The following is a 114,489-nucleotide window of genomic DNA, read 5'->3' as shown; positions in this document are numbered from 1 at the left end:
CCACGCGCAGACTGGCAGGAGCGCCGACGGTAGGCGATACATCCTGGCTAGCCGGGCTGCTGCTGACGCCAGCCGCCACTCTGATGCTGACTTTGACGCCGGGTTGCACCCAGGCGGCAGGCAAGACTGCATTGAAGCTGTTATTCAGGCTGTAATCGTCTTTTGCGGTGGGCAGATTGGCTGGTCCGCTCATCGTCAGCACGCCTAACGCCGCGCCGGTGCGGCTGTTGGCCAACAAATTTACTACCGGACTCTTGGCGCCGGCAGCCGGTGCGAGAACCGTGGCACGTACCAGGACAGGGCGGCCCGGCGTCAGGCGCAGTGTCGGGTCGGTAGAACTCTTGTCGAACACATGCGCAAAGTCGATGCTGCTGATCCAGAGCCCGACGCTACCGGCGCCATCGATGGTACCGGCATTGACGGCTGCCTGGCCGGGCGCCGTCAGCATCACGGTGCCGCTGGTGCCAAGTCCTACGTTTAGTACGAGCTGGGTAGCGCTGCTGCTGACAATGGTCGCACTCGAATTACCGACTTTGGCGGCAGTGACAGTATTCAGGTTTGTTCCTGTCACCGTCAGTACAACCGTGGCGCCGCTGGTCGTACTGAGCAGTGAGGTGGCCGTTACTGCCGGCACCACGGAAAACGAAGTGGCGCTGCGAACCTCCTGATAGCGATCAACCACGGCCAAGGGGCCGGAAGCGGCGCCGGCCGGAACGGTAAAAGTGACGGCACCGTTCGACGCGCTGGATACGGATGCAATCGTACCGTTGGCGAACAGGACATTGGTTACCGCTGCCAGGCCGCTGCCGCTAATCGTGACGCTGCTGCCAATTATCCCGAGCTGCGGCAGCATTGCCACAATCGATGCTGGCTGATAGCCGTTGATTTGATATGCACTGTTGACCTTAGCGCCGCTTACGATCAGCGTCAGCGTTCCGGAAATCGCCTGGGCCGGCATGGTGAGAGTCACCGAAGTGCTGGAGCTATTAACGATTGTCAGATTGACGCCCGCAATCTGAAAGCCGCTAACCCGATCGAGATTTTTCCCTTGAATAGTGAAGTTGCTGCCGGTGGCAACGTTGGTGGCAGATACGCTCGTCACCAGCGGTGACGGCAAGCTGGATGTAAACGTGGCCACCGACTGCACTGAGAATCCCGAGCCGGACAGTGTGATGACCCCGCTCACCGCCACGGCAGGAATCGTAAGCGCAATTTGGGTATCGCTGATGATCGCGAAAGGGACTGCAACCGAGCCGATGGAAGCCGCGGTTACCTTCTGAAAGCCGGTTCCGGTGACCGTCAGGGTAGCGCCGGCAGATGCGCTCGAGCTCGACAGCGCGCTGATGCTTACTGCGGCCACCGGCACCGGTGCTGCAATCGATGTAGGCGCAGTTCCGGTGCTGTCACCCGATCCGCCGCCACCGCCGCAACCGGACTGGCTCAGGATGGTACTGATTAAAACGAGAGCAAGAAGCTTTTTATTGTTTTTCATTACAGCACGCTGCCTTTGGGCTAAAGAGATAGGACGGTTCGACTTCAAGAGATGTATTGCCTTGCAATAATGCAGGCAAGAAAAATGTTGCATTTTAGAAATTACGGGCGTGATTGTAATTGGTAAAGATGCCCGGCGTAAAGTGCTGCGGACTCCAATGTGTTGCGCTAAGGAAACAGCGGACCTGGCCTTCGGTACGGTATCCGGAGCGTCCAATGGATCGCTTGTGTCGACAGCTGGAATGTCAGGACTTGTGGGTATTCGTCCATTTGCTGACAGTCTTTTTCGGCAAAATCCTGATCGACAAGAAGTTATTTTTCCACCAACGATTGCATTGCAGTACTTCCATTAAGGAAACCAGCATCGGCTAATTGAAACGAAATCCCATGACCAGATCCAACGCCCCCACTTTCAAACGTCCCCACGGCTTCGGGGTGCTGATGCGATTGACGGATGTTGTAGTTTTGGCGGCGGCAGCTCAGCTTGCCAGTTATTTACGTTTCGACAGTCTGCTCCATACGACAGATCACATTCACACGGTCATGCTCTGCCTATGCTGCGCGCTGGCATTTTTCATGTTTCCGCAATCTGGCGTGTATGTCTCGTGGCGCGGCCGGTTTATGTCATCGATGCTAGGTCGTCTTGCTGCTTCGTGGGCGGCAGTCCTGCTGATCGGCCTTCTCTTCAGTTTCCTGTTTCATTATGCGGGCCAGGTATCCCGGCTCTGGCTGTGCTACTGGTATGTGATGGGAACCGTGTTGTTGACCGGGTACCGTGCTGTGGCTTATTTTCTGCTCCGCCGTTTGCGCAGTTACGGATTCAATACCAAACGGGTGATCATTGTCGGTTACGGCCAGACCGGACAGGAAATGCACAAACGCGCCTGGCGGCAGGAACAATCCGGTTATCACGTCGCTGCCATCTACGTCGACGGCCAAGACCATAAGGTGCCCGATCTATCTCCCCTCTCCAATGTCGATCGCATCGAGACGCTGGATGACATCCATGGCTATGCCACGTCAAACCAGATCGACGAAATCTGGATTACCTTGCCTGTCAGCGCCTCGTCTCAGCTGCACGAGTTGCAGTACATGCTGCGCAATACCTTGGTGGATGTGCGATGGGTGCCCGATATGCTGGGACTGCAAATGTTTAGCAGCAGCATGGTCGAATTTCTTGGTCTGCCCACGGTAGATTTGAATCGCCCGGTCTCCGATGGCCTGGGCGGCATGTTCAAGCATCTGCTCGACAAACTGTTTGCAGCCACGGTGTTGATCATGCTGTCGCCATTGTTTCTGGTCATTGCGGCGGGCATCAAATACGCCTCGCCGGGGCCGGTGTTTTTCAAGCAGGCGAGGCTTGGCCTCAACGGCAAGAAATTCATGGTCTACAAATTCAGAAGCATGAAACTGCATCAGGAGCACGGCCAGGTTACTCAGGCCACCCAGCACGATCCACGCATTACCCGTATCGGCCAATTTCTGCGCCGTACCAGCCTGGATGAACTGCCGCAGTTCATCAACGTATTGAAAGGCGATATGTCAGTCGTCGGGCCACGGCCGCACGCGCTGCAGCACAACCAGATGTACGAGGAAATCCTGGAGCTGTACATGGCGCGGCACCGGGTTAAGCCAGGTATCACCGGATGGGCGCAAATCCACGGCCTGCGCGGGGAAACCGATACCGTCGACAAGATGGAAAAGCGGGTTGAGTTCGATCTGCATTACATCCGCAACTGGTCGCTCCTGATGGATCTGCGCATCGTGGTCTGGACCGCTTTCAAGGGATGGACAGGCAAAAATGCTTATTAGCAAAATCCTTCCCCGGCACTGTCTTGATTTCAAAAAATCCAAGGCGTTGCTGCAAATAATTTTTGAGCAGGCAGTCTTCACCCTGACGTTTTTTGCAACCCAGGCTCTGCTCGCACGCCATCTGAGCGTGGCAACGTTCGCCTCGTTCTCCGCGATTTATTCAACCGTGATCCTGCTCAACATCGTTCACGGCAGCACGGTTCTCGATCCATTGCTGGTGTTCGCCAAAGCAAAACGTGCGATCGACCGCAAGTTACTGCTGGTGCTGCATGTGCTGATGACGGCGTCTAGCATATTGGCGGTGATCTATCTGGCATGGATCATCCCCGGCACGTCGCTGTATTTCGTGGGCGCATTGATTCTTGCGGTGGCGGGTTTTGTGGCGTATTGGACGGTGCGGGCGATATCCATTTTGGATAATGCCAGCCTCAAATCGGTCCTCCCCGCTTTGGCGCAGCTAGCCGGCGTTTGCACGGTAATTGCCTTGATGCCTGAGGACGGTCCTTATCAGTTGAGCACATTGCTGCTCGCTATCGGCTTGCCGTTGCTATTGACGAGCGCGCTGATCATCGTCATGGCCAGGAAGAAAGACGATCATTCGTCGCAAGTAGCTGGCGAAAAAATCTCCTGGCTGAGTTTCGGCCTGAACAATTCCCTGAGCCAGATCACGGTCTGGGCCATGACCCATGGCCTGGTGATTTATTACCTGTCCATGCAGGAGTCCGAACTCGCTGCCAGCTTCCGGGTGGTGATGACCTTGGTGCTGCCGGCACAATATCTGAACATCGCGATATCGAACTTCGGTTTGCCGCGGCTGGCACGGCTGGCAGACGAGAAATCCGCGAAGTTTGCGACTATGGCGCGCCTGCTGGTCATGGCTACGCTGGCTTCCGGCCTGGCCTACACGCTGGTACTGTGGTTCTGGGGGCAGTCGCTGACAGGGCTGTTGTTCGGCAATAAATACAGCGGCCTGGATATGCATGACTATTTTCTGCTGCCGGTAATACTGGCGGCGATTCAAGGCATGCGTACCGTACTGAAGGCACTCAAGCTGACCCGCTATGCCAGCTGGTCGATGGCGGGCGGCTTCCTTTGTTTCGTGCTGGCGTTTGTCGCCAATCCGATGGCGTCGGTGAGCACGATGTTCGTTCCGACTGTGTTCGGCCTGGGACTGGCCGTCGTGATCATGTTGTATCAGCTCCGAAAAGGGCTGAAGGTGGCGGCGTTATGAAAATCGTGATTTGCGCGGTTCCATACAGTCCGAATCTGGGCGATGGCGTCATCTATGAAAACATCAGGCAATTGCTGCTGGAACGCGTGCCGAACGCAGACATCAGCGCACTCGATATCGCCGGTCGCGACGATTTTTCCGTGGCCACCGTTTCCAGGAAATCGCTAATTAACAAGGTACCCAAGCTGCTGCAGCCGTCCGCAGTCTGTCTGTATTTCGGCCTGCAATATATATTGCGCTGGCGCCGTAAATGGACGGAGCGGTTGACGGGCGCCAACCTGGTGATGATCGGCGGCGGCCAGCTGCTGCTGGATGTTCACCTTAATTTCCCGGTTAAATTATTCCTGCTGTCGTGCATTCTGAAAAGCATCGGCAAATCCGGCAAGGTTGCTGTGTTCGGTGTTGGCGTATCGCCATCGATGTCGGCTGCGGGAACCTGGCTGCTACGGAGGACCTGGCGCAACCTGGCACCGGTGTATGTCAGCACCCGAGACAGCGCTTCGGCCGAAAACCTGCGACGCATTCTGGCGAGGCCGCTGGATGTCAATGTCATGCCAGATCCGGGCATCTATTCACGACAAACGTATGCAGCTTTCCTGGCGCAGCGCAGCCCGGGCAGCATCCTGGGTATCTGTATTTCCAGTCCGCTTGAGCTGAATCAGTCCGACATGGAAAAACAGGATTACGGCCGGCGGATCGGCGCCTATTTCCTGGAGTTGGTGCGACAAGCTTCCGCATCAGGGTACCGGGTGCATCTGTTTACCAATGGCGCGCCGGAAGACGAGGCGCTCAAGGACAGGCTGGCGGCTGATCTGGGCCCGGGGCAAGTACACAATCTGCCGCGCCCTGTGCTGCCGTCGGAACTGGTTGCCAATATCAGTCGCTGCGATAGCATCATTGCCCACAGGTTGCACGCCAATATCGTCGCCTATTCGCTGGATATCCCCAGTATCGGCTTAAGTTGGGACAGCAAGGTCCAGTCATTTTTTGCGCTGACCGGCCGTGACGATTTTTTCATACGAGAGTCCGTACCCGACGTAGCCGACACGCTCAAGCTGCTGCAGCAGGCGCCGCGCGCTGGCGCAGGCAAGGAAAAGGGGCGCTTGACGCAATTGTTGACGGCGGAAATATCGGCCTTGCTGAACGACTCCGGACTGGCCGCCACGATGCTGTCACGGGAATCGACAGCCGGTACCGGCGCCGCCTAGCCCGTCATGCGTAACGCATATGCGTAACCTGTTCGACAGGCGGATCGCTTCGGAAATCAGGCTCATCAGCTGCGTGCTGATGGTGGCGCTGACCGCGCTCGTCTATCTGTATCAGCGGGCGTTTTTACCGAGTTATTTCTTTACCGACGAAGCCACGATTCTCAATCTGATGCGGTATTCCGATCTGGATTCGCTGACGCAGAATTCCTTTGTCAGCACTGCAACGGTCTTTTCCCTGCTCGGGCCGGCCGGGTCGCAACTGCTGTTGCTGGCTTCTACCTGCATGGTGATTTTTTATGTCGGCAGGAAATCGCTGCGCCTGGCCGATCTGGCGTTTGCCTGCGTCCTGATGCTGCCGTTCGTCATGTTCAACCTGAAACTGTCGAAAGAGACGGTGGTGATCCTAATGAACTTGCTGGCGTGCCTGGTCTGCAGCTGGCGTATCTCGAATCACCGCAAGGTGTTGCTGGTAAGCGCGATCTATTTGATCTACGCATGGCAGTTCCGCAGCTATTACGTGCTGATCGTAGCGACGATGATAGTCATGCACATCGTGTTCAGTACCCAAGGCAAGCTGCGTGTCGCAATTGTGCTGGCTGTTCTGGCTGGCTGCCTGGCGCTGCCGGGAGACTTCTGGAACCAGCTGCAGCAGGCGCGCGATATCGTCAACCTGGACCGGGACGGTTTATCTGACTCCAAGACCATCTTCTCCAATCCGTTTTCTCCGAATGGAATAGCGACGGCTCTTCCGAACGCCGGCTTCGCAGCGCTACGCTTTTATTTTGCGCCCATCTATTCGTTGCGGGTGCAGGAGATATTTCTGTCTTTTACCTTGTTTCTCCTGACCTTCGTTTTGTTCCGGCGTCACAACATCAAACATCCGCTGGCCTTGCTGCTGATCGCCAATTTTTCGATCCAGACTTTCTTCGAACCTGACCTGGGATCGTTTTTCCGGCATCTGAGCGCCTATGCTTTTTGTGTTTTCGGTATTCATTACCTGCAGCCGGTACCGGTGCGCCGAGAAAAATTACGCCGGACCGTAGCGGCGTTTGGATCTTCCAATTTATACCGAAAGACATGAATGCCTGACAGTCTGCAGCAAGGCCGTCCGTTAAACGTATTGAGCGTTGCGGAAACCATTAAAGGCGGCGTCGCCACCTATCTCGACATGCTTGAGCATCTCAGCGACAGTTTCAATTGCCGCTTCACGCACCTGATCCCAGCTTCGCAAGCGGAGCAGATCAGTGCAGAGCGGGTTCATTGCCATCCGTATTCGCGCGACGGCCTGGGGCCGTTCAAGCTGGCGCTTGCCATCGTGCGTCAGGTGCGTCTGCAGCGTCCCGATATCGTCTATGCCCACAGCACTTTCGCAGGCATCGCTCTATGCCTGGCTACACCTTGGCTTGGGCGTAACACTAGAACCATTTATTGCGCCCACGGCTGGGCCAGTTTCCGCGATAGCAGCAAGGGGGTGACCCTGCTTACCAGGGCAATTGAAAAGGTCATGTCTCACATTCCGGATGTGGTCATCGATATTTCCGGCTACGAGCATGAGAATAATCGCAAATTCGGTTTCTCACCCAATTGCATTCTGATCCAGAACACCGTGCTGGACCGGCTGGATCCGCCGCGCAGGAAAAAAAGAGACGACGAGCATTTGCACATACTGTTTGTAGGCAGGCTGGACCACCAGAAGGGTTACGATATTTTGCTGGAAGCCATGCGCAGCCTGCAAAAGAGCCGGCCTGATTATGTTTATCACATTGTCGGTGCGCCTGTGCTGGCTAATCTGCAGTTTGAAAAGCTGGATGCGCCGAACGTGCATTACTACGGCTGGATAGATCAGGCCGATATCAATGCCTACTACGATCTTGCCGACGTGCTGGTAATGCCTTCGCGCTCCGAAGGGTTTGGTCTTACCGCGCTGGAGGCCATGCGCAGCCACGTTCCCGTGATTGCCAGCAATCGTGGAGCGTTGCCGGATATCGTGGAGCATACGGTCAATGGATTGATCTTCAATTGCACGGCCGCCGACCTGGTCGAAAAACTTGAGAGCCTGAGCCGTCACAGCGTGGAACGCTACGCACAGGCCGCACGTGCTTCTTATCGGAAGCGTTTTTCTCCCAGTCAGTTCATTGCCAGTTACCGGCAATTGTTCTCCCGCATGCGGGAATTGCGTTCGTCGTGACCTCTACGAGGGTGGGGGGCGTGGACACGCATGGTCTCGCTTCTTGAACGCAAGCCTTCTGAGCAACTCGGGAATTTTCTTACAGCATTTTGGGAAGTGCCTCCAGATTGGTAGGAGAGTTGTGCTGCGCTCCGCGATTTTTCCGACAGATTAATACAACGATCTGCTTCACACTTGATATCTGATTAACGTACATCGCAAATTTCCGATCGCTTACCGCGTGCATAAGGCGATTAGAGGCATATGAATATCCCGATTAAAAACAACTGTTCAAGCAAAGTTCGCATTGTTGTGGTGGACGCCGACGATGCGTTTCGCAACGCGATCGTGGCCGGCCTGCTTCAGCAGCAGTGCGATGTGTCGGGGGTTCACGATAATATCGCCTTGTATCGAGAGCTAATCGAACGTTCGGTGGATATTGTGATTCTCGATGCCGACAGCGCTGACGGCAGCGGCCTCGCTATTGCATCTCAGCTGCGCGCCATGCAGCGTACCTGCCGTCTCGGCATCGTCATGCTCGCTTCACAGGACAACATGCATATGTGCGTCAAAGGCCTGGAATGCGGTGCAGACGTGTTTCTTGCCAAGCAATCCGGTCATCAGGAAATCCAGGCAAACATACATAGCCTGCAGCGCCGGTTGATTTTGAGTTTGCCGTCCCAGCAGCGCACGCCATGGCGTTTCAGCCGCAGCGAATGGAAACTATTTGCACCGTCAGGCGCCGAAATTCTGTTGACGCGCCTTGAAACGCTGCTGATCGATATCCTTGCAGACGGCCGGGGACAGCCGGTGCGCCGCAAAGACATCATATCGACCGCGCTTGATCAAAATCCTTTGGCCTATGACGAACGCAGGCTTGAGGCGGTAGTCAGCCGCTTGCGAAAGAAGATTACGAAGTTTTACCGGGCATCGCAACCGATCAAGGCTGCGCATTCTATCGGCTATATGTTCGCGGAGTCTATCGAACGGGCATAGCTGGTATCGGCTGGCCGAAAAATAGCTTAACCAGCGTGCTCAATCCGGGTGCATGCCTTGTTTTCATTGGGCATGCATTCTTGGTACTTGTGCCGTACAACGCCACGACACGCTTACTTTATCAAGTTAGAAATTCCATGCATTTTTTTTTAAGAATCCATTTACTGAAAATGGTGATACTGGCGGGATTGATTCCTGCGATTGCGGCCTGTGCGGTTGCTCCTGGCATGCATATGGACAATCTGCATGCGGCTGGCGAAACTGAATCTGCCGTCATGGCCGCGAATTTGAAACAGATCACGCCGGAATTGCTGCAATCTGAAAAAACAATGCGTGAACAGCAACCCGGCCAGGACATCAGCCGGCTGCTGACTGACCCGGAGCCTTACCGCATCGACAGCGGTGATGTTCTTTCTATCCAGGTGTGGGGCCACCCTGAGCTTTCTACTCCTGCGATGTCCGGGCAGGCAACCATCTCTCAGCCTGGCGCTGATAGCGGCAATATTCCAGGCTTTGTAGTCGATCACAGTGGCCTGCTGCAATTTCCTTTTGTCGGTCCTGTCAAGCTTGCGGGCCTGACAGCGTTACAGGCGCGCGACTTGCTGACCAGTAAGCTCGCCCGTTACGTCAAAGCGCCGGATCTTACCTTGCGTGTGCAGGCATACCGCAGCAAACGCGTCTATCTTAATGGTGAAGTGAGAACGCCAGGGGTTGGTGTGATCAACGATATCCCGATGACATTGCCGGAGGCGCTGGATCGCGCCGGCGGCATTTTGCCGAGCGGAGACCGAAGCCAGATCAGCATTCATCGTGCCGGCGTAACTTATCAGGTCAGCTTGCCGCAACTTGTAAAAGAAGGCATCGATCCAAGCAAGGTTTTGCTGGAAAGCGGCGATATCGTCCACGTGCTTTCACGTGACGAGAGCAAGGTTTTTGTGCTGGGCGAGGTAACCCGTCCGAGCACGCTGACATTGCGCAACGGCCGTCTGACGCTGAGCGAAGCGCTCGGCGACGCCGGCGGTCTCAATCCGCTGACCAGCAACGGACGCCAGGTCTACGTGGTGCGCAATGCGGGCAACGCGGGGAGCACGGAGCCCGTTGTGTACCACCTTGACGCGCGCTCTCCTACTGCCTTTGCCCTGGCAGAGAATTTCGAGCTGGCGGCCAGGGACGTGGTCTATGTCGATGCCGCGCCGCTTGCCACGTGGTCTCGCGTCATCAGCCTGATACTGCCAAGCGCACAGTCTGTCACGAGCGCTGTGCAGGCTGGAAAATGATAGCTGGCACTTTGGTCGATCGTATCGATCACATCAAATAAGAGAAACAGTTGAAATAAACACCGCTATGAGCCAACACACTTCACCACCAGCCTCCGCCAGCATGCCAGATGACGATAAGATCGACCTGGCAACTTGCCTGGACGTCTTGTTCGATCATCGCTGGCTGATCGTCAACGTTACCATGGCTATCACGCTGTTGGGCTGCGCATATGCGTTTCTGGCCAAACCGGTTTACCGAGCCAACATCCTGATCCAGGTTGAAGACAGTCCGGGTTCGTCAAAAAACATATTGGGGGAAATGGGTTCTCTGTTCGATCTTAAAACAGCCGCGATAACGGAAATAGAGATTATCCGCTCGCGGTTTGTCGTCTCGCATGCAGTGGACAATCTGCGACTGTATATCAATGCCGTTCCAAAATATTTTCCCGTCGTTGGCGCATGGCTCGCTAGCCGCAATGGTGAAATGTCTACCCCCGGGTTATTCGGCTACGGTGGTTATGCCTGGGGTGCGGAACAGATTGATGTTGCCGTCTTCAACGTGCCGGAGGCATTGGAGGATCGCGAATTCATCCTGACAGTGGGAAGCGATAGCCGATTCCGCATAAATCAAAAATCCGAGGGGATCGAGTTTCATGGTGAAACCGGGGTCATGCTGCGTAGCAAGACAGCGAAGGGCGATATAGAACTCCGTATCACAAGCCTGGGAGCCAGGCCGGGGGCGCAGTTCTTACTGAGCCGGACGTCACGACTTGCTACCATCGAAAAACTGCAGCGGAATATGGTGGTCGTGGAAAAAGGGCGGCAGTCCGACATCATCAATGCTGAGCTTGAGGGCACCGAGCCTGAAATGATCAGCGCTATCCTCAATCAGATCGGTACAGAATACGTGCGCCAGAATCTGGAGCGGAAGTCTGAAGAGGCGGAAAAATCCCTGGTGTTTTTAGATCAGCAGCTGCCAGACATCAAACAGCAGCTGGAACGTTCAGAGACCAAATACAACCAGTTCCGTAACAGTACCGGCATCATCGACCTGGGCGAGGAAGCTAAAGTGCTGCTGCAGCAATCTGTCGCCGCCCAGCTCAAGCGGAGTGAGTTGACGCAAAAGAGAGAAGAACTGTCCATGCGTTTCACCAACGCGCATCCGGATATGATCGGACTCGAAAAACAGCTGCAAGAGATCAACAGGGAAATACAGGTAATTACCACGCAAATAAAAAAGCTACCCCTGGTAGAACAAGACGTGGTGCGCCTGGCGCGCGACGTCAAGGTTAACACTGATCTGTACACGTCTCTTTTGAACGTTACGCAGCAGCTGCGCCTGCTGAAGGCCGGCAAGGTTGGAACCGTCCGCCTGGTGGATACAGCCGCAGTGCCAGAAGAACCAATCAAGCCAAGGCGTTCCATCGTGATCGCAGTTGCGCTGCTGTTGGGCCTGTTCCTCGGCGTGGTCAGCGCATGGATCAAGAAATCGCTGTTTGGCGGTATCGACAACGCGCATGAAATCGAGCAAGCGCTCGGCCTGCCGGTCTATGCATCTATCCCGCACAGCAAAAAGCAAGAGGAGTTGTACGCGCGGGTCCGTGCGAAGCTGCCGTTCTCGTTGACACTGGCTAAAAATGCGCCGGCTGACAGCGCGATAGAGGGCCTGCGTAGTCTCCGTACAGCGCTGCATTTTTCAATGCAGGAGGCAAAGAACAACATCATATTGATCACCGGTGCAACGCCAAACCTGGGGAAGTCGTTTATTTCAGTTAACTTCATGGCAGTGCTGGGAGCGGGCGGCAAGAAGGTATTGCTGATCGATGCTGATTTCCGTAAAGGCTATTTGCACCAGTATTTCGGCTTGGACAGGGGGAACGGTTTGTCGGATTTGATTGCGGGGGCCATGTCCTTTGAGCAGGTGGTACATGAAGGAGTGACGGAGAACGTTGATTTCATTTCCACCGGAAACCTGCCGCCCAATGCGTCTGAATTGCTGTTGCACGAGAATCTCGGCAAATTGCTCACAACCCTTGAGGACAGTTATGACTATGTGCTGATCGACACGCCACCGATACTCGCGGTATCCGATACGTTGACTGTTGGACCGCACGCCGGGACTATCTTGATGGTTGCACGGGCTGGTATCAGCACTGCCGGCGACATCAGAGAGTCGATGAAACGTCTCGATCAGGCCGGCATGTCAGTTAAAGGTATCGTGCTCAATGATGTGAAAGCACGGCCGGGCGGTTATAACTCCAAATTCGGCGGATACCGGCATACAGAATACGCATATTAAAAACGACTGGTGGAGTCTGGAATGGAGCGGTGAACGAAGTCGGAAATAAAAAAGGGCTACAGACAAAATCTGTAACCCTTTGATATTGCTGCATATTACTGGCGGCCCCCCCCAGAGTCGAACTGGGCACCAACGGATTATGAGTCCCTCTTATCGAGTGCCAAAGAAGAACAATGTCTTACTATACAAGAGGCTAGGTACGATCAAGTCACATTAGTCGGACGTTATATCACTACGCTGTTGAACCTTCGTCGAACCATTTGAACAACGCGTAGAGGGCAGCAAACGCTTTATATTCCAAGCGATCGCCGGTTTCTATAATGCGCTAAGTCAAAGACTTCTGAGGCTTTTTCATCTGGTTCTGGTAATTCAGGAGAGATAGACTTTGGAAGAAAATGCTTCGCAATCCCCATCTTCATATGAAGCTGACGTGCCACATCCTCGTGAGTCATGCCGAATGCATTTGACATCACCTCCAGCGAATTGCGGATAAGCTCCGGTTCTTCGTAAGCGATAACGTCATCATATTCCTCAGTTGTCGCCTCTCCATTACGACGCAATCCAAAAATTATGCCACTCTTGTATTGGCTCTCCGTGATCAAATCTAGCTGTCTTGCACGATAAAGAATGGCGGCTTTACTCACCTTCCATCGGAGTTTCATCTGCGCAATTCCAGGCCAATTTAGTCGGGACCCTCGCATTGCTGGAAACTCTTTAACGAATGAACTCCGCGGTAACAAGAATGCCCCAGCAAATCGATTGGCCTCCGACTCTGTTAATCGATCACCAGTTGTTTTCCCCTCATGCAAAATAAAATGCCCGACTTCGTGAGCTAAGTCAAAGCGCACTCGACACGCGGAACCCTTAGCGTTATTAGTTACGATAACAGGACGGGCCGACGAAAACGACAGAGCGTCAACCTCGTGAGAGACATCGTGGAAACTAGTAACGACAGCGCCAGCATGTTCGGCAACTCGAACCATGTTATCGATCGGTCCAAAACCGAGTCCCCATTCCGTTCGGCACTTCTCAGCCGCACGCTCAATATCAGCAGGAGTAGTTGCCTCAAATGAGGGAAAAGAACAATCTGGTAGTCGGAGTTTGCTATCTATGTAAGCAACATATCGCCTAAATAACTCTCCCTTTGCAAGTGCGGATTGCTTACTTGCTACCTTCGTTGTGGCTTTTTTCCTAAAATGATATGCATCCTCAACAACCATTATTCCCGCTGATTGAAAAAAGAACTCGGGATAGACCTCCAAAAAATTAGCGAGATTTTCCGACAATTCCTGAGTTGGAACATCACGGCCAGCCTCCAGGCGATGAATAAACTGGCGTGACTTTCCAACCGCCTCAGCAACATCGTTGAGCGTGTAATTGTGGCAACTTCTCGCTAACCTAAGATTCGTACCGTTGAAGACTGGCCCCGAATTCTTACTTTCTATCACCTGCATCTTTTTCCTCTGTTTCCGTGCGCGGCAATTCTACAGGCGCAGGACCAATCTTCACAGGGTTGGTGTTAACGTCATCGACTGAGTGCATGATTGGGAACTGACCATATCGCCATTCAAACACCGGGATCTCTTGAGCGTTATAGCCAATGAAATAGATCTCTGGCTCATCGTCTTCTTGCACTGCTTTTTCTACGATAAAGCGGAAAATTACCGGCGTTTCGTCGTCGGCAGCAAACAGCTGGTCAGAATCATTGCGACGCCAAAATCCCTTTTTCTTCGGAGATTCATGGTCATCGCGGAAAAATCGGAATGGAATCCCTTCAATTTCCAATGTCACATCCATAGCTGGATTGACGATCTTCAACCAAGAAAAATCTCCTGACAACGCCATATTAATTAAACGCTGGCGAGAGCGACTGAAGGTCAATGCGCCTCGACCGTAATTACAATCATCTTCGGTAGAGAGCACCTCTTGGACACCGTAGTACACCTCCAAGAATGCTTTTGAAATTGTATTGAGGCGCAGCTCAGTTAACGCTGGCTTTAAATCCCATGGTTGTATCGATCGCACAGAAACCTCTTTTCCGCAAAATGACGAATTTGTCAACTGCGATGTTGGTGCTTTTTCTTAAGTTTGTCAACTGATTTCAACGCAAATAAAATTCTCAACATCAACCCAGCAAGTTTCAGCTTGCGGACCGCCAAATTCGACATGGTGGGGCGTCATGGTGGTCAGCTTTGCATTGAGGCTTGGCGATAGAAAGCAATAATAAGAATAATATTCTTATTATTCTTACCGGGAATAAAGTGATAACTTAAAACTCCTGCAGAATGGTTTTATGAAAGCGCTCGCAGATTCCATTAGTCTGCGGATGTCGAACCTTCGTCTTGGTGTGCTCAATGTCATTGAGGGCTAGATAGAGCTGGTAATCATGGGCTTCCGGCCTGCCACAATATTCGGTACCACGGTCGGTCAGCACGCGGATCAAGCCCATTTCCTGTTCTGCCAGGAACGGCAACACCCGGTCATTCAACAGATCGGCGGCGGTGATTGGCGTCTTCGTTGTATAGAGCTTGGCCGCTGCCCACTTCGAATACGTATCAACGAAGGTCTGCTGGTAGATGCGCCCCACGCCCTTGATGGTGCCGACATAGAAGGTGTCCTGGCTGCCAAGATAGCCAGGATGGGCCGTCTCGATCTCTCCGTGCGCCACGTCGTCTTCCAGTTTCTTCTCCAGCGCGGCGACCTGCGCTTCGGTCAGAACCTCGCCAGTTTCGGCAACGTGCCGCTCCAGCGCTGAAAGACGCTTCTTGAACGATTCCAAGTCGCGCTGTAGCGAGACAGAACGTACACCGGATGGGGAAACAAAAACACCACGCTTACGCAGTTCGTTCGATACACGAACTTGGCCGAATGCCGGCTGTTCCAGGGCGAATTGAACTACGGCCACTTCAGTGGCTTCTTCAACGCGATTTCTGAGATTGGGCTTTCTACGGTTGGCGTCAATCAGGGCATCCACACCACCTGTTTCTACTGCCGTTTGATAGCGATAAAACGTGTCGCGGGAAAATTCCATCACCTTGCAGGCGCGAGACACGTTTCCAAGTTCTGCTGCAAGATTGAGCAGGCCGACCTTGTGCTTGATGACATTCTGAGGAACACTACGCATGGGGTTACTCCTTGGCGCTTACGCGCGGTTTAATAAAGATTCGCACCTCTATCAAACCGGGTAACCCCACCCTTTGGCAAGGCCTTACTGTCCGATCAAGTCGGAACTACCACACGTAAAGATCGCGAAATTGATATTGCCCAAAGGGCAGTTGACTCATGTGCTTCGGCATACATTTGCCAGCTACTTTATTATGAACGGTGGCAATATTTTCGCTTTGCAGAAAATCTTGGGGCACCATAGTTTGACGATGACGATACGCTCATCTTTCGCCGGATCATTTGCAAGAGACAAAACGTCTGAATCCGTTGGCGCAACTAAATCTCTGTTGACCCTTCGTTGGACCTATAGAAATGACAAAGGGCTACGTGTAAACGTAACCCTTTGTTTTATATGGTGGGCCCCCCCAGAGTCGAACTGGGCACCAACGGATTATGAGTCCGCTGCTCTAACCAAGCATGAGCTAGGGGCCCAATTCCTCAGGGCGCTGTAGTTGCCGTGCTTACGGCGTCTGCAGAAGACATATCCGCTTAACCGCACTACAGCATCTTAAAATCAATCCCGTATTATAGAAAAATACCTGAATGAACGGTAGTTGAATTATCGCGAATCATCCAAAAAACATTCAAAAAACACTGAATGATTCACGAATAATCTTAATTACCTTCGAGGAAGCTCTTCAGCTTGTCGGAACGCGATGGATGGCGCAGCTTGCGCAGCGCTTTGGCTTCTATTTGACGAATCCGCTCACGTGTCACGTCGAATTGCTTGCCGACTTCTTCCAATGTGTGGTCGGTCGACATTTCAATCCCGAAGCGCATCCGCAATACCTTCGCTTCACGTGGGGTCAGCGAGTCAAGGATATCTTTCACCACACCGCGCATCGATGCATGCAAAGCCGCATCCGCCGGCGCCAGCGTGTTGTTATCCTCGATGAAATCACCGAGATGGGAATCATCGTCGTCGCCGATCGGTGTTTCCATCGAAATCGGTTCTTTGGCGATCTTCATGATCTTGCGGATTTTATCTTCCGGCATTTCCATCTTGATCGCGAGAGTCGCCGGATCCGGCTCGGCGCCGGTTTCCTGCAGGATCTGACGCGAGATGCGGTTCATCTTGTTGATCGTTTCGATCATGTGCACCGGAATACGGATGGTGCGGGCCTGATCGGCGATCGAACGGGTGATGGCCTGACGGATCCACCAGGTTGCATAGGTCGAGAATTTATAGCCGCGGCGATATTCGAACTTGTCGACTGCTTTCATCAAGCCGATATTGCCTTCCTGGATCAGATCCAGGAATTGCAGCCCGCGGTTGGTATATTTTTTCGCGATCGAGATCACCAGCCGCAAGTTGGCTTCGGTCATCTCGCGCTTGGCCATCCGGGCTTTCCTCTCGCCGGCGCCCATCTTCTTGTTGATGCCACGCAGATCCGGCAACGGCAACACGACGCGTGCTTGCAAATCGATCAGGCGCTGCTGCAACTCTTTCACTGCAGGTACGTTACGGCCGAGCACGGTGCTGTATGCATGGTTGCCGTTGACTTCACCGTCGACCCAGTCAAGATTGGTTTCGTTGCCAGGGAAAACCTTGATGAAATGCGGGCGCGGCATGCCGCACTTGTTCACCGCGACATCAAGGATCTGACGTTCGATCTGACGCACTTCATCGACCTGGCCGCGCAGGGTGTCGCACAATTTTTCGACGACTTTGGCAGTAAAGCGAATCCCCAGTAATTCATTCGAGATGATTTCCTGTGCTTTGACGTAAGGCTTCGAGTTGTAACCCTCTTTTTCGAAAGCCTTGCGCATCTTGTCGAATTGGGTCGAGATGGTCTCGAACTTGCCGAGTGCATCGCGTTTCAATTGTTCAAGTTGTTCGGCCGAGAAGCCGGCAGCGCCAGAGGTTGAGCTGGCGTCATCTTCTTCCTCGGCTTCTTCTTCCTCTTCTTCGTCTTCTTCGCTGTCGTCGTCGGTGGCAGCTACTGCTGCACTGGCGGTTGCGGCTTCGTCAGTCTGGTTAGGGTCGACCAGGCCATCGACGATTTCGTCAATCTTGATCTCGTCCTTGCCGATCTTGTCGGCAGCCAGCAAAATCTCGGCGATGGTTGTCGGGCAGGCGGAAATCGCCTGGATCATGTCCTTCAAGCCGTCTTCGATACGCTTGGCGATTTCGATTTCGCCTTCGCGCGTCAGCAGTTCGACCGAACCCATTTCACGCATGTACATGCGGACCGGATCGGTGGTGCGGCCGAAGTCTGAATCGACGGTAGACAGCGCAGCTTCTGCCGCTGCCTCTGCATCGTCGTCGCTGGCGACGGTGGCAACGTTATCGGACAGCAGCAAAGTCTCTGCGTCTGGCGCTTGTTCGGAAACGGCGATACCCATGTCGCTGAAAGTACCGATGATGCCTTCGATGGCTTCCGGATCGATAATGTTTTCAGGCAGGTGATCGTTGATTTCGGCGAAGGTCAGGAAGCCGCGCTCTTTACCCATCTTGATCAGGGTCTTGAGCTTTTGACGGCGGGCTTCGAGTTCTTCTTCGCTAGCTTCGGTATCGGACGAGAAGGCGTCTTTCAGCAATGCCTTTTCCTTGGCTTTGCGATCTTTCGCCTTGGCCTTGTCGACCGCTTTCAGTTCAGCGCGCTCGACGGCATTGAGTGCCGCGACTTCGTCGTTTTCCGGCTGGAATTCTTTTGGCTTGCGGCCACGACGTCCCGGTACCTTCACCGACGGCAAGATATAGCCGGAAGTATCAATCGCCGCCAAAGTTGCGGCATCCGTGGTTTGACTTACGCCTGATCCAATCATCACGCTGACGTCGGCTTTAACTGGAGCTGCCGCTGCGTTTTTGGATGATTTGACGACTTTGAGTTGTGGTTTCTTGTTTGTCACAGGGGCTTTCGATTTCACAGATACTGGTTTTGCAACAGCTCTTGATGCATTCGTGGTCGTTGCAGTTGCTTTAGAAACTACCTTCTTGCTAACGGGCTTCACTGCCGTTTTGGGTGAAGCTGCCGTCTTTTTAACGGTGGATTTCGCGCTTGAGGAAGAGCTGCTTGTTTTGGCCTTGGCCGCTGCCGGCTTCGCATTTTTTACAGAAAGTGTCAGGGGTTTCGCTGGTCTCTTCATTGCATTCGCCATGGAATCAAATACCAATTGGTTACACTGATTTGCGTGCAGCAGCTGCCTGTACTCTGTCCGTTGAATTTTGATAAGCCTGAATCGCTGACAGAATCACCTGAGCGCCGGTTCTTTCCTCGTTACGTCCTATCCATCTAAATCAATCTGGTGCTACTATCAATCCAACTCAATTCAACGCCCAATTTGGCTAAGCCTAAGGTGTTGAATCTAAAGCCTTTAATTATAGCATATGGAGGGCCTTTCCTCCAATGGAAGCGGCCGCATTGTGCTGCCGGATTTCCCTCTTTTGCATCGATCCGCTTATATTTCAAGCAAATTTTTAACGCAAATTCATTTCCGCTTCAGCCTCGCGCCGCAACTGTTCTTGTTTTTGCATCAATTCCCGATAGCGATTGCGCGCTTCTTCATTGCCAAGTCCGGTTGCTGCCAACTGATCGAGTTCGTCTTTCAATATCTTCATTTTAGTCTGGCGAATTGCGCCCGCCAGTTCTAATCGCGCCGCTTCGGTTTCGGATTCCGATTCTGCTGCAATTTCTGCAATCAATGATTCAAAATCCTCGCCGCCTTCGCGTAAATGTTCAGCCAACGTTGCGAAATTGGCTTGTTCGCCCATCGCATGGCTGGCGGTGATCAGGCGCGCCAGCATTTCTGCCCGATCCGGTGCAAAGTGCGCTACAGCATCCAGTGCCGCATCATCCAGTTCCGAAGCGAACGCCGGGTGGGCGACCAGCAAACGGATGATTTGCCGCTCCAGTCCGACTGGCGCCGGCCGGTTGCTACGCGGTGGTGCGCGGCGCGCGGTAGCGATCGGCTTGGCCAGTTCAAACAAGGACTCGATTTCGTTGGGCGTCGATTGCGTCAACTGCGCCAGGCCACGCACGATCTGCAGCCGCAACGATGAGGGTGGCATCAATTGCAACAATGGCTTGGCGTCGTATTGCGCCCGTGCCCGTCCTTCGGATGTGTTCAAATCGGCTTCGGTCGTGACCTCGTTCAATAAAAATTGCGATAACGGCATGGCGTCATGAATCTGGCGCTCAAATGCCTCCGCTCCCATTTCCCGTACAAAACTGTCCGGGTCGTGTTCCTGCGGCAGGAACAGGAATTTGATGACTTTATTGTCGGTCGCATGGGGCAGGCAGGCGTCCAAAGCACGCCGCGCTGCTTTGCGACCGGCACGATCGCCATCGAAACTGAAGACTACATGATCAGTCTGGCGCAGCAATTTATGCACATGGGTCGGTGTGCAGGCGGTTCCCAATGTGGCCACTGCCTGCGGGAATCCCAGCTGAGCCAACGCCACCACATCCATATAGCCTTCGGTCACCAGCACATAACCCGCATCGCGGATTGCCTGGCGCGCTTCGAACAAACCATATAGCTCGTTACCCTTCTGAAATAAGGGTGTTTCCGGCGAATTCAAGTACTTCGGTTCACCGCCATCCAATACGCGGCCGCCAAAACCGATAACTTGTCCTTTGGTGTTGCGAATTGGAAACATGATGCGATCGCGAAAGCGGTCATAGCGCTTGCGATTGTTGCCATCTTCATCAGTTCGGTCGATCACCAGGCCGGATTCGACCAAGGCAGTCACTTCATAGTCAGGGAATACCTGGCGTAAGCTATCCCAGTTGTCTGGTGAATAACCTAGCCCGAACTTTGCTGCAACCTCGCCAGTCAGGCCGCGCCGCTTCAAATAGTCGACAGCATGTGGTGCGGTGCGCAAATGTTGTCGATAAAAATCGCAGGCAGCGCTCATTGCGTCGGACAGGGCCAGACTCTTTGCCTGGTATTCGGCGCGTTGTGCCGGCGGGATCTTGTCGTCGTTATCCGGCACCGTCATGCCGACGCCTTGCGCCAGGTCTTTCACCGCTTCCACGAAGCCAAGGCCGGAATATTCGATCAGAAAGCCGATCGCCGTGCCATGCGCGCCACACCCGAAGCAGTGATAAAACTGTTTGGTCGGACTCACCGTAAAACTAGGTGATTTTTCGTTGTGGAAAGGGCACAAGCCCATCAGGTTGGCGCCGCCTTTTTTCAATTGCACGTACTTGCCCACCACATCGACAATGTCGACGCGGTTGAGCAGGTCTTGAATAAAGGATTGAGGGATCACGTAGGCTTGAGGGCGGGCGGCGTGTTGACGTGTTTATGTGTTTGTTGGGCAATCAAGCGATCAGGCTTTAGTCAATGCGACTTTCACCAGCGCCGAGACCGCAGTCATATCGGCGCGGCCGGCCAGCTTAGGTTTCAGGATGGCCATGACCTTGCCCATGTCCTGCGGTCCGGCAGCGCCACTGGCCGCGACGGCTGCCGCCACCTCGGCCTGGATTTCAGCGTCTGTCAGGCCTGCCGGCATGTAGTTGGCGAGGATAACCAGCTCGGCTTTTTCGATATCGGCCAGATCCTGGCGGCCGCCGGCTTCAAACTGGCTGATCGAGTCTTTGCGTTGCTTGATCATCTTTTCGATGATGGCCAGCACGTGGGTGTCGCCCAGTTCGATGCGCTCATCCACTTCTTTTTGTTTGATTGCTGCGGTGATCAGGCGGATGGTGCCCAGTTTTGCAGTCTCTTTGGCACGCATCGCGGCCTTCATGTCTTCGGTGATCTGTTCTTTCAAGCCCATGCAGTTCTCCATTCGGTGGTGTTTTTCATTTGAAATCGGAAAAACAAAAATACGCGATGACGATGGCGGCCGTACAACCGTACAAGGCTACCGTTGATGGCGCGATAAACGGCAAAACCCGCTGCGGAGCAACACCGGAGCGGGTTTGTAACGCGATTCAGTCAGCCGCACCAAGATTTGTATGCGGTGAAGAACTAGTACAAATATTAGTACAGTTTTTTCGGCAATTGCTGGCTGCGAATGCGTTTGTAATGACGTTTTACAGCAGCTGCCAGCTTGCGCTTGCGCTCTGCAGTTGGCTTTTCGTAAAATTCACGTGCACGCAACTCAGTCAGCAGACCTGTTTTTTCAATAGTGCGCTTGAAGCGACGCATCGCAACTTCGAAGGGCTCATTTTCTTTAAGACGAATTGTGGTCATGTAAATTCAAACCAATGTTTGTGTAGGGAAGAACGAGATTATAGCGGGGAAAGCCAATAAATGGAAGTCTTATCCTGCGACGATTTAATCTTGCCGCTTATTTGCAACATTAATTGCAACATTAATTGCAACATTAGCTGCAACACCATTAACAGCGCTTATGACGACGCTTTGAGGCGATTACGATCCAGGAAGAGGGCTACAGCGGCGCCTATTATTGCCCCGAGAATCAGTCCAATGGTGAGAAACATCGAAAGTTTTGGGAAATAAGGCTTTACCGGTACGAAAATGGCGTCTATCAACATGGTCGGGAAACTGTCAGTTTTTGTGCGCAGATCCACCAAGGCGGCTTGTTCGGTTGTCAGGCTGCGTATCAGGTCATCCTGTTTTGCCAGCACGTTGATAGCCACCACGCTTGGCTCGAATCTAGCGGTGCTGGCCGCATTCTTGAGAGTGGCTTCCATGCGGGCTTTCTCGGTTGTTGCCTGCAGCATTTCACGCGTGTTGGCCTCAAGGCGATCATTCAGGTTTTTCACCATGGGCGCCAAACGTGTCTTGTGCGTGTTAACCAGTGCCTGCACTGCCGAGTTCAAGTTGTTTTTAGCATCTTCCTGGGAAAAGCCGGCAACGCTGATATCCACGAAATCGGTATTTTTCCCGGGAGTAGCTTTAAGTGTTTTGCGGAACAGGCGGGTACGGTCGTCGCTGTCCTCATTTAAAGGAAGGCCGATCGCAGTCAATGCCTGATCTTGTAATTGGCGCTGTTTGAAGCGCTCGGCAGCTTGTGCCGTAGGTTCGATCAAAGTCGTTGGGTTGATTGGCAATTGGCCAACTTGTATGGTTGCTGATGCCTGCCATTGGGGCGGCATGGAGAATTTGAGTGCGACTGCCGCTATCAGGGCGATGATAATGCACCCCAGCAAAACTAGCCAATGACGTTTGAAACTGCCAAATATTGCGTTCAGATCAATCAGTTCGGTATTTTCGAGTTGTGTTGCGTCAGTACTGTGTGAAAAATTATTGGGCATAGGAAAGTAATATCTCTAATAGATTTTATTAATTGTATTGAATTATGTAGCGTGATTTTACTGCTTGCGAGGCAGTAGATGTCCATTTTTATGGTCAAATTGCCAGCCCTGCCGCAGTAGCCGACGCCCAGGCCCACTGGAAGTTGTAGCCGCCCAGCCATCCTGTGACGTCTACTGCCTCGCCAATAAAATACAAACCATTGACCTGCTTGGACATCATGCTCTGCTGCGATAGTTCCCTGGTATCGATCCCGCCCAGGGTAACTTCGGCTTTGCGATATCCTTCAGAGCCATTGGGCAAGATGGTCCAGCGATTGATTGCATCCCCCAAATTTCGCAGCAGGCGGTCTGGCATGTCTGCCAGGCGCGCTGCCGGATCCAGCTTGTTGGCCTCGATGATGCCGTGCGCTAGCCGTGCTGGCAGCCATTGTGCGAAGACGTTGCCAAGATTTTTTTTAACCGAGGTTTTGCCTTCAATTAACGTGCTAACGACGTCAATTTCAGGCAGAAGATTCAATGACAGGGGGGTGCCAGCCTTCCAAAAGCTGGAAATCTGCAGGATCGCCGGCCCTGATAGCCCGCGATGCGTGAACAGCAAGTCTTCCTTGAATTCGCCGCGGCTTTTTTTATCGCCGGTTCCGACTTCGACCGGCAACGCAATGCCCGCTAGCGGCAAAAATGGCTGCCAAGCGGCTACATCGAAAGTCAGGGGCACCAGGCCGGGCTGAGGCTCGATTACACCCAAATCAAATTGACGGGCGATGCGATAAGCGAAATCGGTGGCGCCGATTTTGGGAATGGACAAGCCGCCGGTAGCGATGACCACATTGCTCGCAAGTATTTCTCCCACACTACTGTCAATCCTGAACAGATCACCGCTCTTACCCACATTGGCAACGCTGCAAGGCATGCGCCAGCTGACATTGCCCAGATCGCACTCGGCTTTCAGCATGGCGATCACCTGCTCTGAGGAATCGTCGCAGAACAATTGCCCCTTGTGTTTTTCGTGATAGCCAATCCGATAGCGTTTCATCAAGCTGAGGAAATCTTGCGGCGTGTACCGCGACAGGGCGCTTTTGCAAAAATGCGGGTTCTGCGACAGAAAATTTTGCGGTCCGGCGTTGATGTTGGTGAAGTTGCAGCGGCCACCGCCCGAGATGCGGATTTTTTCCGCCAGTTTGGCGGCGTGATCGATGAGGACGACTTTTTTCCCGCGTTGACCGGCTACAGCAGCGCACATCATGCCTGCAGCGCCGGCGCCGATGACGGCGACATCAAATTGTTTTTGCATCGAATCTTATTGAAATAATATTTAAAACCACGTTACTGGAAATACGGCGGCGGCTGCTGCCCCATCCATAGTTCCGACGACAGGCGCATCATGTCATTGAGCGAGCCGCGCTGGGTAAATGTCTGCCTGAGCCAGTTGGCATCGCTGAGGCGGTCTTCTGCCATGTGGCGCAGGCGCTTTATGGTCAGTTGCTCAGCTTCGTTCTGAGTATACCGCTGCAAGTCCTGCAGGTGGTCTAGCAGATGCTGGTAGATCGGTAATTTTGACGAGTCGGCCGGGTTGTTGCCATGCAACGCTATGGAGCCGTTCAGGCCGTAACGGCTGGCTTCGAAGCGATTGTATTGATACAGCAGATAAAAATCGTTGGTGATGACAAACGGCCGTTCCGTCAAAATCCAGCGAGCCAGCAATTGCGCATAGCACCCGAGGTGCGCTGCGTGCTCAATCGTCAGTGGCGTGTCGCAAACGCGGATTTCAACCGTGCCGTATTCCGGCTTGGGTCGGATGTCCCAGTAAAAATCCTTCATGCTGCCGATGATCCCCATGCGCAGCAATTCATCGTAATACGATTCGAAATCGGTCCATCGAGTCAGTGTCGGCGCGGTTCCTGATAGCGGGAATGCGCGCACCACATTGCTGCGCGATGATTCGAATTTGGTGTCCGCACCTTGATAAAACGGCGAGGCGGCCGAGAGCGCAATGAAATGCGGCACGAAGCGCGAAAACGCATGCGTCAGGTAGAGCGCGTCGTCGCCGTTTGGCACGCCGACGTGGATATGCTGGCCGAAGACGGTGAATGTCTTTGCCAGGTAACCGTATTTTTCATGCAGATGATGGAAGCGTTCGCTAGGTGTAATCCGTTGTTCGTTCCAGTGCTGGAAGGGGTGCGCACCGCCGCCGGAGACGTCGATATTCAGATAGTGCGCGCCCCGGTTCAGCGCAGCGCGCAAACCTTTCAGTTCGTCGATCAGATGGTCGACCCGGGTGTGCACGTCTGAATTCAATTCGATCATGCCCTGCGTCATTTCCAGCTTGATCTGCTTTTGCAAGTCGCGCGGTTCGATCCAGGTCAGCAGATCAACGGCATCGCTGGCCAGGTTGTAGTTGCGGCGATTCACCAGTTGCAGTTCGAGCTCAATTCCCATCGTGAAAGGGTTGGAGCTTGTAAACGGCAGGCCAGGTGCTTCGGATCGAGTTTCTCCGCCTGTGCTGCCGTCTTTGGTATTTTCATTCATGGCCTTATCCATCATTCGCGTCCGCTTTCTCCAGATTTGATCAAGGCAAATTGAGTCGCTATCGGCCCCAGCAATTCCAGCACAATCAGGCAACCGGCCAGCAGCGGCAAGACATCGGCAGTGGTGGTTGGATAGAGATAGGCAGTCGTTTGCATCAATCCCAGTCCAGCCTCCGTCATGGGTAACGTCCCCAAGGTAATGAGCGCCGCCTGTTTCCATTTCATCTTGGCGAAATGCGCAAACGTAAAGACGCCGCAAGCCATGGCCAGAAAGCGTGCCGCGATGAGTACGGCAACCGACGCGCCCACCATCGACAGATCGGACAAGCGGATCGAAGCGCCTATCGTGATGAACAACATCACGATGAACAATTCATTGGCGACACCAAACTCGAGCTCCATCAGATCATACTGATGATCAAGATTCTTCGACATGATGGCGAAGATCAGCATGGTCAGTAATATAGGCAGCTGCAGTGCGTGCGCCGCGCCAATCGCCAGGGTAATGACGGCGATCACCAGCACGAACTGGCGGCTCGGCTGGCGCCCGAGCAAGCGCGCCAGCGGGATCATCAGGCGATAAGTCAGATACGCCAATATCAGCGATCCGCACAGTGAGTACAAGGTATGCGCCAGCAACGTACCGAATGGGGTGGCGCTTTCATGTGCGACAACCGGCAGCAAGGCATAGGCGGCCAGCAACGCGACAAAATTATTCAGCGCGGTCATGGCGGCCAGGCGACGCGTCACCTGGCCCTCCGCCTTGAGGTCGCGCACAACCACCATGACTACCGCCGGCGCAGTGGCGATGGCCAGCACGCCGCCCAGCAATGCCAGTACCTTGGAGGTGCCAAACCAGATCAGTGCGCCGCTGACGAACGCGAAACATAATACGGCGCTCAGGACGACCGTCGCCAGCAACCATTTTTCCCGGCGCAGCCAGCCGATATCGACATAGCGTCCCAGCTGATATACCACCAGCGCCATCGCCATGTCGGCAAAAATGTTCGCCAGTTTGAGCACATCGCCGGACAACAAATCGAGTCCGCCGACACCTAGCAAAAAGCCGACGATCAAGTAACCGGTGATGCGTGGAAACCAAGGGTTTTTTGTTACGATATGACCGCCCACCAGCCCGAACAGCAGCAAGCTGCCGAACAGTAACAGCGCATTCCATTGAATGGGCTGTGCTAGCGCAAAGGGCGGAAGAGTCCAATCCATGGATCCTCCAGAAAGTTAGTCTTGCAGCAAAGGACGACTGCTGGACAAGTTGCCGTATGGCAGATGAATGGGGCGAACTACCTACTTAACAGCCAGGCGCACTCTCCTTGCTTGATTATATTTGCGTTGCGCTATCGAATCTGTTTAAGCTTTAACCTAAGAATGCTCGCAATATGAAACGCTTAACGACAACACCAGTGAGCGGTCGGCTGCCAGATAGTACATGTATCTGCTCTTGGCATCGTCAATCAATGGTGTTTGTTCTTCCTCGAAAGAATTAGTTCCCTTGGGGAATTGCCGTTTGTTGACTACTGTGATTCATTGTATTGCATGTACAGAGCATGGGAAACCCTCAGGCATTGTTCGACCTGTTCGGCAATCGGTTTCGGAATCAACTCCTTTTGCGCCAGTGCCTGCTGTATCCAGCTAGCGGTAGTGACGGCGTCGCGCTGCTCGGGCAGGGGCGGGATTTCGTCGGCGATGTTTTGTTTCTCTACCAGCGTGGTTTGGGTGCCGCCATGTAACCAGTCGATTTTTTGCGCCTTCCTGGCATTGGCTACCGTTTCACCCTCAGTGCCGCGCATTAAAAACACATCTCCGCGTTCAGCCGCAGCGGTAGTCGTGAAATAAGCAGTCAGCATCGCCAGATATTCCGGATGCGTGTACGAACTCAGGCGCAGGGCAGGAATCACAAACGGCTGCATGATCTTGACCAGCGTGTGGGTTGAGTTACGGACGCCGAGAATCCGCCGCATGGCGAGCAGCCTTGCCATTTTCGGCGCCAGCGCATCAATCGGCATGAAGGCTGGCAGGTGTTTGGCAAAACATCGCTGTGCATGCTCGATGCTGCTGCAGATCGGCTGGCCCAGCGCTTGAAAAACTTCGGCACTGGTGACGCGGCCGGGATCTGTCAAAACGCCATGCAACAGCACCGGTACGCCTTCACGCGCCAACAACATCGCCAGCAAAGGGGTCAGGTTGGCCATGTGGCGCGCGCCGTTGTAGCTGGGGATGACAACCGGTGCGTACTGCCGGGCGCTTGCAGCGTTTGCGTCCGCATCGGCCGCGAGCGATATTTGTGTAAATGACGCTTCCGCTGCTTCCAGAAAACCGGCGATCTCCTCTACCGATTCGCCCTTGATGCGCATCGCCAACAGGATTCCGCCCAGTTCCAGATCAGAGACGCGACCATCCAGCATGGCAGCGTATAAATCATGCGCATCGTTGCGCGACAGGCTGCGCGCGCCATCCTTCCCGCGCCCGATTTCCTTGATGAAGCGAGCGGCGGGGAACGGTTCGGCTGGCGGAATATTTTTCATATATAGGTAACGATCGAGGTTTGCGGGCAATGAATGAAGGTGGACACAAGCGGGACAAATATGCAGCGATTTTACTTTACCAGCCTTAGTTGATGGCCATCAGGTAAAATCTTCGCCTGTCGAACAGGCCTGCGGGGAGTTTGGCTGAGCCGGTGCTCGTTCTTGATTTTTTCTTGGTTTTTCCTATCCGGGTTTATATGGCATTTGATCCTAGCCTGCTTGAAACATTGCGACCGCAACTAGTGCGTTTTGCCGCGCTGCAGTTGCGCAATGACGCTCTGGCCGAAGATGCCGTCTCGGAAACCATCCTCGCGGTGCTTGAGCATCCAGACCGTTTTCAGCAGCAGTCTTCATTCAAAACCTATGTCATTGGCATCCTTAAACACAAATTGCTGGATCAACTGCGACGGGGCAAGCGCGAAGTACAGTTGAGCACACAGCTGCTGAATACCGACGATGACGATGACCGTAGCGACGCCGAGATGATCGATGCTTTATTTGCATCTAGAGGGCACGCGGTGGAAGCAACGCCCAGTTGGGGAAGTCCCGACCAGACACTGGAGCGCAAGGAGTTTTTCGATATTTTGCAACTGTGCATCGACAAATTGCCAGCCAAAACCGGACGTATTTTCATGATGCGGGAATGGCTGGAGCTGGATACCGAGGCGATTTGTAAAGAACTGGATATCACCGCTGCGAATGCGTGGGTACTGCTATACCGGGCACGTGCCCGGCTACGGGAATGCTTGCAATTGAACTGGTTCGGCGTGCAATCTTGAACCGCCGATCTTGAGACAAGCTATAAGATAATCCGAATTTCATTGTAAGTATTGCATCCGTGGCGCGACTATTCATTGCTACCGAAAAGCTCGCCAAGCCAGTTAATTTATTTTTATGTCATATTTATGTCATATAAGCGTTTGATCCCCCACTGTCGCGATACGCAATTACTCCTGTCTCAGGCACAGGATAGCAATTTATCGCCATTAACCCGGATTCGGGTCCGCATACATCTGTGGACCTGCACCGCTTGCACCCGATTTTCGCGGCAACTGGCTTTCATGCGTCAGGCGATGCAGCAACTGGGCAAGGATTAATTGACGCCCGTGCATTGCCTCGTGCGTCGGCCGCGCTTTCCTTTACAATGCGGCATTGTATAAATATTGCCCCACCCATGATTGTTCTCGGCGTTGAATCTTCCTGTGACGAAACCGGCCTTGCGCTCTACGACACCGAGCGCGGCTTGCTGTCTCACGCCTTATATTCGCAAGTAGCGATGCATGAGCAGTACGGCGGCGTGGTGCCGGAGCTGGCTTCGCGCGACCACATCCGGCGCGCGATTCCTCTGCTGCAGCAAGTGCTGGCCGAAAGCGGCATCGCGCGGCATGATATCGATGCCCTCGCCTATACCCAGGGACCGGGCTTGGCCGGTGCGCTGCTGGTAGGTGCATCGATCGCTTGCGGCCTTGGGCTGGCGCTGGATAAACCCGTGCTGGGCGTGCATCACCTGGAAGGGCATTTGTTATCGCCGCTGTTGGCTAGCGATCCGCCAAAATTTCCGTTCGTTGCGTTGCTGGTGTCGGGCGGTCACACGCAATTGATGCGGGTTGATGGTGTCGGGCAATATAGTTTGTTGGGGGAAACACTGGACGATGCTGCCGGCGAAGCGTTCGATAAATCGGCCAAGTTGCTTGGCCTCGGCTATCCTGGCGGTCCCGCGATTTCACGTCTGGCTGAATTCGGCGATCCATCGGTGTATCAGTTGCCGCGGCCGATGCTGCATTCGAAAAATCTGGATTTCAGCTTCTCCGGTCTCAAAACGGCAGTACTGACTCTTGTCAAAAATCATACGACCAATATTTGTGAGCAAGACAAGGCCAATATCGCGCGTGCCTTTGTCGACGCATTGGTTGAGGTGTTGCTGGCCAAATGCCTGGCAGCTCTCAAGCAGACCGGCCTCAAACGCCTGGTGATTGCGGGCGGAGTGGGCGCTAACCAGCAATTGCGTAGCGCCCTCAATACCGCAGCTGAAAAGCGGCGCTTCCGGGTGTACTACCCGGAACTGGAGTTTTGTACCGACAACGGCGCCATGATCGCCTTTGCCGGCGCGATGCGCTTGCAAATCAATCCGCAGGCGGCGCAGCGTTCATATGGATTCAATGTCCGGCCGCGCTGGCCGCTTAATGAGCTCGGGATCTGAACCTGAGCAATTTCCCAGCTAGGCGTATAATGCGCGACTGTGGTATAAAACATGTCGGCAATGATGTCAAAGTAATAATCCGACTTGTAGTGCCCGTTATGGCACGTCCACAATCATTTGGCTTGAATGACGGCGCGGTTGTTTGTCCTGGCAAGGACTGACCGCTGTCAATGGGCCGACACGAAATTCACGAATTCAATTGAGAGCAAATAGTGCCTTTGTTGGAGTGCATATTGCACCGAAGGCCGCCAACTACCATGTCCGAGATACAGTCCGAGATACAGTCTGACAAGCAAGCTGAAATTCCAGCTGAGATTCAAGCTGAGATTCATGCTGAGATTCATGCTGATCCAGCAGTGCCAACCACGCCCACCGTCCGTTTTGCAGACTTCGGGTTGTCCCCGGATATCTTGCGTGCGTTGAACGATCAGGGTTATGTCCATCCAACCCCGATTCAGGCAGAAGCGATTCCGGTGGTATTGCAAGGGCGCGATGTCATGGGTGCGGCACAGACAGGAACCGGCAAGACTGCCGGTTTTTCCTTGCCTATCATTCAGTTGCTGCTGGCGCATGCCAACAACAGCGCCTCGCCGGCGCGACATCCGGTGCGCGCCTTGATTCTGACTCCTACGCGCGAACTGGCCGATCAGGTGGCTGAGAACGTCAAGGCCTATTGCCGCCATACGCCGTTGCGGTCGACCGTGGTGTTCGGCGGCGTCGATATCGCGCCGCAAACCGCGGCTTTGCGCTCAGGCATCGAAATCGTGATTGCTACGCCAGGACGCCTGCTGGACCATGTCCAGCAAAAGACGCTGAACCTGTCGCAGACGCAAATCCTGGTGATGGATGAAGCCGATCGCATGCTGGACATGGGTTTCCTGCCTGACTTGCAGCGCATCATCAACCTGTTGCCGAAAGAGCGGCAGAACCTGATGTTCTCTGCCACGTTCTCGGGCGAAATCAAAAAGCTGGCGTCCACGTTCCTTAGAAATCCCGTGACGATCGAAGTGGCGCGCAGCAACGCAACTGCCGACAACGTGACGCAAACCATGTACCACGTCAATGAGCAAGCCAAGGCAGAGGCGGTGTCGTACATTATTCGCGAGCGCAATCTGAAGCAGGTAATCGTTTTTTCAAATACCAAAATCGGCGCATCGAAACTGGCCCGTCATCTGGAAAACGAAGGCGTCAAGGCTTCGGCGATTCATGGCGACAAGACGCAGAATGAACGGATGGCGGCGCTGGAAGCATTCAAGCAGGGCGAGATCGAAGTGCTGGTGGCGACCGATGTCGCCGCGCGTGGGCTGGATATCGCCGAACTGCCATGCGTGATCAATTTTGATTTGCCGTATAACGCCGAAGATTATGTGCACCGGATTGGCCGTACCGGCCGTGCCGGCGCTTCCGGCGATGCCATTTCCTTATATGCCGACAAGGACGAACGCTTGCTGGTTGATATCGAAAAAATGATCAAGTACAAATTCGTCCGCGCCGAGCTGACAGGATTTGTGGCCAAGCCGTCAAGCGGCGAGCGTGAGCGTTCCGGGCGCGGTTCCGATCGGCGTAGCGATCGCAGCGGTGAACGTGGCAGCGACGGCCGCGGTGCGCCGTCTGGCCGCAGCTTGCAGCACACACGTAGTGCTTATACTTCGACCCCGACTTCGCCTTCGCGCAGGGAAAAAATCGATCCATGGTTCCTCAAGCCTTACGAACCGACGCTCGTGGCTGAAGTGGCAGCGTCTAACGTAACGCCGGCAGGTGGCGTGAGCAAACCGCCAAAAGTGAAGTTGGCAGCCTTGCTGGGCGGCTTGCCGAAGCGCCAATAAGGTTGCCAGTAAGTTGCCAATAAGCTTGCCAGTAAGGTTTTCAGCTCTGGCGAGTCATTTCGAGATTCGCCCATGCCGTCGTCGCCAGCGGCCAGAACGCGGCGACGCTGTCTACTTGTCCGACATCCAGCCCCAGGAACCAGGCAGCCTTGCTCAGCGCAAGCAGCGGTTGCTTGATGTCGATAGCTTGCGCACCGTTCTGTTTGGATAGTTTTTCGCCATCCGCATTGGTGATCACCGGAACGTGCAGGTATTGCGGCGTTGCCAGTTTCAATTGGCGCTGCAGGTAAATCTGACGTGCGGTCGAATCCAGCAAATCGGCGCCGCGCACCACGTGCGTAACGCCTTGATCGGCATCGTCGACAACCACCGCGAGCTGGTAAGCCCAAAAACCATCCGCGCGTTTCAGCACGAAATCTCCCACTTCTATCGCCAGGTGTTGCTGCATGCGGCCAAGCCAGCGATCGTCAAAAATAATCAGTTCATCGATATGCCCCGGATCAGGTACCCGCAGGCGGTAAGCGCGTGCCGGCTTGCCAACTGGCAGGCCGTCGCGGCAAGTGCCCGGATAGACTGCCGCACCGTCGGCCGCCACGCAGATGCGGGAGTCGACAATCTCACGGCGCGTGCAACCGCATGGATAGGCTAATCGCCCGAGGCGGTCGAATGCCGCTTCGTACAATCCCGTACGCTGGCTTTGAAACACTACTTCGCCATCCCAATGCATGCCTAATGTGTCCAGATCTGCCAGGATCGATTCCGCCGCACCTGCCGCGGTGCGGGCCTCATCGACATCTTCCATCCGCAACAGCCAGCGGCCGCGATTGGCCTTGGCATCCAGGTAGCTGGCCATCGCCGCAACCAGCGAACCGGCATGCAAAGGTCCGGTGGGCGAGGGGGCGAAGCGGCCGATATAATTTGCTTGATTAGACATTGTTGGTCGATTCGTGATGATGTGGCGCCGATGCTGGCACTGGCGATCCAAGCAGGCTGTGCTGAATCGCAGGGTCGCTGAGTTGCGCAATGAACCATTTGAGAGATTTCCCCACGACCGGCGTGCGCCAGGCGATTTGCGTCTTGTCGCTGGGTTTGGCTTCAATGGTTTGTTTTTCGATCAATGCGCCTGATGCAAAATAGGGCGCTGCCATCCAGCGCGGCAAATGGCCGCAGCCAAGGCCGCTGAGCTGGGCCTGCAGTTTGGCCGGAATGGAGGGCACGGTCAGGATATCTTGCCCGCTTAACAGGCCGGATGTAATGCTGGGCAGGGTGCGGCCGGTGTCGCCAACCGCTACCGCGCGATATTGCTGGATCAGGCTGGCGGTAAGCGGTTCTGGCGCGTTTGCCAAGGGATGGCCGGGGGCAATCGCGAAGACCCAGTCAAACGTACCTAGCTGGCGGATCTGGAAACCGCCGCTCATGCGAATGCTGTCGGGGCCGCTTTGGGGGGCGCCAATCGCCAGGTCGGCACGATCCGACAATAACGCTTCCCACACGCCCGACAAAGCCTCGTGCGAAAAACGCAGGCGGGTGCCTGCATTCTGGCGATCGAAGGCAGCGATCAGCGGCAGCAGGCTGTCAAACGGGATGATGCTGTCGAGGACGATGCGCAACTCCACTTCCCAGCCGGTCGCGGCACGTTTGACGCGCCGTTCCAGCTCTTGCGCGGCCAGCAGCAGATGGCGGCCTTCAGTCAGCAATTCCTGACCGGCGTCAGTCAGTTTCGCGCGATGACCGCGGCGGTCGAAGAGCAGGACGTCCAAGTCTTCTTCCAGCTTGCGGACGCTATAAGTGAGTGCCGACGGAACGCGATCCAGTTCGATGGCTGCAGCAGCAAAGCTGCCTTTGCGGGCGATCGTGTCGAGAACTTGCAGTGCTTCTAGCGTCAGGTTCATTGCTGCTTGGCGAGTAAGGATTTTGAAGAAAATTGTCGCAAATAGTTGCAAAAATTTCATTCAGATAAATTGAATGATATATTGGAATTTAGCTTCTGTCTTAAGCTGTTCTGTAAGCCTATAGTGCCAAATAATGCAGCGGATTCATATAACGTATTTCTATAGTGAAATAAATTTTCGGATATATCATGATTCAATTATATGAAAGCGCGGATTCAGTTCGTGCCAGCCATGCTTGGCTTGACTGTCATTTTGGCTTTTCGTTCGCTGGATATCATGACCCGCTGCAATTCAGAAATTTGTTGCGTTGATTGTCGTACCTGTTTATTTGCTTACTTAACTATTTATTTAACTATTTACTTATCTTTCACTCGGACTCCTACTTCAAAAGGGCATTGTCATGACCAAAGTTGCTATTGTTTATCATTCCGGCTACGGCCATACTAAAAACCAGGCTGAAGCCGTGCACGCCGGCGTACTGCGGGCAGCGGGCGCGACGCCTGAACTGATCGCCATCGATGCCGAAGGCAACCTCAGCGACGCCGCCTGGGCGTCACTGGAAGCTGCCGACGCCATTATCTTTGGTACGCCGACATACATGGGCACGGTTTCCTGGCAGTTCAAGAAATTTGCCGATACATCGTCGAAGCAGTGGTTCGGCCAGAAGTGGAAGGACAAGGTAGCAGCCGGCTTTACCAATTCGGCGACCATGAATGGCGACAAGGGCACCACCATGAGCTATCTGATTACATTTGCGATGCAGCACAGCATGGTTTGGGTCGGCACGGGCTTGATGCCGTCGAACAGCAAAGCTGCACAACGTAACGACGTGAATTTCGTCGGCGGCTTCTCCGGTGCGCTGGCGCAAAGTCCGTCGGACTCCTCGCCGGAAGAAGGTCCGGCAGCTGGCGATCTTGAAACTGCCAAGCAGTTTGGCAAACGTGTTGCCGAGACTGCGCAGAAATTCAAGAAATAATCGTTGCATAATCGCTGAAAAAGTAAAAAGCCCGCTTGCGTGATGCAAGCGGGCTTTTCTTTTTATTGGCCGTTACAATTAAAGTGCGGTCGCGGCTTCGGTTGGCGCTGCGACGGCTTCCGGCTGGCAATGCGGGCAGGACTTGCCTGCCACATACTGCGGCGACAGTTGCTGACGTGGCGTTACCACCGCACGGCAAGCGTAGCATTGCACCGTAGCGGTCTCCTGCAGTTGCGGATTGAGCGCAGTACGATAGTCGAACACGAAACAATCGCCGTCGTAATGGGCGCCGCCGCATTCTTCGAAATATTTGAGAATCCCGCCTTCCAGCTGATAGACGCTGTCGTAGCCGATATTTTGCATGTGGATCGCGGCTTTTTCACAGCGGATGCCGCCGGTGCAGAAAGTGACAACCGTCTTGTCCGCCAATTCATCCTTGTGCTCAGCGACCACCGCGGGAAATTCGCTGAATTTCTCGATGCGGTAATCAATGGTGTTTTCAAAGGTGCCGACATCGACTTCAAACGCATTGCGCGTGTCGAGCATGACCACCGGCCGGCCGTTATCGTCATGACCCTGGTCGAGCCAGCGCTTCAGGGTTTGGGCTTGTACCGCAGGCGCGCGACCCAGTTCCGGCTTGATCAAAGGGTGCTTCATCGTAATGATTTCAGCTTTCAGCTTGACCAGCATGCGCGTGAAAGGCTGCTTTTCGGAATAACTTTCTTTCACTTCCAGGTCGGAAAAACGTTCGTCAGCGCGCAGCCATGCCAGAAACTGGTCGATTTGCTCACGCATGCCGGCCAGAAACAGGTTGATGCCTTCCGGAGTGAGCAAGATCGTGCCTTTTAGTTGCAATTGCTTACAAATTGCAAGGAATTCAGGGCGTTTCTGCTCTGTATCTATGAAAGTGATAAATTTATAGGCGGCGATATTGACGAAAGGATGACTGGACTGCATGGTGTATTTCTCGGTAAGTCGTTGATTTAGCAGTATTATAAACGCCGAGAGCGGGATTGCCCAATTTTGCCCGTGGCGGGCAAGGCCTCGGGGTAAAATACCGGCCATGACGACACCGCAATTTATTCATCTCCGCCTCCACTCTGAATATTCCATTGTCGACGGCTTGGTACGCATCGACGATGTAGTAAAAGCCGCAGCCAAGGATCAGCAGGCAGCACTTGGCATCTCCGATCTGGCCAATTTGTTTGGCATGGTCAAATTCTACAAGGCTGCACGCGGAAAAGGCGTCAAGCCGATTATCGGCTGCGATGTCTGGATCACCAATGATGACGACCGCGACAAACCATCGCGCTTGCTGTTGCTGGCCAAGAACCGTGGCGGTTATTTGCAATTATGCGAGCAGCTGTCCCGCGCCTGGCTGGAAAACCTGCACCGCGGCCGCGCTGAAATTCGCGCTGAATGGCTGGCGGAGCTGAAAGAGCAGAGCGGCGGCAATGGCCTGATTGCTTTGTCCGGCGCCCACTTTGGCGACATCGGCATTGCTATCGATAACGGTAACGTGGGGCTGGCTGAACGTTGCATTGAACGTTGGGCGACTATTTTCCCCGACAATTTCTATGTCGAGATCCAACGCGCCGATCAGCCCAATATGGAAGCGCATGTGCGTCAGGCAGTGGCGCTGGCGGCCAAATTCAATGTGCCGGTGGTGGCTACCCATCCTATCCAGTTCCTGGATAAGGAAGAATTCATCGCGCATGAAGCGCGCACCTGTATCGCCGAAGGTGAAATGCTGGCCAATGCGCGCCGTGTGCGTCGCTTCAACGACCAGCAATCGTTCAAGACCCAAGCCGAAATGGCCGAGCTGTTCGCCGATATGCCGGCAGCTTTGCAAAATTCGATCGAAATTGCCAAGCGCTGTAACCTGGTACTGCAACTGGGCAAGCCACAATTGCCGGATTTCCCGACGCCGGACGGCATGACGATCGGCGAGTTCCTGATACAGCAATCGCAGGAAGGCCTGGAGCTGCGCCTGGTGCACCTGTTTCCTGACGAAACCAAGCGCGAGCAACAGCGCCAGCGCTACCAGGACCGGCTGAAGTTTGAAACTGACACCATCATCAAGATGGGTTTCCCTGGTTACTTCCTGATTGTTGCCGAATTTATCCGCTGGGCCAAACAGAACGGTGTACCGGTTGGACCGGGACGGGGTTCGGGCGCCGGGTCGCTGGTGGCGTATTCGCTGCAGATTACCGACCTGGATCCACTCAAATACAATTTGCTGTTCGAACGTTTCCTCAATCCTGAACGGGTATCGATGCCCGACTTCGATATCGACTTTTGCCAGGAAGGGCGTGATCGCGTCATCCAGCACGTCAAGGATTTGTACGGCAAGGATGCGGTGTCGCAGATTGCCACCTTCGGTACGATGGCGGCCAAAGGCGCTATCCGCGACGTCGGCCGGGTGCTCGATTTTGGCTACAATTTTTGCGACGGCATCTCCAAGCTGATCCCGTTCAAGCCGGGCAAGCACGTGACGATTGCCGACGCCATCCAGGAAGAGCCGATGCTGGCCGAGCGTCTGGAGAATGAAGAAGAGGTCAAGCAGCTGCTGAACCTGGCGCAGCAAGTCGAAGGCATCGCGCGCAACATCGGCATGCATGCCGGTGGCGTGTTGATCGCACCTGGCAAACTGACGGATTTCTGCCCGCTGTATACGCAGGGTGGCGATGCTGGCGTTGTTTCGCAATACGACAAGGACGACGTCGAAGCCGTCGGCCTGGTCAAGTTCGACTTTTTGGGTTTGACCACGCTGACGATTCTTGATCGCGCGGTGCGCTACATCAAGCAGCTCGATCCGGCCATGGCCGATTTCAGCCTGGAAAAACTGCCGCTCAACGACCGGGCATCCTATGAATTGCTGACCGCCGCCAGAACGGTCGCCGTGTTCCAGCTGGAAAGCCGCGGCATGCAAGGCATGCTGAAAGATGCGCGTCCCGACCGCTTTGAGGACATTATCGCGCTGGTGGCGTTGTATCGTCCGGGTCCGATGGACCTGATTCCGGATTTCTGCAAACGTAAGCACGGCGAACGCTTCGACTATCCTGACCCGCGCACTGAAGGCATCTTGTCCGAAACCTACGGCATCATGGTGTATCAGGAGCAGGTGATGCAGATGGCGCAGGTGGTTGGCGGCTACTCGCTCGGCGGCGCGGATTTGCTGCGGCGGGCGATGGGTAAAAAGAAAGCCGAAGAAATGGCGGAGCATCGCCAGATTTTCCGCGACGGTGCAGCCAAGGATGGCTTGACCGAAGCCAAGGCCGACGAGATTTTCGACTTGATGGAAAAATTCGCGGGCTACGGCTTTAACAAGTCGCACGCTGCCGCATATGCTTTACTGTCGTACCACACTGCTTATCTGAAAGCACATCACCCCGCCGCGTTCATGGCCGCCAACTTGTCGCTGGCGATGGACGACACGGAGAAGGTCAAGATCCTGGTAGAGGATTCGCTGGTCGTGTGCAAGTTGACCTTGCTGCCGCCGGACATCAATTTATCGGATTATCGTTTTACGCCTGAAGGCGAGCCGGGTAAAAAGGCTACTTTCATCCGTTATGGTCTGGGCGCGGTAAAGGGCTCGGGGCAAAACGCGATTGAAGCCATCATCGCGGCGCGCAAGGAAAAACCTTTCGTCGATCTGTTTGATTTCTGCCTGCGTGTGGACAAGCGCCAGATCAATCGCCGCACCATCGAATCGCTGATACGTGCAGGTGCGTTCGATTGCTTCAAGGTTGACCGCGGGATTCTGCTGGCTTCGGTGCCGCGCGCGATGGAGGCTGCAGATCAGAAACTGGCATCAGCCAATCAGGTCAGCCTGTTTGGCGGCGACGACAGCGATCTTGAAGCGCCTATCGAATACGTGCAGGCAACGCCGTGGACTGACAAGCAAAAATTGACCGAAGAGAAGATCGCGCTGGGTTTCTATCTGTCAGGACATTTGTTCCATGCCTACGCTGCGGAGGCGCGCCGTTTTGCGCGTACGCCGCTGGGAAGCCTGGAACCTTCGCGCGAACCGCGCACCCTGGCCGGCATCATTTCCGGCTTGCGGACGCAAATGACCCAGCGCGGGAAGATGATGATCGTCACGTTGGATGATGGCAGTGCGACTGTCGATGTCACCGTTTATAACGAACAGTTCGAGCCGAACAAGGCGTTCTTCAAGGAAGACGAATTTCTGGTGGTGCAGGGCAAGGTATCGGAAGATCGCTTTAATGGCGGTTTGCGGGTATCGGCAGAAAAGGTGATGGATATCGCCACCGCGCGGATTCATTACGGCCGCCAGTTTGTCTTGTCGCTTGCTTCCTCAGGTCGGCAAATCGACCCCGCCTATCTGAAAAATGTGCTGACGCCGCATCGTTCTGAAAATGGATTGCCGACGACTCTGCGCTATTCCGGGAACGGCGTGGCTTGCGAAATAATGCTTGGTGACGCTTGGCGTGTCGCTCCAAATGATGAGTTGCAAGGTTCTCTGGTAGAGAAACTGGGCAAGGAGTCGGTTGTGGTTGAGTATTAGCGCATGCTATCTGCCTGGCGGCAGCGACCATCATCATATGAATCTTGAGTTGACAAGAATTTTTGGCAGATACTCATCAGCAGAAATACTCTGCGTTAAATTCGGAGAAAAATTTGTCGTCTTATTTTAAGTGGCCAGTATTCATTGCCATTATGCTGTTTCCATTGTTGTCGATATCACTGCACAACGTTGGAAATGCTTGTCTGTTTTCTCTCTTCCTTCTGGCTATTGTGGCGGCGGGATGCCGTTACAATCCGGCGGGAATAAGTTTTGGTCAGCTGCTGAAAGACTACTGGCCGCTTCATCTAGCCATGGCGTCGCTAACTCTTGCAGTATTACTGAATCAAATTTTGACCGGGATATTTGCGGTCAAATACTATGATACGGCAATCAGAATCGCTCTGTTTGTACCGGTGTTATGGGTAATTTTGGAATTGCCGCTGAATTATTTAAAAAAAATACAATGGGCGTTTGTTGTAGGCGTGCTGCTAGCCGTTATAAAAATTTATGTAATTACGAAGGGTGGGGTTTTACGCCCACCAAATATCGGTTTTCTGGCTACCATCCCGTTTTCTGACATGGCGTTATTGTTCGGCATCTTGGCGCTAATTTCCATAGGTTGGAGCGAACGTGAGGAAAAACTGGCGATCGGATTCAAAGTCTTAGCTTGTTGTGCGGGTATCTATGTCACCATTTTGTCTCAAACCAGAGGCAGCTGGATTGCAATCCCGGTTTTTGCTTTAACTGGCTTCATGCTGCTCAGGAATATACGCGTTCGTTACAGGATAGCTATTCTTGTATTGGTACTGGCAACGCTGGGAACTGTATTCACCTTTAATAGCGTGGTCCAAAACAGGCTCGCTGCAGCCAAAACAGATATAACCCTGTATGCAGACCGGGAAAATGCCGATACTGCGCTTGGAATCCGCTTGCAACTCTGGCGAGCCTCCTGGGAGCTGTTCAAGGAAAATCCGATTGTCGGAGTCGGACGGGAGAACTTCAGTGACAGGTTGGACGATTTATCCGCGCGTCGCATAATTACCCCCATGGCGACCTCGTTTTCGCACTCTCACAATGAAATTCTATTCAATATGGCGATTCTAGGTGTGTTTGGCCTGCTGGCAATCTTGTCGATCTATTTCGTTCCAGGCTACTACTTTATTCGGGACATTCGTCATCCGGATGGTGTGGTAAAAACCGCCGCTGGCATGGGTTTAATACTTTGCCTGGGTTTTTTTGTCTTCGGTCTTACGGACATGATGTTTTTTTGGAGTGTTTTGGGCGGCGTGTATAGCATGAGCGTCGCGGTATTTCTTGCCTGTATCATAAAACGAAAAAAAGAACTGAAAGCAGCCTGATTGATGAGCACTTCTTCCTACACGACATATTTCAAGCGTCTTGCAATACTACATCGGCCATATAAAAAGCGATTGGCCTTGGGCCTTCTTGGCATGGTAGTGACAGCAGCAACAGAACCACTGGTAGCCTATATTTTCAAGGTTTTGCTGGATCATGGGTTCGTCGAAAAACCGACTTTTCCGCTGTGGCTGGTGCCGGTAGCCGTGATTGGTGCATTTGTGGCACGCGGTGCATCTACTTTTTTGACAACCTACATGACTAACTGGGTATCCACCCGGGTATTGAATGCACTGCGTCAGCAGATGTTCAATCGTATTTTGAATGTGTCGATTGATTTTCATGCCACCCATACGGTAGGGCGTGTGATCAATTCGATCATGTTTGAAGTGCAGCAAATCATAGAAATGATCAGTAAATTGTTTACCTCCATCGTGCGCTGCGTTCTAACCGTCGGGGGGTTGTTGGGCTACATGCTCTTTATCAGCTGGAAACTGACGATCGTTGCCTTGGTACTGATGCCGCTGATGATCCTGGTGGTACGCACGACTGCCAAGCGATTGAAAAAACTGAATAAGGATTCACTCGACGTCAATGCGCAGTTGACGCAGGTGATCGAGGAAACTACGCGGGCGCAGCAGGTAATCAAGGTATTCGGTGGCGAAGCCTATGAGAAGAAAAGATTTGAAGAGTCGGCCGAAAATTTGCGTCATTACAGCATGCGGATGACCAGCACTTTTGCCGCCACGGTGCCGGTTACTCAAATCATGATGGCTTGCGCCATGTCGGTGATGATTACGATGGGGCTGGTGCAGGCAAGTCACTCTCAGCTGACGGCCGGCGATTTCGTATCGTTTTTGGCCGCCATGATCGCTTTGCAGGTGCCACTGAAGCAGCTTGCGGAAGTGAATGGTCCGCTACAGCGTGGCATGGCGGCAGCGGAAGCGGTGTTCAAGTTGATTGACAGCCCCGTTGAACGGACAAGCGGCAGGCATTTGGACAAACGCGTTCTGGGGAAAATAGAATTTTCTAATGTCGGCTTCACTTATCCGGGCCAAGACAAGCCGGCATTGAAAGCAATTAATCTTAGCGTAGAGCCAGGCGAGACCATCGCATTCGTCGGTATGTCCGGCGGCGGAAAATCGACATTGGTCAATCTGATCCCTGGATTTTATTCGGCTACCGAAGGCCGTATTCTGTTGGATGACCTTCCAGTCGAGGAGATCTCGCTGGTTAGCTTGCGGGCGCAAATAGCCATGGTGAGTCAGAACGTCGTGCTATTCAATGACAGCATCGCGGCCAATATCGCCTACGGCGACAGTGCCCCGAGTCGCGAGCGGGTTGAAGCAGCTGCCAAGGCCGCGCATCTGACGGAGATGATCGCAGGCTTACCTGAGGGTTACGAGACACAAATTGGTGATAACGGTTCACGCTTGTCGGGTGGTCAACGGCAGCGTCTGGCGATGGCCCGCGCTATCTATAAGGATGCTCCTATCCTGATTTTGGACGAGGCCACATCAGCGTTGGATACCGAGTCAGAAAGGGCGGTGCAGGCAGCTTTGGACCAACTGATGCAGGGCCGTACCACATTCGTGATTGCGCATCGATTGTCCACCATCGAGCGGGCAAGTCGTATCGTCGTACTTTCCAACGGCAGTATCGTCGAAGTTGGTACGCACGACGAACTGCTTGACAAGCGCGGCGCATACGCAAATTTGTATCACCTCCAGTTTTCCAAGGACGTCGTGAATGTGGAAATGTAATGGTGAAGACCTTAAGCAATATGCTTGAGATAGCAGATGTTCATTTTCAAAAAAATCACAAGAAAATCTCATGACAGCACAACTTGTTCCCGGCGATGTATTAAGAAAAACAGATAAGATTTTATTTATCGCCCATCTTGCGCTCGGCGATTTCACTTATCTGCAAAACTGTTTCCAGGCTTTCGCACAGGCTTTCCCCGATATCAAAATCCACATTTGGGTGGATGAGGTGCGCCGCACCAGGCAGGTTGCTGCATGGCCTTTCCTGAAAAAATATGCCTTGTATGACTGGCTGGCGGAATGCCCTTTTGTCGCCAAGGTTTATCAGCAGACCTATAGTCCGGATTTGTATGAGAAATCGATCGCAGAAGCGCAACAGCAGGATTATCCGCTGGTAGTGTCGTTGTCGACCTTGCGCCCGCCGATGTACGCAACGATGGCACGTCAAATCAGTCCGCGCGGGTTTGTCGTCGGCATGAAGAAGCCTGCCGGGATGCTTGCACTGCATAAGCACCTGGCGTATCGCAAACTGGATGCCGCACTCGATCCGGACCGTGGCGTACGATCCGGCATGCATATCAGCGACGTCTATGCCGGCTGGTTCCAGCAGCTGTTCGGCATGACCAGCGAGCCGGCTTCGCGCTTCCCTTTTGTGCATATCCCGCCGCAATGGCAACTTGCAGCGCAGGATCAGTTGCGCGAATGGGGATTCAAATACCAGGAGCCGCCTGCTGCCGGCAAGCTGTTGTTCATCAACCCCTATGCCAAGAATAACAAGCGCTGCTGGCCGCTGGAACGCGTTGTTGAACTGGTCGCGGCCGTAAACCAGCTGGACGCCTGGCGTGGCGCGCATTTCATCGTCAACGTTGTGCCGGAAGAGATGGAGAACGCCGCAAAATTTTTTGCACCATACACTGCGCAGCAGGTGCGCTTGTTTAGCGCGCAGGAGAATTTTTTCCAGCTGCCAGCCATGTTGCTTGAATGCGATTTGATCGTCTCGGTTGAAACGGCAGTCATGCATCTTGCCAACGCGGTGCGGGTTCCGGTGGTTGCCCTGATGCGCCAGAAAAATCCGGAATGGGCGCCGATAGATCAGGAGCATAGCGTGGTGATCACCACCGCCAGCCGTCGCGATTGGGTGAAGGCAATCACAGTCGCGCAGGTGGTAGAGGTTTTGGGGCGCTGATAGATGAATTTTCCCGTGGAAGAAAAGACCAACGGTCGGCAACCATTGCATATCGCCTTCGGCGTAGACAGCAATTATTTTCTGGGCATGGGTGTGGCGATCGTGTCGGTCTTGGAAAACAACCGTGGCCAGGCCTTGGTTTTTCACGTGTTGACACCGTCGATTTCGGATGAAAATGCGGCCAGGCTACGGCAGATTGAAGCCCGTTATCAGACCGTGATCAATGTCCGGATAATCGATCCCTCGATATTTGACGAATTTGCGGATTTTCCCAGTTTCAGTCAATATTCAGCGGCGATTTTTACACGACTCCTGATTGCAGGCGCGCTGCATGGCGTCGCCGATAAGGTGCTTTACCTCGATGCCGATATCGTCTGCCAAGGCAGCATTGCGGAGCTGATGGCTATCGATATCAGTGATTGCGTGGTGGCGGCCGTCGGCGATGTAGGATCGATAGCGGAGAACCAGATCGCCACCTTGAAATTATCGAGCCGGCAGTACTTCAATTCCGGCGTGCTCTACATCAATGTCGATAACTGGATGGCGAGCGATGTCTGGCATCACGCGGTAAATGCTATTCTTGCCAGCAGCAAGAAATTTTCTTTCCCGGACCAGGATGCCTTGAACATCGTACTGGATGGCAGGGCCAAGATCATCGATTCGAAATTCAACTGGATGTACGATTTGTTTGGCGAAACTGCCAGCAACAAGAAGATTTCCGGAGATGCGGTGTTTGTCCACTTCGTCGGCAGACTGAAGCCCTGGCATGACTGGTGTTGCAATTCATCCAACAGCCTGTTTTTTAAATACCAGGCCTTGTCGCCTTGGGCCGGGGTTGCCTTATACCCGCCGAAAAACTACAAGGAAATGCGCATGTTTTCGCAAGGCCTGCGCAAAACAGGCAAGTGGAGACAGAGCACGGTCTGGTACGCTAAATACCTGCTGAATAAATTTTTTCCCTGATCGAATCGTTTGCTGCCTACTTGACGCCGACCTGGTCATCAGCAGTGCGCTTTTGACCGACCCACTCCAGGACATTTTTTTCCACCAGGTCCGGTGAGATATTCCTCATGCAATCGCAAGTAAGCGCATGCTTGATTTTGCAGCCATTGCAGTCAACAACCGGTTGACACAACGATCTTGCGCGAATGCCGAGGGCTCCCCATCGGCCGGGGTGCATGGAGCGGGCGCCCGGAAACAAGCCGATTGTGCGCTGGCCGAAGGCTGCAGACATATGCAAGGGCCCGGTACCGCTGGCAATCAAGCCGTCTGCCGCGTTGATAAAGCACGCTAATTCGGCTAGCGTGAATTTTCCGCAGACATTGCTCACATTAGGCAACTGCAGTAGTTCCGGCGCGTGTTCAGCCAGCCATTGGCCTTCCGCAGCGCTACCGGTCACCCACACGTGCAGGCCTTGCTGCTTGCCCAGGGATCTTGCCAGCTGCACGAAATAATCGCTCGGCCATTCCCTGCCATGGCCGTTGGATTTCGGATGGAAAATCAGGTTGAAGCGATACGGCCGCAGCATCTGGTCCAGCGCCGCATCGTGAGGGATCTTGAAATGATACATGGCCGGAATGGCAGCCAGCTCAGGAATGGTATCGATGCCTAGCGGACGCAGGTATTTGAAGTTGAGCTGGGCCTCGTGGCTGTTGGAACCGCCCCTGGTGAAATGTACCGGGCGGTTGCAATGCCACCAGTTGAACCAGGTCCGATAGGCATTGCCGATGCGCACCGGTACCCTGGCTTTGTGCGCCGCTGCCGCCAGGCGCTTGTCGAGCTGGGCAAAGATGATGACATCGATATCCGACCCGGCGAAATAAGCCACCGGATCGACCAGGCTTTCCATCTCTATCACCGCATCTACAGTGGAGCAATAACGAACTACCGCCGCCGCATAGGCCCGGCACAGAAAGCTGATTTTTACGCCCGGAAAGCGCTGCTTGATATAAGCGGTGAGAGGCAGCGTGAGTATGACGTCGCCGATATTATCGGTGCGGCATATCAGAATATGCGAGATTGCCATGTTCGAATCGATTTGCAAAGGGTACGGAAAATTTTCAGAAACGATGCGCTTACCGGGCTGCCAGATATTTCATGTACCACCTGAAGCTGTCCAGTACCTGGCCCCGTTTCATCAGGAAACGGGAATACATCCTCATCTCCTTATAGTTTCTTGGCACCGGATCAAGCGCAAGATCAGCCCAAGGCGAAAGCGCCTGGTATTTGACGAACAAGTCTCTGGACGCATGTAAGCACCAGTCGTTCCAGGGTTTTACCGCGCCGGCGAAGTGAATGAAGACCACCGCACCGATATCGCGCATCTGGCGCTTGTCTTTTTCCAGGTCGTGGATCAGGTCGTAGAGGAAATTCCATTTCCTGTCGATGTACTTGATTTTTCCTTCCAGTACCACGTTGAGTGCGTCCTGATCCGGGAATCTGTAGTCCTTGCCGTGTTCCAGGATGGCAAGGATGGTCTTCTCAGTGATTTCCTGGGCCGTCCAGTTATCCACGTGCATGTACATCACACCGGAATTGAAATATTTTTGCGATGCCAAATGCAAGGCTGCGCAGCGTCTTCTGGTGGTTTCATCGGCGTCCGGCACGACAATCGCCGCGCTATCGCCAAAATCCATTTGCAGCAACTCAGCCATGCTGCCGACACACAGGATATCTGCATCCAGGTAGAGAACCTTGTCGCACATTCCACGCAAGGTGGAGGGGATCAGCAAGCGCGTGAAGATGGTCGGTGAATAGTAGGAGAACTGCGAGATGTGCGCGAACGGCTGGAATACCGCCGGATCGATGATATGCACGTGCGTCTTGAGCTGGTACATCTGTTCCAGCTCCTTGAAGCGCTTGCGGTTATCCTCGGAAAGTGAAAAGGCGAACACATGAAAAGTGAAAACCACGCCCGGGCTATTGGCGATGATGGAGGCGATCGTCGCTCCCATGCTGCGGCAATAGTGGTCGTCGACACAGAAGGCGATATGGAAAGAATCGTCAACCGCGTTATTAGCATCAGAGGGGGCAGCAGAAATCGGTAAAGAACTAATCATGTAAGCCTTACATAAGGATGATGTCGTATTGCTCCTGCGGATAAACCGTTTCCACTTGCAGGGAAATCGGTTTATGAATGAAATCGCCCAGCATGGCCAGATGCTGCGATTCTTCTTCGAGGAACATGTCGACCACCACCTGCGATGCCAAAATGCGGAATTCGCGCGGATTGAACTGTTTCGCTTCGCGCAGTACTTCACGCAGGATTTCGTAGCAAATGGTGCGCGCCGTCTTTACCTGGCCCTTGCCGTTACAGGCGGGGCAAGGTTCGCACAAGATATGCGCCAGCGATTCGCGCGTGCGTTTGCGGGTCATTTCCACCAGGCCCAGGGCGGAAAATTCCGATACCGATTTCTTGGTACGGTCGCGCAGCAGCGCTTTGTGCAACTCGGCCAGCACCGCAAGCTTGTGCTCGCTATTCTCCATGTCGATGAAATCGAGAATGATGATGCCGCCTAGGTTGCGCAACCGAAGCTGGCGCGCGATGGCGTGCGCTGCTTCCAGGTTGGTCTTGAAGATCGTGTCGTCGAAATTGCGGCCGTTGACGAAACTGCCGGTGTTGACGTCGATGGTGGTCATCGCTTCGGTCTGGTCGACGATCAGGTAGCCGCCGGACTTGAGCGGCACACGGCGGCTCAACGCTTCCTGGATTTCTTCTTCTACACCATACAAATCAAACAAAGGGCGCTCACCGGTGTAATGCATCAGCCGCGCTGTGACAGACGGCGTGTAGCTGGCGGCGAATTCTTGCAACTTCTGGAAATTCTCGCGCGAGTCGACCTGGATGGTGGTGGTCTCGTCGTTGACAAAGTCACGCAGCACGCGCTGTGCCAGACTCAAATCCTGGTGCAGCAAGGTCGGCGCCGGTTTGGTTTTTGCCAGCAGCGTGATGGACGACCAGGTCTTGCGGAGATACTCGATATCCATCTGCAGATCGGCGTCCGAGGCGTCTTCGGCCATGGTGCGGATGATGAAACCGCCTTTTTCCTCAGGCGGCAGCAGCTTTTGTACTTTGTTCTTCAGCAGTTCGCGTTCGGCTTCATTTTCAATCCGTTGCGAAATGCCGATATGCCGGTCTTGCGGCAGATACACCAGCATCCGGCCGGCGATGGAAATCTGGGTCGACAGCCTGGCGCCTTTGGTGCCGATTGGGTCTTTCACCACTTGCACAGTCAGCGACTGGCCATCGAACAGCAGCTTTTCAATCGGCGTCTGTTGCGCCGCCTGGCCATCGTGGGCACGGGTTTCCCAGATGTCGGCGACGTGCAGAAAGGCTGCGCGCTCCAGTCCGATATCGATAAATGCCGACTGCATGCCGGGTAGTACGCGGACCACTTTGCCGAGGTAAATATTGCCGGCCAGGCCACGCGACAAGGTGCGTTCGATATGCAGTTCCTGCACCGCTCCCTGGAAAATCAGCGCAACGCGCGTTTCCTGGGGGGTGATGTTGACGAGGATGTCTTCGCTCATAAAATGCGGATGCCTGCCTGTTGTAGTAGTTGTGCGGTTTCGAAAAGAGGTAAGCCCATGATGCCTGAATGGCTGCCGTGTATGCTTTCGATGAAAATCGCTGCCGGTCCCTGGATGCCATAAGCGCCGGCCTTGTCGTAAGGCTCGCTGGTATTGCAGTACGCTTCGATCATGGCCTCTGGCAGCTCCTGAAATAAGACATCCGAAACCTGCGTGAGTTGCCAGGATTCTTCATGATGGACGACGGCAACGCTGGTGAGGACCTGATGGCTGCGGCCCGACAACAGTCGCAGCATGGCGATCGCCTCGGGTTTATTGGCCGGCTTGCCAAGAATCCGGCCGTCGATCGTCACCGTGGTATCGGCCGCCAGGATAGGGCGTACCGGCAAACTGCGCCAGACCATCATCTGGTGTGCAGCGCGGGCTTTTTCCATGGTCACCCTGACGACATAATCCTGCGGTGATTCATCCGGCAAGACTTCCTCGCTGACATCTGGACCGCGTGGCGTCTGGTCGCGCAGCAACAGCAATTCAAACGCGACGTCGATCTGCCGCAGCAACTCCCGCCGGCGCGGGCTTTTCGAGGCAAGGTAGATTTTCTGGAAAGGATTTTTCATTGCTGGCGGCTATGGCGATGCGTCGTCTGATAATTCCAGCGATTATTACAGAGTTACATGGGTATTGGGTGGCTTATTGGCGCGCCGAAGAGGCTCAAAGGCTTCAAAGGGTTCAGACCCGGTGATAAGGATGGTTCTGGGTAATCGACCAGGCCCGGTACAGTTGTTCGGCCAGCAGTACCCTGACCATGCCGTGCGGTAAAGTCAGGCTGGAGATGCGCAGCAAGCTGTCGGCATTGGCCTTGAATTCCGGATCCAGGCCATCGGCGCCGCCAATGATGAAGGCGACATCACGCCCGTCGCGCTGCCATTGGGTCAGCTGTTGCGATAACTGGACACTGGTAAGGTCTTTGCCGCGCTCATCGAGGGCGATGATACGCACGCCTTTCGGCAGTACCGCCTCGATCCGGCTGCGTTCCAGCGCCATGGCTGTTTCAGCGGTCTTGCTGCCGGAGCGTTCGACTGGCTTGATTTCCTTGAGGACGATGCGGCAATCCGGCGGCATGCGTTTCGCATACTCGCCGAAGCCGTTTTCTATCCATGCCGGCATCTTGTGGCCGACCGCAGCGATGATGAGCTGCATGAGGAACTATGGATGCAGCAGCTTATTCAGCTGCTTTGGTTTTTGCCGGAGCACGCTTGACAGCGGGTTTCTTGGCAGGTGCTTTCTTTGGCGCTGCAGCCTTCTTCGGTGGCACCGAGCTCTTCGACGGCGCTACCTTGATGGTTTTGCCGACGGCCTTCTTGGCACCGTCAGTCTTGACCGGCTTCTTGCGCGCTGGCGCTTTCTTCGGTGTTTCGTCTTCTGCCTTCAATGCTTGCGAAGTAGTCAGGTGGCGCGAAACCTTCTTCGGCGCTGCTTCTTCAGCTGCAGTCTGGGTGGACAGCCGTTTGGCTGCGCCGAACTTGACTTCCTTGTCGCCCCAGATTTCTTCCAGGCGGTAGTAAGCGCGGATCGCCGGCTGCATGATGTGCACCACCATGTCGCCCATGTCGACCAGCACCCATTCGCCAGTGTCTTCGCCTTCGACGCTGAGAATCGTGCCGCCGTTTTCCTTGACCTTATCGCGTACCGAGGCGGCCAGCGCTTTGGTTTGGCGATTGGACGTGCCGGAAGCAATCGCGATACGGTCGAACAAACCGGTCAGGTGGACCGTGTCGTAGACGCGAATGTCTTGGGCTTTGACGTCTTCGAGTGCATCGATGACGAGACTTTGTAGTTTTTTGATATCCATTTAATTCTTATAGAGATGATGTTGTTCAATATAGTCCAGTACTGCCGCCGGGACCAGCGTGTCGGGTCTTTTTGCATTGTGCAGCGCGGAACGAATTTCTGTTGCCGAAATGTCTACAGCTAAATTTTTCGCCAGGTAGGTCAAACCGTGCGCGCTCTGGCGAATCTGCTCCGGGGTGGCGGCGCGGCGTGTAAATTCGCGCGTAACCTCGGCTGGAACCCGTGATTCATCCATGGCAAAACCGGGCCGCGAGGCCACGCCCAGATGGGCATAGTCAAACAAGCGATCCCAACCTTGCCAGCTATTCAAGTGCTGCAACTGGTCTGCACCCATCAGGAACACGATAGACGCTTGCGGCCCAAGTTCGGCCCGCAATGCTTGCAGCGTATCTATCGTATACGTCGCGGTCTGCCGCTGGATTTCCTGCTGGTCGATGACGACCGCTACGCTTTGCTGGCTAAATGCGCGCCTGACCATCTCCACCCGTTGCTCCGGAGTGGCTTGCAGGCCATGCTTTTGCCAAGGGTTGCCGGTAGGAATCACCCGCAACTCATCTGGCGCCAACAAGGTCACAAAGTATTTCGCCAGCGCCACATGACCATTATGGACCGGATCGAAACTACCGCCGAGGACTGCGATACATGGCCTGGGCCTGGGCCGGGAGGTTTGATTGGATGTCATCGGAGAACTGCCCATCAAACCCACTCGCGATGGATCAGAAAATCGGTATATAGCTTGGCTTCCGGGCTTCCAGCCGCCGGTTGCCAGTCGTAACGCCACTTGACCACGGGCGGCATCGACATCAGGATGGACTCGGTACGCCCCCCGGATTGCAGACCGAACAAAGTGCCGCGATCATACACTAAATTGAATTCAACATACCGGCCGCGACGATATGCCTGGAAATCGCGCTCGGTTTCACCGTAGGGAATATCCTTGCGGCGCGCCAGGATCGGGGTATATGCCGGAATGAAAGCGTTACCGACGCTCTGCATCATGGCAAAGCTCTGTTCGAACCCCAACTGGTTGAAATCGTCGAAGAAAATGCCGCCGACGCCGCGTGGTTCCTTGCGGTGCTTCAGATAGAAGTAGTCGTCGCACCATTTTTTGAAGCGCGGGTAGAGCGCCGCATTCTGGCCGCTGGCATCGTCAAACGGCGTCAGAGCATCGCGGCAGGTGCGGTGAAAGTGCTCGACGTCTTCCGCAAAGCCGTAATACGGCGTCAGATCGATGCCGCCGCCAAACCACCATACCGGCTCCTGGCCTTCTGCGCTGGCGATAAAGAAGCGCACGTTCATATGCACGGTAGGTGCAAACGGATTACGCGGATGCATGACCAGCGACACGCCCATGGCTTCCCAGTGCCGGCCTGCCAGCTCAGGACGGTTGGCGGCTGCCGACGGCGGCAGGCTTTTGCCCATCACGTGCGAAAAGCCGACGCCGCCGCGTTCCAGTACGTTGCCTTCTTCGATGATGCGCGAAATGCCGCCGCCACCTTCTGCGCGTTGCCATTGATCGCTGCCGAACGGCTTGCCGTCAATCTGTTCCAGCGCCGCGACGATGCGCGCTTGCAGATCCAGCAGGTAGGATTTGACGGCCTCGGCGGGATTGTCGGGAGTGATGTTTGAGCTCATCGGGAGAGAAGAGTAGTGCTTGCGCTAAAAGAAGTAGGGTGGGCAAGTTCTTTTGCCCACGCTGAAACGCACTGCTGCACTACATCGGCGCGACATCCCGCGTGGGCACGGGGCCCCACCCTACGTGTTATGGTTGCCTGATCAGGCATGCTTCTTGAGTGCCCGCCAGCCGATATCGCGGCGGAATTGCGCGCCGCTGAAATGAATCGAGTCGACCACGCTGTAAGCCTGCTTCTGTGCCACTTTGACACTGTCGCCCAGGCCGACCACGCATAGAACCCGGCCACCGGAAGTGGTCAGGCGCTCACCGTTGAGGGTGGTGCCGGCATGGAATGTCACCGTGTCGGCAGTCTCGGCGGGAATCCCGGAAATCAGGTCATCCTTGCGCGGAGCGTCAGGATAGCCGGCGGCGGCCATCACCACACCCAGCGCAGTACGGCGATCCCACTCAAGTTCAATCGTGTCCAGCGTGCCGCTGACGGCGTGTTCCATCACGGTCAGCAGATCGGTTTTCAGGCGCGCCATGATCGGCTGGGTTTCCGGATCGCCCATGCGGCAATTGAATTCCAGTGTCTTTGGATTGCCTTTGTCGTCGATCATCAGGCCGGCATACAAAAAGCCGCTGAACGGAATGCCGTCCTTGGCCATGCCTTGCACGGTGGGGGTAATGATTTCCCGCATGACGCGCGCGTGCAATGCCGGGGTGACGATAGGCGCCGGCGAATAAGCACCCATGCCGCCGGTGTTCGGCCCCTGGTCGTCATCCTTGAGGCGCTTATGGTCCTGGCTGGTTGCCAGCGGCAAGATGTTCTTGCCGTCGACCATGACGATGAAGCTGGCTTCCTCGCCCGCCAGGAATTCTTCGATCACCACGCGTGCGCCGGCATCGCCAAGGCGATTATCGGACAGCATCATATCGACCGCGCCATGCGCTTCTTCGATGGTCATGGCAACCACTACGCCTTTGCCGGCAGCCAGGCCATCGGCCTTGATGACGATCGGGGCGCCTTTTTGGTCGATGTAATGATGGGCGGCGTTGACGTCGGAGAAGGTTTGATATTCGGCAGTCGGGATGTGATGCCGTTGCATGAACGATTTGGCGAAGTCTTTCGAGCTTTCCAGCTGCGCCGCTTCACGTGTCGGTCCGAAAATCTTCAAGCCGCGGTCGCGGAAAATATTCACGATACCGGCAGCCAGCGGGGTTTCAGGGCCGACTACGGTAAGCGCGACATGTTCCCGCACGACGAAATCCGCCAGCGCCGCAGGATCGGTAATGTCGATGTTTTCCAGCCGCTGATCCAGCGCCGTCCCGCCATTGCCAGGCGCCACGTAGACAGTTTGTATGCGCGGTGATTGGGCGATTTTCCACGCCAGGGCATGCTCACGGCCGCCAGAGCCCACTACGAGAATTTTCATAAAAATTTTACGATCCGAGTCAGTCTTCAATTACTGCGTTACTGTAAATTTCTTGCACGTCGTCCAGGTTTTCCAGGGCGTCGAGCAGCTTTTGCATCTTGATCGCATCGTCGCCCGAAAACACGGTTTCGGTCGCCGGCTTCATGATGATTTCGGCCATTTCGGCTTTGAAACCGGCTTTTTCCAACGCCTCTTTGAGCGCTGCGAAATCATGCGGTGCGGAAATAACTTCAATCCCGCCTTCGTCATCGGTAACGACATCCTCGGCGCCGGCTTCCAGCGCGGCTTCCATCAGAGCGTCCTCATTGGTGCCGGGCGCAAACAGCAACTGGCCGCAATGCTTGAACATGAAGGCCACCGAGCCTTCGGTGCCCATGTTGCCGCCGAATTTGGAAAACGCATGGCGGACTTCGGCCACGGTGCGAATTCTGTTGTCAGTCATGCAATCGACAATGATGGCGGCGCCGTTGATGCCGTAACCTTCGTAACGCACTTCTTCATAGTTGACACCGTCCAGGCCGCCGCTGCCGCGCTGGATTGCCCGGGTTACGTTATCCTTTGGCATATTGGCATCGGATGCCTTGTCGATTGCCAGCCGCAAACGCGGATTGGCATCGACATCGCCGCCGCCCATACGGGCCGCAACGGTGATTTCCTTGATCAGCCGGGTCCAGATTTTGCCGCGTTTGGCATCGGTGGCGGCCTTCTTATGCTTAATGTTGGCCCATTTGCTGTGTCCAGCCATGATGGTTCTTTCTTGCTTGAGTTAGCTATAATCAAAGCGCAATTTTACCATATCGCACTTTCCAGAAATCGACTGAAATCCACTGAATCCACTTGCTTATCTCCTTACTTACCTTTTCAACCAAGCCCGCCAAAACATGTCAAATCCCCTCCTGATTGCCAAAAACGCCCAGCAAGACCTGACGCTTCTGCCTGCATTGGTGAACCGCCATGGCTGCATCACCGGCGCCACCGGCACCGGTAAAACCGTGACCTTGCAGGTCATCGCGCAAGCACTGTCGGACAGCGGCGTGCCGGTCTTCATGGCGGATGTCAAAGGCGACCTGTCCGGGATGGGCAAGGCTGGCGCGGCGTCGGACAAGCTCAAGCAGCGCCTCGAAACGCTCGGAATCGGTGAGCCGCAATGGGCGGCTACGCCTGTGACTTTCTGGGATGTGTACGGCGTGCAGGGGCATCCGGTGCGGGCTACCATCTCTGATATGGGGCCGTTGCTGCTAGCGCGCATGCTCAATCTGAACGACACGCAACAGGGCGTATTGCAGCTGGTTTTCAAGATTGCCGACGATAGCGGCTTGCTGTTGCTGGACCTGAAGGATCTACGTGCGATGCTGCAGCACGTCGGCGATAACGCCGCCAGCTTCCAGACCGGATACGGCAATATTTCCGCAGCCAGCATCGGCGCTATCCAGCGTGGCCTGATCGGCATCGGCGAGCAAGGTGGAGAGCAATTCTTCGGCGAACCGATGCTGAACATCGACGACCTGATCCAGACCGACGGCAACGGCAAGGGCGTGGTGAATATCCTGGCCGCCGACAAGCTGATGAACGCACCGCGTCTGTATTCCACCTTTTTGCTGTGGATGCTGTCGGAACTGTTCGAGCACCTGCCGGAAGTAGGCGATCTGGACAAGCCGAAGCTGGTGTTCTTTTTCGATGAAGCCCATTTGCTGTTCAGCGAAGCACCCAAGCCTTTGCTGCAGAAGATCGAGCAAGTGGTGCGCCTGATCCGCTCCAAGGGCGTGGGCGTATTCTTCGTCACGCAGAACCCGCTGGATATTCCCGATACCGTGCTGGGCCAGTTGGGTAACCGCGTGCAGCATGCGTTGCGCGCCTATACACCACGCGACCAGAAGGCAGTGCAAGCCGCCGCCGATACCTTCCGCGCCAACCCTGCATTGAATACCGCGCAAATCATCAGCGAGCTCGGCGTCGGCGAAGCGCTGGTGTCTTTCCTGGATGAGAAAGGCCGTCCGAATATCGTCGAGCGCGCCTTCATCTTGCCGCCGGCATCGCAAATCGGTCCAGTCACCGATGACGAACGCAAACAACTGATGGCAACCTCGATCGTCGCCGGCGTGTATGAAACGGCGATCGATCGCGAGTCCGCATATGAAAAACTGAAGGGGCGCGCCGCTGTTGCGCCAGCCACCAAAAATGGCGCCGAAGCCGGTGCTGATTCTTCAAGTGATTCCGGCACTTCCTGGGGCAGCGTATTGGGCGGCCTGCTCGGCGGCGGCTCAGGGCGCAAGGACAGCGTGGTGCAAGCGGTAGTCAAATCCGCTGCACGCACCATAGGCTCGCAAGTCGGCCGTGAATTGATCCGCGGCGTATTGGGGTCCTTGCTGAAAAAGAAGTGAGATTGTCCGTCATCCGTGATTGCGCTTTCAGGACGGGACAGGGAGCGAAGTTTTCTTGTTCGTTCCTATTCGTTCCCTTAGCAACGCGATTTCCACATACCTATTACAATTCCATCACGGGCAAGCAATGAGCAGCAAGTTACACCCTGGTAGCCGCCAGATTTTTCTTGGCGGCTTGGCAATCGCGGTCGCCGGCGCCATTCTGTTTTCCGCCAAGGCGATCGTCGCCAAGCTGATATATCGTTATCAGGTTGACGCTGTGTTGCTGATTACGTTTCGCATGTTGTTTGCGTTGCCTTTGTTTTCCGCGGTAGCCTTGTGGAAAGCGCGCAGTGAAGCGCCGTTGTCGAATGTCGACCGGGTGCGGATTGTGGTGCTGGGGCTGATTGGGTACTACCTGTCGAGTTTTCTCGATTTTCTCGGCTTGCAGTATATTTCTGCCGGGCTGGAGCGCCTGATCTTGTTCTTGACGCCTTCGTTCGTGTTGTTGATGTCGTTCTTGTTTTATCGGCGCCGGGTGAGTTGGCTGGAATGGGTTGCTTTACTGATTTCCTATATGGGAACCGTGCTGGTGTTCCTGCACGATGTGCGCCTGGGGGGATCGAATGTCGGCCTGGGCAGTGCGCTGGTGCTGGGCGCGGCAATCAGTTATGCGCTATACCTGATGCTGTCCGGGGAACTGGTGAATCGGGTCGGGGCGATGCGACTGGTGGCTTACGCGATGTGTGTGTCTTGTGCCGCTTGTATTTTGCAGTTCGTGCTGTTGCGGCCACTGCCGATTCTGTGGCAACAACCGCCGGCCGTGTATGGTTTGTCGGTCATTAATGCCGTGTTTTGCACGGTGCTGCCGGTATTCATGACGATGATCGCCGTGGCGCGCATCGGTCCGGCGACTGCGGCGCAGGCCGGCATGGTAGGGCCGGTATCCACCCTGTTTTTGGGGGCATTGATTTTGGCGGAACCGGTAACGGCGATTCAATTGACCGGTACCGGTCTGGTGTTGGCTGGTATTTATCTGATTTCAAAAAAGAAAACGTAAAGAAATAAAAAACAAAAGCAAAAACAAAAGCAAAAACAAAAACAAGAGAAAAAAACGGGGATTTGAGGCAGTCAGACGCATTATTTGGAGGTGATAACAATCATGGTAAAAGCAATCAGGATGTCGAGGACCGGTGGCCCGGAAGTGATGGAATATGTCGATGTGGAGGTCGGCGAACCAGGGTTGGGCGAAGTGCGGATACGGCATGTCGCTTGCGGTTTGAATTTTATCGATGTCTACTTTCGCACCGGCTTGTATCCGCAGCCATTGCCAGGCGGCCTGGGGCAGGAAGCTGCCGGCGTGATCGAGGCGGTTGGCGCTGGCGTGCAGCACGTCAAAGTGGGCGACAGGGTGTCGTATGCCACGCGTCCCAATGGTGCGTATTCCGAGGCGCGTGTGATGCCTGCCGCGTTCCTGGTCAAATTACCTGATTCCATCAGTTTCGATACCGCTGCAGCGATGACGCTGCAAGGTTTGACTGTGCAATACTTGTTTCGCCGCACCTTCCCTTTGCGCGGCGGCGAAACCATCCTGTTTCACGCCGCTGCCGGCGGCGTCGGCCTGATTGCCTGCCAATGGGCCAAAGCGCTGGGTGTAACGATGATCGGCACGGTCAGCTCAGCTGAAAAAGCGGCGTTGGCGACCACGGCCGGTTGTGCCCATGTGATCAACTACAAGACCGAAAATTTCGTCGAACGGGTCCGGGAAATTACCGGTGGCAAAGGCGTGCCGGTGGTCTACGACTCGATTGGCAAGGATACTTTCATCGGCTCGCTGGATAGCCTGGCGCCGCTGGGCGCCATGGTCAGTTTCGGTAACGCTTCCGGCGCAGTGCCGCCGTTCAGCCTGAATGAGCTGGCTTCGCGCGGCTCGCTGACTATTACCCGGCCTTCGCTGCCGAGTTATATTTCCAGTCGCGCCGATCTGGATGCGGCGGCGGCAGACCTGTTCCAGATGGTAGATAGTAAGAAAATCACGATTGAAATCAATCAGCGATATGCCTTGAAAGATGTGGCGCAAGCGCATATCGACCTGGAGTCGCGCAAAACCACTGGCTCAACTATTTTGATTCCTTGAGGCAGTTATGAATGATCCTTTAAAACAGCAGCAGGATGGGCATCTGGACAACCCGATGAATCATCCGGAAGAGCAGGCGACCGGTAGTGAAGGTTCGCCCAAATTTGGCCGCTTGTTGATTGTGTTGGTGCTGTCGGTGATATTGATCGGTTTCATCACGTTTGCCAGCGAATGGTTTTATAGCTGAAAATATTCCCGCGCAATACTAAAACGGCCTGTGGTCTCATCGAAATGAGAACACAGGCCGTTTTGTCGTATATGGGGTTACTGCGGGATTGCTGCAGGATTTCTATTTTTGATCTTCAACCTTTAGCTCAACCTGATGCGGGACACCGCTTTTCCCCGGGAAATCGGTAAATGCGCTGCGTATCATGTACGGCATCACGGCTGGCAGCGAATTCATCTTGCCTTGGCTGGAGACGGTAACGTCATACAGTTTCTGGCCGTTGCCGGCACGCGTGATCGCGATATTCAGGCGACGCTGGAATAACTGATAGTTGTATTCGCGTTGGCCTATAACTTGCGGTGCGTACCAGAACGGATCGTAAAACGGGCTGTACAGCCCTGGCCGGCCCCAGCCGTAAGGTCCGTAAGGGCCGGGCCACATCGGGTCGGCAACTACCGGCTCCACTACGCGGACGTCGTGCGCGGCGATGTCATAGAGAAGGGCGACTTTCAATTGTGGGCTGGTGTTGCCTGCAGGTATGAATCCCAGGCGCTGTAGTTCGGCGCCCACCAGATTTTCATAATTCCGATATTCCAGATCATTGCTCTGTGCCGCCGTGTGTTCGAACACATAGGACTTATTCGGCAAATCGGCCGGCCATTCGTTGAAGGCGGTAACGTCGCTGCGGATGACCGTGGCGCAGCCGCCCAGCAGTAGTGTAAGCGCAGCTAAACCGAGACTGATGATACGTTTCATGTAATTCCTCTTCGTGGGGGATGTGCAGGCCTGTTCCATGGTTTGCCTGATAGGCAGCATCTGGTGTTGGCAGCGTCAATTCTGTCTGACTGGCGGGCATCGCTGGACTATGTCATTTTAGCCAAGTCCTGATAGTGTTGCTCTATCACTTTGTGACACTCTGTAACTTCGGCGGCCGGCGCACAGTTCGATAGAAAAGAAACAGTGATTTTATGATAATTTTAACAAGTTTGCACTCTAGGCCTTTATTTGCAACTTATAGCCAAATCGGGCCAGATCTACGATAAGGTTGTCATCCCGTTGCAGTCCCGCTGCAAATTGCATGAAGCTTTGCGCTTTGATTGGTAGAATCACAGTCTGCCCGAATTATTGAGACTAACCGGCCACCTTGTCAGCCACGTTATTAACCAAATCATTGAGCAAGTCACTGAGCGATCCTTAGCAGACCCACTAGTTGCCGACTGTAGTTACCAGCCATAGTTATCAGCTGTAGTTATCAATCGCAGTTATCAAAATTAACCGTCACCAGACTACTCTCCATGCGCACAGACACCTCCGCCACACCACTAACCATCCTTCGTAAGGATTACACCGTTCCTGCCTTCCTGGTCGACACCGTCGACATGGGCTTCGACCTCGACCCCGCAGCGACCCGTATCGCCACCCGCATCACGATGCGCCGCAATCCAGCCAGCAGCAGCAAGGAAATCGTCTTGTTCGGCGAAGAACTGGAACTGGTGCAGTTGCGCCTCAACGGCAAGCAATTGAAACCTGGCCAGTACCAGCTGGAAGCGGGAAAATTGCGCATCGCCTCGGCGCCGGCCAAGGTCGTGCTGGAAATTGAAACGCTGACCAATCCGGAAAAAAATACGTCGTTGATGGGTTTGTATGTGTCCAACGGCAATTTTTTCACTCAGTGCGAAGCTGAAGGCTTCCGCAAGATTACCTATTTCCCGGACCGTCCCGATGTGATGGCCAAATACACCGTCATGCTGCGCGCCGACAAGAAAAAATATCCAGTGCTGCTGTCGAACGGCAATCTGATCGAAGAGGGCGATCTGGCCGACGGCCGCCACTATGCCAAGTGGGAAGACCCGTTCAAGAAGCCGTCCTATCTGTTTGCGCTGGTGGCGGGCAATCTGGTTTGCCAGGAACAAAAGTACACATTGAAATCCGGCCGCGAAGTCTTGCTGCAAGTCTGGGTAGAAGACGGCAACCTCGACAAGACCCAGCACGCCATGGACTCGCTGATCAACAGCATTCGCTGGGATGAAGAGCGCTTCGGCCTGGAGCTTGACCTGGATCGCTTCATGATCGTTGCCGTCGGCGACTTCAACATGGGCGCGATGGAAAACAAGGGCCTGAACATTTTCAATACCAAGTATGTCTTGGCTAATTCACGTATCGCTACCGATGTCGACTACGCCAATATCGAAGCTGTAGTCGGCCACGAATATTTCCACAACTGGACCGGTAACCGCGTCACCTGCCGCGACTGGTTCCAGCTGTCCTTGAAAGAGGGTTTGACTGTATTCCGCGACCAGGAATTTTCGGCGGACATGGTTGGTACCGACAGCGGCCGCGCGGTCAAGCGGATCGACGATGTGCGTGTCTTGCGCCAGGCGCAGTTCCCAGAAGACGCCGGCCCGATGGCGCATTCGGTGCGGCCTGATTCCTACGTCGAAATCAATAATTTCTACACCGTCACGATTTATGAAAAGGGCGCTGAAGTAGTGCGCATGTACCAGACTTTGTTTGGCCGCGACGGCTTCCGCAAGGGCATGGACCTGTACTTCGAACGCCACGATGGCCACGCAGTCGAATGCGATGATTTCCGCGCCGCGATGGTAGATGCCAACGGCCGCGACCTGAGCCAGTTCGAACGCTGGTACAGCCAGGCCGGCACGCCGCGGGTGCAAGTGCAGAGCAAATACGACGCTGCCAGGAAAACCTATGAGCTGACACTGTCGCAGACCTGCGCCGCAACACCGGGCCAGGTCAAGAAATTGCCGTTCCATATCCCGGTTGCGGTCGGCCTGCTCGACGCGAACGGCAAGGACATGGCGCTGCGCCTGAGCACGGACGGCAAAGGTAGTACCGCCGATGAAACTACGCGTGTACTTGAGTTGACCAAAGCGCAGCAGACTTTCCGTTTCGTCGATGTGGCCGAAGCGCCGGTGCCGTCGATCTTGCGTAATTTCTCTGCGCCGGTAGTGCTGGACGTTGAATACAGCGATGCCGAGCTGGCCTTCCTGCTGGCGCACGACAGCGATCCGTTCAATCGATGGGAAGCCGGTCAGCGCCTGGCTACCCGTAGCTTGCTGGCGTTGACTGCTGCGGTACAGGATGCCTCGCAAGGCGGCCATGTGCTGGCGCTGCAAGATGTCTTGAACAATGCAGCCTCGCATAGCGGCGCCTTGGGCACGGCATTCGGCTTGATACTTAACGACGCAACACTTGACGCCGCTTTCCGTGAGCAAGCCTTGACACTGCCATCGGAAGCGCTGCTGGCAGAGCAGACCGAAGTGATCGACCCGCAAGCGATCCACAGGTCGCGTCAATACCTGCGCGGCAAACTAGGCCGGGCGCTCAAGGATGATCTGTTGACCGCTTATCACGCCAACCAGACACCGGGCGCTTACAGCCCCGATGCAGAGGCGTCCGGCAAGCGCGCATTGAAGAACGTGGCCCTGTCGTATCTGATCCAGGCCGATGATGCCGACGCGCATGCACTGGCACAGCAACAATACGATAACGCCAACAACATGACCGACCGCTTGGCCGCACTGGTCGCGCTGACTAACAGCAGCGCGCCGGGGAAGGCCGCGGCCCTGGAAAAATTCTATAAGGATTTCGAACAGGAAGCGCTGGTTATCGACAAGTGGTTCGCTCTGCAAGCTACGGCTTACACTGCCGATGTTGCGGCTATCCGCACTTTGTCGGAACATCCAGCCTTCACGCTGAAAAATCCGAACCGTGCACGCAGCTTGATTTTTAGTTTCTGCGGCAGCAATCCGGTCAATTTCCATGCTGTCGACGGCAGCGGTTATGAATTCTGGGCAGACCAGGTGATCGCACTCAACGGTGTCAATCCGCAGGTTGCGGCGCGCCTGGCACGCAGTCTGGATCGCTGGCGCAAATATGCGCCGGCGCTGCAGGAAAAAATGCGTGCCGCTTTGCAGCGCGTCGCAGCAGCACCGAACTTGTCGAAAGATGTCCTGGAAGTCATCGGCAAAGCGCTAGCCAATTGAGTTTTTCATTTCACTGCATTTCAGTGAAAAGCCACAATAGAGAAAGAGCAATATGAAACGTATCAGTCTTACCCAGCATTTGATAGAGCAGCAACGTTTGCACAACAGCATTCCGGCAGAACTGCGCTTGCTGATCGAAGTAGTCGGCCGCGCCTGCAAAACCATCAGCCACGCCGTCGGCAAAGGTGCACTGGGTGAAGTGCTGGGCAGCGCCGACAGCGAGAACGTGCAAGGCGAAGTTCAGAAAAAGCTGGATATCATTTCCAATGAAATCCTGCTGGAAGCCAACGAGTGGGGTGGTCACCTGGCCGCCATGGCTTCGGAAGAAATGGAATCCATCCATCCGATTCCAAACCGCTATCCGCAAGGCGAATACTTGCTGTTGTTCGATCCGCTCGACGGCTCCAGCAATATCGATGTGAATGTCTCTATCGGCACTATTTTTTCGGTGCTGAAAGCGCCGGACGGCATGAGTTCACCGACCGAACAGGATTTCATGCAGTCAGGCCGCAAGCAGGTCGCTGCCGGCTACGCCGTGTACGGCCCGCAAACCATGCTGGTGCTGACTACAGGCAACGGCGTGCATTGTTTCACGTTGGACCGTGAGATGGGTTCGTGGGTATTGACCCAGCGCGACATGCAAATCCCGGCCGAGACCAAGGAATTCGCGATCAACTCTTCCAACGCTCGCCACTGGCATGCGCCGGTCACACGTTACGTCAACGAAATGCTGGCCGGCAGCACCGGTCCGCGTCAAAAAGATTTCAACATGCGCTGGATTGCATCGATGGTGGCCGACGTCCATCGTATCCTGAACCGCGGTGGCATCTTCATGTATCCGGCCGATGCGCGTGAACCGGACAAGCCAGGCAAGCTGCGCCTGATGTACGAAGCCAACCCGATGGCCTTCATCGTCGAACAAGCCGGCGGCGCGGCAACTGACGGCAAGCAGGCGATCCTGGATATCCAGCCTGAGAAATTGCACCAGCGTGTGCCGGTTTTCCTCGGTTCCAAGAGCGAAGTCGAACTGGTGACGCGGTACCATCAGGAATAATCAGGAACCCTCTCCGCAAAGCCTGGTCTGATGCAGATCAGGCACTTCGCGGAGTGCGATGACGGCAAAATGCCAGACCTAGTAAAATCGCATACCTGCAGCAAACGTACTTGCAGAAAAACGCATTTGCCGAAAACGCATTTGCAAAAAAATTATCAATGAATACAAGAGGAACAGATTGAAAACAGCACTAATCGGAGATAAGGATATCCCCGAATTCGATCACGATATCATGACCAATCTACTGATCAAGACGGTAGAGCTGAACGTTGTCAGGCAAGAGCAGATATTGCTCGGCATCCGCAATGCAAAACAAGAAATCTACCGCGTTATCGGCGCTTCCAGCAGCAAGCAGTTCATCAATGCGTCGGAAGAGTTGGAAGACCTGGGCTTGAGCAATGAATTGGACGAAGTGGATCGCGCCAAGAACGGCTACGACGCGATTTTCGGTTTAAGCGAGTAGCATTTCAGTTTGATACTGTCAGCTCAGTTCAGCGGACTGACAGGGTTTACAAGGGAAGATCGACACCTTCCGCCCTCCCTTCCTCCGCCAGTCCCCGGGCATGCCTGATTTGTGCTTTCGATTAGAGCAAATCTACTGGTAGCAGTGCATTTTTGGCTTCATTATATTTCCATATGGAAATATAATGACCGCTGCGTTCAACCAGGGGGAAACATAATAATGAAAGCAATCATTGCACTGACGGTGCTCACGATCATTGTCATGGCGGTTATCGCCGTGTTGACTCGGGAGAAGCAGGCGACTCAGCAGAAGCGCCGCGAATACATCAAGAAAAAGCCTTTGTCGAACAATGAGCAAGTCATGTACTGGCGTCTGGTCGGCGCATTGCCGGATTACATGGTGCTGGCACAAGTCGGCTTGAGCCGTTGCCTTGGCACTAAAGACAGTGGCGGCCTGGATACCCTGACATCGAAGAATCTGGATTTCGTGATTTGCGATAAAGCCAGTGACGTGGTTGCGGTAATTGAAATAGACACCAAGAATCATAACAACAAGACCCTCAGCAAAGAGGATGAGCAAAAGTACAAGGCGCTGAAAAAGGCCGGCATCGACATCATCAGGTGGCGCGCAAATTCACTGCCGAGTGAAGCTGACATCAGAGAACGGTTTACATTATTGGACCCGAGCAAAAAGCTGCGCGTGGTGAAAAGCAAGAGCCATCAAACCAGCATTTTTGGCATCGGCTTAGGAAAGTACCGCAATACCGGTGCGGGCTGAACTGCACAAGCTCAGTTTTTGACCAGATACTGCCGTCAGCCAAATCAAGGCTCGACTAGTACAGCTGAGCCGTGTCGACGGCCCGGCTTCAACGATACGTCTCATGCCGTCACCACGCAGTTACGGCCATGGTTTTTTGCGCGATAAAGACGCTCGTCCGCAGCACGGAAAATCGTGTCGATGGTCTTGCCATCATGCCCAAACTGCGATACGCCGATACTCACGGTGAGTATCACTTTGGGGACCGCGACGCTCGTAAACACGGCGTTTTCGGTGGTTGAACGGATGCGTTCGCCGATCGCCATTGCCACCTCCAGCGTTGCCTGCGGCAGTAAAATCATGAACTCCTCGCCACCCATGCGCGCCACTCTGTCATAGGGGCGAATCTCTTCCAGGCATTTCTGCACGAAGCCCTGCAACACTTCATCGCCTACCTGATGGCCGAAATGATCGTTGACGGACTTGAAATTATCCAGATCGAGCGCCAGCAGGGAAAACGACAGGTTGTCCCGTTTGGCCCTGGCGATTTCAGCATCCACGCATTCGATAAAATGACGCCGGTTGGAGGCGCCGGTCAAAGGATCGGTGGATGCCAGATGCTCCAGCATCTGGTTACTATGCTGTAATTCTTGCAATGCATTTTCTGTCCTGACCATCGCCATCGCCAGCCGATTCACCATTTCTTCCTGATTGTAGATATTGGCGAATGAACGCGTGGTGTGAAAAGCCTGGATGATGCCGTAGCTGAGGAAGAAAAAGCCGCCGGCAAAGACGGCATGCGCCAGCCACCACATATGATTCCACGGACGGCCAAGGATGAAGGCCAGCGATGACAAACCGAACAAAGCGATAGAAATCCCGAAAATCGTCATCAGCGGCGAGCGGATGCGCCCGACCAGCATGATAGTAAGGTTGACAGCGGAAAAGAACAGCGCACCGCCTTCCATCGTCAGGCGCACCGCCGGACTGCCGGCAATTGGCGAGTAGGCGACAATCGCGACCGCTATGTCGATCAGCAAGAACACCGCTACCCATATCAGCCATGAGCGCGGATTGACGCGTTGTTCCTGCGTGTCCGGTTCCAGGTTGAACGACAGCAAGCCAATCAGCAGCAGGATCGCCATGACAAAGCGGGATGCCGGACCATACAGCAGGAATAGCCAGATGTTGTGATGCGCCATGCCGGTAAACACGCCGTGCAGGGCATAGATCAGGGTGAAACCGAGAAAACCCAAGGTCAGCCAGCGCAACAGCGGTTCACCGGACGATAGATAGCAGCGCCAACTCACATAGGTAACAAAAAGACCTTCAAGGGTGGCCGCAGCAATGGCGATTTCATGGGCCAGATGGCTGTCGAATTTGAGCGCTGGATCCTGGAAGAAATACAGGTAGGCAATCAGGGCAGCGGGAGACAGTGCGAAGGCGGCAAGCAAGAAGCCGGCATAAAATTTGGTCACTCGGCGGATTGGCTCCGGCCGCACGCCGATTGTTGCGCTCATGTCCATATGCATCCTTCACCGAGATGATGGTTCCGTCATTTCCGTCGCATGGCGGCGGCACGTCAGTTCACAAATTTACAGTCGAAAACAAATTCCGGCAAGCAAGGTTGCAACCAATTTATATCACGTAGATCCTTGCGATGTAAGTGCTTGCAAAATAGATATCTTTTTAAGGCGGAGCAAATTCTGCTACCGCGCCGCGCATAGATAGCTGTAGCTGGAATTTCGCATAAGCATCTGTAAATTGATTCGTTCACGCCATACGGCATTCTCCGTAGCATCCAGTGCTATCGACATAACCTGTCATAACAGGTGGGAATGCATCATGAAAAATTTTCGTACGCTGCAGCTGTCGCCGGTTCCCCTGTATACCCAGGTCAGGGAAAATCTGCGCGAACGCATACTGGACGGTAGTTATGCGCCGCATGCCCAACTACCTGCGGAAAGTGAAATGAGCACGATTTTCGGGGTAAGCCGCATCACTATCCGCCAGGCCTTGAGCGATTTGCAGAAGGAGGGCGTGATTTTCAAGATTCCCGGCAAGGGCAGCTTCGTGTCGAAGCCGAAAGCCTTCCAGCAACTGACACAGTTGGAGGGCTTTGCCGAGGCGATGTCGCGCATGGGTTATGAAATCTACAATCAGGTAACCAGTCACAAGATTATCGAGGCGCCGCCTAAGGTGGCGCAGCAATTCGGGTTGAGCGCCGGCGCACCGATCACCGAAATCAAGCGCATCCGCTTTCTGAATCGCGAGCCGGTTTCCCTTGAGATTACTTATTTACCGCAGGAAATCGGTGAAAGTTTGCGCAAGGAAGACCTGGCGACGCGGGATATCTTTCTGATCTTGGAGAATGACTACGGCATCGCACTGGGCCATGCCGATTTGCAAATCGACGCCTTGCTGGCCGATGTCACCCTGGCGCATGCGTTGCGTGTGCCGGAAGGCACGGCATTACTGCGTCTACAGCGTTTGACGCATCGCGCCGACCGCACGCCGCTGGACTTCGAATACCTGTACTTCCGCGGCGATGCCTTCCAGTATCGCTTACAGATAGAGCGCAAAGCTGCCGCCGTCGTAGCCTCGCCACAGCCGACACGCAAGCTTGACAGCAAGACGCGCAGCAAGCGTGGTGCTGCCTCCGAATAACCGGGAACATCATGCAAACACAAATACAAACCGTAGACGTGCTGGTCATTGGCGGCGGCACCGCCGGGCCGATGGCCGCAGTCAAAGCCAAGGAAGCCAATCCCGCACTGCGTGTGCTGCTGCTTGAAAAGGCCAATGTCAAACGCAGCGGCGCGATTTCGATGGGGATGGATGGCTTGAACAATGCCGTGGTTCCCGGCCACGCCACGCCAACCCAATATGTGAAGGAAATCACGATCGCCAACGACGGTATCGTCAATCAAAAGACGGTAATGGCGTATGCCGAAAACAGCTTTTCGATGATAGAAGAACTGGATCGCTGGGGCGTCAAATTTGAAAAGGATGAAACCGGCGACTATGCAATGCGCAAGGTGCATCACATGGGTAGTTATGTACTGCCGATGCCGGAGGGCCACGACATCAAGAAAGTGCTGTATCGCCGCCTCAAGCGCACCCGGGTCGAGATTTCCAATCGGCTGGTAGTCACCCGGCTGTTGCTGGCGCAAGACGGCAGCATTGCCGGTGCGATGGCATTCGATTGCCGCACCGCGGATTTTCATGTGGTGCGCGCCAAGACGGTGATCCTCAGCACCGGTGCGGCGGGGCGCCTGGGCTTGCCTTCATCCGGCTACTTGTTCGGCACCTATGAGAATCCGACCAATGCCGGCGACGGTTACAGCATGGCTTATCACGCCGGCGCCGAGCTCAGCGGCATAGAGTGCTTCCAGATCAATCCCTTGATCAAGGACTACAACGGTCCGGCGTGCGCCTATGTCACCGGGCCGTTTGGTGGCTATACCACCAACAGCAAGGGCGAGCGCTTCATCGAATGCGATTACTGGAGCGGCCAGATGATGATGGAGTTCTATCGCGAACTGCAAGGCGGCAACGGGCCGGTATTCCTCAAGTTGAATCACCTGGCGGAAGAAACCATCAGCACCATAGAAACCATCTTGCACACCAATGAACGCCCAAGCCGCGGCCGCTTCCATGCCGGGCGCGGAACCGACTATCGAGAACAGATGGTGGAAATGCATATCTCCGAAATCGGCTTGTGCAGCGGTCATTCGGCATCCGGGGTGTGGGTCAATGAACATGCGGAAACCACGGTCGCCGGCCTGTATGCCGCCGGCGACCTGGCATGCGTTCCGCACAACTACATGCTGGGTGCTTTCGTCTACGGTAAGCTGGCCGGAGAAAGCGCGGCGCGGCATTGCGCCGGGCACGAGCTGGCCGAGCTCGATGAGCAGCAGGTCGAGACCGAGAGAACCCGTGTCTTGGCGCCGCTGTCGCGTACCGATGGCTTGCCGCCGGCGCAGGTGGAATACAAGTTGCGGCGCATGGTCAACGATTATCTGCAACCGCCAAAGGTGACGCGCAAGATGGAGATCGGCCTGAGCCGCTTCGAAGCCATCAGCGCAGATCTGGAACGCCTTTCTGCCAGCAATCCGCATGAGCTGATGCGAGCGATGGAAGTGCATGCGATCCGCGATTGCGCCGAGATGGCGGCGCGCGCCTCGCTGTATCGCACCGAAAGCCGTTGGGGTTTGTATCACGACCGGGTCGATTACCCGGAACGCAACGACAAAGATTGGTTTGTCCATGTCCAGGTGAAACGGGAAAACGGTCGCATGACCTGCTTCAAGCGTCCGATCGAGCCCTATATCGTCGCGCTGGACGAGCAGGAAAAAGACGCTTACCGGCACCTGCGCGTCAAGGTCGAAGCCGAATCAAAGTCAGAACCGTCGATAGTCAACTAGGAGATAACCATGCCGCTAGCTTTCAGCCCATCCAGCGTCCCGGTCACGGTCGACGCGGATAAATGCATCGCCCATAAAGGCTGCACAGTCTGCGTCGACGTTTGCCCGCTCGATGTGCTGGCCATCGACATGATCAAGGGCAAGGCCTACATGAAATTCGACGAATGCTGGTACTGCATGCCATGCGAACAGGATTGCCCGACCGGCGCCGTGCAGGTCGATATTCCCTATCTGTTGCGCTGACACCAGCGCAAGCCATCGCCCGCTGTTTCCAATTTCTATCTTTTATACCAAGCCATATAGGGAGAAACAAATATGCATTTGAATCGATCCATGAGCGCGCTGTCAGTCTTGTTCGTGCTGGCATCCGGAGCGGCCCGGGCGGAAACCATCCGCGTCGCAATCGGCACCCAGGATACAACGATCAATTGCGCTACCGGGGGTGTACTGATACGCGAACTGAAATTGCTGGAGAAATACTTGCCGCATGATGGCAAGTACAAGGATGTAAATTATCAGATCGAATGGAAAAATTTTACTTCCGGCGCGCCGCTGACCAGTGAAATGGTAGCCGGAAAACTTGATATCGGATCGATGGCCGATTTCCCCGGCGCATTGAATGGCGCCACGTTTCAAAAAGCCGGCAGGAAGAGTGTTTTCATCAACGTCTTATCCGGCAGCACCATTGGCAGCGGCAACGGCATCGTGGTCCCCAAGGCATCGTCGGTGCAGTCGCTGGCAGATTTGAAAGGCAAGACCATTTCCGTGCCGTTCGCCTCCACCGCGCATGGTTTGCTGTTGCGCGCGGTGAAAGCGCAAGGCTGGGATCCGGAGAAAGACATCACCATCGTCACCCAGGCGCCTGAAATTGCCGGGCCGGCATTGCAAGCCAACAAAATCGATGCCCACGCCGACTTTGTTCCGTTTGCCGAACTGTTTCCGTATCGCGGTTATGCACGTAAGGTTTACGATGGTTCGCAGGCCAATGCCGCCACTTTCCACGGCACTTTGGCGGATGCCGAATATGCAAAAAAATATCCAGAAATAGTTGTCGCATTCGAACGCGCGGCAATCGAGGCCGACCGCCTGTTTGCGGCGGAACCAGAGAGATACAGTGAACTGGTGGCCAAGAACACCGGTATCGATGCCGAAGTGATTTACCTGTTTCATGGGCCGCAGGGCTTGCAGACCAGGGATCTGAGCTGGAAGCCGGAATATCGCCAGGCGCTGAAGACGGCGATAGAAACCCTGCGTTTGTTGAAGCGAGTCGACAGTGACCTCGACGTAAACGCTTTCATCGATGATCGCTACGTGCGCTCCGCCTTTCAGCAAGCCAACCTTAATTACGAAGCCCAACTGAAAAACTATGCGAAACAACCATTGACGGCAAAAGATGCGCGCACCGGCAAGACCATCGAGGATACACAACGCGTTGCCCAGATCTGGGTCCAGGGAGAAGCCCGCGTGCGTAGCTACGCCTCGCCGGAGTCGGCATTCCTCGATCTCCCCGGGCTGGAGCAGAGTGGCAAGAAAATCCGCGTGATCTACGGCACCGATCGCAGCAACGGTCTGAAACTGTTTGCCAGCGATGGCTGGTACGTCGTCAATGGAAAAGAGATCAATGCGTTCCTGTTGAAAGAGACGGCCGAAGCTTGGGTCAAGCGGCATGGCGGCAAGATCGCCGACTATGCCGCTGCCCGGGCTGCCGTCTGAAGAAGATCATATGACAGCCTTTATTTTGCGCTCTGCGTGGCGATTGCCAATCGGACGTCCGGCAATCCTGCGGCCGCTGTTGAAACTGGTATCGCTCATCGTATGTGTGCTGGCCTGGCAATGGGCCGCCGGGCATCGTCTCGATCTGGGCCTGATCACCTTCAGCAACGTACCGGCTCCGCTTGAAGTGGCGGCGGCGGCTTGGGAGTTTTTGCATTCACCGAAATTGCTGCAGCATGTGGGCAGCAGTCTGCTGCGCGTTTTTGCCGGATTCGGCATTGCTGCGGTGGCCGGTATAGTCCTCGGGCTGTTGATCGGACGGTCGCAGCTGCTGCAAGACAGCTTGCTGCCGCCACTGGAAGTGTTGCGGCCGATACCCGCCGTAGCGTGGATTCCACTGGCGATCCTGATGTTTCCATCGTCGGAAATGTCGATGGTTTGTATCACCTTCCTCGGTGCGTTGTTTCCGATCCTGCTCAATACGATCCACGGTGTGGAAGGGATTGATGCGCGGCTGATAGCCTCCGCCAAGAGTTTGGGCTGCGGCAAGCGCGCCATATTTTCAGAAGTGGTTTTCCCTGCGGCAGCGCCCAGCATCGTCACAGGCTTGTCGATCGGCATGGGGACCGCCTGGTTTTGCCTGGTGACTGCAGAAATGATTTCCGGCCAATACGGCATCGGCTATTTCACCTGGGCCTCCTATACCGTGCAAAATTACCCGGAGATCGTGGTTGGCATGTTGTTCATCGGTTTGCTGGGAATGGGCAGCAGCGCCTTGATCCGCTGGCTGGGTACGGCCTTGATGCCCTGGTATCTGCAGGAGAAGAGAAAATGACTATAGTCAACGGCAAGCTAGCCATTGACCGGCTGCATATCCGATTGGGGCGCGGCGAGCGTGCGTTCGATGCCGTTCGTGATATTTCGTTCACGGTTGAACCAGGCCAGCTGGTGTGCCTGCTGGGTCCGTCCGGTTGCGGAAAATCGACCTTGCTGGGCGCCATCGCAGGCCACCTGAGCAGCGCCGCCGGCAGCATCCGGCTAGATGGCGAAACGGTCGACGGACCGCATCCGGACCGCGGCCTGGTATTTCAGCACCATACGCTGTTCCCATGGAAGAATGTGCTCGACAACGTCGCCTTCGGACTCAAGATGCAAGGCGTTAGACGCGCCGAGCGTAACCGGCGTGCGCAGGAATTGCTGGAACTGGTCGGCTTGGCAGGCTACGAACGTTCGTATCCGGCGCAGCTGTCGGGCGGCATGCAGCAACGGGTGGAAATCGCGCGGGTGCTGATCAACCGTCCCAAGGTATTGCTGATGGATGAACCGTTTGGCGCGCTCGATGCGCAAACTCGCCTGATGATGCAGCAGCTGCTGTTGCAGGTATGGTCGTCGATCCGCACTTCGATCATTTTCATTACCCACGATATCGATGAGGCGTTATTTCTGGCAGACCGGCTGTTCGTGATGAGCGCCCATCCCGGCCGCATTATCGAAGAGCTTGATATCGATTTCGCTCGGCCGCGCAGCCCCCAACTGGTGACTTCCACGGATTTCGTCGCGCTCAAGGCGCGTTGCCTCGCACTGCTGCATCCGCAGCGTGACATGCTGTCTCTGGAACGGCTCAGCCCGCTCGGAGTGATCCACGCCAGGCAACTGCGATTCGCTATATGAACCACGGCGCCATATTCATGAAGGAAATACCTTTGAGCCATCCCCCCGACACAGCACCTGGGCTGCAAGCCATCAGCACAAGGCTGCAATCGCCGGACAGTGAAATCCGGCGCATCGCCATCCTCGATCTGACCGACTTTGCCGGCGATGAGCATGTCTACTTGTTTGTCAGCGCCTTGGACGATACATCGCCACCGGTGCGCCGTGAAGCTGCGGCTGCGCTGCAGGCGTTCGAATGCGAGCAGGGCGTTGCCGCCCTGGTTAAACTGCTTGGCGACGAAGATCCCGAAGTCCGCAATGCCGCCTCGGACAGCCTGAGCGACTTGAAGCTGGCTTCATCCGCGTCATATCTGTTACCTGCCGTTTCGCATCCGTTGCCGCAGGTGCGAGCATCCGCGCTGCGTGCATTGAAACCTTTGCGAGTGATGGCCAGCTATCAAGCGGCAATCGCGGCCCTGTCAGACCAGGACGCCGTCGTCCGGCGTGAAGCGGTAGCCGTGCTAGGCTATTTGAAACATCCGCAGGCATTGGCGTCGCTGCAGGCTTTGTTATGCAGCGACAGCGATGCCGGCGTGCGCCGCGCGGCCGCGGGAGCGCTGGGTTATGCCAGCGATGAAAATGGTCTGCCTGCGCTATTGAAGGGCTTGCATGACGAAGCCTGGCAAGTCCGCGAAGAAGCGGCAACCACGATAGGCAAGCTGCGTCTGCAGGCGGCGATCGACCCGCTGATCGACAGCTTGCAGGACGCCTACTGGCAAGTGCGCTTGCGTGCCGCACGTAGCCTTGGACGATTACGTAACCCGTCAGCGGTAGCTGCGCTGCTAACGTTGCTGTCGCATCAAATCAGCAACTTGCGCAAGGAAGCGGCGCTGGCGCTGGGTGAAATCGGTTCGAGGCTAGCATTGGACGAATTGGAAAAACATCAAGCCGATCCGGACCCGGAAGTCAGAAAATCCGTACGCCTCGCCATACGGCAGATCAACACCACGTCAATTTAATGAAACAGGTCGGCACACTAAATTATCTGCGCAACAGCAATTTGCTTGAGATTGTCTGGCTGGATGGGCGCAGCCTACAGATCGAAGGTCAGAAATTGCGGCTGGCCTGCAAGTGCGGAGATTGCAGCAGCGATCGCCAGCGGGATTTGCCACCGGCGGATGCTGAGCGCGCATTCCGGGTAAAGGCGATTGAAGCTGTCGGCAGTTACGGGATACGGCTGTTTTTCGAAGATGGCCACAATCGTGGGATTTATCCGTGGCGCTATCTGGAGCAGATCGGTGATATGGATATAGAGCGTCGACTGCCTATATGATGGTGAAAACTTAAAACGGAGCACTGTCATGGCCGATCAATCTGAAAATGGTGAATTCTCCCGCCTGCGCGAAGAAATTCGCCAATTCGTCGCCGAGCGCGACTGGGATCAGTTTCATACCCCTAAAAATCTGTCCTCTGCGCTGTGTGTCGAAGCGGCCGAGCTTCTTGAACATTTTCAATGGCTGCCAACCGGCAGCGGCGATGAGCTCAATCCGGCCAAGTTGAAGCAGGTCCGGCATGAAATGGCAGATGTACTGGTCTACCTGATTCGGCTGGCCGATAAACTCGATGTCGATCTCAGTGCAGCCGTAGCGGAAAAAATGGTCCTGAACCGGCTTAAATATCCTGCCGATAAAGTCCGTGGCGATGCGCGCAAGTACTCGGAATATGAGGACGAATAGCAGCCGCCACCCGCAATCCCCTTAGTGCTTCCCTTGTCTGGCAAGTTTGCCATTTACCAAGGAAGTCGTGTTCAGGCATTCCCCCTCCGCCCAGGTTTCACGAAGCGTGGTGCGCAGGGCGCGCAAATGTTGTTGCTGCTCGCGCAGTGTATCCATCAACTGCTCTATCTCCAGCAGCCGGCCGTCCAGCTTGCGCAGCAGATCGTCTTTGGATAGTTCTTCATGACTGGCAAATACGCTGCGGATAGCATCCAGTGAAAATCCCAGGTTTCGCGCCATCTGGATCCGGCGCAAGCGCTCGACATGGGCAAGCACAGCAAGCTCTTTGTACGGCCCAAAGCCATGAATGATGCTGAAATCCAGGAGGTCATCGCGCGCTTCGCGGCCAGCGCCGCTGCCGCCGAGCGGGCAGGATTTACCGGGGTCGAAATCCACGCCGCGCACGGCTACCTGATTTCACAATTCCTGTCGCCACTGAGCAATCAACGCAAGGACGACTGGGGCGACAGTTTGCCCAACCGTGCGCGCTTGCTGCTGGACGTGGTGCGCGCTGTGCGTGCTACTGTCTCGGCGAGATTTTGCGTGGCGGTGAAACTCAACTCCGCCGATTTTCAGCGCAGGGGCTTTAGCGAAGACGACGCCAGGCAAGTCATCCTGTGGCTGAATGAGTTGCAAGTGGATCTGGTCGAGCTGTCCGGCGGCAGCTACGAAAGTCCGGCGATGCAAGGACGCACCGCAGATGGCCGAACCCTGGCGCGCGAAGCTTATTTCCTGGAGTTTGCCAAGGAGCTGGCCGCCGTCGCCCATATGCCTGTAATGACCACCGGCGGCATCAGCCGCAAAGCGGTGGCGGAGCAGGTGCTGGCCAGCCGCGTAGCAACTGGCAAGCGAACCGGCAATCATTCAGCGCTGCTGACGTTGCTCATCGACCAGATGCGCACCCGGCGCCTGACGCGGCGCTATCGGCGCTGGTCGCAGGCGCGGGCCTGATCGTTCGGGCTTGATCACTACAGGCTGATCTTGCCGCGGCCCAGTGACGTTGAAGGCACGGTTTTTAGATATGCCCTTGACAATACCTCAAACAAGGAGCAAAAGTTTTCCTTGCCCCGATTCGATTTCGATTCATCATGTAAGCGGGGCGGTGGAGGCGTCGAAATGGACTTCGATTTACCGGAATTGACCGAACTGGAACGCATCATTCAGGAGGGAAAACCTTACCTGGAAGGGCGATCCGTGTGCGAAATCGAATTGAAGGGCCATCATTTCCCGGTCTACGTATTGTCTATCGGCAGCAAAGATCCGGAAGCGCCGGCGGTAGGTTTCTTCGGTGGCGTCCACGGTCTCGAGCGCATCGGCACCCGAGTTCTCCTGGCATTCTTACGCAGCTTGCTGGCGCGCTTGAAATGGGATGCCGCATTGCATCACCAATTGGCGTCGGTACGTTTGATTTTCATGCCTTTGGTAAATCCTGCAGGGATGTGGGACAGTACCCGCTGCAATCCGAGAGGCGTGGACCTGATGCGCAATGCGCCGGTCAATGCCAGCGAAAAAGTCTTTTTCCTGCTCGGCGGGCAACGCATCAGCTCTCGTCTACCTTGGTACCGCGGGGTAAGCGACGCGCCGATGGAAGCAGAGGCCCAGGCACTGTGCAGCGTCGTGCAGCAAGAGCTGCTGAGCCGTGAATTCAGTATTGCACTGGATTGCCATTCCGGCTTCGGATTGAAGGACCGGATCTGGTTTCCTTACGCGCACAGCCGGACGCCAATCCGGCACTTGCCGCAAGTTCTGGCTCTCAAGGATCTGTTTAATGAAACCTACCGAGAACACAATTATTTGTTCGAGGCGCAAAACTCTCAGTATCTCACCCATGGCGATTTGTGGGACTACCTTTACCTGCAATTGCCAGCCAACAGTGACCGGGTGTTTCTCCCGCTTACGCTGGAGATGGGCTCCTGGCGTTGGGTAAAAGAAAATCCGTGCCAGCTGTTTTCCCGCCTGGGCATGTTTAATCCCAGGTCGCCCGGACGTCTGCATCGCGTGCTGCGCAGTCACCTGGTATGGCTCGATTTCCTTACCAGGGCCGCCGGCGCTCATCAGTATTGGATGCCGGGCAGTCCTGGGCAGCAAAGGCAACCAGAACAACACGGGATACATCATGAGTAAATGGGTGTTTCTGCGGGGGCTGATGCGGGAGACGCGGCACTGGGGAAAATTTCCTGACCTGTTCCGCTCGATAGTGCCCGAAGCTGACATCACTCTTCTCGATTTACCAGGTAACGGTAGCCTGCACACGCTCAGAAGTCCTGTGCGAGTGGAGGAGATGACCGATTCCTGCCGGCGGCAGCTCTTGAGCCAGAATATCGCGCCGCCCTATCATTTGCTGGCCTTATCCTTGGGCGGAATGGTCGCGACCGACTGGGCCATGCGTTATCCGGACGAAATAACCGGCTGCGTCTTGCTCAATACCAGCTTACGCCCTGTCAACCCGTTCTATCGGCGCTTGAGGCCGCGCAATTATCCCGCGCTGCTAGCTCTTGGCTTATCAAGTCTGCTTAACCACAATGTCGAGCGGCAGGAAAGTCTCCTGTTGCGTTTGACCAGCAATCAGTGCGGGCAACAAGCCGATGTGCTGGCTGACTGGATCAGTTATCAACGCGACCATCCGGTCACATATCAGAACGCCCTGCGGCAGTTATGCGCGGCAATCCGTTATCGCGCGCCCGAGCAGGTGCCTAAGCCGCCGCTGCTGTTTCTTGCCGGCAGCGCGGACCGGCTGATCGATCCGCGCTGTTCACAGCAGCTGGCGCATCAATGGAATGCATCGCTGGCGACACACGCCGCTGCCGGCCATGACATCACACTGGATGCGGGGCATTGGGTGGCAGCACAGGTGCGGGATTGGCTTGCGAACTCTGCTAATCAGCGCCGCAACTTCATCCCCGGCCTCTTCCATTAAACGCAATATCCGTTCGGCGTAGCCCATCATTCAGGCGCGGAAAATAGTCTGCCTGGGCCAGGCTCGCACCCAGTAATACAGCGGCGGAAAGATTGGAAATCACGATAAGTTATGTGGTTCTATCAAGATGGTTAGAGTGGCACTCCCAACAATACGAAATTAAGCCTAAGATGATTTTAATTACTTAGCTAAGGGGGAAAGAGTCTGTTTTACCTGCTAGAAAGTGGTGCATTGCAACAAAAGAATTTTGCGCAAAATTGGTTCTTAGCGCGAAAACATTCTACTCACATTCTCGGCCCGCATTCTTGATCCAAATAAATCATGCACCGTCCAATCATCATCGTTCCCTCCTGCACCAGACAGATCGACACAGATCGCTACTACCTTGCACAAATGAAGTACGTCGATGCGGTCTGGCTGGGTGCCGACTGCATGCCTTTGGTACTGCCTGCCTTTGGTGCGACAACAGATTGGGAGGCGGTGCTGGCGGTTGCCGATGGCGTTCTGCTGACCGGTTCGCCATCGAATGTGCACCCGGCGCTCTTCGATCAAGAGATATTGAAGCCGGATTTGCCGCTTGATGCGCCGCGTGATGCGACCACGATGCCGCTGATTCGTCGGGCTGTCGAACGCGGGATTCCGCTGTTGGCGATTTGCCGCGGCGCGCAGGAAATCAATGTTGCCCTCGGTGGCTCCTTGCATCAGGCAGTATATGAAGTGCCTGGCATGATGGACCACCGCAATGAAAATTCAGACCCGCTGGACGTGCAGTACGGTCCGGCACACCGCGTGACGCTGACGCCCGGCGGACGTATCTCCACGATATTGAATGGCGCTAGCGAGCTGGTGGTGAACTCCCTGCATGGACAGGGGCTGGACCGTCTTGCCCCCGGTCTCCGTGTGGAAGCGCGCGCCGATGACGGTCTGGTTGAAGCTTTCAGCGTACAGGATGCCGTTGGCTTCACATTGGCGGTGCAGTGGCATCCAGAGTGGAAGATTACCGAACATCCTGATTCGATGATGCTACTCGCCGCGTTTGGCGAAGCCTGTCGGGAATATCAATTACAAAAAACAGAAAGGGGACGCATGAAAATATTGGGAACCTTTGCACCAGAAGTGCCGTAGCGTCGCTCAGCGCTAGCGCCATGAAGTGGCAAAGCAGACGCAGGGCGCCCGATATGCGGGCCGGCTCCGCGTAAGAGCAAACGAAACATGAGAGAACATTATGTCTTTACGCGAAAATTTTTCCTACAACGACATGGAACAGTGGCTCAACGAAAAGCGGATCACTGAAATCGAATGCCTGGTGCCGGATTTGACCGGCGTCGCACGCGGCAAGATCATGCCGCGCACCAAATTCACTGAAGATCGCGGCATGCGCATGCCGGAAGCGGTACTCGGGATGACGGTGACCGGTAACTATCCAACCGATGACGCTGCCTACGAGCGCGCCATTTCGGCCACCGATCGTGACATGATTCTGCGGGCGGATCCGAACACCATCACGCTGGTGCCGTGGGCGGTCGATCCGACGGCGCAGGTCATCCATGATTGCTATTTTTCCGACGGTTCGCTGGTCGATTTCGCACCGCGTTCGGTGCTGCGCCGAGTGCTGAAACTCTACGCCGACAAGGGCTGGAGTCCGATCGTGGCACCGGAACTTGAGTTTTATCTGACCGCCAAGAATATCGATCCGGATCTGCCGTTGCGCACGCCGGTGGGGCGCAGTGGCCGGGCCGAAACCAGCCGCCAGATATACAGCATCGATGCGGTCAACGAGTTCGATCCGCTGTTCGAGGATATCTACGATTACTGCGACCTGATGCAACTTGACGTCGATACGCTGATCCACGAAATTGGCGCCGGCCAAATGGAAATCAACTTTTTGCATGGCGAGCCCTTGGGTTTGGCTGACAAGGTCTTCTTCTTCAAGCGAACCCTGCGCGAGGCAGCTTTGAAGCATGACATGTATGCGACTTTCATGGCCAAGCCGATCACCGGCGAGCCCGGTTCGGCGATGCACATCCACCAAAGCGTGGTCGATTCCAAGACAGGAAAAAACGTCTTCAGCAATCAGGACGGCACAGCGTCCAACGTGTTCTCGCATTACATCGGAGGGCTACAGCGTTACATGCCGGCCGCGATGGCGATTGTTGCGCCGTACGTGAACTCGTATCGCCGCATCGTGCGCCATACCGCTGCGCCAATCAACATCCAGTGGGGCAAGGATAACCGCACAGTCGGCTTCCGGGTTCCAGAATCCGGTCCGCAGGACCGACGCGTCGAGAACCGCGTGGTCGGCGCCGATGCGAATCCGTATCTGGCGCTGGCGGTGACGCTGGCTTGCGGCTATCTGGGTATGACCGAACAGCTGGAGCCAACCCCGATCACGGTCGACAGCGCATACGACCTTGATTACCAGTTGCCGCAAAGCTTGTCCGAAGCGCTGGAAGGCCTGCGTCGCGAGACGCACTTGCGTCAGGTGCTGGGCGACCGTTTTGTCGATGTGTATGCCGCAATCAAGGATCTGGAACACGCTGAGTTCATGCAAGTTATCAGCCCATGGGAACGCGAGCATCTGCTGTTGCACGTCTGATTAAAAGAGGAACGCGGCGCATTGCAGGGCGCAGTGCGTCACTCGTCGTATTTCACATTTTCACATGCCTATATAGCAGTAACTAGAACAGAAGGTTGATCATGCGTTCGAATACACCCGCTCCAATGGCTATCGTTGCATCTGCCGCCCGTCACTCCGTGGCGCAAGCCGCCGTCAATACCCTAGAGATCCAGGCGTTGGACGCGGCCCATTATCTGCACCCGTTCACCGATTCCAAGGCCTTGGCCAGCCAGGGTTCACGCGTCATGGTAAGGGGCGACGGCATCTACATCTGGGATTCTGAAGGAAAACGTTTGTTCGATGGCATGTCCGGCTTGTGGTGCATGAATGTCGGCTACGGCCGCAAGAGCATCTCCGATGCGGTGTATGCACAGATGCAGCAATTGCCTTTCTATAATAGTTTTTTCCAGACCACCAACGTACCGGCGGTGCAACTGGCCGCCAAGCTGGTCGAGATTTCGCCGCCGCAGTTCAATCACGTCTTTTTTACCGGCTCAGGTTCCGAGGGTAACGACACCATCGTCCGCATGGTGCGTCGCTACTGGGACTTGCAAGGTTACAAAGACCGCCATGTGATCATCAGCCGCCACAACGCTTATCACGGCAGCACGATGGCAGGCGCATCGCTGGGCGGCATGTCCGGCATGCACGAGCAGGGCGGCATGATTCCGGGTATCGTCCATATCGGCCAGCCGTATTACCTGGAAGGTGGCAAGGGCAAGACGCCGGAAGAATTCGGGATCGAGGCCGCTTCATGGCTGGAGCAGAAAATCCTGGAAGTTGGCGCCGACAAGGTCGCCGCTTTCATCGGCGAGCCAGTGCAAGGTGCCGGCGGCGTCATCGTCCCACCGTCCACTTATTGGCCTGAGATTCAGCGTATCTGCGACAAGTACGGGATTTTGCTGATCGCTGACGAAGTGATTTGCGGTTTCGGCCGCCTCGGTCATTGGTTCGGCTCCGAATATTTCGGCATCAAACCTGACCTGATGACGTTCGCCAAGGGCGTGACTTCCGGTTATGTGCCGCTGGGCGGCGTGCTGGTCGGTGATCGTGTGGCGGATGTGCTGATTGAAAAGGGCGGTGACTTCAACCACGGCTTCACCTATTCCGGTCATCCGGTCGCCTGCGCCGCGGCCTTGGAAAACATCCGCATCATCCAGGAAGAAAAGCTGGTCGAGCGGGTGCGCGATGACACCGGTCCCTACCTGAAGCAGAAATTTGAAGCGCTGGCTGATCACCCCCTGGTCGGCGCTGCGGAAACCTGCGGTTTTGTCGCCGGTCTTAATCTGGTGCAGAAAAAAGCGGTGAATGTGCATGATTGCGTGCCATTCGATTCGAAGCTGGGCGTCGGCATGATCTGCCGCAGTCATATGTTTAGCAACGGCATGATCATGCGCGCCGTCGGCGACCGCATGATCATCGCCCCGCCGCTGGTGATGACGCATGCCGAAATTGACGAGATGGTGGCCTTGATTCGCGTTTGTCTCGGTGCAACTTTGACAGACATTACACAGCGCGGCTGGCTGTAAATATTTTAAGGATATTCAAATGACGAACACAAGTTGGCATGACCGCGCTGCGGGATTGAAGTTTGACGGACGCGCTTTCATCAACGGCCAGCGTGTCGCGGCGCAGTCCGGCGCAACCCTCGACTGTATTTCTCCCGTCGATGGTCGCAAGCTGGTCGATGTCGCCCGCTGTGATGCGCTTGATATCGACGCGGCGGTAACTGCAGCGCGGACGGCCTTCGAAGACCGGCGCTGGGCCGGGCTGGCGCCGGCGGTGCGCAAACGCACCATGATCAAATTTGCCGATTTGATGTTGCAACACCGGGATGAGCTGGCCTTGCTGGAAACGCTTGATATGGGCAAGCCGATTAAATACAGCCGCAGTGTGGACGTGCCGGCGGCGGCCAACTGCATCCGCTGGTACGGCGAAGCGGTCGACAAGATTTATGACGAGATTGCTCCGACACCAGACACTACGCTGGCGCTGATCACGCGCGAACCGGTCGGCGTGGTGGCCGCTATCGTGCCGTGGAATTACCCGATGCTGATGGCCTCTTGGAAAATCGCACCGGCACTGGCGGTTGGCAACAGCGTGGTGCTGAAGCCATCGGAAAAGTCACCGCTGTCGGCGCTGCGCCTGGCCGAAATCGCGCTGGAAGCCGGCATTCCCCCTGGTGTGTTCAACGTGGTGCCGGGTTATGGCCATGAGGCCGGTAGCGCTCTTGCCTTGCACATGGACGTCGACTGCATCGGTTTTACCGGCTCCACGAGGATTGGCAAGCAGATCATGCAATATGCGGGACAGTCCAATCTGAAGCGGGTCTGGACCGAGCTAGGCGGCAAGTCGCCCAACATCGTGTGCGCCGATTGCCCGGACCTGGATGCCGCGGTGCGAGCAGCAGTAGGTTCGATCTACTTCAACCAAGGGGAGAGCTGCAACGCGCCGTCACGCTTGTTCGTGGAGGCTTCGATCAAGGAGCAATTCATCGCCAAGGCGTTGGCGCTGGTACCGAATTTCCAGCCAGGCGATCCGCTGGATGAGGCTACTGTGATGGGCGCCGTCGTCGACAATGTCCAGCTGAACTCGGTGTTGGACTTTATCGAATCCGGTAAGGCGGAGGGCGCACAGCTGCTTGCTGGTGGAAATCAGGTTCGTAGCGAGAGTGGTGGCTATTACATCGAGCCGACCTTGTTCAATAACGTCAACAGCACGATGAAGATCGCGCGCGAAGAGATTTTCGGGCCGGTGTTGTCGGTACTCGGGTTCACCGATTTGAACGACGCGATCCGCGCAGCGAATGCGACCGCTTTCGGCTTGCAGGCCGCAGTCTGGACCTCGGATATCCGCAAGGCGCACCAAACCGCGCGAGCGTTGCGGGCCGGCACGGTGCACGTCAACCAGTACGACGAAGATGACATGACGGTGCCGTTCGGTGGCTACAAGCAATCCGGTAACGGACGCGACAAATCCTTGCATGCCTTCGATAAATACACGGAATTGAAGACCACCTGGATCAAGATTGTCTAGTTTTGCGATTGATGAGAAAAATTAACCGCCAAGTGTCCTATCCCAAGCGCGATCGGCGACTGCTTAGCGAACCGTCGAGACGTTGCGCTTGGGTGAAACACGATGAAACAATAAAAGCCCAAAATTGGTGCCGATGACCGGAATCGAACTGGTGACCTACGCGTTACGAGTGCGTTGCTCTACCAACTGAGCTACATCGGCGTTGCCGCCATATCTGGTGACATTGTTAATTGTAGCAAAGAATTAAGCGGGAATCGGTTTAAGACGACGCCGGCCACAGCGCTTGAAAGTCAAACGAGAGTTGTCGATGATGGCGAATCGATAGCAGATAAATCGTCGTATCGAATCGGGCATACAGCAATAGATAGTGCGACCAGACATACTCGCGCAGCTCGCCGTTTTTGCCGATGTCTTCAAGCTTTCGCTTCAATATTTCCGTGCCGTTGCTAGTTTCTACAGAGCGCCTCGGTTGTTCCAGGAACAGGTGCCCGATACCGGGAAAACGTTCCAGATTCGGAATAACGATATCTGCCAGTTCGTCGAGTAACAAGTCAAACGCTTGCGGTGCCTCGACTTCCAGCAGAAAGCGCTCAATCTCTTCAATATTGCTTGAGAAATGTGCTGTGAGTTTTACGACGTGTTTTGTAGTCACACTGGCCCCTGGATATGGCTCAGGCGCTGGTTTTAGCAACGCGGCGACGTTTCAGCGCTTGCAGGGTGGTACGAGCATCCTTGACGTGGCCGGCCACTACATCATCCAGTCCTTTTCCTGCATCATCGATCAACAAAAGATGAATGCGCTCGCGTTCCAACTGATGGTAGTAATCCAGGCGTTGGGCATCGATGATGGCGACGTAGCTTTCGCCGTTTTTAGTGACAATCTTCTCGGCGCCAGCCTTCACTTGTTCTGCCAACTCAGAGAGATTGGCGCGTGCCTGAGAAAGCGAGATCACGTCTCTGACCGAGAAAACCATGGTTGCCTCCAAGAATGTACAAGATAATGTCCATGATACACGCTATTTAAGGCGCTGAAAAAAACAAGGCCGCCCCCTTTCTATAGAAGGATGTCGGCAGGTGCGGCAAGTTGCAGTTGTCATCTACCTATCGATGCAACTGTACTAATGCTCTTATTCCTATAGATCAACTCAACGCGTTGCCTGCTTGATATCCGCCGACCGTGCGGGACGGCAACGATAAATCTCGCGGAACGCCGCCAGCCGCGGCTGCAGCGCTGCGTGGCGTTGCGGGTTCGGGGTAAAGGCTTCGCGCAATGGCGGCTTGGCGCAAATGATGGCTTCCTTACCTGGCTGATCGCTGGCTGCCAGCAGTGCATCCGGCCAGTCGCGCTTGGCGACATCGAGCCACAGGGTGCCGGAGACTACGCAGATGACCAGCACCGAGCCGATCAGCAGCAGCGTATTAAGGATCGACAGCCAGAACGCCGGATCGTTGAGCAGGAAGACATAATTGTCCGGCCCGACAAAGCCGGTTGCGTCCGGCATCATCAAGTTATAGCGGATGACCGAGAAGTACAGCGTCATTGCCAGCGGCACGATCATCCACAACAGCAACAAGAAGACCGAGGGCGTTTGCAGCAGCCGTACCGGCTTGAATTTGCTGGCGTTTAACCGCCGGTCAGCTACCCTTCTCGCAGTTAACCATCCACGGCGTACCAAACTGATCTTCCAGCATGCCGAAACTGGCGGCCCAAAAGGTTTTCTCGTATGGCATCTTGATCTTGCCGTTCTTCGACAGTGCATCAAAAATACGTTTTCCCTCCGCAATCGTGTCGACATTAATCGACATGACCATGCCTTGCATTTTTTCAAAATATCCCGGCGGGCAGTCTGAACCCATCAAGACTCCGCCATCCATTTCCAGTCTTATGTGCGCGATTTTATCTTGACGGTCCGGTGGCGTTTGTTCTGCCATCGGCGTTTCAGCGTTGGTTAACCTGAAGGCGATTTTCCCGCCCAGGACTTGTTGGTAGAACTTGAACGCGGCGTCGCACTGGCCGTCGAAATTGAGATAGGCATTCAATAGCATAATGTTCTCCTTTGTTGCTGCGATTAGCGATGAAACTGCGCCGGGCCTGGCGCAACGGTGTCCGTCTTATTTTTCGACGGTGGTTTTCAGGTTGGCAAGACCGGTTTCAAAATCCTTGCCGATCATGTTGTCCATATTGACAAACAATCCCATTACCTTGCTGACATAAGGCGATGGGCCATACATGGCCCAGGTGACGTTGCTGCTGTCGCCCCGGGTATCGACGCTGAACTCGGCGACGTTGCTGCTTTCAAACGGTTTGGTGAAATCGAGCTTGATGAGGGTTTTCGATGGCGATGTGTCGCTGATCTCCATGCGTCCGGCGCCGACTTTGTCCGAGCCTTCCCATGCATACGCTGCACCCTTGCCACTGGCGGCGCCGCTGAAGGTTCTTTTCATCGCCGGATCCAGTTTTTCGTATGGCGACCAGCTATTCCATTCGTGGAAATCGTTGATGCGGGCGAAAATCTTTTCCGGCGGCGCCTTGATCGAGACCGTGCGCTGCACGCGGAAAGTGTCGGGCCTGGTGGAGGCATAACCGAAGATGCCGGCCAGCACAACGACGACGACGATAACGATGGTTTTGATCATGGTTTCCTTTGTGTTGTCAGCGATATGGGGTGGATCAGGAGTTTGCGTCGGTGCGCTGGTCGGCGCTTTGGCGGCGCAGGCGTTCTTCGGTCTCTCTCAGCTCGGAGGTGAATTCGGCGCCGAAATCTTCTGCCTCGAATACCTGGCGCAGCTCCAGTTCGACCGCGCCGTCACCATCCAGGGCTGGCCAGCGCTTGACCCATTCGATGGCTTCCTGCCGCGATTGCACCTGGATCATGGTAAAGCCGGCGATCAATTCCTTGGTTTCGGCGAAAGGGCCATCGAACACAGTTGGTTTGCCGGCCGAGAATTTGATGCGCGCGCCTTTGGCGCTAGGTTGCAGGCCTTCGCCAGCCACCATGACGCCGGCTTGGACCAGTTCTTCGTTGTATTTCATCATGGCAGCGATCAGCTCCGTGCTGGGCATGGTACCCGCCTCGGTGTTCTTGTCTGCCTTGCGTATGATCATGAATCGCATCGTGATATCTCCGTGTGGTTTCAGTGTATTGGCCAGTGAACCGGCTGCAGCCGGTTAAATCCGGGATCTGCTAATTAGTCGAACGGAAAACAGCAAGATCGACAAGTGGCAGAATTTATTTTGAAATTATATTTGATCGGCAGATTTTTCTTGTTGAAATCGCAATTCTTTTTTCCGTCATCTAGCAGGCGAGGTGGCAGCAGGTCAAGAATCTGCGGCGACGGAGAATGAAGCTCAATTAGCTTAGGCAAGCCCGACGTAAATTGCAAACCGAGTGCTCGCTCAAATCCCGTCATTTTGTGGCGTGGTTATGTGCAACGGGCAGGTATATCCGATGCTATTTGGGCGCCGTTGCCCGTACAACCTCGCACAACATTGAGCAGGTATGAAAAATCCATATATATCAACCACATAGCTAAAACACATTGGAGTTATCAACAGGACTATCCACAGTTTCTGTGGGTAACTTTAATTGGAACGAAAATTCAATCAGAGAGGGTTTAGTCAATCACGACCGCCATGAAGACGGTGGACAGGCTCAGCAGAATCAAGCCAAAGATAAAGGCGATGTCGGCATATTGCTCCAGCCGTGCACTGCGGCTTGAACGCATGGCGGCATACGAGAGCATGCCGCTGGTCAGGAATACCAGGCTGTTCAGCGCCAGCAGATGGCTCAGCCATATTGCCAGCCCGCTGAATCTGGCGAGCTTGATGATCGACAGGGCGGTAATGCAGACCCCGATCATCGTGGCGGAAGAGGGCAGGATGTGTTGCGACAGATTATTGTTTTTGACCGGCTTATTTAACAGTTCAGTCATCGTAACCCCATCCCGCGGTGTTAGCGCCTCAGCCCAGATTCAGAGGCACAAAGATTTTATCCTTGTCGCGTTGCACCAGCAGCGCCACGTTCTTGCCGGCCTTGCTCACCAGCTGACGCAACTGCTCGACGCTGTTGACCGGTTTGCCGTTGAGCGAGAGGATCACGTCGCCACGCTGGATGCCAGCCAGCGCCGACGGTCCGGTTGCATCTTCCACCACCAGCCCGCCGCGCGTACCGATCTGTTGCTGCTCGTCCGGCGTGAGCTGGCGCAGCGCCAGTCCCAGCCGTGCTTGGGAGCCGGCGCTATTGTCGTTGCTGGCAGTCTTGAGCGCTTCCGCTTCCGTCGGCTTGACGGTCAGCGTCTTGGGCTGGCCGTTGCGCATCACTTCAATTGTGCTGGCGGTGCCAGGCGCAGTGTCAGCCACCAGGCTCGGCAAGTCTGACGAATGATTGATAGGCTGGCCATTGAAGCGCAGGATCACATCGCCGGTTTCCAGACCGCCCTTGTCGGCCGGGCTGCCTTTGTCGACCGAGCTCACCAACGCGCCGGCGGCACTCTTCAAGCCGAACGATTCCGCCAGCGCCTGGTTGACCTCTTGCACGCTGACGCCCAAATGGCTGCGGGTGACCTTGCCGTGTTTGACCAGTTGCTGCTCAACCTTGGTGGCGACATCGATAGGAATCGCAAAAGACAGGCCCTGATAGCCGCCGGTCTGGCTGTAGATCTGCGAATTGATGCCGATCACTTCGCCTTTGATATTGAACAGCGGCCCACCCGAATTGCCAGGATTGACGGCGACATCGGTCTGGATGAACGGCACGTAATTATCATCCGGCAGGGAGCGCGACTTGGCGCTGACGATGCCGGCGGTAGCGGTATTTTCAAAACCGTAAGGCGAGCCGATCGCTAGCACCGGTTCGCCGACCCGGGTCAATGCAGGATTACCGATTTGCACCGTCGGCAGGTTTGTGGCGTCGATCCGTATCACCGCGATATCGCTCTGTTTGTCGGAGCCCAGCACCTTGGCCTTGAATTCGCGGCGGTCGGTCAGCTTGACTGTCACTTCCTGAGCACCGTCGACCACGTGGGCATTGGTCAATATCAGGCCATCGGCACTGATGATGAAGCCCGAGCCTTCGCCGCGCATGATTTGCGGATGGCTAGGGATTTGCAATTGCGGGCCGAAACGTTTGAAGAACTGCGAAAACGGATCGTTCGGATCGAGCTCATCAGAGCCATCGCCCTGGTCGGACACCGCGCTCTGCTTCGCTTTGCCGGTAACGCTGATGTTCACCACGGCAGGTCCGAAACGTTCGACTATGCCGGAAAAATCGGTGGCTACCGCAACTGCCGGCGCCGCATTGCTTACCGGCGCTGCAGCCAGTGCTGGCGCCACGATCGCCGCATTGGCGTTGTCGATACCGATATCACCGCTCTTCGAATGCAGGTAGGCGCCGCCGGCCACCACCAGAACGGTGGCGGCAATGATGCTGCGGGTAAAGGTCTGACGATTCATGTTGTGCTCCTTTGCAGATGGACTAGGACTAGCACACAGCATAAATACTGAAAATTAAAGCAGACTTAAGAAGAAAACCAAGTGCATGTTTTTAATTCACCCGCTCTATCGGTGACGGACTTTATCCAGCATTGCAGCCCGCAAGATATCGTTCAAGCGGCTTTGATATCCTTTTCCTTCTTCCTTGAGCCATTCCACGACATCAGCGTCGATCCGCACCGTCAATTGTTGTTTGACAGGGCGATAGAATTTTCCACGGACTGCACCTTGCCAGTCTTGTTGAGTTGTAGCCGGGAGATCGGAGAAATCGATATCGTTCTCCGATGTGGCGGCTAATGCTGCCAGTTCCTTGCGGATTGATTCAGGTACCTTGTTCATAGATTTTCCTTTCCAACTTTGTTGCACGCCGCGCTGAGATGATTCGAAACTATTCTGAACCGCTCTCTGCTTCATGCCAGGTGTGGGCAACCAAAAGCAAGGCGATGCCGCCGACCATGCCTACTGTTTGCCACCGATGTTCGTAGTTTTCAACGCGCTCTCGCCTGGTGATATGCAAGGGGTCGTCAAAGACGAGCGCTGCAACCTCAAAACTGACGCCATGTTTTCGCTGATTGCCCTGGTTTTTGATATCATCCCATGAAAACATTGTAACTCCAAATATGTAGTTACATTATTGTAGTTATAAATTTTTACTAAAATAGTAAGTAATTGGAGTGTAGCGATGCTTTTTTGCAGTGCGTTAGTGTAAAAGGTAGGGGGCAGAGGCGAGGAGCGTCACAATCCGCGTTTATGCGAGGCAAATTACAAGTCCATCATAGATGCTCTTAAAGAACATCTCGAATAATGCATCAGGCCGCAAAGCGCACACTGACGCGCAATCCGCGCCCGGTATTTTGCAAATTGACACTGGCGCGGTGGGCATCGGCAATCTGCTTGACGATCGCCAGCCCCAAGCCGCTGCCGTGCGATTGTGTCTGGCTGTCGGCGGCGCGGTAGAAGCGATCGAACACACGCTGCAAATCGGCTTCCGGGATACCAGGGCCGCCATCTTCCACCGCAACCGTAACGCCGGCGGCATCGGCGGCGAGCGAGACATCGATACTGCTGCCTGGCGGGCTGTGCCGCAGGGCGTTATCGATCAAATTGTTGAACAGGATGCGCAAGGCGTCGGCGTTGCCGACCACGCTGGCCGGCATCTCGGTGCTGATGCCCAGGTCGATCTGGCGCTCGTGGGCGCTCAGTGCGAAGTCGCCGATTACGCTATGCAGCAGCACGCGCAAATCGAGTTCGACGTGAGCTTGTTCAAAGGCGCCGGGTTCCTGACGCGCCAGTGTCAGCAATTGCTGCAGCAAATGCGTGGCACGTTCCAGCCCTTGTTTCAGATCGCCGAAAGCTGCTCGCCGTTCACTGTCGTCGATGGCGCGTTCAGCTAGCTGGACTTGCAGGCGCAGGGCGGTCAGCGGCGTGCGTAGTTCGTGCGCGGCGTCGGCGACGAAGGCGCGTTGCGCATTGATGGATTGGCCGAGGCGCGCCAGTAAATCGTTGAGCGCCTGTGTGAGCGGCCGGATTTCACGTGGTAGCGTGACGTCCGGGATTGGCGACAAGGCGTGCATGTCGCGTGCCTGGACTTCTGCTGCAGCGCGCCTGATCGGCGCCAGCCCGCGGCCGACTGCAACCCAGATCAAGATGCCCAGCAAGGGAAACAGCAGCAGCAGGGGAGTGACGGTCTTGATCGCCATCTGTGCCGCAATCTGGTTGCGTGCGCTTTGCGGCTGCGCGATTTGCACTACGGTATTGCCGATTTGTGCACTGTACACGCGCCACAGGCCATTGCTTTGGCGGACGTTGGTAAAGCCCAGCTCAGCTTGCAGCGGCAAGTTTGCTTGCCCATGCGAGTGATAGATGACGACGCCGGTGTTGTCCCAGATCTGGATCATGATCTGGTCATCCAGTTCCGGCCCGCTTTCGCCGTTCTCGATCATCGGCGAAAACGCCTGGCGCGGCAGGGAGGCGACGATCTGCCGCATTTGATAGTCGAACAATTCGTTGGCTTCGCCGCGCGCCTGGAAATACAGGGCGCCGCCGGCCACCAGGATGGCGCCGCTCAAACCGACTGCCAGCCATAGCAGCAAACTCTTCCGTATGGATGGGATTGATAGCTTTGACGATGATGAAGTCTGCGTCATTTGGCCACCATATAACCGATGCCGCGCACATTCTTGATGAAATTGCTGCCAAGTTTCTTACGCAAGGCGTGGATGTAGACCTCCACCGCATTGCTTTCAATGCTGTCATCCCAGCCGTACATTTTTTCTTCCAGTTGCGCGCGCGACAGCACCACGCCAGGGCGATCCAGGAAGGCGCGAAGCAAGGCGAATTCGCGCGCCGACAGGTTGATCTGGCGGCCTTCCAGCAACACTTCATGGGTAGCCGGATTGAGCGTCAGCTGGCCCAGTTCGATCAGCGGTTCGGCGCGTCCGGACTGGCGCCGCAGCAGGGCGCGAATCCGCGCCGCCAGTTCTTCCAGGTCAAACGGCTTGACCAGGTAGTCGTCGGCGCCGCCATCCAGGCCGGCCACCCGGTCCGATACGGCATCGCGCGCGGTCAGGATCAGCACCGGAATCCGGTTGCCGCCGGCGCGCAGCGACTTCAGCACTTCCAGGCCGTTCTTTTTCGGCAGGCCGAGATCGAGCAGCAGCAACTGATAATCCTCTTGCGCCAGCGCGCTCAGCGCCGCGGCGCCGTCCTGCACCCAGTCGACGGCAAAACCGTCCTGGCGCAATCCCTTGCGCACGGCGTCGCCCACCATCAGATCGTCTTCTACCAACAGCAAACGCATGGCACCAGCTCCTTAGCAAACATATGGCAAACACCGAAAACCGTCACAGTTTAGCCGGATTGAATTAAGCGATTCTTAAACGATTCTTAAACAATATCAGGCAGGCCGCGCGGTAACTCTGTGCAGTGATAAAAAATCTATATATATCAATGACATAGCTAAAGCGCCTGGTAGTTATCAACAGGACTGTCCACAATTTCTGTGAGTAACCTGTATGGTTGTAATTTAGATAATGACAGGATATCCAAAAACTTGAATACTGTGTCATGCGCAGTGCTACAGGTCCATGTGGCCGTAGAATGTCAGCCTGAACCTTGACCGAGAAACGCATGACACAGAATACACATCATCATTTGCACGGCGTTACGCTGGAAGCGATGCTGACCGAGCTGGTAGGTCATTACGGCTGGGAGGGATTGGGACAGCGGATCGACATCCGTTGTTTCAAGAGCGATCCCAGCATCAAGTCCAGCCTGACTTTTTTGCGCAAGACAGATTGGGCGCGCGAGAAGGTGGAAGCGTTGTATGTGGGCATGCGACGCGCGATGAAATGAGTTTTTGAAAAATGAGGTAGAGTTTTGTTGCGGTGGCTGTACTTGCAATCGTACGCGTTATGCGTATTTGCCCCGATCCCGGCCTTGGCCCGGAAATTTCATCAGTGCGCCATTCCTAAGCAGAATCCTTGGCGCTTGCTGACCTGATGCTTTGCTAACAGCAGGAAGAACCAGCATGCGCAATGTGATTTATAAAACGGTGGTCTTGAAGGCGTCTCCCGAGGCGCTGTTCGATATGTATGTAGATCCGGTGCTGCATCAGGCAATCACCGGTTTGCCGGTCACCATAGGTAGCGACGCCGGCGCTGAGTTCTCGGCGTTCGACGGCGCCCTGACCGGCGTCATGCTGCAGGTGGTCAAGCCCAGGCTGATCGTGCAGACCTGGCGTTCGCCAGCATTTACTGCAGACGATCCGGATTCGATCCTGATCCTGTCATTTCATCCTCAGGGTGAGCATGGGCGCATAGAACTTGTGCATCTGGACGTGCCGGACCAGGATTATGAGCAGGTCAAGATTGGCTGGCGCGAAAAATATTTTGAACCGTGGCGCGAGTTCCTTGCGAATTGAAAAATCAGTCGCAGATTGATAAAAAAGCATAAATGGGAATGTTGTCATAAATCATATGGCGGCGAAAGCAGCTGATTTGTAAACCTGTTAAATCTGACAGGTGTGGCAGTTAACGTTTGTCACTAGAATAAAGCTGTCTATCGGAGCCTATCCTCTCCTATGTTGATATTTAGCCCGCTGCCGTATGGCGGCGGGCTTTTTTTTCCCCGGTCTCCCTCCAGTGCCCCTGCACCGGTTAACCGCGATCTCGTCATGAGAGCGCGGTTTTTTTATGGTGGCTGCCGAGATTGCTTCCTTCTTGTACTTCCGCTTAAGATCTGCCATTGCCCGGGCTGGTGAAGCGCTGCAAATCGTCGCAGCGCATCACAGGGGAAAAAAACAAGGGAAAAAATGCAAAAGAATAAAACCGTCCTATCCGCTTTTTTGTTGTTTGGCTGCGCGTTATTGCTTGCGGGCTGTGCATCTCTATCCAAATCCATTTCGCAGTTCGAAGACGGTAACTATGTCGCCAGCGTGAAATCGACCCTCGTCTATCTCGATGAGAAATACAAGAAAGCAGATTACGACGATAGCGATGAAAGAAACGGCATCCGTGAACGCATGCGGATTATTGAAAGCCATTATGAGGTTGCGATCAACAGCGCCAATCCGCTGGAGTACGATAAAAAAATAGCCGCCTATTCGGCCCTGCTGGAAATCAGGACCATGCTGGCCGAAAGGCGCTATTACGCCAGGTATACCGATTTGCCGGAGCGCTATCCCGATGCGACATTGCGGGAAAAGCTGGCTGGACAGTACTACCTGAAAGCCACGTCTGCCGTTGTCTACAAGGATGACCGCCAGGCAGCCATCAGCTTTGCAGCCGCCGCCGACATTTATCAGAAGTACGGCGACTATAAAGACGCCAGGAAACAAGCCGAAAAATATAAGTATGCAGCCGATAACAAGGACGCCGCAGCGTATTACCAGCAAGGGCAAGACCTGGTCGCGCGCAATGCGCAACGCAGCAGGGCCATGTATCGCGACGCCAGCCAGGCTTTTTATAACGCCTCTGACGTGTATCGGGATCACGGCGCCTATAAGGATGCGCAGCCGTTGTCTGAAAAATATCACAGCATGGGCACCGTCGTGCTGCAAATCAGCAGCAACGAACCGGAGAGCGATATCACCAGAAGCGTGCTGGGATTGTTCGATCTCGGTTTCACCCGGTTTCAATACCAAGGCGGCGCCAAAGCCGATCTCGGCATGTACCTGAATACCTCCTACATATACTATTCGCCCAAATTCAGGCAATACGTAGAGGCGATGAGCGAAAACGTCGAAGTCAAGAACCAGGACGGCTCGACGGCGGTGCGCACCTATCGTTTCAACCGTAAAGTTGTGGAGGAAGCTAATTCGATGCAGATCGTGCTGGATCTGTCCGTCACCAGGGTACCGCCCCTGGATCTGCGCTATAACGAAGTTGCCGAAAGCCGCCGCACCACCGTCAGCTACTACGGCGACGTGCCCAATTCTGGCAACGGCCGCTATGGTTATCGGACCGAAGGTTATCTGATGGACCGGGATCAGCTTTGGCGGGCGGCGCAAGCGCAGTTGATCAACCGCCTCAACGGTGATAACCGGATCAGGATGATTCAGGACGATATACGGAATTTCTAGTCGCAAATTCCAGAGACAATCGCGGCAGAAAATTTCTCAAGCCATCCTGCTAAACTAGTGAATTACTGTCGGCACATGCCGCTTTATTTCAGATCCTTCATTTCCGATTTTATTTACCATGACGATTCGCGGCCCTTCCTTTCAGTTAGTCGACCAGATCGATGCCGAGCAGCTGCAACGCGAGGGTGGCTTCGGCGACCGTACCCGGCCCTTGCTGGTCAAGGGCGCGCTGCGTAACTGGCCGGCGCAGCAAAGCTGGTCGTTCGAGCAGATGGCGGCGCTGCGTTACAAGGATGGTTCCGAACCGCAGGTGAAGTTCCAGAATGGCCTTGTGGAGCAGGGGCAGACCCGGCACCGGCCGGTGATGCCGGTCGGTCCCTATCTGCAAGAGCTGGCGACGCTGGGCAGGCAAGCCCTGCCGGACGACGTCGGCTTGCTGCCGGACCGGCGCCGTCATCAACTGGCGGCGGGGGAGCGGTTTTTTCTCGACTGGTCGCACATGCAATCGTTTCAACCTGATCGCATGTATCTGGCGCAATGGAATATCCTCGATGAATTTCCTGCGCTGCGCCATGATTTCTCGATCAAGGATCTGTGGCCGGGTTTGCGCTGGACCTGGGAGTATGTCTTCATGGGGCCGGCCAACACGGTGACCGGCTTGCATTACGATTTTCCGAATAACTGGTTTTGCCAGGTGCGCGGCAGCAAGGAATTTATCCTGTTTCCACCCGAACAAACGCCGCACATGTGCATTTCCGAAAAATACGACTGGGGCGCGATCCTGAGTGATATCGATATCTCTCAGCTGGATCAGCAGCCCGACCAGCTCAAGGAGTTTGAAAAGACACAAGGCTTATATGCGCGGGTCGAGGCGGGTGATGCATTGTTCATTCCCAAGCGCACCTGGCACGCGGTGGTGGCGCTGGAGCCGTCGATCAGCCTGGGCGTGTTTGGCCTGACCGCTCCCGAAGTATTGTTTGGCGGTGTGCCGAACGAGATTAAAAACATTTTCCATAAAATGCATTTGTACCGCTGGGGTAATTGCACCTGCCACAAATTCTAACCTGCCTGGTCACTCCGACACGATGCTGATACGCCCCATGAATCCGCAACGTTCCCATCTGTTTCTGTGGCGCGGCCGGGCCCTGGTTATCGGCCCCGGCATCGATTCCAGAGTCCATGCGCATTTCGCGACCCAGCTAACCTGGGGGCTGGACGCACCGTTCCAGGCACGCCTGGCGCCGGACCAGCCATGGACCAGCACCCGTGCGGCGATTTTTTCCTCCAACCAGCCGCATCAGATTCATTGCGAGGCCACGCTGCTGGCGCATCTGTTTATCGAATTGCCGCAGCGCGCGCAAACCACGCCGAGCGCTTTGGTTGCAGCTTTTGGCGACGACCCGGAATGCACGCAAGTACAGATCGGCCTTGAGCAAGCCAGGCATGGCGGACTGGATTTGCAGCGTGCCGAGCAATTAAGCCAGGACTGGATAGCGTGCGCAACGCACCATGAACCGGCACGGCCAGGTTTCGACCAGCGGATCAGCCAGGCCTTGGCGGCTATCGCCGCGCATCCGGAACCTGGACTAAGCGGCGCGGCGCTGGCGGCCGGCGTGCGCTTATCCGTCAGCCGTTTCACCCACCTGTTCCGGCAGCAGACCGGCTAGTCATTGTCGCGTTATCTACTTTGGTCGCGCTTGCTGGCAGGGGTCGAGGCAGTAGCGCGCGGCGACAATATGACGGATGCTGCGCACACCGCCGGCTTTGCCGATCTGGCGCACATGAGCCGGACTTTCCGCAATACCTTCGGCGTGGTGCCGTCAGAACTGCAAAAGATGGCGATTGCGTTCAAGCGCGCGGAAAAATGAAGGTCTAAGATGGTCGCATACAAAAAAATATGGAGACCTTCATGAACCAGCAATCGCAACCGGCTGCAGGCCGTTCTATAGATACCCTGCTGGCCAAATACGCCGAAAGTCACCTGAATCCGGTGAATGAAGTGATCCATTTCATTTGCGTGCCGGTAATCGTTTTCACGCTGTTGGGTTTGCTGTGGGCGATTCATCCCTGGGTGGCGTTGGCGGCTGCCCTGGCCGCCATGCTTTACTATTTTTCCCTGTCGACGCCGCTGGCAATCGGCATGCTGCTGATGTCGGGCGCGATGCTGGCGTTGCTCTACGTCTTGCCGCCGGGCGTGGTGCTGCCGCTTTCGGTCAGCGTGTTTGTGATCGCCTGGATAGGTCAGTTTATCGGACACAAGATCGAGGGTAAGAAACCGTCATTCTTTGACGATTTGCGTTTCCTGCTGATCGGCCCCTTGTTTGTCCTCGGCTTCCTGTACCGCCGCCTGCATATAGCCTACTGATGGACGGTGGCATACATCACGAGGCGATGAAAATCGCTGTCTTCGGCGCCGGTTCGATCGGTGTTTATGCCGGTGCGTCGCTGCTGGTTGCCGGCGCCGATGTGGTGCTGATCGGGCGGGCTCGCATGCATCGGCAGATTGCCGGCCAGGGCGTGCTGCTGAGCGATCTGGAAGGCCGCCGGCAACACCTTGAGGGCAAGCATGTGCCGTATCAGGAAAGCGCCGCCGCGCTGGCCGAGGCCGATCTGATCCTGGTTACCGTCAAGAGTGCTGACAGTGCTGCAGCGGCGAGCGCCATTACGGAATATGCCAAACCGTCGGCGTTGGTCGTCAGTTTGCAAAATGGTGTCGGTAACGTCGATACCTTGCGCAGCCTGATGCCCGATCGGCAGGTGCTGGCGGCCATGGTGCCGTTCAATGTTGTGCAGATGGACGGCAATCGTTTTCATCGTGCCAGCGGCGGCGAGTTGATGATTGAGACATGCGCCGCACTGGAACCCTGGCTGGAGCTGTTTCACCGAGCCCATCTACCGCTGCAGCAGTGCGAGAATTTCACGGCAATCCAGTGGGGCAAGCTGTTGTTGAATTTGAATAATGCCGTGAATGCGCTGTCCGGCCTGACGCTCAAAAGCCAGTTGTCGCAGCGCGCGTACCGGCGTTGCCTGGCCTTGCTGATTGCGGAGGCGCTGGATGTGCTACGCGCCGCCGGAATCCAGCCTGCCAGGATCGCCAGAGTCGGGCCGAAACTACTGCCGGGCATATTGCGTTTGCCAGACGCGCTTTTCAAACGAGTCGCAGCAACCATGCTAAAAATCGATCCCGAAGCACGCTCTTCCATGTGGCAAGACTTGCATGCAGAGCGATTGACGGAAGTGGATTATTTGAACGGTGCGATTGTCCGCCTGGCCGAATCGCTGGCACGCGATGCACCCGCCAACCGGCGCATGACGGCGCTGATCCACGCCGCCGAGCAGGGCAACCTGCAACCCTGGTCCGGCGCCGCGCTGTATCGGGCACTAAGCGACTGACTAAGAATCTATTCGAAACCCATTTAGCCATACCGATTTTTTTACGGCAAATGCGAAGAGCAGCCCGCTTAGTGGACCACGGAGCAGAAGTGGTAAAACGAAACGAAACGAAACAAACAAGCGACTCGCTAACTCGCATGCATTAGCAAAAATTGCGGTCGATAAGTACATGGCAGAGATATATAAATAAGAAATATCTGTTATCAGTTAAATAAAGCAGACATGCATGCTGCATCGCCATATAGTTACACCTGTCTCCTCCAACACCTCCTAAGGTTTGGATTCAGCCCGCAACCGCAAGGTGAGCGGGCTTTTTTTTTTGCCCGTACAAATTGCGTATCGGCCAATTGAGCTCATCCCAAGGGAAATTTGACCCTCCTGCGAGCATCACCTGAAAATCGATACAAATCAAAGACTTGGCTTTTTCACTGTGAAGTTATCAACAGGCTTGCGCACATTTTCTGTGGGTAACTTGGCAGTGCAGCGTAAAAAATTGTTCTCTGGGCAAAAAAAAGCCCCGCAGGCGGCGGGGCTGGTGAGGCGGTCTTGCTGCGGTCCGTTTTCAGAAGCGCAGGTAAGAGTCGCTCATTCCTTGATAAGGGGCGATCCAGGCGGCCAGTACCTTGTACAGCAGGCTGGGCTGCGACTTGGTCAGGTTCTTCTCATGGGAATGCATGTCGGCGCGCGCCTGTGCTTGCAGCGAACGTGTTGACAGCGGTAGTGGAGGAGAGATGCTGGACATGATATTCCCTTTCAGTTGATCGTTTATGTTGCATTGCAGTATATGTAATCTGGAATGACTAATCCAATTTCGCTTTCACATACATATCATTCGATTTGTGAATATCAACCAGATTCACTTATGCGATTGCACTCTTATGCCGGCACCACATAAGCATATAGCTCACATATTGGCAGCTGACAATTTTCGTGCTGTAATGCATCAAGCCGCATCATTGTTAAGTAATGTCGTAATTGATGCGGTAACTAAAGCGGTAACCCTAATGTGGAAACGGAGAAAACCATGAAAAAACTGACAGGTCTGGCATTGCTCGCTTGCTGCTTTATTTTCAACCCTGCCTTTGCCGCAAATTCGCAGCAAAGCAAAATGGCATCGTGCAACAAGGATGCAACCGGTAAAACCGGCGATGACCGCAAAGCTTTCATGAAAGATTGCCTGAGCGCAAAACCGGCTGCTGCTCCCGCTGCTCCAATGACACAGCAAGAGAAAATGAAATCGTGTAATGCCAACGCCACCGATAAAAAGGGCGATGACCGTAAGGCATTCATGAAGCAATGCTTGTCAAAGCCTAAATCATAAGAAAGTCTCGCGGCAGGTTGTTGCCGTAGCCAAAAGCCCCGTCTCAGTCGGGGCTTTTTTCATTTTGTTACCAAATTGCATACTCGCTACGGGAATTAATGTTTACTATGCAAAGTCGAAACAAAGCTCGCACTCTATAAGGAAATTCACATGAAAAAATTAGCGCTCACCCTTACTCTTGGACTGGCTTGCGTCGTGGCTCAGGCTGCCGCCGACTGGCAACCGGTTGGATCCAGCGATACCGCCGAGCTCAAGCTGGACCAGGCATCGATCAAGGAAAACAAGGGTATCCGGGAAGCCTGGTCGATGTGGAATTTCAAGGAACCGCGCAAGAACGACGGCGACGCTAAAGTATTGCCGACCTTCCAGTCGTATCAGGATTTCACTTTATACGATTGCAAAGCCAAGACTGTGAGACTGACGAAAGAGATTCTGTTTGCCGGGCTTGACGGCGCCGGCGCCAAGGTAGATCACAGCGACGCCTTGAAAAACTCGACTTACACCAAGCCGGCGGCGGATTCGATTGCCGAGGTCATGATGAATTTCGTTTGCGCCTTCCCTATCGCTGCCAAGTAATCGCAGCATCAAATCAGCAGCATAGCGGACTTTGGTCCGCTATGCTGCGCTAGTCTTTGCTATACTCTCGCCCAGACTGTCGGAGCTGATCTCCGCACATCTGATTGATATGGAATGTCGTGAGAGCCTTGTAGCGGTATCGCAAGCGCTGCATTCCTGTTCCAGTCCTCGCCATAGTTCAATGGATAGAACGAGTGCCTCCTAAGCGCTAGATACAGGTCCGATTCCTGTTGGCGGGACCAAGTCCCTTATTTCAAAAAAATACTAAATCGTCGTAAGTCAGGTATTCCCCGCATTTCAACGTGCTGCCCCGCAGCTGCCATGTTGACCATGGCGTCCACGCCAAATAGACCGATTCACGAAATGAAACGAAATCGTTTTGCGTTGGTCCAATATGCCCAGCCCACAATATAGTAGAAAACGGCTATGTCAAAAAAAAATGAATCAATTTTGCATTTCGCGCTGGCATTCACATTTCTTTGCTGGCATCCCCTCACTCAGGCAGCAGACGCCACGACTTTGCCGCCATTAGCGCCGGCGCCTGATAACAGCTATATCTCGGCCGCGCTCGGTAACGGCATACTTTACGGCACCAGCCTGGACACCCAGAAACCAATGCGTTGGCGTGCCGCGGAAATCAGGTTCGGGCCGGCTATCGATCTGTTCGGACTTGCCGCCGGCGGACATCTGCCGGCCGGCGGCAGCACCCGGCTTGATTATGTGTATTACAACGAAGGCCATCCCGACAACAATCATCGCGATGGTTACGCTGCGCAGATGGTCTACCGCCAAAAACTGCATCCCGGTTTTGACCTCGAACTGGGTGCCGGTCCGTATTTCAGCATGAACAGAACCACCGTCAACGGCACGGAAATAGACGATAGGCGTTTGGGCGGTTTGTTTTCCGTGGCGCTACTGACGCGCCTGGATCAGTTATCGCCAGGTCTTAGCATTCGCCTGGCATACAACCACGTGCTCACGCCTGGCGCGCCTTCGTCGGATGCGTTCCTGGTCGGCATCGGCAAGGAACTCGGCGCGACGCATGTGAGCGCGCCTGATGCTGGCGGCGATCGCGGGTTATGGCTGGCGGCGCTGGGCGGCTTTGCCCAGACCAATCAATCGGGACCAGGCAAGCGGCTTAGCTACGCATTGGAAGCAAAAAAATACTACGGACCATGGGCCGCTTCGGTTTCCGCGATTGAAGAGGGGGATGACGGCGTACGTGTGAATCGACACGGGATAGCCGCGGAAGGCTGGTATGTGCAGCCGATTGCCGAACACTGGAGTATCAGCGCCGGTGCCGGACCGTATCTGGCGGTTAATCAACGTGATTCAGGCAACTGGAAAGTAAATGGTTTGTTCAGTTTGCAGGTTGGCCGTGATCTGGGCCAGGGCGTGAGAGGTTTCGCCGACTTCGGCCGGGTGGTCACTTTCAGGAACAAGAATGATGCCGATCTGATGACAATCGGCATCATGAAGCGCTTTGACCTGTAGCGTGGCGCTTTAAAAGACCAGGCGCCACGGTCCCCGGCGCGCTCAGCGCAAGGTCTCGACCAGTTTGTTGTCGTCCATGCTGCACGCAGCCAGCACCATCATTTCCTCTTGGCAATGTGTCCTCGTAAATATTTTGTAAATCCACATTGCGGGGGCAAAAGGACCAGTGGGTAGGGCGGACGCAGCCCGGTGACGGCGGCAGCTTTGACAAATGTACGACCAGATCCCCGAGGTTAGGTACAATGTGCGGTTCATTCATCCAATTGATTGCGTGATGCCGCTTAGGTAGCTATCTAGCGTGGCGCTCCGCAGATCTTTCTTTTTCTGGTTTCATCCAAATTATGGCTGTCATTTCTATCTCCAATGCGCAACTCGCCTTTGGTCACGTTGCATTGCTGGATCGCGCGGAATTTTCCCTGGAATCGGGGGAGCGGGTCGGCCTCATCGGCCGTAACGGCACCGGCAAATCGTCGCTGCTGAAAACCATCGCCGGCGTATCCAGGCTGGACGATGGCTTGATGGTGATGCAGCAAGGTATCAAGATCGCCTATGTCGATCAGGAACCGCATTTCGAATCCGCGATGTCGGTGTTCGACGCGGTCGCATCCGGCATGGGCGAAATGCAGGCATTGCTGAACGAATACGATGCGCTGACCGGCCAGTTTGGCGGCGATAACGACGACGCCCTCCTGGAGCGCATGCACGAGATACAGAGCAAGCTCGATGCCGCCGATGCCTGGAGCCTGAGCAACAAGGTCGAGACCACGCTGGATCGTTTGAATCTGGATAAGAATCTGCTGATGGGGCAACTCTCGGGCGGTATGCAAAAGCGTGTCGCGCTGGCGTGCGCCTTGGTGAGCGCGCCTGATGTCTTGCTGCTCGATGAGCCGACCAATCATCTGGATTTCAGCTCGATCATGTGGCTTGAGGGTTTGCTGCGCGACTATAAGGGTAGCGTGCTGTTCATTACCCATGACCGTAGTTTCCTGGATAACGTTGCGACCCGCATCATCGAACTGGATCGCGGCCGCATCCTGTCTTTCCCTGGTAATTTCACCGCGTATCAGGTGCGTAAGGCTGAGCAGCTGGAAAACGAAGAAGTCGAGAACGCCAAGTTCGACAAATTCCTGGCGCAAGAAGAAATCTGGATCCGCAAAGGCGTGCAAGCGCGCCGCACGCGCGACGAGGGCCGCGTCAGGCGTCTGGAAGCCTTGCGCCTGGCACGCAGCGCGCGCCGCGATCAACAAGGCCAGGTCAAGCTGGATGTATCGTCGGGCGAACGTTCCGGCAAGATCGTCGCCGAACTGACCGATGTCAATAAATCCTATGGCGAAAGAGCGATCGTACGTGACTTTACCGCCACCATTTTGCGTGGCGACAAGGTTGGTTTGATTGGCCAGAACGGCGCCGGCAAAACCACCTTGCTGAAGCTGATTCTTGGCGAAGATCAGCCGGATAGCGGCGCGATCAAGCAGGGCACCAAATTGCAGATCGCATATTTCGACCAGATGCGCGCGCAGCTGAACGAAGACGCCAGCCTGGCCGACACCATCGCGCCGGGTAGCGACTGGGTCGAGATCAACGGCCAGCGCAAGCACGTGATGACTTATCTGAACGATTTCCTGTTCGCGCCGGAACGTGCGCGCTCGCCGGTGAAATCGCTGTCCGGTGGTGAGCGCAATCGCTTGTTGCTGGCGCGCTTGTTTGCCAAGCCGGCTAACGTGCTGGTGCTGGACGAGCCGACCAACGATCTCGATATCGATACGCTGGAATTGCTGGAAGAGTTATTGGAAGACTACAACGGCACCGTGTTCCTGGTCAGCCATGACCGTACCTTCCTCGACAATGTAGTGACCCAGGTGATTGCCGCTGAAGGCGATGGCATGTGGCGCGAATATGTAGGTGGCTATACCGATTGGGAACGCGTGCGTCCGACGCAATCGGCCGTGATTGCCAAAGCCAAGGCGGAAGCGAAAGCGGAGCCGGCGCAACCTGTAGCCAAGCAGAAAAAACTCAGCTACAAAGAGCAGCGTGAGCTGGAAGAATTGCCGTTGCTGATCGCCAAGCTGGAAGCAGAACAAAAAGCCATTTCGAGCCAACTGGCCGATCCTGATTTGTACAAGCAAAAGCCGGATGAAGTGAAACGTCTCAACGACAGGTTCGCTGAAATCGATGGCTTGTTGCTGGAGAGCCTGGAGAAGTGGGAAGTGATCGAGGCGCGCACCAAGGGTTAAAGCCATTCGCTGCCGGGCAGCGAATGGTTCGCCGCCAATGCTGCCGCCGCCAATGCTACGCAGCAAATCTAATTAACTAATTCAATCGCCGGCACGCCTCGCGCAATTCGATGGCTTGCTGGTACAAGGCGGCCGCATCAGATGCATGCGGCCGTTGCGCCAGATAATTTTCCAGGTCTTCCAACGCCGCTTGCGGGCAATCCAGCTGCGCGAACGCCAGTCCGCGATCGCGCCGTTCCACGGCGTCGCCGGGCAGCAGGATCAAGATCCGTTGCTGTACTTCCAGCAGCCGTTGCCAGTGATTGCTTTGCTGGTAGATGGCTTTCAGATTACGCAACATGCGAACCAGGATGTCGTGCGGGTGGGCGATCTGCAGGTAGCTGATCAGGGAGAGCCGGCTGGCCGCTCTTTCTTCCTCGTTTTCCGTAGGCAGATAAGGCTCCAGCCGTTCTTCCAGTTCTTCGCGCGACAGGCTGGCGCCATTGCTCGGATCGATCATGATGTCGCCGGAAGGTACCGTGAGTTTCATCAGGAAGTGGCCGGGGAAGGACACGCCTTTTACCGGCAAGCCAATCTGCTGCGCCAGTTCCATGTAAATCACTGCCAGCGAAATCGGAATGCCGCGTCGTTTGGCGATGACCCGGTGCAGATAGCTATTGTCAGTGTCGTAATAATGATTGACGTTGATCGCGAATCCCAGCTCCTGGTAGAAGAACTGATTCAGCTGACGCAATTTCTGGATCGCCGAAGCGTCCGGTGGCAGACGCTGGCGCAAGGTGTTGGCCAGCCGGTCGAGCTCATCCTGGGGCGCGTTGAAATCCAGTTTGGGATAGACATCCTGCGCGATCGCCAGTGCTGCTTCGAACAAAGGAACATCGTTGGCTTGTTGCACCAGAGCAGTAAAGTAATCTAAGGATGTGGTAGTGGTCATGGTCATGACTGTATCCTAGCAAACTATTTTCTCTAGTGCGATAGAAGAACTGCGGAGAACTGTGGGGAACCGTGATCTGTCGTTCGATTCGTTCTGCCTCGCTATGCTGTCGTGCAACAACATTAGGGTATGTTCCCTAGGTGGATTATTATTTTTATTCAGGAGAACGACACTATGTCTAATCGCACACTCAATCTCGACGACACGCTCTACCAATATGTATTGGATCACTCGATCCGCGAACATCCGGCGCAAGAGGCTTTGCGCGCCGCTACCCGCAGTCATCCGTATGCAGGCATGCAGATTTCGCCCGAGCAGGGGCAATTCATGGGACTCCTGATCAAGCTGATGGGGGCGCGGCGGACCATTGAAATCGGCGTCTTCACCGGGTACAGCGCGCTGGCAGTGGCGTTGGCCTTGCCCGAGGATGGCAAGCTGATGGCTTGCGATATCAGCAATGAATATACACAGATCGGCCAGCCGTTTTGGGAGCAGGCACAAGTCAGGCACAAGATCGATTTGCAGCTGCGGCCAGCGCTGGAGACGCTCGATGCGCGCCTGGCCGCAGGGGAGGCGGGGCAATATGATTTTGCCTTCATCGATGCCGACAAGACCAGCTATGACGGCTATTACGAACGTTGCCTGCAGTTGCTGCGGAGCGGCGGGCTGGTCGCCATCGACAACACTTTATGGAGCGGCAAGGTAGCGACCCGCGATACCAGCGCCGACACGGTTGCTTTGCAAGCGCTGAACATCAAGCTGCATCACGATGCGCGCATCGACCTGTCGCTGTTGCCGATCGGCGACGGGCTGACGCTGGCACGTAAGCGCTGACTTAGCGTGCAATATTAAGGCGCAAAATCAACGCGCAATACGTTTGAAATCACGGAAACGGAATCCCATCGCCAGCAGTGCGCCAAAATAAGTAATGCCGCAAGCCGCCAGCACAGCACACAAGGCGGCGATGCGTGCCAGGGAGCTGGTGTGCGGTCCGGTCCAGTCGAATTGCTGGCTGCACCACAGAGCCACGGCAGCCATCAGGAACAGGGCGCCGAGCAAGCGTATGAAATAGCGGATCCAGCCCGTCTCAGGCTTGTATATACCGCGCCGCATCAGGCTCCACAGCAAGAAGCCGGCGTTCAGGCAGGCGCCGACGCTGATCGACAACGCCAGTCCGGCTACTGCAAAAATCGGCACAAAGAAGTAGTTCATCAACTGCGTGGCGATCAATACGCCGACTGCAATCTTGACCGGGGTTCGGATGTCTTGCTTGGCATAAAAGCCCGGCGCCAGGATTTTCACCACGATCAGGCCGATCAAGCCGACGCCATAGGCGATCAGAACCTGGCTGGTAACCGCAACCGAGGCAGCATCGAATTTACCGTGCTGGAACAACGTCGCCGTCAGCGGCACTGACAGGGTAGCCAGACCGACCGCAGACGGCAGGGCCAGCAAAAAGGTGAGGCGCAGGCCCCAGTCCAGCAACGATGAGTATTCGCCGTGGTCTTTATCCGCATTGGCTTTGGACAAGCTAGGCAACAAGATGGTGCCGAGGGCAACGCCCAGCAACGCCGTCGGGAATTCCATCAAGCGGTCGCCGTAGGTCAGTAACGAAACACTGCCGTGCCCCAGGCGCGAAGCGATATTGGTATTGATCAACAGGCTCAGTTGAGCGGCAGATACGGCGAATACCGCCGGCCCCATTTTTTTAAGTACCCGTTGCACACCGAGATCGCGCAAGCCGACCATGGGATTGAGCGCAATCCGCGGCAGCATGCCGACCTTGACCAAGGCCGGTACCTGTAGCGCAACCTGCAATACACCGCCGACCAGCACCGCAAATGCCATCGCATAGATGGGATGTTCCAGGTAGGGGGCGACAAATAGCGAAGCGACAATAAAAGCCAGGTTGAGCAGCACCGACGTGAAAGCCGGAATCTTGAATTCATGCCAGGTATTCAGGATACCGCCAGCCAAGGCGACAAAAGACATGAAGCCGATGTAGGGGAACATGATCCTGGTCATGAACACCGAGGCATCGAACACTTCTTTGTTATCTTTCAGGCCGGTGGCGATGAAATACACCAGCACCGGTGTGGCCAGTATGCCGATGATGCAGGTGAACAACATGGCCCAGGTCAGCACGGTGGCGACGTGATCGACCAGTTCCTTGGTCGCGGCTTCGCCTTTCTGGTTCTTGTATTCACCCAGGATCGGCACGAAGGCTTGCGAAAAAGCGCCTTCGGCAAACAGCCGGCGCAACAGGTTGGGAATGCGGAAAGCGATGGCGAAGGCGTCTGTGTAACCGTCGGCGCCGAATGCGCGCGCGTACAGGATTTCACGAATCAGGCCCGTCACACGCGACACCATGGTCATGCCAGAGACGGTGGCAAGCGTTTTATGCAAGTTCATGGAGCGGCATTATAGCTGCAGCAGATCGCCTGCCACAGGATCGCCTGCCGTAACTTTCTCAGGATTTGGAAAAAGAGGGGGGATTTTTGCCATGTTCGCAAGGATTTACTTGCTGCCGGCGCATACTATTGACTGTGATAAAGTCTGGGCCGGATTGTTCCCGAGCAAGCAGGATATAGCAAGAAAGTGGGTTGCCACTCTTGCAACGGTGTTTTCTTGCGACAGAATTGCTTCCAAAGCAAGGGGAGTTTGCCTGTTTTGGAAAAACTGGTTATAATCCGTGGCTTTACAGAATTCTGCGTCGCGGTCTGGTTTGTTTATGCCGCGTAAGCATTCCCGACCTCGTTTTAGGAAATATAAATGGCAAATACCGCACAAGCACGTAAGCGTGCTCGTCAAGCAGTTCAGCAAAACCTGCACAACTCCAGTCAGCGTTCGACCCTGCGTACAGCAATCAAAGCTGCTCGCAAGGCAATCGAAGCTGGTGGCGACAAAGCTGCAGCAGCGCTGGTTCTGCAAAAATCCGTATCGGTTATCGACCGTATCGCGGACAAGAAAATCATTCACAAGAACAAGGCTGCACGCCATAAGAGCCGTCTGAACGCCGCTCTGAAAGCGCTGGCTGCTTAATATTATTTGATTGAGTATTTGATTGGCGGCCCCGGCTGCCAGCTTTGCTGGATTGTTGTTGGATTAAGAAAAACCCTGCATAACGCATGTTATGCAGGGTTTTTCTGTTTGGTTTTTAATTAATTAACGCTAGCTTCGTCATCCTCGCGAACGCGGGGATCCATTTTACGTACCATGGATTCTTCACCTTGGATTCCCGCGTTCGCGGGAATGACGGCGGCGGCGATTTTAAAATTACCTATGTGTTCTTATTAACTGTTGCAGGTGCTTATAGTTGCGGCAAACCTTGGATCACGGTACCGGCTTTGATATTTTTGTCCTTGAACCAGTTCTTGTTCATCTCCAGCGCATAAGAAGCGGCTCCCTGGGCGCAATGCGAGTCCAGCGTTTGCGCTTTCATTTCCTCGACGTTCAGGATGGCGCCCTTTGCATCGATGAATGCGACCGATAGCGGGATCAGTGTGTTTTTCATCCACATGCAGATACCTGCCGGATTATCGAACACAAATACCATCCCTTCGTTGCTGCCCATTTTCTTGCGGAACATGAGGCCCTGTTCGCGTTGCGCATTTGTGTGGGCAACCTCGGCCTTGATCACGTGGATGCCGATGTTCAGGGAGGTGGTCGGGAGTTGCTGGCTTTCTTGCGCTGCTGCCGGCAATGCGGTAACAGCGCAGGTTGCGATGGCTGCAAAGACTGCGGTTAGGTACGTGGCGCGAATTTTTCTCATGTTGTTCATGTTGTCGAGGCTCCTTAGGATGCGGAGATTATACAGAGAGGTAATTCGGCGGAGGGGCGTCGGAGGTGGATATTAATTGTTTCAGGACGTAAAAAAAGGCAGGACGCGCCTGCCTTTCGGTTGAAACTGCTGCTGGAATTACTTGGCAGCAGGAGCGGCTTCAGCTGCTGGAGCTTCAGCCTTTGCAGCTTTAGCTTTAGCTGCTTTTTTAGCCTTCTTGACTTTGTGTGTTGCCTTCTTGGCGACAGGAGCCGAAGCCTCAACTGCAGCGGCAGCTGGTGCGGCAGCAGGAGCTGCTGCAGGTGCAGCGTCAGCAGCGAAAACGGAAGTAGCGAACAAGCCAGCAATCAGAACGGCGATCAGTTTTTTCATTTTTCAAATCCAGTCAGTTAGCGAGTTAATCAATCTATGATTCACTTGAATCACTGCAATTAACGACGCTCGTAAACCGATGGTTGACATTTTTTTTTAAAAAAATCGGAAACCTGTATCAATTTGTATCAGCGGCTGTTTGCCACTGCTTGCCACTGCTCCGTCCTCCCTCGCTACTTCTTCGCTACTCGTGCAAATTAGTCAGATCCGCGGGGTTTATTTCCATCGACTCGCCCGGCCACAAGGGATGGCTTTGCAGCGATACCTGGCCAATCGACACCCTCACCAGCCGCAAGGTAGGTAATCCCACAGCCGCTGTCATGCGCCGTACTTGGCGGTTCTTACCCTCGGTCAGGGTGAGCGCCAGCCAGCTGGTGGGTTTGTCGTGGCGCTGGCGTATCGGCGGCTCGCGCGGCCATAGCCAATCCGGCGCCTCGATCTCACGCGCCTGGCACGGCTTGCTACGGAAATCGCCGAGATCGACGCCGTTGCGCAAGTGCGCCAGCATGGTCTGGGTAGGAACACCTTCGACCTGCACCATATAAGTCTTTGGCTGCTTCAGTGCCGGATGGCTGATGTTGTGCTGCAGCTTGCCGTCATCGGTGAGTAACAATAATCCTTCACTATCGGCATCCAGGCGTCCGGCTGGGTAGATATCCGGGATCTTGATGTAGTCGGCGAGCGTAGGGCGGCCGGGGTGCGCCGAAAACTGGCACATCACTTGAAATGGTTTGTTGAATAAAATCAGAGACATGCGCATAGTATAAAGCTTGATCGCTATGCGAAGCACAGAGCCGATGTCGCAAAAGCATAGCGTCTAGTAAAATACTAGTGCATAATACGAAATGCTTGTCTTATGTCTTATATAAGACCAACCGTGTTTCAAATCCAACCGCACTGGTAGTTTTTACCTCCTCAACTCCGGAGATACACTGATGTCCCAACATATCAAAGTGCCTGCTGAAGGCAAAAAAATCACCGTCAACGCCGATTTTTCGATCAACGTTCCTGACAATCCAATCATTCCTTACATCGAAGGCGATGGCACTGGTGTAGATATCAGCCCGGTCATGATAAAGGTGGTCGACGCTGCCGTGTCCAAGGCGTATGCAGGCAAGCGCAAGATCAGCTGGATGGAAGTATTTGCCGGCGAAAAATCGACTCAGGTATATGGTCCTGACGTCTGGCTGCCGGAAGAAACCCTGGCCGCGATCAAGGATTATGTTGTATCGATCAAAGGCCCATTGACGACGCCGGTTGGCGGCGGTATCCGTTCGCTCAACGTGGCTCTGCGCCAAGAGCTGGACTTGTATGTCTGCCTGCGCCCGGTGCGTTACTTCAAGGGCGTGCCGTCGCCTGTACGTGAGCCAGAGAAGACCGACATGGTGATTTTCCGCGAAAACTCGGAAGACATCTATGCAGGTATCGAATGGCAAGAGGGCAGCGACGGTGCCAAGAAGCTGATCGAATTCCTGGTCAAGGAAATGGGCGTCAAGAAGATCCGTTTCCCGAACACCTCCGGCATCGGCATCAAGCCGGTTTCGCGTGAAGGCACCGAGCGTCTGGTACGCAAGGCGATCCAATACGCGATCGACAACGACAAGCCATCCGTCACCATTGTCCATAAGGGCAACATCATGAAGTTCACCGAAGGTGGCTTCCGTGACTGGGCATATGCACTGGCGCAAAAAGAATTCGGCGCTGAGTTGATCGATGGCGGTCCATGGGCGAAATTCAAGAACCCGAAAACCGGCCGTGAAATCATCGTCAAGGATTCGATCGCTGATGCATTCTTGCAACAAATTCTGTTGCGTCCAAATGAATACAGCGTCATCGCTACCCTGAACCTGAACGGCGACTACATCTCCGACGCTCTGGCGGCACAAGTCGGCGGTATCGGCATCGCTCCTGGCGCCAATCTGTCGGATTCAGTGGCCATGTTTGAAGCTACCCACGGTACTGCGCCAAAGTATGCCGGCAAAGACTACGTCAACCCAGGTTCGTTGATCCTGTCGGCGGAAATGATGTTGCGCCACATGGGCTGGATCGAAGCCGCTGACCTGATCATTGAATCGATGCAAAAATCGATTACTTCGAAAAAGGTCACTTACGACTTCGCACGCCTGATGGAAGGTGCAACGCAGGTTTCTTGCTCCGGTTTCGGTGAAGTATTGATCGAAAACATGTAAGTTTTCCGTTTTTATGAAAAAAGCCAGAACTTGTTCTGGCTTTTTTTTCGTGCGTTGCCGACATGCGCTATGGCGGGGCAATAAAAAAACCTCACCGCGGTGAGGTTTTTTACAAAGACCACTTAATCAACTGAATTAAGGAGCCTGGATGTTAGAAGCTTGCTTGCCTTTAGGGCCTTGCGTGACTTCGAACTGGACTTTTTGACCTTCTTTGAGAGTCTTGAAGCCGTTCATCTGGATTGCGGAAAAGTGTGCAAACAAATCTTCACCGCCGTCATCCGGAGTGATAAAGCCGAAGCCCTTAGAATCGTTGAACCACTTGACTGTACCTGTTGCCATAAAATAGCGTCTTTCAAATAATAACAATCACACGAGCCGTAAAAGCAAGAAGCCTCGCGTAACGCTGCCCCTTCTAGAACTTGCTCACTTCTATTAACAAGCTGAAACATGCTTATCAATGAATGTCATTGTTCGCGTTAAAAATAAAAAAGTCAAGTAATTTCCTTTATGCAATTAAATTTGTGCATACGCATTGTTTTCTCCTCTTGATTTAATCTCTTCTATCGTCATCTGCATAGCAATCGGAAAACGCGTAATATCAACATTAGTATCGATATAAACACTATTTATTCAGAGTTGCGCGTTGCGCATTTGGCGGAAGGTTTTAGAATAGGCGCATGGTAACCAAGCACGAAGACGGGACAGTAGCGACGCGGCAAGAGCAAAAGCTCAAGCCGCCTCCCATGTATCAGGTATTTCTGCTTAATGATGACTACACGCCAATGGAGTTCGTGGTCGCTATTCTGCAGGAATATTTCAACAAGGATCGCGAAGCCGCAACGCAGATAATGTTGAAAGTGCATCGCGATGGCAAAGGCATGTGTGGTGTATATCCTAAAGATATTGCATCCACCAAGGTTGAACTGGTATTAACGCACGCACGCAAAGCAGGGCACCCCCTGCAATGCATGATGGAGGAAGCATGATTGCGCAGGAACTGGAAGTAAGTTTGCACATGGCGTTTGTCGAGGCACGACAAGCAAGGCACGAGTTCATCACGGTTGAACACCTGCTGCTGGCATTGCTCGACAACCCGTCCGCGGCAGAAGTGCTGCGTGCGTGTGCGGTCAATATTGACGATATGCGCAAGACGCTGGCTATCTTCATTGGCGACAACACACCGACGGTGCCGGGTTCGAATGAAGTGGATACCCAACCTACCCTGGGTTTCCAACGCGTTATCCAACGCGCCATCATGCATGTGCAATCGGCTTCCAACGGCAAGAAGGAAGTGACCGGCGCAAACGTGCTGGTCGCCATCTTCGGCGAGAAGGATTCGCATGCTGTGTATTACCTGCATCAGCAAGGTGTGACGCGTCTCGACGTGGTCAACTTCATTTCGCATGGTGTGCGCAAGGATCAGCAATCCGATGCGCAGAAATCTTCGGAAGGCGCGGAAGAAGTGCAGGCCGAAGGCCAGGCTAAAGAGAGCCCGCTCGACCAGTTTACGCAAAACCTGAACAAGCTGGCGACCGAAGGAAAAATCGATCCGCTGATCGGCCGCGAGTACGAGGTCGAACGCGTGATCCAGACCTTGTGCCGTCGCCGCAAGAATAATCCTTTGCTGGTCGGCGAAGCCGGCGTCGGCAAGACTGCGATTGCAGAGGGACTGGCATGGCGCATCACCCAGGGTGAAGTCCCTGAAATTTTGCAAAATGCGATTGTCTACTCGCTCGACATGGGTTCGCTGCTGGCCGGCACCAAATACCGCGGTGACTTCGAGCAGCGTCTGAAAGCGGTGCTCAAGCAATTGAAAGATAGTCCGCACGGCATCTTGTTTATCGACGAGATCCATACGATCATCGGCGCCGGTTCGGCTTCCGGCGGCACGCTCGATGCGTCCAATCTGTTGAAACCGGCGTTGTCCAGCGGCCAGCTGAAATGCATCGGCGCGACCACTTATACAGAATTCCGCGGCGTCTTTGAAAAAGACCATGCGTTGTCGCGTCGCTTCCAGAAGATCGACGTCAACGAACCGACGGTAGAGCAAACCGTGCAGATCCTGCGCGGCTTGAAATCGCGCTTTGAAGAACATCACGGCGTCAAGTACTCGGCTTCCGCACTGACCAGCGCAGCTGAACTGGCGGCGCGTTTCATCAACGATCGTCATCTGCCTGACAAGGCGATCGACGTCATCGATGAAGCCGGTGCAGCGCAACGCATCCTGCCGAAGTCGAAGCAGAAAAAGACAATAGGCAAGGGCGAGATCGAAGACATCATCGCCAAGATTGCGCGGATTCCACCGCAGTCGGTCAACCAGGACGATCGCAGCAAGCTGCAAACCATAGACCGCGATTTGCGCAATGTGGTGTTCGGCCAGGATCCGGCGATCGATGCCCTGGCATCGGCGATCAAGATGGCGCGCGCCGGTTTGGGCAAGACCGACCGGCCGATCGGTTCTTTCCTGTTCTCCGGTCCGACCGGCGTTGGCAAGACCGAGGTGGCCAAGCAGCTGGCATTCATCATGGGCATCGAGCTGATCCGGTTCGACATGTCCGAGTACATGGAGCGCCATGCGGTGAGCCGCCTGATTGGCGCGCCTCCGGGTTATGTCGGGTTCGACCAGGGCGGCTTGCTGACCGAGGCCGTGACCAAGAAGCCGCATGCGGTATTGCTGCTGGATGAAATTGAAAAAGCCCACCCGGACATTTTCAATATCCTGTTGCAGGTGATGGATCACGGCGCATTGACCGACAATAATGGACGCAAGGCGGATTTCCGCAATGTGATCATTATCATGACCACCAATGCCGGTGCAGAAAGCTTGCAAAAACGTTCGATCGGTTTCACCGAGAAGAAAGAGGCCGGTGACGAGATGGCGGATATCAAGCGTATGTTTACGCCGGAATTCCGCAATCGCATCGATTCCATCATCAGCTTCCGTGCACTGGATGAAGAAGTCATCTTGCGTGTGGTCGACAAGTTCCTGATGCAGCTGGAAGAGCAGTTGCATGAGAAAAAAGTGGAAGCGGTCTTCACCGAGAATTTGCGGAAATTCCTGGCCAAGAAGGGTTTCGATCCGTTGATGGGCGCGCGTCCGATGTCACGCCTGATCCAGGACATGATACGCAAGGCGCTGGCAGACGAACTGTTGTTCGGCAAATTGGTGACCGGCGGCCGGGTAACCGTCGATCTGGACGACAAGGATCAGATCAGCCTGGACTTTGCAGAGAAGGATTCGTCCTCGCCTGCAGCGCCTGAGGAAACGGTGGAAGTGGAATAATTTTGGTTTAATCCGCTCGTTAAAAAAGCCTGAATTCACGTGAGTGATTCAGGCTTTTTTCGTAGGATGGGCAAAATTGCCCACCCTACATTCCTACGGCAGTACGGCAGCGTTGGTCGCTTGCTTGGCCTGGATATCCGAAACGGCTTTCTGGATGGCCGACAGCCGATAGTCGGTGCCAGGATGGATCGCGGTATAGCCATTGAGCGCGCTGGCCGGATAGCTGGTCGCCAGCCGTTGCCAGAAAGCTGCCGCATCGTCGACCTTGTAGCCGGCGCGCGCAACCATGTACAACGCCAGTTTGTCGGCTGCCGCATCCATTTGTTGCGGATAAGGCTTGACGCCGGCCATGCCGTTCAATGCCGCTGTATCCGGCCGCAAGCGGATCAGATTGTCGATGACACCGGTCAGGGTGGCAGTGCTGCGTTGGCGCGCCGGATGGGTAAGTGTGTTGTGCGCCATTTCCTTGGCGATCACCAGGGCCAGCTCATCGTCGTTCTTGGTGAATTTCATCATGCCGCTGCTGATCAGCACGCGTCGGCCGTCGGCATAACTGATCACATTCTCGGTATTGCCGAGTTCGATGCCAAAGGCGCAGGCACGGGTCAGCGGGATGTTCATGGTCTGGTTGCTGCCTTTGCGCGCGACCGTCAGCTTGATGCTGTTACGGCCGTTCACCAGCGGGCCCAGCAGCAGGGCGGTCTGGCGTTCAGCATCGGCGCCGGTCGGTACCGGCTTGTCCTGGATAGTCACCAGCCGGTCGCCGCGTTGCAGGCCGACCTTGGCGGCACCGCTGCCGGCCAGCACGCCGGTCACTTGCAGTTGATCGCTCAGGCCCAAGGCAGCTGCCGCATCAACGAATTCTGGTGTATAGGAATACTTTGTCTTGGCGGTGAAACCGAGCAGGTTGCGCGCATTGTTTCTGCACAATACCGCGTTATTCACCAGCAATGGAGCGGCGACGTCGTACAAGCGGTCTTGCAAGCCGATCAACGATTTCAGCTCCGTTTGCTGTGGCGACAACGTCGGCGCTACGGGTTTGGGAGAGACTGTCGGCACGGTCCTTGGTGCGGTACCGGCGCCAGTGCCAGGCTCCTGCGTGGCGCAGGCAGCCAGGAACAGCACTGGTAATGTCAGCGCCGCATAACGCTTGGCGCCTTGCCATCCGGCGCCGCGCGTCAAATTCGTCAATCTCATTAATTTCTCCATCAATTTTTTCCGGTGCTGCCGAAGCCGCCTGCGCCGCGTTCGCTGCTCTCGAAATCTGGTACGACATTAAAACGGACACGTGCAACAGGCACAATAATCAATTGCGCCAGCCGTTCCATCGGGTTGAGGGTGAATTCGGTCGTTCCGCGGTTCCAGGTAGAAACCATTAACTGACCCTGGTAATCAGAGTCGATCAGGCCGACCAGGTTCCCCAACACGATGCCATGTTTATGGCCGAGGCCGCTGCGCGGCAGGATCATGGCGGCATAGGCAGGGTCGCCGATGTGAATCGCCAGGCCGGTCGGAATCAGATGGGTTTCGCCGGGTTTGATCGTCAGCGCGGCGTCCAGGCAAGCGCGCAGGTCCAGGCCCGCACTGCCTTCGGTGGCGTAAGCCGGCAATTGATCTTGCATGCGTGGGTCGAGAATTTTGACGTCGATGATATTCATGGAATTTTGTAACAATCTATTAAATGAAAAATGAAAAATGAAAAATGAAGAAATAATGGCAGGTACAACAAACATGG

The 114,489-nt window shown here is 54.9% G+C and carries 109 protein-coding genes, 3 tRNA genes and 3 pseudogenes (1 of these 115 running past the window's edge); 62 read left to right on the top strand and 53 right to left on the bottom strand.

Annotated elements, in window-relative coordinates; genetic code table 11:
* A protein-coding gene (locus KHU29_RS07390) for an IPT/TIG domain-containing protein (protein ID WP_211452189.1) crosses the window boundary here: on the bottom strand, positions 1–1,492 show its 5' portion. Its footprint begins 1,334 nt before the window's first position; the window shows 1,492 of its 2,826 coding nt (coding positions 1–1,492); it begins with the start codon at positions 1,490–1,492; the stop codon falls past the left edge of the window.
* A 215-nt stretch (positions 1,493–1,707) separates the two neighbouring features.
* On the opposite strand from KHU29_RS07390, the gene KHU29_RS07385 reads away from it, so the two are divergent.
* The 9 genes from KHU29_RS07385 to KHU29_RS07345 all read left to right on the top strand — a co-directional run bounded on the left by KHU29_RS07385 (position 1,708) and on the right by KHU29_RS07345 (position 12,463).
* Entirely contained in the window at positions 1,708–1,863 is a 156-nt protein-coding gene (locus KHU29_RS07385; protein ID WP_211452188.1) for a hypothetical protein, read from the top strand.
* Between the two features lie 15 nt (positions 1,864–1,878).
* Positions 1,879–3,303 (top strand): undecaprenyl-phosphate glucose phosphotransferase, encoded by a 1,425-nt coding sequence (locus KHU29_RS07380; protein ID WP_281416087.1) that lies wholly within the window; start codon positions 1,879–1,881, stop codon positions 3,301–3,303.
* Positions 3,293–4,534: a hypothetical protein gene (locus KHU29_RS07375; protein ID WP_211452187.1), complete on the top strand. Its 1,242-nt coding sequence runs from the start codon at positions 3,293–3,295 to the stop codon at positions 4,532–4,534. The genes KHU29_RS07380 and KHU29_RS07375 overlap by 11 nt, the downstream gene beginning before the upstream one ends.
* Entirely contained in the window at positions 4,531–5,742 is a 1,212-nt protein-coding gene (locus tag KHU29_RS07370; protein ID WP_211452186.1) for a polysaccharide pyruvyl transferase family protein, read from the top strand. Before KHU29_RS07375 ends, KHU29_RS07370 begins: the two co-directional genes overlap by 4 nt.
* A 19-nt stretch (positions 5,743–5,761) precedes the next feature.
* Complete coding sequence (locus KHU29_RS07365; protein ID WP_211452185.1) at positions 5,762–6,823, top strand: hypothetical protein; 1,062 nt, start codon at positions 5,762–5,764, stop codon at positions 6,821–6,823.
* Positions 6,824–7,930, top strand: coding sequence for a glycosyltransferase (locus tag KHU29_RS07360; protein WP_211452184.1), 1,107 nt, complete (start codon positions 6,824–6,826; stop codon positions 7,928–7,930).
* 243 nt (positions 7,931–8,173) lie between these two features.
* Positions 8,174–8,905, top strand: a complete 732-nt coding sequence (locus tag KHU29_RS07355; RefSeq protein WP_211452183.1) for a response regulator transcription factor — start codon at positions 8,174–8,176, stop codon at positions 8,903–8,905.
* Positions 8,906–9,042: 137 nt separating this feature from the next.
* Positions 9,043–10,182: a polysaccharide biosynthesis/export family protein gene (locus tag KHU29_RS07350; RefSeq protein ID WP_211452182.1), complete on the top strand. Its 1,140-nt coding sequence runs from the start codon at positions 9,043–9,045 to the stop codon at positions 10,180–10,182.
* A gap of 67 nt (positions 10,183–10,249) precedes the next feature.
* Entirely contained in the window at positions 10,250–12,463 is a 2,214-nt protein-coding gene (locus tag KHU29_RS07345; protein WP_211452181.1) for a polysaccharide biosynthesis tyrosine autokinase, read from the top strand.
* Positions 12,464–12,753: 290 nt separating this feature from the next.
* Here the strand turns inward: KHU29_RS07345 and KHU29_RS07340 are convergent, their stop codons facing one another.
* The 5 genes and pseudogenes from KHU29_RS07340 to rpoD form a co-directional block, all read right to left on the bottom strand.
* A complete protein-coding gene (locus KHU29_RS07340) occupies positions 12,754–13,917 on the bottom strand; it encodes an XRE family transcriptional regulator (RefSeq protein ID WP_211452180.1) in 1,164 nt (387 codons plus the stop codon).
* Positions 13,898–14,488 carry a hypothetical protein gene (locus KHU29_RS07335; RefSeq protein ID WP_211452179.1) on the bottom strand — a complete coding sequence of 197 codons (591 nt, stop codon included), beginning with the start codon at positions 14,486–14,488 and terminating at the stop codon, positions 13,898–13,900. Before KHU29_RS07335 ends, KHU29_RS07340 begins: the two co-directional genes overlap by 20 nt.
* Before the next feature lie 247 nt (positions 14,489–14,735).
* Positions 14,736–15,587, bottom strand: a pseudogene (locus tag KHU29_RS07330) (helix-turn-helix domain-containing protein); the annotation flags it as partial.
* A 394-nt stretch (positions 15,588–15,981) separates the two neighbouring features.
* A tRNA-Ile gene (locus KHU29_RS07320) sits at positions 15,982–16,060 on the bottom strand.
* 183 nt (positions 16,061–16,243) lie between these two features.
* Complete coding sequence (gene rpoD / locus KHU29_RS07315) at positions 16,244–18,481, bottom strand: RNA polymerase sigma factor RpoD (protein ID WP_343216035.1); 2,238 nt, start codon at positions 18,479–18,481, stop codon at positions 16,244–16,246.
* On the opposite strand from rpoD, the gene KHU29_RS22145 reads away from it, so the two are divergent.
* On the top strand, positions 18,438–18,758 hold the full coding sequence (locus KHU29_RS22145; RefSeq protein ID WP_246541651.1) for a hypothetical protein: 321 nt from the start codon (positions 18,438–18,440) through the stop codon (positions 18,756–18,758). The two genes, rpoD and KHU29_RS22145, sit on opposite strands and share 44 nt — an antisense overlap.
* A gap of 291 nt (positions 18,759–19,049) precedes the next feature.
* On the opposite strand, the gene dnaG is transcribed toward KHU29_RS22145, so the two are convergent.
* The 9 genes and pseudogenes from dnaG to ybiB all read right to left on the bottom strand — a co-directional run bounded on the left by dnaG (position 19,050) and on the right by ybiB (position 27,868).
* Positions 19,050–20,846, bottom strand: a complete 1,797-nt coding sequence (dnaG, locus tag KHU29_RS07310; protein ID WP_211452177.1) for a DNA primase — start codon at positions 20,844–20,846, stop codon at positions 19,050–19,052.
* A 60-nt stretch (positions 20,847–20,906) separates the two neighbouring features.
* Entirely contained in the window at positions 20,907–21,356 is a 450-nt protein-coding gene (locus tag KHU29_RS07305) for a GatB/YqeY domain-containing protein (RefSeq protein ID WP_211452176.1), read from the bottom strand.
* A 206-nt stretch (positions 21,357–21,562) separates the two neighbouring features.
* Positions 21,563–21,775 (bottom strand): 30S ribosomal protein S21, encoded by a 213-nt coding sequence (gene rpsU, locus KHU29_RS07300; protein ID WP_005665410.1) that lies wholly within the window; start codon positions 21,773–21,775, stop codon positions 21,563–21,565.
* Positions 21,776–21,933: 158 nt separating this feature from the next.
* On the bottom strand, positions 21,934–22,599 hold the full coding sequence (locus KHU29_RS07295; protein ID WP_246541649.1) for a hypothetical protein: 666 nt from the start codon (positions 22,597–22,599) through the stop codon (positions 21,934–21,936).
* Between the two features lie 3 nt (positions 22,600–22,602).
* Positions 22,603–22,803, bottom strand: a pseudogene (locus KHU29_RS22505) (Wzz/FepE/Etk N-terminal domain-containing protein); the annotation flags it as partial.
* 94 nt (positions 22,804–22,897) lie between these two features.
* Positions 22,898–24,094, bottom strand: a complete 1,197-nt coding sequence (locus KHU29_RS07290; RefSeq protein ID WP_211452174.1) for a BaiN/RdsA family NAD(P)/FAD-dependent oxidoreductase — start codon at positions 24,092–24,094, stop codon at positions 22,898–22,900.
* A gap of 32 nt (positions 24,095–24,126) precedes the next feature.
* Positions 24,127–25,329, bottom strand: coding sequence for a YbdK family carboxylate-amine ligase (locus tag KHU29_RS07285; RefSeq protein WP_246541647.1), 1,203 nt, complete (start codon positions 25,327–25,329; stop codon positions 24,127–24,129).
* An 11-nt stretch (positions 25,330–25,340) separates the two neighbouring features.
* The gene (locus tag KHU29_RS07280) at positions 25,341–26,549 is read right to left on the bottom strand and encodes a cation:proton antiporter (RefSeq protein ID WP_211452172.1); all 1,209 of its coding nucleotides are present in this window, start codon (positions 26,547–26,549) and stop codon (positions 25,341–25,343) included.
* A 308-nt stretch (positions 26,550–26,857) separates the two neighbouring features.
* Entirely contained in the window at positions 26,858–27,868 is a 1,011-nt protein-coding gene (ybiB, locus tag KHU29_RS07275) for a DNA-binding protein YbiB (protein WP_211452171.1), read from the bottom strand.
* Positions 27,869–28,065: 197 nt separating this feature from the next.
* On the opposite strand from ybiB, the gene KHU29_RS07270 reads away from it, so the two are divergent.
* The 4 genes from KHU29_RS07270 (at position 28,066) to KHU29_RS07255 (ending at position 31,894) form a co-directional block, all read left to right on the top strand.
* Complete coding sequence (locus KHU29_RS07270) at positions 28,066–28,647, top strand: sigma-70 family RNA polymerase sigma factor (RefSeq protein ID WP_211452170.1); 582 nt, start codon at positions 28,066–28,068, stop codon at positions 28,645–28,647.
* Positions 28,648–28,773: 126 nt separating this feature from the next.
* Positions 28,774–28,965: a zf-HC2 domain-containing protein gene (locus KHU29_RS22330; protein WP_211452169.1), complete on the top strand. Its 192-nt coding sequence runs from the start codon at positions 28,774–28,776 to the stop codon at positions 28,963–28,965.
* A 77-nt stretch (positions 28,966–29,042) separates the two neighbouring features.
* Positions 29,043–30,068, top strand: a complete 1,026-nt coding sequence (gene tsaD, locus KHU29_RS07260) for a tRNA (adenosine(37)-N6)-threonylcarbamoyltransferase complex transferase subunit TsaD (protein WP_211452168.1) — start codon at positions 29,043–29,045, stop codon at positions 30,066–30,068.
* A 257-nt stretch (positions 30,069–30,325) separates the two neighbouring features.
* The gene (locus tag KHU29_RS07255; protein WP_246541646.1) at positions 30,326–31,894 is read left to right on the top strand and encodes a DEAD/DEAH box helicase; all 1,569 of its coding nucleotides are present in this window, start codon (positions 30,326–30,328) and stop codon (positions 31,892–31,894) included.
* A 40-nt stretch (positions 31,895–31,934) separates the two neighbouring features.
* Here the strand turns inward: KHU29_RS07255 and gluQRS are convergent, their stop codons facing one another.
* Positions 31,935–32,828 carry a tRNA glutamyl-Q(34) synthetase GluQRS gene (gluQRS, locus tag KHU29_RS07250; protein ID WP_211452167.1) on the bottom strand — a complete coding sequence of 298 codons (894 nt, stop codon included), beginning with the start codon at positions 32,826–32,828 and terminating at the stop codon, positions 31,935–31,937.
* The gene (locus KHU29_RS07245; RefSeq protein ID WP_211452166.1) at positions 32,821–33,786 is read right to left on the bottom strand and encodes a LysR family transcriptional regulator; all 966 of its coding nucleotides are present in this window, start codon (positions 33,784–33,786) and stop codon (positions 32,821–32,823) included. Before KHU29_RS07245 ends, gluQRS begins: the two co-directional genes overlap by 8 nt.
* Before the next feature lie 400 nt (positions 33,787–34,186).
* Between KHU29_RS07245 and KHU29_RS07240 the strand changes: the two genes are divergently transcribed.
* Positions 34,187–34,762: a flavodoxin family protein gene (locus tag KHU29_RS07240; RefSeq protein WP_211452165.1), complete on the top strand. Its 576-nt coding sequence runs from the start codon at positions 34,187–34,189 to the stop codon at positions 34,760–34,762.
* A 78-nt stretch (positions 34,763–34,840) separates the two neighbouring features.
* Here KHU29_RS07240 and KHU29_RS07235 read toward each other — a convergent pair whose 3' ends face one another.
* Entirely contained in the window at positions 34,841–35,719 is an 879-nt protein-coding gene (locus KHU29_RS07235) for a sulfurtransferase (RefSeq protein WP_211452164.1), read from the bottom strand.
* A 106-nt stretch (positions 35,720–35,825) separates the two neighbouring features.
* On the opposite strand from KHU29_RS07235, the gene dnaE reads away from it, so the two are divergent.
* The 5 genes from dnaE (at position 35,826) to KHU29_RS07210 (ending at position 44,561) form a co-directional block, all read left to right on the top strand.
* Positions 35,826–39,293: a DNA polymerase III subunit alpha gene (gene dnaE / locus KHU29_RS07230; protein WP_211452163.1), complete on the top strand. Its 3,468-nt coding sequence runs from the start codon at positions 35,826–35,828 to the stop codon at positions 39,291–39,293.
* A 62-nt stretch (positions 39,294–39,355) separates the two neighbouring features.
* Positions 39,356–40,651: an O-antigen ligase family protein gene (locus tag KHU29_RS07225; RefSeq protein WP_211452162.1), complete on the top strand. Its 1,296-nt coding sequence runs from the start codon at positions 39,356–39,358 to the stop codon at positions 40,649–40,651.
* A 3-nt stretch (positions 40,652–40,654) separates the two neighbouring features.
* Positions 40,655–42,412, top strand: a complete 1,758-nt coding sequence (gene msbA, locus KHU29_RS07220) for a lipid A export permease/ATP-binding protein MsbA (RefSeq protein ID WP_211452161.1) — start codon at positions 40,655–40,657, stop codon at positions 42,410–42,412.
* A 70-nt stretch (positions 42,413–42,482) separates the two neighbouring features.
* Positions 42,483–43,598 carry a glycosyltransferase family 9 protein gene (locus KHU29_RS07215; protein ID WP_211452160.1) on the top strand — a complete coding sequence of 372 codons (1,116 nt, stop codon included), beginning with the start codon at positions 42,483–42,485 and terminating at the stop codon, positions 43,596–43,598.
* A gap of 3 nt (positions 43,599–43,601) precedes the next feature.
* Positions 43,602–44,561, top strand: a complete 960-nt coding sequence (locus KHU29_RS07210; protein ID WP_211452159.1) for a glycosyltransferase family 8 protein — start codon at positions 43,602–43,604, stop codon at positions 44,559–44,561.
* Positions 44,562–44,577: 16 nt separating this feature from the next.
* On the opposite strand, the gene KHU29_RS07205 is transcribed toward KHU29_RS07210, so the two are convergent.
* From KHU29_RS07205 to KHU29_RS07160, 10 genes are all read right to left on the bottom strand, one after another.
* Positions 44,578–45,624 carry a glycosyltransferase family 9 protein gene (locus KHU29_RS07205; protein WP_211452158.1) on the bottom strand — a complete coding sequence of 349 codons (1,047 nt, stop codon included), beginning with the start codon at positions 45,622–45,624 and terminating at the stop codon, positions 44,578–44,580.
* Between the two features lie 49 nt (positions 45,625–45,673).
* Positions 45,674–46,657, bottom strand: coding sequence for a glycosyltransferase family 8 protein (locus KHU29_RS07200; protein ID WP_211452157.1), 984 nt, complete (start codon positions 46,655–46,657; stop codon positions 45,674–45,676).
* A 7-nt stretch (positions 46,658–46,664) separates the two neighbouring features.
* Positions 46,665–48,128, bottom strand: coding sequence for a ribonuclease G (rng, locus tag KHU29_RS07195; RefSeq protein ID WP_092358991.1), 1,464 nt, complete (start codon positions 48,126–48,128; stop codon positions 46,665–46,667).
* A complete protein-coding gene (locus KHU29_RS07190; protein WP_211452156.1) occupies positions 48,125–48,745 on the bottom strand; it encodes a Maf family protein in 621 nt (206 codons plus the stop codon). Before KHU29_RS07190 ends, rng begins: the two co-directional genes overlap by 4 nt.
* A 112-nt stretch (positions 48,746–48,857) precedes the next feature.
* Positions 48,858–49,328 (bottom strand): 23S rRNA (pseudouridine(1915)-N(3))-methyltransferase RlmH, encoded by a 471-nt coding sequence (rlmH, locus tag KHU29_RS07185; RefSeq protein WP_092358986.1) that lies wholly within the window; start codon positions 49,326–49,328, stop codon positions 48,858–48,860.
* Between the two features lie 22 nt (positions 49,329–49,350).
* Positions 49,351–49,980: a ribosome silencing factor gene (rsfS, locus tag KHU29_RS07180; protein WP_211452155.1), complete on the bottom strand. Its 630-nt coding sequence runs from the start codon at positions 49,978–49,980 to the stop codon at positions 49,351–49,353.
* Positions 49,981–50,661, bottom strand: a complete 681-nt coding sequence (locus tag KHU29_RS07175) for a nicotinate-nucleotide adenylyltransferase (protein WP_211452154.1) — start codon at positions 50,659–50,661, stop codon at positions 49,981–49,983.
* Between the two features lie 14 nt (positions 50,662–50,675).
* Positions 50,676–51,614, bottom strand: coding sequence for an oxygen-dependent coproporphyrinogen oxidase (gene hemF / locus KHU29_RS07170; RefSeq protein WP_211452153.1), 939 nt, complete (start codon positions 51,612–51,614; stop codon positions 50,676–50,678).
* 141 nt (positions 51,615–51,755) lie between these two features.
* Positions 51,756–53,030 carry a phosphoribosylamine--glycine ligase gene (gene purD / locus KHU29_RS07165; RefSeq protein ID WP_211452152.1) on the bottom strand — a complete coding sequence of 425 codons (1,275 nt, stop codon included), beginning with the start codon at positions 53,028–53,030 and terminating at the stop codon, positions 51,756–51,758.
* A 19-nt stretch (positions 53,031–53,049) separates the two neighbouring features.
* The gene (locus tag KHU29_RS07160) at positions 53,050–53,775 is read right to left on the bottom strand and encodes a YebC/PmpR family DNA-binding transcriptional regulator (RefSeq protein ID WP_211452151.1); all 726 of its coding nucleotides are present in this window, start codon (positions 53,773–53,775) and stop codon (positions 53,050–53,052) included.
* A gap of 136 nt (positions 53,776–53,911) precedes the next feature.
* Between KHU29_RS07160 and KHU29_RS07155 the strand changes: the two genes are divergently transcribed.
* From KHU29_RS07155 to KHU29_RS07140, 4 genes are all read left to right on the top strand, one after another.
* Positions 53,912–55,411, top strand: coding sequence for a helicase HerA-like C-terminal domain-containing protein (locus tag KHU29_RS07155; RefSeq protein ID WP_211452150.1), 1,500 nt, complete (start codon positions 53,912–53,914; stop codon positions 55,409–55,411).
* A gap of 127 nt (positions 55,412–55,538) precedes the next feature.
* The gene (locus tag KHU29_RS07150) at positions 55,539–56,450 is read left to right on the top strand and encodes a DMT family transporter (RefSeq protein ID WP_211452149.1); all 912 of its coding nucleotides are present in this window, start codon (positions 55,539–55,541) and stop codon (positions 56,448–56,450) included.
* A gap of 102 nt (positions 56,451–56,552) precedes the next feature.
* Complete coding sequence (locus tag KHU29_RS07145) at positions 56,553–57,527, top strand: quinone oxidoreductase family protein (RefSeq protein ID WP_211452148.1); 975 nt, start codon at positions 56,553–56,555, stop codon at positions 57,525–57,527.
* A 7-nt stretch (positions 57,528–57,534) separates the two neighbouring features.
* Positions 57,535–57,714: a hypothetical protein gene (locus tag KHU29_RS07140; RefSeq protein ID WP_211452147.1), complete on the top strand. Its 180-nt coding sequence runs from the start codon at positions 57,535–57,537 to the stop codon at positions 57,712–57,714.
* Positions 57,715–57,816: 102 nt separating this feature from the next.
* Here KHU29_RS07140 and KHU29_RS07135 read toward each other — a convergent pair whose 3' ends face one another.
* On the bottom strand, positions 57,817–58,449 hold the full coding sequence (locus KHU29_RS07135; protein WP_211452146.1) for a DUF4136 domain-containing protein: 633 nt from the start codon (positions 58,447–58,449) through the stop codon (positions 57,817–57,819).
* 539 nt (positions 58,450–58,988) lie between these two features.
* On the opposite strand from KHU29_RS07135, the gene pepN reads away from it, so the two are divergent.
* The 4 genes from pepN to KHU29_RS07115 all read left to right on the top strand — a co-directional run bounded on the left by pepN (position 58,989) and on the right by KHU29_RS07115 (position 63,994).
* A complete protein-coding gene (gene pepN / locus KHU29_RS07130; protein ID WP_211452145.1) occupies positions 58,989–61,700 on the top strand; it encodes an aminopeptidase N in 2,712 nt (903 codons plus the stop codon).
* A 52-nt stretch (positions 61,701–61,752) separates the two neighbouring features.
* On the top strand, positions 61,753–62,754 hold the full coding sequence (locus KHU29_RS07125; RefSeq protein ID WP_211452144.1) for a class 1 fructose-bisphosphatase: 1,002 nt from the start codon (positions 61,753–61,755) through the stop codon (positions 62,752–62,754).
* Between the two features lie 178 nt (positions 62,755–62,932).
* Complete coding sequence (locus KHU29_RS07120; protein WP_211452143.1) at positions 62,933–63,217, top strand: hypothetical protein; 285 nt, start codon at positions 62,933–62,935, stop codon at positions 63,215–63,217.
* A 219-nt stretch (positions 63,218–63,436) separates the two neighbouring features.
* On the top strand, positions 63,437–63,994 hold the full coding sequence (locus KHU29_RS07115; RefSeq protein WP_211452142.1) for a DUF2726 domain-containing protein: 558 nt from the start codon (positions 63,437–63,439) through the stop codon (positions 63,992–63,994).
* Between the two features lie 101 nt (positions 63,995–64,095).
* Here the strand turns inward: KHU29_RS07115 and KHU29_RS07110 are convergent, their stop codons facing one another.
* Positions 64,096–65,499 carry a GGDEF domain-containing protein gene (locus tag KHU29_RS07110; RefSeq protein ID WP_425514451.1) on the bottom strand — a complete coding sequence of 468 codons (1,404 nt, stop codon included), beginning with the start codon at positions 65,497–65,499 and terminating at the stop codon, positions 64,096–64,098.
* A gap of 319 nt (positions 65,500–65,818) precedes the next feature.
* Between KHU29_RS07110 and KHU29_RS07105 the strand changes: the two genes are divergently transcribed.
* The 9 genes from KHU29_RS07105 (at position 65,819) to KHU29_RS07065 (ending at position 73,499) form a co-directional block, all read left to right on the top strand.
* Complete coding sequence (locus tag KHU29_RS07105) at positions 65,819–66,640, top strand: GntR family transcriptional regulator (RefSeq protein ID WP_211452140.1); 822 nt, start codon at positions 65,819–65,821, stop codon at positions 66,638–66,640.
* 11 nt (positions 66,641–66,651) lie between these two features.
* A complete protein-coding gene (locus tag KHU29_RS07100; protein WP_211452139.1) occupies positions 66,652–68,400 on the top strand; it encodes a fumarate reductase/succinate dehydrogenase flavoprotein subunit in 1,749 nt (582 codons plus the stop codon).
* Positions 68,401–68,409: 9 nt separating this feature from the next.
* Entirely contained in the window at positions 68,410–68,643 is a 234-nt protein-coding gene (locus tag KHU29_RS07095; protein WP_211452138.1) for a 4Fe-4S dicluster domain-containing protein, read from the top strand.
* Between the two features lie 90 nt (positions 68,644–68,733).
* A complete protein-coding gene (locus tag KHU29_RS07090; RefSeq protein WP_246541644.1) occupies positions 68,734–70,113 on the top strand; it encodes an ABC transporter substrate-binding protein in 1,380 nt (459 codons plus the stop codon).
* 10 nt (positions 70,114–70,123) lie between these two features.
* The gene (locus tag KHU29_RS07085) at positions 70,124–70,948 is read left to right on the top strand and encodes an ABC transporter permease (RefSeq protein ID WP_211452136.1); all 825 of its coding nucleotides are present in this window, start codon (positions 70,124–70,126) and stop codon (positions 70,946–70,948) included.
* Positions 70,945–71,784: an ABC transporter ATP-binding protein gene (locus KHU29_RS07080; protein ID WP_211452135.1), complete on the top strand. Its 840-nt coding sequence runs from the start codon at positions 70,945–70,947 to the stop codon at positions 71,782–71,784. The genes KHU29_RS07085 and KHU29_RS07080 overlap by 4 nt, the downstream gene beginning before the upstream one ends.
* A 32-nt stretch (positions 71,785–71,816) precedes the next feature.
* On the top strand, positions 71,817–72,782 hold the full coding sequence (locus KHU29_RS07075) for a HEAT repeat domain-containing protein (RefSeq protein WP_246541643.1): 966 nt from the start codon (positions 71,817–71,819) through the stop codon (positions 72,780–72,782).
* Complete coding sequence (locus KHU29_RS07070; RefSeq protein ID WP_211452133.1) at positions 72,782–73,096, top strand: DUF971 domain-containing protein; 315 nt, start codon at positions 72,782–72,784, stop codon at positions 73,094–73,096. The genes KHU29_RS07075 and KHU29_RS07070 overlap by 1 nt, the downstream gene beginning before the upstream one ends.
* Positions 73,097–73,124: 28 nt before the next feature.
* Positions 73,125–73,499, top strand: a complete 375-nt coding sequence (locus KHU29_RS07065) for a nucleotide pyrophosphohydrolase (RefSeq protein WP_211452132.1) — start codon at positions 73,125–73,127, stop codon at positions 73,497–73,499.
* A gap of 21 nt (positions 73,500–73,520) precedes the next feature.
* Here KHU29_RS07065 and KHU29_RS07060 read toward each other — a convergent pair whose 3' ends face one another.
* Positions 73,521–73,778 carry a MerR family DNA-binding protein gene (locus tag KHU29_RS07060; RefSeq protein ID WP_211452205.1) on the bottom strand — a complete coding sequence of 86 codons (258 nt, stop codon included), beginning with the start codon at positions 73,776–73,778 and terminating at the stop codon, positions 73,521–73,523.
* A 9-nt stretch (positions 73,779–73,787) separates the two neighbouring features.
* On the opposite strand from KHU29_RS07060, the pseudogene KHU29_RS07055 reads away from it, so the two are divergent.
* From KHU29_RS07055 to KHU29_RS07025, 7 genes and pseudogenes are all read left to right on the top strand, one after another.
* A pseudogene (locus tag KHU29_RS07055) lies at positions 73,788–74,489 on the top strand (oxidoreductase); the annotation flags it as partial.
* 165 nt (positions 74,490–74,654) lie between these two features.
* Positions 74,655–75,662, top strand: a complete 1,008-nt coding sequence (locus KHU29_RS07050) for a M14 family zinc carboxypeptidase (protein ID WP_211452130.1) — start codon at positions 74,655–74,657, stop codon at positions 75,660–75,662.
* Positions 75,655–76,455: an alpha/beta fold hydrolase gene (locus KHU29_RS07045; protein WP_211452129.1), complete on the top strand. Its 801-nt coding sequence runs from the start codon at positions 75,655–75,657 to the stop codon at positions 76,453–76,455. The genes KHU29_RS07050 and KHU29_RS07045 overlap by 8 nt, the downstream gene beginning before the upstream one ends.
* A gap of 321 nt (positions 76,456–76,776) precedes the next feature.
* Complete coding sequence (locus tag KHU29_RS07040) at positions 76,777–77,580, top strand: gamma-glutamyl-gamma-aminobutyrate hydrolase family protein (protein ID WP_211452128.1); 804 nt, start codon at positions 76,777–76,779, stop codon at positions 77,578–77,580.
* A 100-nt stretch (positions 77,581–77,680) separates the two neighbouring features.
* Positions 77,681–79,051 carry a glutamine synthetase family protein gene (locus tag KHU29_RS07035; RefSeq protein WP_211452127.1) on the top strand — a complete coding sequence of 457 codons (1,371 nt, stop codon included), beginning with the start codon at positions 77,681–77,683 and terminating at the stop codon, positions 79,049–79,051.
* Between the two features lie 101 nt (positions 79,052–79,152).
* The gene (locus tag KHU29_RS07030; protein WP_211452126.1) at positions 79,153–80,601 is read left to right on the top strand and encodes an aspartate aminotransferase family protein; all 1,449 of its coding nucleotides are present in this window, start codon (positions 79,153–79,155) and stop codon (positions 80,599–80,601) included.
* Between the two features lie 19 nt (positions 80,602–80,620).
* A complete protein-coding gene (locus tag KHU29_RS07025; RefSeq protein ID WP_211452125.1) occupies positions 80,621–82,108 on the top strand; it encodes an aldehyde dehydrogenase in 1,488 nt (495 codons plus the stop codon).
* A 125-nt stretch (positions 82,109–82,233) separates the two neighbouring features.
* Here KHU29_RS07025 and KHU29_RS07020 read toward each other — a convergent pair.
* The 13 genes from KHU29_RS07020 to KHU29_RS06960 form a co-directional block, all read right to left on the bottom strand.
* Positions 82,234–82,309: transfer RNA gene (locus KHU29_RS07020), tRNA-Thr, on the bottom strand.
* A 58-nt stretch (positions 82,310–82,367) separates the two neighbouring features.
* The gene (locus KHU29_RS07015) at positions 82,368–82,760 is read right to left on the bottom strand and encodes a type II toxin-antitoxin system RelE/ParE family toxin (protein WP_211452124.1); all 393 of its coding nucleotides are present in this window, start codon (positions 82,758–82,760) and stop codon (positions 82,368–82,370) included.
* A gap of 19 nt (positions 82,761–82,779) precedes the next feature.
* The gene (locus KHU29_RS07010; protein ID WP_211452123.1) at positions 82,780–83,082 is read right to left on the bottom strand and encodes a type II toxin-antitoxin system Phd/YefM family antitoxin; all 303 of its coding nucleotides are present in this window, start codon (positions 83,080–83,082) and stop codon (positions 82,780–82,782) included.
* Between the two features lie 171 nt (positions 83,083–83,253).
* Positions 83,254–83,682 carry a hypothetical protein gene (locus KHU29_RS22500; RefSeq protein ID WP_425514450.1) on the bottom strand — a complete coding sequence of 143 codons (429 nt, stop codon included), beginning with the start codon at positions 83,680–83,682 and terminating at the stop codon, positions 83,254–83,256.
* A 61-nt stretch (positions 83,683–83,743) separates the two neighbouring features.
* Positions 83,744–84,154 (bottom strand): VOC family protein, encoded by a 411-nt coding sequence (locus KHU29_RS07000; protein WP_246541641.1) that lies wholly within the window; start codon positions 84,152–84,154, stop codon positions 83,744–83,746.
* Positions 84,155–84,220: 66 nt separating this feature from the next.
* Positions 84,221–84,745: an SRPBCC family protein gene (locus KHU29_RS06995; protein ID WP_211452122.1), complete on the bottom strand. Its 525-nt coding sequence runs from the start codon at positions 84,743–84,745 to the stop codon at positions 84,221–84,223.
* A 34-nt stretch (positions 84,746–84,779) separates the two neighbouring features.
* Complete coding sequence (locus KHU29_RS06990; protein WP_211452121.1) at positions 84,780–85,223, bottom strand: YciI family protein; 444 nt, start codon at positions 85,221–85,223, stop codon at positions 84,780–84,782.
* A 500-nt stretch (positions 85,224–85,723) separates the two neighbouring features.
* Positions 85,724–86,041: a hypothetical protein gene (locus tag KHU29_RS06985; RefSeq protein ID WP_211452120.1), complete on the bottom strand. Its 318-nt coding sequence runs from the start codon at positions 86,039–86,041 to the stop codon at positions 85,724–85,726.
* 28 nt (positions 86,042–86,069) lie between these two features.
* Positions 86,070–87,560 carry a DegQ family serine endoprotease gene (locus KHU29_RS06980; protein ID WP_211452119.1) on the bottom strand — a complete coding sequence of 497 codons (1,491 nt, stop codon included), beginning with the start codon at positions 87,558–87,560 and terminating at the stop codon, positions 86,070–86,072.
* 105 nt (positions 87,561–87,665) lie between these two features.
* A complete protein-coding gene (locus KHU29_RS06975; protein WP_211452118.1) occupies positions 87,666–87,938 on the bottom strand; it encodes a BrnA antitoxin family protein in 273 nt (90 codons plus the stop codon).
* Between the two features lie 49 nt (positions 87,939–87,987).
* Positions 87,988–88,206 carry a BrnT family toxin gene (locus KHU29_RS06970; protein ID WP_246541640.1) on the bottom strand — a complete coding sequence of 73 codons (219 nt, stop codon included), beginning with the start codon at positions 88,204–88,206 and terminating at the stop codon, positions 87,988–87,990.
* A gap of 202 nt (positions 88,207–88,408) precedes the next feature.
* A complete protein-coding gene (locus KHU29_RS06965) occupies positions 88,409–89,713 on the bottom strand; it encodes a sensor histidine kinase (RefSeq protein ID WP_211452203.1) in 1,305 nt (434 codons plus the stop codon).
* A gap of 29 nt (positions 89,714–89,742) precedes the next feature.
* Complete coding sequence (locus KHU29_RS06960) at positions 89,743–90,399, bottom strand: response regulator (RefSeq protein WP_211452117.1); 657 nt, start codon at positions 90,397–90,399, stop codon at positions 89,743–89,745.
* A 329-nt stretch (positions 90,400–90,728) separates the two neighbouring features.
* Between KHU29_RS06960 and KHU29_RS06955 the strand changes: the two genes are divergently transcribed.
* From KHU29_RS06955 to KHU29_RS06920, 8 genes are all read left to right on the top strand, one after another.
* A complete protein-coding gene (locus KHU29_RS06955) occupies positions 90,729–90,953 on the top strand; it encodes a VF530 family protein (protein ID WP_211452116.1) in 225 nt (74 codons plus the stop codon).
* Positions 90,954–91,128: 175 nt separating this feature from the next.
* On the top strand, positions 91,129–91,521 hold the full coding sequence (locus tag KHU29_RS06950) for an SRPBCC domain-containing protein (RefSeq protein WP_211452115.1): 393 nt from the start codon (positions 91,129–91,131) through the stop codon (positions 91,519–91,521).
* 390 nt (positions 91,522–91,911) lie between these two features.
* Positions 91,912–93,180: a hypothetical protein gene (locus tag KHU29_RS06945; protein ID WP_211452114.1), complete on the top strand. Its 1,269-nt coding sequence runs from the start codon at positions 91,912–91,914 to the stop codon at positions 93,178–93,180.
* A gap of 118 nt (positions 93,181–93,298) precedes the next feature.
* Entirely contained in the window at positions 93,299–94,243 is a 945-nt protein-coding gene (locus tag KHU29_RS06940; RefSeq protein WP_246541636.1) for a cupin-like domain-containing protein, read from the top strand.
* A 37-nt stretch (positions 94,244–94,280) separates the two neighbouring features.
* Positions 94,281–94,847, top strand: coding sequence for a hypothetical protein (locus tag KHU29_RS06935; RefSeq protein WP_211452113.1), 567 nt, complete (start codon positions 94,281–94,283; stop codon positions 94,845–94,847).
* A 3-nt stretch (positions 94,848–94,850) separates the two neighbouring features.
* Positions 94,851–95,048, top strand: a complete 198-nt coding sequence (locus KHU29_RS06930) for a helix-turn-helix domain-containing protein (RefSeq protein WP_211452112.1) — start codon at positions 94,851–94,853, stop codon at positions 95,046–95,048.
* Between the two features lie 41 nt (positions 95,049–95,089).
* Positions 95,090–95,545: an Mpo1 family 2-hydroxy fatty acid dioxygenase gene (locus tag KHU29_RS06925; RefSeq protein ID WP_211452111.1), complete on the top strand. Its 456-nt coding sequence runs from the start codon at positions 95,090–95,092 to the stop codon at positions 95,543–95,545.
* A gap of 26 nt (positions 95,546–95,571) precedes the next feature.
* Positions 95,572–96,573: a 2-dehydropantoate 2-reductase gene (locus KHU29_RS06920; RefSeq protein WP_211452110.1), complete on the top strand. Its 1,002-nt coding sequence runs from the start codon at positions 95,572–95,574 to the stop codon at positions 96,571–96,573.
* 562 nt (positions 96,574–97,135) lie between these two features.
* Here the strand turns inward: KHU29_RS06920 and KHU29_RS06915 are convergent.
* Positions 97,136–97,315, bottom strand: coding sequence for a hypothetical protein (locus KHU29_RS06915; RefSeq protein WP_211452109.1), 180 nt, complete (start codon positions 97,313–97,315; stop codon positions 97,136–97,138).
* A 282-nt stretch (positions 97,316–97,597) separates the two neighbouring features.
* Between KHU29_RS06915 and KHU29_RS06910 the strand changes: the two genes are divergently transcribed.
* From KHU29_RS06910 to KHU29_RS06890, 5 genes are all read left to right on the top strand, one after another.
* Positions 97,598–97,894: a PsiF family protein gene (locus KHU29_RS06910; RefSeq protein WP_211452108.1), complete on the top strand. Its 297-nt coding sequence runs from the start codon at positions 97,598–97,600 to the stop codon at positions 97,892–97,894.
* 150 nt (positions 97,895–98,044) lie between these two features.
* Complete coding sequence (locus KHU29_RS06905) at positions 98,045–98,470, top strand: surface-adhesin E family protein (RefSeq protein ID WP_211452107.1); 426 nt, start codon at positions 98,045–98,047, stop codon at positions 98,468–98,470.
* Between the two features lie 167 nt (positions 98,471–98,637).
* Positions 98,638–98,712, top strand: a tRNA-Arg gene (locus tag KHU29_RS06900).
* Positions 98,713–98,896: 184 nt separating this feature from the next.
* Positions 98,897–99,964 (top strand): hypothetical protein, encoded by a 1,068-nt coding sequence (locus KHU29_RS06895; RefSeq protein WP_211452106.1) that lies wholly within the window; start codon positions 98,897–98,899, stop codon positions 99,962–99,964.
* A 341-nt stretch (positions 99,965–100,305) separates the two neighbouring features.
* The gene (locus KHU29_RS06890) at positions 100,306–102,198 is read left to right on the top strand and encodes an ATP-binding cassette domain-containing protein (RefSeq protein ID WP_211452105.1); all 1,893 of its coding nucleotides are present in this window, start codon (positions 100,306–100,308) and stop codon (positions 102,196–102,198) included.
* 76 nt (positions 102,199–102,274) lie between these two features.
* On the opposite strand, the gene KHU29_RS06885 is transcribed toward KHU29_RS06890, so the two are convergent.
* On the bottom strand, positions 102,275–103,135 hold the full coding sequence (locus tag KHU29_RS06885) for a SirB1 family protein (RefSeq protein WP_211452104.1): 861 nt from the start codon (positions 103,133–103,135) through the stop codon (positions 102,275–102,277).
* 168 nt (positions 103,136–103,303) lie between these two features.
* Between KHU29_RS06885 and KHU29_RS06880 the strand changes: the two genes are divergently transcribed.
* A complete protein-coding gene (locus tag KHU29_RS06880; protein ID WP_211452103.1) occupies positions 103,304–103,963 on the top strand; it encodes a class I SAM-dependent methyltransferase in 660 nt (219 codons plus the stop codon).
* Positions 103,964–103,990: 27 nt separating this feature from the next.
* On the opposite strand, the gene murJ is transcribed toward KHU29_RS06880, so the two are convergent.
* Positions 103,991–105,541 carry a murein biosynthesis integral membrane protein MurJ gene (gene murJ / locus KHU29_RS06875; RefSeq protein ID WP_211452102.1) on the bottom strand — a complete coding sequence of 517 codons (1,551 nt, stop codon included), beginning with the start codon at positions 105,539–105,541 and terminating at the stop codon, positions 103,991–103,993.
* Between the two features lie 360 nt (positions 105,542–105,901).
* On the opposite strand from murJ, the gene rpsT reads away from it, so the two are divergent.
* Positions 105,902–106,171, top strand: a complete 270-nt coding sequence (gene rpsT / locus KHU29_RS06870) for a 30S ribosomal protein S20 (RefSeq protein ID WP_211444088.1) — start codon at positions 105,902–105,904, stop codon at positions 106,169–106,171.
* A gap of 268 nt (positions 106,172–106,439) precedes the next feature.
* Here the strand turns inward: rpsT and KHU29_RS06865 are convergent, their stop codons facing one another.
* From KHU29_RS06865 to KHU29_RS06855, 3 genes are all read right to left on the bottom strand, one after another.
* A complete protein-coding gene (locus KHU29_RS06865) occupies positions 106,440–106,901 on the bottom strand; it encodes a DUF192 domain-containing protein (protein ID WP_211452202.1) in 462 nt (153 codons plus the stop codon).
* 147 nt (positions 106,902–107,048) lie between these two features.
* Positions 107,049–107,282 (bottom strand): hypothetical protein, encoded by a 234-nt coding sequence (locus KHU29_RS06860; protein ID WP_211452101.1) that lies wholly within the window; start codon positions 107,280–107,282, stop codon positions 107,049–107,051.
* 184 nt (positions 107,283–107,466) lie between these two features.
* Positions 107,467–108,036, bottom strand: a complete 570-nt coding sequence (locus KHU29_RS06855; RefSeq protein WP_211452100.1) for a pseudouridine synthase — start codon at positions 108,034–108,036, stop codon at positions 107,467–107,469.
* A gap of 181 nt (positions 108,037–108,217) precedes the next feature.
* Here KHU29_RS06855 and icd point away from each other — a divergent pair, with 181 nt between their 5' ends.
* Positions 108,218–109,471 (top strand): NADP-dependent isocitrate dehydrogenase, encoded by a 1,254-nt coding sequence (icd, locus tag KHU29_RS06850; protein WP_211452099.1) that lies wholly within the window; start codon positions 108,218–108,220, stop codon positions 109,469–109,471.
* Positions 109,472–109,606: 135 nt separating this feature from the next.
* Here icd and cspE read toward each other — a convergent pair whose 3' ends face one another.
* Positions 109,607–109,810, bottom strand: coding sequence for a transcription antiterminator/RNA stability regulator CspE (gene cspE / locus KHU29_RS06845; protein WP_009665919.1), 204 nt, complete (start codon positions 109,808–109,810; stop codon positions 109,607–109,609).
* Between the two features lie 338 nt (positions 109,811–110,148).
* Here cspE and clpS point away from each other — a divergent pair, with 338 nt between their 5' ends.
* Both clpS and clpA read left to right on the top strand, forming a co-directional pair.
* Positions 110,149–110,457: an ATP-dependent Clp protease adapter ClpS gene (clpS, locus tag KHU29_RS06840; protein ID WP_014007243.1), complete on the top strand. Its 309-nt coding sequence runs from the start codon at positions 110,149–110,151 to the stop codon at positions 110,455–110,457.
* Entirely contained in the window at positions 110,454–112,754 is a 2,301-nt protein-coding gene (gene clpA, locus KHU29_RS06835) for an ATP-dependent Clp protease ATP-binding subunit ClpA (RefSeq protein WP_211452098.1), read from the top strand. The genes clpS and clpA overlap by 4 nt, the downstream gene beginning before the upstream one ends.
* 93 nt (positions 112,755–112,847) lie before the next feature.
* Here clpA and KHU29_RS06830 read toward each other — a convergent pair whose 3' ends face one another.
* Positions 112,848–113,951, bottom strand: coding sequence for a M48 family metallopeptidase (locus KHU29_RS06830; RefSeq protein WP_211452097.1), 1,104 nt, complete (start codon positions 113,949–113,951; stop codon positions 112,848–112,850).
* An 11-nt stretch (positions 113,952–113,962) separates the two neighbouring features.
* Positions 113,963–114,412, bottom strand: a complete 450-nt coding sequence (dut, locus tag KHU29_RS06825; RefSeq protein WP_211452096.1) for a dUTP diphosphatase — start codon at positions 114,410–114,412, stop codon at positions 113,963–113,965.
* Positions 114,413–114,489: the final 77 nt, after the last annotated feature.

The sequence above is a fragment of the Collimonas antrihumi genome, from assembly GCF_018304965.1.
GTDB classification, from domain to species: domain Bacteria; phylum Pseudomonadota; class Gammaproteobacteria; order Burkholderiales; family Burkholderiaceae_D; genus Collimonas; species Collimonas antrihumi.
Note: the sequence above shows the minus strand (reverse complement) of the source record. Positions and strands in the feature narration are given on the sequence as shown.

Excerpts from the sequence above, each read along its gene's own strand:
- KHU29_RS07385 (WP_211452188.1), top strand. The coding sequence starts at position 1,708 with ATGGATCGCTTGTGTCGACAGCTGGAATGTCAGGACTTGTGGGTATTC.
- KHU29_RS07380 (WP_281416087.1), top strand. The coding sequence starts at position 1,879 with ATGACCAGATCCAACGCCCCCACTTTCAAACGTCCCCACGGCTTCGGG.
- KHU29_RS07375 (WP_211452187.1), top strand. The coding sequence starts at position 3,293 with ATGCTTATTAGCAAAATCCTTCCCCGGCACTGTCTTGATTTCAAAAAA.
- KHU29_RS07370 (WP_211452186.1), top strand. The coding sequence starts at position 4,531 with ATGAAAATCGTGATTTGCGCGGTTCCATACAGTCCGAATCTGGGCGAT.
- KHU29_RS07365 (WP_211452185.1), top strand. The coding sequence starts at position 5,762 with ATGCGTAACCTGTTCGACAGGCGGATCGCTTCGGAAATCAGGCTCATC.
- KHU29_RS07360 (WP_211452184.1), top strand. The coding sequence starts at position 6,824 with ATGCCTGACAGTCTGCAGCAAGGCCGTCCGTTAAACGTATTGAGCGTT.
- KHU29_RS07355 (WP_211452183.1), top strand. The coding sequence starts at position 8,174 with ATGAATATCCCGATTAAAAACAACTGTTCAAGCAAAGTTCGCATTGTT.
- KHU29_RS07350 (WP_211452182.1), top strand. The coding sequence starts at position 9,043 with ATGCATTTTTTTTTAAGAATCCATTTACTGAAAATGGTGATACTGGCG.
- KHU29_RS07345 (WP_211452181.1), top strand. The coding sequence starts at position 10,250 with ATGAGCCAACACACTTCACCACCAGCCTCCGCCAGCATGCCAGATGAC.
- KHU29_RS07340 (WP_211452180.1), bottom strand. The coding sequence starts at position 13,917 with ATGCAGGTGATAGAAAGTAAGAATTCGGGGCCAGTCTTCAACGGTACG.
- KHU29_RS07305 (WP_211452176.1), bottom strand. The coding sequence starts at position 21,356 with ATGGGCTTGAAAGAACAGATCACCGAAGACATGAAGGCCGCGATGCGT.
- rpsU (WP_005665410.1), bottom strand. The coding sequence starts at position 21,775 with ATGACCACAATTCGTCTTAAAGAAAATGAGCCCTTCGAAGTTGCGATG.
- KHU29_RS07290 (WP_211452174.1), bottom strand. The coding sequence starts at position 24,094 with ATGCAAAAACAATTTGATGTCGCCGTCATCGGCGCCGGCGCTGCAGGC.
- KHU29_RS07285 (WP_246541647.1), bottom strand. The coding sequence starts at position 25,329 with ATGAATGAAAATACCAAAGACGGCAGCACAGGCGGAGAAACTCGATCC.
- KHU29_RS07280 (WP_211452172.1), bottom strand. The coding sequence starts at position 26,549 with ATGGATTGGACTCTTCCGCCCTTTGCGCTAGCACAGCCCATTCAATGG.
- ybiB (WP_211452171.1), bottom strand. The coding sequence starts at position 27,868 with ATGAAAAATATTCCGCCAGCCGAACCGTTCCCCGCCGCTCGCTTCATC.
- KHU29_RS07270 (WP_211452170.1), top strand. The coding sequence starts at position 28,066 with ATGGCATTTGATCCTAGCCTGCTTGAAACATTGCGACCGCAACTAGTG.
- KHU29_RS22330 (WP_211452169.1), top strand. The coding sequence starts at position 28,774 with ATGTCATATAAGCGTTTGATCCCCCACTGTCGCGATACGCAATTACTC.
- tsaD (WP_211452168.1), top strand. The coding sequence starts at position 29,043 with ATGATTGTTCTCGGCGTTGAATCTTCCTGTGACGAAACCGGCCTTGCG.
- KHU29_RS07255 (WP_246541646.1), top strand. The coding sequence starts at position 30,326 with ATGTCCGAGATACAGTCCGAGATACAGTCTGACAAGCAAGCTGAAATT.
- gluQRS (WP_211452167.1), bottom strand. The coding sequence starts at position 32,828 with ATGTCTAATCAAGCAAATTATATCGGCCGCTTCGCCCCCTCGCCCACC.
- KHU29_RS07245 (WP_211452166.1), bottom strand. The coding sequence starts at position 33,786 with ATGAACCTGACGCTAGAAGCACTGCAAGTTCTCGACACGATCGCCCGC.
- KHU29_RS07240 (WP_211452165.1), top strand. The coding sequence starts at position 34,187 with ATGACCAAAGTTGCTATTGTTTATCATTCCGGCTACGGCCATACTAAA.
- KHU29_RS07235 (WP_211452164.1), bottom strand. The coding sequence starts at position 35,719 with ATGCAGTCCAGTCATCCTTTCGTCAATATCGCCGCCTATAAATTTATC.
- dnaE (WP_211452163.1), top strand. The coding sequence starts at position 35,826 with ATGACGACACCGCAATTTATTCATCTCCGCCTCCACTCTGAATATTCC.
- msbA (WP_211452161.1), top strand. The coding sequence starts at position 40,655 with ATGAGCACTTCTTCCTACACGACATATTTCAAGCGTCTTGCAATACTA.
- KHU29_RS07215 (WP_211452160.1), top strand. The coding sequence starts at position 42,483 with ATGACAGCACAACTTGTTCCCGGCGATGTATTAAGAAAAACAGATAAG.
- KHU29_RS07210 (WP_211452159.1), top strand. The coding sequence starts at position 43,602 with ATGAATTTTCCCGTGGAAGAAAAGACCAACGGTCGGCAACCATTGCAT.
- KHU29_RS07205 (WP_211452158.1), bottom strand. The coding sequence starts at position 45,624 with ATGGCAATCTCGCATATTCTGATATGCCGCACCGATAATATCGGCGAC.
- KHU29_RS07200 (WP_211452157.1), bottom strand. The coding sequence starts at position 46,657 with ATGATTAGTTCTTTACCGATTTCTGCTGCCCCCTCTGATGCTAATAAC.
- rng (WP_092358991.1), bottom strand. The coding sequence starts at position 48,128 with ATGAGCGAAGACATCCTCGTCAACATCACCCCCCAGGAAACGCGCGTT.
- KHU29_RS07190 (WP_211452156.1), bottom strand. The coding sequence starts at position 48,745 with ATGAAAAATCCTTTCCAGAAAATCTACCTTGCCTCGAAAAGCCCGCGC.
- rlmH (WP_092358986.1), bottom strand. The coding sequence starts at position 49,328 with ATGCAGCTCATCATCGCTGCGGTCGGCCACAAGATGCCGGCATGGATA.
- rsfS (WP_211452155.1), bottom strand. The coding sequence starts at position 49,980 with ATGGATATCAAAAAACTACAAAGTCTCGTCATCGATGCACTCGAAGAC.
- KHU29_RS07175 (WP_211452154.1), bottom strand. The coding sequence starts at position 50,661 with ATGACATCCAATCAAACCTCCCGGCCCAGGCCCAGGCCATGTATCGCA.
- hemF (WP_211452153.1), bottom strand. The coding sequence starts at position 51,614 with ATGAGCTCAAACATCACTCCCGACAATCCCGCCGAGGCCGTCAAATCC.
- purD (WP_211452152.1), bottom strand. The coding sequence starts at position 53,030 with ATGAAAATTCTCGTAGTGGGCTCTGGCGGCCGTGAGCATGCCCTGGCG.
- KHU29_RS07160 (WP_211452151.1), bottom strand. The coding sequence starts at position 53,775 with ATGGCTGGACACAGCAAATGGGCCAACATTAAGCATAAGAAGGCCGCC.
- KHU29_RS07155 (WP_211452150.1), top strand. The coding sequence starts at position 53,912 with ATGTCAAATCCCCTCCTGATTGCCAAAAACGCCCAGCAAGACCTGACG.
- KHU29_RS07150 (WP_211452149.1), top strand. The coding sequence starts at position 55,539 with ATGAGCAGCAAGTTACACCCTGGTAGCCGCCAGATTTTTCTTGGCGGC.
- KHU29_RS07145 (WP_211452148.1), top strand. The coding sequence starts at position 56,553 with ATGGTAAAAGCAATCAGGATGTCGAGGACCGGTGGCCCGGAAGTGATG.
- KHU29_RS07140 (WP_211452147.1), top strand. The coding sequence starts at position 57,535 with ATGAATGATCCTTTAAAACAGCAGCAGGATGGGCATCTGGACAACCCG.
- KHU29_RS07135 (WP_211452146.1), bottom strand. The coding sequence starts at position 58,449 with ATGAAACGTATCATCAGTCTCGGTTTAGCTGCGCTTACACTACTGCTG.
- pepN (WP_211452145.1), top strand. The coding sequence starts at position 58,989 with ATGCGCACAGACACCTCCGCCACACCACTAACCATCCTTCGTAAGGAT.
- KHU29_RS07125 (WP_211452144.1), top strand. The coding sequence starts at position 61,753 with ATGAAACGTATCAGTCTTACCCAGCATTTGATAGAGCAGCAACGTTTG.
- KHU29_RS07115 (WP_211452142.1), top strand. The coding sequence starts at position 63,437 with ATGAAAGCAATCATTGCACTGACGGTGCTCACGATCATTGTCATGGCG.
- KHU29_RS07110 (WP_425514451.1), bottom strand. The coding sequence starts at position 65,499 with ATGGACATGAGCGCAACAATCGGCGTGCGGCCGGAGCCAATCCGCCGA.
- KHU29_RS07105 (WP_211452140.1), top strand. The coding sequence starts at position 65,819 with ATGAAAAATTTTCGTACGCTGCAGCTGTCGCCGGTTCCCCTGTATACC.
- KHU29_RS07100 (WP_211452139.1), top strand. The coding sequence starts at position 66,652 with ATGCAAACACAAATACAAACCGTAGACGTGCTGGTCATTGGCGGCGGC.
- KHU29_RS07095 (WP_211452138.1), top strand. The coding sequence starts at position 68,410 with ATGCCGCTAGCTTTCAGCCCATCCAGCGTCCCGGTCACGGTCGACGCG.
- KHU29_RS07090 (WP_246541644.1), top strand. The coding sequence starts at position 68,734 with ATGAGCGCGCTGTCAGTCTTGTTCGTGCTGGCATCCGGAGCGGCCCGG.
- KHU29_RS07085 (WP_211452136.1), top strand. The coding sequence starts at position 70,124 with ATGACAGCCTTTATTTTGCGCTCTGCGTGGCGATTGCCAATCGGACGT.
- KHU29_RS07080 (WP_211452135.1), top strand. The coding sequence starts at position 70,945 with ATGACTATAGTCAACGGCAAGCTAGCCATTGACCGGCTGCATATCCGA.
- KHU29_RS07070 (WP_211452133.1), top strand. The coding sequence starts at position 72,782 with ATGAAACAGGTCGGCACACTAAATTATCTGCGCAACAGCAATTTGCTT.
- KHU29_RS07065 (WP_211452132.1), top strand. The coding sequence starts at position 73,125 with ATGGCCGATCAATCTGAAAATGGTGAATTCTCCCGCCTGCGCGAAGAA.
- KHU29_RS07060 (WP_211452205.1), bottom strand. The coding sequence starts at position 73,778 with ATGGCGCGAAACCTGGGATTTTCACTGGATGCTATCCGCAGCGTATTT.
- KHU29_RS07050 (WP_211452130.1), top strand. The coding sequence starts at position 74,655 with ATGGACTTCGATTTACCGGAATTGACCGAACTGGAACGCATCATTCAG.
- KHU29_RS07045 (WP_211452129.1), top strand. The coding sequence starts at position 75,655 with ATGAGTAAATGGGTGTTTCTGCGGGGGCTGATGCGGGAGACGCGGCAC.
- KHU29_RS07040 (WP_211452128.1), top strand. The coding sequence starts at position 76,777 with ATGCACCGTCCAATCATCATCGTTCCCTCCTGCACCAGACAGATCGAC.
- KHU29_RS07035 (WP_211452127.1), top strand. The coding sequence starts at position 77,681 with ATGTCTTTACGCGAAAATTTTTCCTACAACGACATGGAACAGTGGCTC.
- KHU29_RS07030 (WP_211452126.1), top strand. The coding sequence starts at position 79,153 with ATGCGTTCGAATACACCCGCTCCAATGGCTATCGTTGCATCTGCCGCC.
- KHU29_RS07025 (WP_211452125.1), top strand. The coding sequence starts at position 80,621 with ATGACGAACACAAGTTGGCATGACCGCGCTGCGGGATTGAAGTTTGAC.
- KHU29_RS07010 (WP_211452123.1), bottom strand. The coding sequence starts at position 83,082 with ATGGTTTTCTCGGTCAGAGACGTGATCTCGCTTTCTCAGGCACGCGCC.
- KHU29_RS07000 (WP_246541641.1), bottom strand. The coding sequence starts at position 84,154 with ATGCTATTGAATGCCTATCTCAATTTCGACGGCCAGTGCGACGCCGCG.
- KHU29_RS06995 (WP_211452122.1), bottom strand. The coding sequence starts at position 84,745 with ATGATCAAAACCATCGTTATCGTCGTCGTCGTTGTGCTGGCCGGCATC.
- KHU29_RS06990 (WP_211452121.1), bottom strand. The coding sequence starts at position 85,223 with ATGCGATTCATGATCATACGCAAGGCAGACAAGAACACCGAGGCGGGT.
- KHU29_RS06985 (WP_211452120.1), bottom strand. The coding sequence starts at position 86,041 with ATGACTGAACTGTTAAATAAGCCGGTCAAAAACAATAATCTGTCGCAA.
- KHU29_RS06980 (WP_211452119.1), bottom strand. The coding sequence starts at position 87,560 with ATGAATCGTCAGACCTTTACCCGCAGCATCATTGCCGCCACCGTTCTG.
- KHU29_RS06975 (WP_211452118.1), bottom strand. The coding sequence starts at position 87,938 with ATGAACAAGGTACCTGAATCAATCCGCAAGGAACTGGCAGCATTAGCC.
- KHU29_RS06970 (WP_246541640.1), bottom strand. The coding sequence starts at position 88,206 with ATGTTTTCATGGGATGATATCAAAAACCAGGGCAATCAGCGAAAACAT.
- KHU29_RS06960 (WP_211452117.1), bottom strand. The coding sequence starts at position 90,399 with ATGCGTTTGCTGTTGGTAGAAGACGATCTGATGGTGGGCGACGCCGTG.
- KHU29_RS06955 (WP_211452116.1), top strand. The coding sequence starts at position 90,729 with ATGACACAGAATACACATCATCATTTGCACGGCGTTACGCTGGAAGCG.
- KHU29_RS06950 (WP_211452115.1), top strand. The coding sequence starts at position 91,129 with ATGCGCAATGTGATTTATAAAACGGTGGTCTTGAAGGCGTCTCCCGAG.
- KHU29_RS06945 (WP_211452114.1), top strand. The coding sequence starts at position 91,912 with ATGCAAAAGAATAAAACCGTCCTATCCGCTTTTTTGTTGTTTGGCTGC.
- KHU29_RS06940 (WP_246541636.1), top strand. The coding sequence starts at position 93,299 with ATGACGATTCGCGGCCCTTCCTTTCAGTTAGTCGACCAGATCGATGCC.
- KHU29_RS06935 (WP_211452113.1), top strand. The coding sequence starts at position 94,281 with ATGAATCCGCAACGTTCCCATCTGTTTCTGTGGCGCGGCCGGGCCCTG.
- KHU29_RS06925 (WP_211452111.1), top strand. The coding sequence starts at position 95,090 with ATGAACCAGCAATCGCAACCGGCTGCAGGCCGTTCTATAGATACCCTG.
- KHU29_RS06920 (WP_211452110.1), top strand. The coding sequence starts at position 95,572 with ATGAAAATCGCTGTCTTCGGCGCCGGTTCGATCGGTGTTTATGCCGGT.
- KHU29_RS06915 (WP_211452109.1), bottom strand. The coding sequence starts at position 97,315 with ATGTCCAGCATCTCTCCTCCACTACCGCTGTCAACACGTTCGCTGCAA.
- KHU29_RS06910 (WP_211452108.1), top strand. The coding sequence starts at position 97,598 with ATGAAAAAACTGACAGGTCTGGCATTGCTCGCTTGCTGCTTTATTTTC.
- KHU29_RS06905 (WP_211452107.1), top strand. The coding sequence starts at position 98,045 with ATGAAAAAATTAGCGCTCACCCTTACTCTTGGACTGGCTTGCGTCGTG.
- KHU29_RS06895 (WP_211452106.1), top strand. The coding sequence starts at position 98,897 with ATGTCAAAAAAAAATGAATCAATTTTGCATTTCGCGCTGGCATTCACA.
- KHU29_RS06890 (WP_211452105.1), top strand. The coding sequence starts at position 100,306 with ATGGCTGTCATTTCTATCTCCAATGCGCAACTCGCCTTTGGTCACGTT.
- KHU29_RS06885 (WP_211452104.1), bottom strand. The coding sequence starts at position 103,135 with ATGACCATGACCACTACCACATCCTTAGATTACTTTACTGCTCTGGTG.
- KHU29_RS06880 (WP_211452103.1), top strand. The coding sequence starts at position 103,304 with ATGTCTAATCGCACACTCAATCTCGACGACACGCTCTACCAATATGTA.
- murJ (WP_211452102.1), bottom strand. The coding sequence starts at position 105,541 with ATGAACTTGCATAAAACGCTTGCCACCGTCTCTGGCATGACCATGGTG.
- rpsT (WP_211444088.1), top strand. The coding sequence starts at position 105,902 with ATGGCAAATACCGCACAAGCACGTAAGCGTGCTCGTCAAGCAGTTCAG.
- KHU29_RS06865 (WP_211452202.1), bottom strand. The coding sequence starts at position 106,901 with ATGAGAAAAATTCGCGCCACGTACCTAACCGCAGTCTTTGCAGCCATC.
- KHU29_RS06860 (WP_211452101.1), bottom strand. The coding sequence starts at position 107,282 with ATGAAAAAACTGATCGCCGTTCTGATTGCTGGCTTGTTCGCTACTTCC.
- KHU29_RS06855 (WP_211452100.1), bottom strand. The coding sequence starts at position 108,036 with ATGTCTCTGATTTTATTCAACAAACCATTTCAAGTGATGTGCCAGTTT.
- icd (WP_211452099.1), top strand. The coding sequence starts at position 108,218 with ATGTCCCAACATATCAAAGTGCCTGCTGAAGGCAAAAAAATCACCGTC.
- cspE (WP_009665919.1), bottom strand. The coding sequence starts at position 109,810 with ATGGCAACAGGTACAGTCAAGTGGTTCAACGATTCTAAGGGCTTCGGC.
- clpS (WP_014007243.1), top strand. The coding sequence starts at position 110,149 with ATGGTAACCAAGCACGAAGACGGGACAGTAGCGACGCGGCAAGAGCAA.
- clpA (WP_211452098.1), top strand. The coding sequence starts at position 110,454 with ATGATTGCGCAGGAACTGGAAGTAAGTTTGCACATGGCGTTTGTCGAG.
- KHU29_RS06830 (WP_211452097.1), bottom strand. The coding sequence starts at position 113,951 with ATGAGATTGACGAATTTGACGCGCGGCGCCGGATGGCAAGGCGCCAAG.
- dut (WP_211452096.1), bottom strand. The coding sequence starts at position 114,412 with ATGAATATCATCGACGTCAAAATTCTCGACCCACGCATGCAAGATCAA.